The sequence below is a fragment of the Bordetella sp. 15P40C-2 genome, assembly GCF_009763235.1.
GTDB lineage: Bacteria > Pseudomonadota > Gammaproteobacteria > Burkholderiales > Burkholderiaceae_B > Bordetella_A.
Genome location: NZ_WSJA01000025.1, coordinates 165951 through 281293, shown reverse-complemented (window position 1 = coordinate 281293; position 115343 = coordinate 165951). Strand labels below are relative to the sequence as shown.

Annotated in this window: 97 protein-coding genes and 2 tRNA genes (2 of these 99 cut by a window edge); 71 read left to right on the top strand and 28 right to left on the bottom strand. The window is 60.3% G+C overall.

Translation table 11 applies throughout. The features are described 5' to 3' along the window. On the bottom strand, positions 1-220 hold the 5' portion of the coding sequence (locus GOQ25_RS12080) for a YrbL family protein (protein WP_160350837.1). The gene continues 509 nt to the left of window position 1, outside the view; only the first 220 of its 729 coding nucleotides appear in the window; it begins with the start codon at positions 218-220; the stop codon falls past the left edge of the window. Between the two features lie 358 nt (positions 221-578). On the opposite strand from GOQ25_RS12080, the gene rmuC reads away from it, so the two are divergent. The 3 genes from rmuC (at position 579) to phoU (ending at position 3501) form a co-directional block, all read left to right on the top strand. After that, positions 579-1820 carry a DNA recombination protein RmuC gene (rmuC, locus tag GOQ25_RS12075; RefSeq protein WP_160350836.1) on the top strand — a complete coding sequence of 414 codons (1242 nt, stop codon included), beginning with the start codon at positions 579-581 and terminating at the stop codon, positions 1818-1820. A 136-nt stretch (positions 1821-1956) separates the two neighbouring features. Beyond that, the gene (gene rpiA / locus GOQ25_RS12070; RefSeq protein ID WP_160350706.1) at positions 1957-2634 is read left to right on the top strand and encodes a ribose-5-phosphate isomerase RpiA; all 678 of its coding nucleotides are present in this window, start codon (positions 1957-1959) and stop codon (positions 2632-2634) included. A 144-nt stretch (positions 2635-2778) separates the two neighbouring features. Further along, positions 2779-3501, top strand: coding sequence for a phosphate signaling complex protein PhoU (phoU, locus tag GOQ25_RS12065; protein ID WP_160350705.1), 723 nt, complete (start codon positions 2779-2781; stop codon positions 3499-3501). A gap of 23 nt (positions 3502-3524) precedes the next feature. Here the strand turns inward: phoU and GOQ25_RS12060 are convergent, their stop codons facing one another. Continuing rightward, positions 3525-3797, bottom strand: a complete 273-nt coding sequence (locus tag GOQ25_RS12060) for an oxidative damage protection protein (protein WP_160350704.1) — start codon at positions 3795-3797, stop codon at positions 3525-3527. Between the two features lie 144 nt (positions 3798-3941). Next, on the bottom strand, positions 3942-5300 hold the full coding sequence (gene argA, locus GOQ25_RS12055; protein ID WP_160350703.1) for an amino-acid N-acetyltransferase: 1359 nt from the start codon (positions 5298-5300) through the stop codon (positions 3942-3944). Between the two features lie 161 nt (positions 5301-5461). On the opposite strand from argA, the gene hrpA reads away from it, so the two are divergent. From hrpA to GOQ25_RS12035, 4 genes are all read left to right on the top strand, one after another. Continuing rightward, positions 5462-9349, top strand: coding sequence for an ATP-dependent RNA helicase HrpA (gene hrpA, locus GOQ25_RS12050; RefSeq protein WP_160350702.1), 3888 nt, complete (start codon positions 5462-5464; stop codon positions 9347-9349). A 199-nt stretch (positions 9350-9548) separates the two neighbouring features. Further along, positions 9549-10313: an ankyrin repeat domain-containing protein gene (locus GOQ25_RS12045; RefSeq protein WP_160350701.1), complete on the top strand. Its 765-nt coding sequence runs from the start codon at positions 9549-9551 to the stop codon at positions 10311-10313. Positions 10314-10499: 186 nt separating this feature from the next. Further along, the gene (locus GOQ25_RS12040) at positions 10500-11273 is read left to right on the top strand and encodes a hypothetical protein (protein ID WP_160350700.1); all 774 of its coding nucleotides are present in this window, start codon (positions 10500-10502) and stop codon (positions 11271-11273) included. 556 nt (positions 11274-11829) lie between these two features. Further along, entirely contained in the window at positions 11830-12573 is a 744-nt protein-coding gene (locus tag GOQ25_RS12035) for an ankyrin repeat domain-containing protein (protein ID WP_160350699.1), read from the top strand. Between the two features lie 469 nt (positions 12574-13042). Here GOQ25_RS12035 and GOQ25_RS12030 read toward each other — a convergent pair whose 3' ends face one another. Beyond that, positions 13043-13723, bottom strand: a complete 681-nt coding sequence (locus GOQ25_RS12030; protein WP_160350698.1) for an epoxyqueuosine reductase QueH — start codon at positions 13721-13723, stop codon at positions 13043-13045. 109 nt (positions 13724-13832) lie between these two features. Then, positions 13833-16622: a bifunctional [glutamate--ammonia ligase]-adenylyl-L-tyrosine phosphorylase/[glutamate--ammonia-ligase] adenylyltransferase gene (gene glnE, locus GOQ25_RS12025; protein WP_160350697.1), complete on the bottom strand. Its 2790-nt coding sequence runs from the start codon at positions 16620-16622 to the stop codon at positions 13833-13835. Positions 16623-16701: 79 nt separating this feature from the next. Between glnE and GOQ25_RS12020 the strand changes: the two genes are divergently transcribed. Beyond that, complete coding sequence (locus GOQ25_RS12020; RefSeq protein WP_370519943.1) at positions 16702-20367, top strand: YhdP family protein; 3666 nt, start codon at positions 16702-16704, stop codon at positions 20365-20367. 86 nt (positions 20368-20453) lie between these two features. Here the strand turns inward: GOQ25_RS12020 and rho are convergent, their stop codons facing one another. Together rho and trxA are read right to left on the bottom strand one after the other, a co-directional pair. Continuing rightward, positions 20454-21713: a transcription termination factor Rho gene (rho, locus tag GOQ25_RS12015; RefSeq protein ID WP_160350696.1), complete on the bottom strand. Its 1260-nt coding sequence runs from the start codon at positions 21711-21713 to the stop codon at positions 20454-20456. A gap of 115 nt (positions 21714-21828) precedes the next feature. Next, entirely contained in the window at positions 21829-22155 is a 327-nt protein-coding gene (gene trxA / locus GOQ25_RS12010; protein ID WP_160350695.1) for a thioredoxin TrxA, read from the bottom strand. Between the two features lie 312 nt (positions 22156-22467). Here trxA and GOQ25_RS12005 point away from each other — a divergent pair, with 312 nt between their 5' ends. Both GOQ25_RS12005 and parC read left to right on the top strand, forming a co-directional pair. Continuing rightward, positions 22468-24429, top strand: coding sequence for a DNA topoisomerase IV subunit B (locus GOQ25_RS12005; protein WP_160350694.1), 1962 nt, complete (start codon positions 22468-22470; stop codon positions 24427-24429). A gap of 74 nt (positions 24430-24503) precedes the next feature. Next, the gene (gene parC, locus GOQ25_RS12000; RefSeq protein WP_160350693.1) at positions 24504-26819 is read left to right on the top strand and encodes a DNA topoisomerase IV subunit A; all 2316 of its coding nucleotides are present in this window, start codon (positions 24504-24506) and stop codon (positions 26817-26819) included. Positions 26820-26940: 121 nt separating this feature from the next. Here the strand turns inward: parC and sugE are convergent, their stop codons facing one another. After that, positions 26941-27255, bottom strand: coding sequence for a quaternary ammonium compound efflux SMR transporter SugE (gene sugE, locus GOQ25_RS11995; RefSeq protein ID WP_160350692.1), 315 nt, complete (start codon positions 27253-27255; stop codon positions 26941-26943). Positions 27256-27460: 205 nt separating this feature from the next. Here sugE and GOQ25_RS11990 point away from each other — a divergent pair, with 205 nt between their 5' ends. From GOQ25_RS11990 to GOQ25_RS11980, 3 genes are all read left to right on the top strand, one after another. After that, a complete protein-coding gene (locus tag GOQ25_RS11990; RefSeq protein WP_160350691.1) occupies positions 27461-28507 on the top strand; it encodes a CDP-6-deoxy-delta-3,4-glucoseen reductase in 1047 nt (348 codons plus the stop codon). 173 nt (positions 28508-28680) lie between these two features. Then, a complete protein-coding gene (locus GOQ25_RS11985) occupies positions 28681-29946 on the top strand; it encodes a D-amino acid dehydrogenase (RefSeq protein WP_236844272.1) in 1266 nt (421 codons plus the stop codon). After that, positions 29943-31274 carry an extracellular solute-binding protein gene (locus GOQ25_RS11980; protein ID WP_160350689.1) on the top strand — a complete coding sequence of 444 codons (1332 nt, stop codon included), beginning with the start codon at positions 29943-29945 and terminating at the stop codon, positions 31272-31274. Before GOQ25_RS11985 ends, GOQ25_RS11980 begins: the two co-directional genes overlap by 4 nt. A 204-nt stretch (positions 31275-31478) precedes the next feature. Here the strand turns inward: GOQ25_RS11980 and garD are convergent, their stop codons facing one another. The 3 genes from garD to GOQ25_RS11965 all read right to left on the bottom strand — a co-directional run bounded on the left by garD (position 31479) and on the right by GOQ25_RS11965 (position 35221). Further along, a complete protein-coding gene (gene garD, locus GOQ25_RS11975) occupies positions 31479-33089 on the bottom strand; it encodes a galactarate dehydratase (protein ID WP_160350688.1) in 1611 nt (536 codons plus the stop codon). Positions 33090-33252: 163 nt separating this feature from the next. Further along, complete coding sequence (locus tag GOQ25_RS11970; RefSeq protein ID WP_370519948.1) at positions 33253-34251, bottom strand: LacI family DNA-binding transcriptional regulator; 999 nt, start codon at positions 34249-34251, stop codon at positions 33253-33255. A 40-nt stretch (positions 34252-34291) separates the two neighbouring features. Next, on the bottom strand, positions 34292-35221 hold the full coding sequence (locus GOQ25_RS11965) for a LysR family transcriptional regulator (RefSeq protein ID WP_160350686.1): 930 nt from the start codon (positions 35219-35221) through the stop codon (positions 34292-34294). A 164-nt stretch (positions 35222-35385) separates the two neighbouring features. Here GOQ25_RS11965 and GOQ25_RS11960 point away from each other — a divergent pair, with 164 nt between their 5' ends. Beyond that, on the top strand, positions 35386-36882 hold the full coding sequence (locus tag GOQ25_RS11960) for a CoA-acylating methylmalonate-semialdehyde dehydrogenase (protein ID WP_370519947.1): 1497 nt from the start codon (positions 35386-35388) through the stop codon (positions 36880-36882). Positions 36883-36983: 101 nt separating this feature from the next. Here the strand turns inward: GOQ25_RS11960 and GOQ25_RS11955 are convergent, their stop codons facing one another. Continuing rightward, positions 36984-37673, bottom strand: a complete 690-nt coding sequence (locus tag GOQ25_RS11955) for an FCD domain-containing protein (protein ID WP_160350685.1) — start codon at positions 37671-37673, stop codon at positions 36984-36986. 149 nt (positions 37674-37822) lie between these two features. On the opposite strand from GOQ25_RS11955, the gene GOQ25_RS11950 reads away from it, so the two are divergent. The 3 genes from GOQ25_RS11950 (at position 37823) to GOQ25_RS11940 (ending at position 40694) form a co-directional block, all read left to right on the top strand. Further along, on the top strand, positions 37823-39031 hold the full coding sequence (locus GOQ25_RS11950; protein ID WP_160350684.1) for a mandelate racemase/muconate lactonizing enzyme family protein: 1209 nt from the start codon (positions 37823-37825) through the stop codon (positions 39029-39031). Positions 39032-39125: 94 nt separating this feature from the next. Then, on the top strand, positions 39126-40091 hold the full coding sequence (locus GOQ25_RS11945; protein WP_160350683.1) for a tripartite tricarboxylate transporter substrate binding protein: 966 nt from the start codon (positions 39126-39128) through the stop codon (positions 40089-40091). 195 nt (positions 40092-40286) lie between these two features. After that, positions 40287-40694 carry a TrbG/VirB9 family P-type conjugative transfer protein gene (locus tag GOQ25_RS11940; protein ID WP_160350682.1) on the top strand — a complete coding sequence of 136 codons (408 nt, stop codon included), beginning with the start codon at positions 40287-40289 and terminating at the stop codon, positions 40692-40694. Positions 40695-40725: 31 nt separating this feature from the next. On the opposite strand, the gene GOQ25_RS11935 is transcribed toward GOQ25_RS11940, so the two are convergent. After that, the gene (locus tag GOQ25_RS11935; protein WP_160350681.1) at positions 40726-41724 is read right to left on the bottom strand and encodes a LysR substrate-binding domain-containing protein; all 999 of its coding nucleotides are present in this window, start codon (positions 41722-41724) and stop codon (positions 40726-40728) included. Positions 41725-41860: 136 nt separating this feature from the next. Between GOQ25_RS11935 and GOQ25_RS11930 the strand changes: the two genes are divergently transcribed. The 7 genes from GOQ25_RS11930 to GOQ25_RS11900 all read left to right on the top strand — a co-directional run bounded on the left by GOQ25_RS11930 (position 41861) and on the right by GOQ25_RS11900 (position 49909). Next, positions 41861-44143: an NADP-dependent malic enzyme gene (locus tag GOQ25_RS11930; RefSeq protein WP_160350680.1), complete on the top strand. Its 2283-nt coding sequence runs from the start codon at positions 41861-41863 to the stop codon at positions 44141-44143. Between the two features lie 167 nt (positions 44144-44310). Beyond that, positions 44311-45192 carry a LysR family transcriptional regulator gene (locus GOQ25_RS11925; protein ID WP_160350679.1) on the top strand — a complete coding sequence of 294 codons (882 nt, stop codon included), beginning with the start codon at positions 44311-44313 and terminating at the stop codon, positions 45190-45192. A gap of 68 nt (positions 45193-45260) precedes the next feature. Beyond that, the gene (locus GOQ25_RS11920) at positions 45261-46199 is read left to right on the top strand and encodes an NAD(P)-dependent oxidoreductase (protein WP_370519942.1); all 939 of its coding nucleotides are present in this window, start codon (positions 45261-45263) and stop codon (positions 46197-46199) included. Between the two features lie 30 nt (positions 46200-46229). Next, entirely contained in the window at positions 46230-47180 is a 951-nt protein-coding gene (locus GOQ25_RS11915) for a tripartite tricarboxylate transporter substrate binding protein (protein WP_160350677.1), read from the top strand. A gap of 69 nt (positions 47181-47249) precedes the next feature. Continuing rightward, positions 47250-47828: an amino acid synthesis family protein gene (locus tag GOQ25_RS11910; protein WP_160350676.1), complete on the top strand. Its 579-nt coding sequence runs from the start codon at positions 47250-47252 to the stop codon at positions 47826-47828. A 138-nt stretch (positions 47829-47966) separates the two neighbouring features. Next, positions 47967-48932, top strand: a complete 966-nt coding sequence (locus tag GOQ25_RS11905; RefSeq protein ID WP_160350675.1) for a tripartite tricarboxylate transporter substrate binding protein — start codon at positions 47967-47969, stop codon at positions 48930-48932. Between the two features lie 26 nt (positions 48933-48958). Beyond that, a complete protein-coding gene (locus tag GOQ25_RS11900; RefSeq protein WP_160350674.1) occupies positions 48959-49909 on the top strand; it encodes a 2-hydroxyacid dehydrogenase in 951 nt (316 codons plus the stop codon). On the opposite strand, the gene dauA is transcribed toward GOQ25_RS11900, so the two are convergent. Then, a complete protein-coding gene (dauA, locus tag GOQ25_RS11895) occupies positions 49896-51674 on the bottom strand; it encodes a C4-dicarboxylic acid transporter DauA (RefSeq protein ID WP_160350673.1) in 1779 nt (592 codons plus the stop codon). The two genes, GOQ25_RS11900 and dauA, sit on opposite strands and share 14 nt — an antisense overlap. A 214-nt stretch (positions 51675-51888) precedes the next feature. Here dauA and alaS point away from each other — a divergent pair, with 214 nt between their 5' ends. The 6 genes from alaS (at position 51889) to GOQ25_RS11865 (ending at position 58244) form a co-directional block, all read left to right on the top strand. Beyond that, positions 51889-54510 carry an alanine--tRNA ligase gene (gene alaS / locus GOQ25_RS11890; RefSeq protein WP_160350672.1) on the top strand — a complete coding sequence of 874 codons (2622 nt, stop codon included), beginning with the start codon at positions 51889-51891 and terminating at the stop codon, positions 54508-54510. Further along, positions 54497-54754: a sulfurtransferase TusA family protein gene (locus tag GOQ25_RS11885; RefSeq protein ID WP_160350671.1), complete on the top strand. Its 258-nt coding sequence runs from the start codon at positions 54497-54499 to the stop codon at positions 54752-54754. The genes alaS and GOQ25_RS11885 overlap by 14 nt, the downstream gene beginning before the upstream one ends. Positions 54755-54911: 157 nt before the next feature. Continuing rightward, entirely contained in the window at positions 54912-55172 is a 261-nt protein-coding gene (gene rpsP, locus GOQ25_RS11880; protein ID WP_160350670.1) for a 30S ribosomal protein S16, read from the top strand. Positions 55173-55216: 44 nt separating this feature from the next. Continuing rightward, positions 55217-55840: a ribosome maturation factor RimM gene (gene rimM, locus GOQ25_RS11875; RefSeq protein ID WP_160350669.1), complete on the top strand. Its 624-nt coding sequence runs from the start codon at positions 55217-55219 to the stop codon at positions 55838-55840. After that, the gene (gene trmD, locus GOQ25_RS11870; protein WP_160350668.1) at positions 55840-56607 is read left to right on the top strand and encodes a tRNA (guanosine(37)-N1)-methyltransferase TrmD; all 768 of its coding nucleotides are present in this window, start codon (positions 55840-55842) and stop codon (positions 56605-56607) included. Before rimM ends, trmD begins: the two co-directional genes overlap by 1 nt. Positions 56608-56840: 233 nt before the next feature. Continuing rightward, positions 56841-58244 (top strand): hypothetical protein, encoded by a 1404-nt coding sequence (locus GOQ25_RS11865; RefSeq protein ID WP_160350667.1) that lies wholly within the window; start codon positions 56841-56843, stop codon positions 58242-58244. A gap of 101 nt (positions 58245-58345) precedes the next feature. Here the strand turns inward: GOQ25_RS11865 and GOQ25_RS11860 are convergent, their stop codons facing one another. Further along, complete coding sequence (locus tag GOQ25_RS11860) at positions 58346-61231, bottom strand: valine--tRNA ligase (RefSeq protein ID WP_160350666.1); 2886 nt, start codon at positions 61229-61231, stop codon at positions 58346-58348. Between the two features lie 154 nt (positions 61232-61385). On the opposite strand from GOQ25_RS11860, the gene ndk reads away from it, so the two are divergent. The 15 genes from ndk (at position 61386) to GOQ25_RS11785 (ending at position 76835) form a co-directional block, all read left to right on the top strand. Further along, positions 61386-61811, top strand: coding sequence for a nucleoside-diphosphate kinase (gene ndk, locus GOQ25_RS11855; protein WP_160350665.1), 426 nt, complete (start codon positions 61386-61388; stop codon positions 61809-61811). 27 nt (positions 61812-61838) lie between these two features. After that, positions 61839-62984 carry a 23S rRNA (adenine(2503)-C(2))-methyltransferase RlmN gene (gene rlmN / locus GOQ25_RS11850; RefSeq protein WP_160350664.1) on the top strand — a complete coding sequence of 382 codons (1146 nt, stop codon included), beginning with the start codon at positions 61839-61841 and terminating at the stop codon, positions 62982-62984. Further along, positions 62981-63493, top strand: coding sequence for a RodZ family helix-turn-helix domain-containing protein (locus GOQ25_RS11845; RefSeq protein WP_160350663.1), 513 nt, complete (start codon positions 62981-62983; stop codon positions 63491-63493). Before rlmN ends, GOQ25_RS11845 begins: the two co-directional genes overlap by 4 nt. A gap of 12 nt (positions 63494-63505) precedes the next feature. After that, entirely contained in the window at positions 63506-64792 is a 1287-nt protein-coding gene (gene ispG / locus GOQ25_RS11840) for a flavodoxin-dependent (E)-4-hydroxy-3-methylbut-2-enyl-diphosphate synthase (RefSeq protein ID WP_160350662.1), read from the top strand. 56 nt (positions 64793-64848) lie between these two features. Continuing rightward, the gene (hisS, locus tag GOQ25_RS11835) at positions 64849-66129 is read left to right on the top strand and encodes a histidine--tRNA ligase (RefSeq protein ID WP_202109422.1); all 1281 of its coding nucleotides are present in this window, start codon (positions 64849-64851) and stop codon (positions 66127-66129) included. 7 nt (positions 66130-66136) lie between these two features. Continuing rightward, a complete protein-coding gene (locus GOQ25_RS11830) occupies positions 66137-66775 on the top strand; it encodes a tetratricopeptide repeat protein (protein WP_160350660.1) in 639 nt (212 codons plus the stop codon). 4 nt (positions 66776-66779) lie between these two features. Beyond that, positions 66780-67940, top strand: a complete 1161-nt coding sequence (bamB, locus tag GOQ25_RS11825; protein ID WP_160350659.1) for an outer membrane protein assembly factor BamB — start codon at positions 66780-66782, stop codon at positions 67938-67940. A gap of 20 nt (positions 67941-67960) precedes the next feature. After that, positions 67961-69319 (top strand): ribosome biogenesis GTPase Der, encoded by a 1359-nt coding sequence (der, locus tag GOQ25_RS11820; protein ID WP_160350658.1) that lies wholly within the window; start codon positions 67961-67963, stop codon positions 69317-69319. A gap of 2 nt (positions 69320-69321) precedes the next feature. After that, complete coding sequence (hisC, locus tag GOQ25_RS11815) at positions 69322-70395, top strand: histidinol-phosphate transaminase (RefSeq protein WP_160350657.1); 1074 nt, start codon at positions 69322-69324, stop codon at positions 70393-70395. Between the two features lie 154 nt (positions 70396-70549). Continuing rightward, entirely contained in the window at positions 70550-70786 is a 237-nt protein-coding gene (gene hfq, locus GOQ25_RS11810) for an RNA chaperone Hfq (RefSeq protein WP_003810707.1), read from the top strand. A gap of 81 nt (positions 70787-70867) precedes the next feature. After that, positions 70868-71974 carry a GTPase HflX gene (gene hflX, locus GOQ25_RS11805; RefSeq protein WP_160350656.1) on the top strand — a complete coding sequence of 369 codons (1107 nt, stop codon included), beginning with the start codon at positions 70868-70870 and terminating at the stop codon, positions 71972-71974. Next, the gene (gene hflK, locus GOQ25_RS11800; protein WP_160350655.1) at positions 71940-73256 is read left to right on the top strand and encodes an FtsH protease activity modulator HflK; all 1317 of its coding nucleotides are present in this window, start codon (positions 71940-71942) and stop codon (positions 73254-73256) included. Before hflX ends, hflK begins: the two co-directional genes overlap by 35 nt. A 19-nt stretch (positions 73257-73275) precedes the next feature. Then, positions 73276-74163, top strand: a complete 888-nt coding sequence (gene hflC / locus GOQ25_RS11795; RefSeq protein WP_160350654.1) for a protease modulator HflC — start codon at positions 73276-73278, stop codon at positions 74161-74163. 141 nt (positions 74164-74304) lie between these two features. Further along, complete coding sequence (locus GOQ25_RS11790) at positions 74305-75462, top strand: ATP phosphoribosyltransferase regulatory subunit (protein WP_160350653.1); 1158 nt, start codon at positions 74305-74307, stop codon at positions 75460-75462. Positions 75463-75539: 77 nt separating this feature from the next. Continuing rightward, positions 75540-76835, top strand: coding sequence for an adenylosuccinate synthase (locus GOQ25_RS11785; RefSeq protein WP_160350652.1), 1296 nt, complete (start codon positions 75540-75542; stop codon positions 76833-76835). Here the strand turns inward: GOQ25_RS11785 and GOQ25_RS11780 are convergent. Then, positions 76824-76976 (bottom strand): hypothetical protein, encoded by a 153-nt coding sequence (locus GOQ25_RS11780; protein WP_160350651.1) that lies wholly within the window; start codon positions 76974-76976, stop codon positions 76824-76826. The genes GOQ25_RS11785 and GOQ25_RS11780 overlap by 12 nt on opposite strands. Here GOQ25_RS11780 and GOQ25_RS11775 point away from each other — a divergent pair. From GOQ25_RS11775 to GOQ25_RS11755, 5 genes are all read left to right on the top strand, one after another. Next, positions 76975-77532 carry a phosphoribosyltransferase gene (locus GOQ25_RS11775; protein WP_160350650.1) on the top strand — a complete coding sequence of 186 codons (558 nt, stop codon included), beginning with the start codon at positions 76975-76977 and terminating at the stop codon, positions 77530-77532. The two genes, GOQ25_RS11780 and GOQ25_RS11775, sit on opposite strands and share 2 nt — an antisense overlap. A gap of 292 nt (positions 77533-77824) precedes the next feature. After that, a complete protein-coding gene (rpsU, locus tag GOQ25_RS11770) occupies positions 77825-78037 on the top strand; it encodes a 30S ribosomal protein S21 (protein ID WP_012417992.1) in 213 nt (70 codons plus the stop codon). A gap of 19 nt (positions 78038-78056) precedes the next feature. Then, positions 78057-80144: a DNA primase gene (gene dnaG / locus GOQ25_RS11765; RefSeq protein ID WP_160350649.1), complete on the top strand. Its 2088-nt coding sequence runs from the start codon at positions 78057-78059 to the stop codon at positions 80142-80144. 571 nt (positions 80145-80715) lie between these two features. Continuing rightward, positions 80716-82971 carry an RNA polymerase sigma factor RpoD gene (gene rpoD / locus GOQ25_RS11760; RefSeq protein ID WP_160350648.1) on the top strand — a complete coding sequence of 752 codons (2256 nt, stop codon included), beginning with the start codon at positions 80716-80718 and terminating at the stop codon, positions 82969-82971. A gap of 16 nt (positions 82972-82987) precedes the next feature. Beyond that, positions 82988-83066 (top strand) — tRNA-Ile (locus tag GOQ25_RS11755). A gap of 161 nt (positions 83067-83227) precedes the next feature. Here GOQ25_RS11755 and GOQ25_RS11750 read toward each other — a convergent pair. Together GOQ25_RS11750 and GOQ25_RS19680 are read right to left on the bottom strand one after the other, a co-directional pair. After that, on the bottom strand, positions 83228-84151 hold the full coding sequence (locus tag GOQ25_RS11750) for a Hint domain-containing protein (protein WP_160350647.1): 924 nt from the start codon (positions 84149-84151) through the stop codon (positions 83228-83230). Between the two features lie 170 nt (positions 84152-84321). Beyond that, a complete protein-coding gene (locus GOQ25_RS19680) occupies positions 84322-84456 on the bottom strand; it encodes a hypothetical protein (RefSeq protein WP_255448235.1) in 135 nt (44 codons plus the stop codon). A 608-nt stretch (positions 84457-85064) separates the two neighbouring features. On the opposite strand from GOQ25_RS19680, the gene GOQ25_RS11745 reads away from it, so the two are divergent. Then, on the top strand, positions 85065-85658 hold the full coding sequence (locus GOQ25_RS11745; protein WP_160350646.1) for a YSC84-related protein: 594 nt from the start codon (positions 85065-85067) through the stop codon (positions 85656-85658). A 200-nt stretch (positions 85659-85858) separates the two neighbouring features. Here the strand turns inward: GOQ25_RS11745 and GOQ25_RS11740 are convergent, their stop codons facing one another. Next, on the bottom strand, positions 85859-86176 hold the full coding sequence (locus tag GOQ25_RS11740; RefSeq protein WP_160350645.1) for a hypothetical protein: 318 nt from the start codon (positions 86174-86176) through the stop codon (positions 85859-85861). 134 nt (positions 86177-86310) lie between these two features. Here GOQ25_RS11740 and GOQ25_RS11735 point away from each other — a divergent pair, with 134 nt between their 5' ends. The 3 genes from GOQ25_RS11735 to GOQ25_RS11725 all read left to right on the top strand — a co-directional run bounded on the left by GOQ25_RS11735 (position 86311) and on the right by GOQ25_RS11725 (position 89079). Next, a complete protein-coding gene (locus tag GOQ25_RS11735) occupies positions 86311-86556 on the top strand; it encodes a hypothetical protein (protein WP_160350644.1) in 246 nt (81 codons plus the stop codon). 286 nt (positions 86557-86842) lie between these two features. After that, positions 86843-86919, top strand: a tRNA-Met gene (locus tag GOQ25_RS11730). A gap of 150 nt (positions 86920-87069) precedes the next feature. Then, a complete protein-coding gene (locus GOQ25_RS11725; protein WP_160350643.1) occupies positions 87070-89079 on the top strand; it encodes a DUF4139 domain-containing protein in 2010 nt (669 codons plus the stop codon). Between the two features lie 41 nt (positions 89080-89120). On the opposite strand, the gene GOQ25_RS11720 is transcribed toward GOQ25_RS11725, so the two are convergent. Then, positions 89121-89474: a hypothetical protein gene (locus GOQ25_RS11720; protein WP_160350642.1), complete on the bottom strand. Its 354-nt coding sequence runs from the start codon at positions 89472-89474 to the stop codon at positions 89121-89123. Positions 89475-89612: 138 nt separating this feature from the next. Here GOQ25_RS11720 and GOQ25_RS11715 point away from each other — a divergent pair, with 138 nt between their 5' ends. Both GOQ25_RS11715 and GOQ25_RS11710 read left to right on the top strand, forming a co-directional pair. Continuing rightward, positions 89613-90047 (top strand): BPTD_2524 family lipoprotein, encoded by a 435-nt coding sequence (locus GOQ25_RS11715; protein ID WP_160350641.1) that lies wholly within the window; start codon positions 89613-89615, stop codon positions 90045-90047. Between the two features lie 99 nt (positions 90048-90146). Then, the gene (locus tag GOQ25_RS11710; protein ID WP_160350640.1) at positions 90147-91439 is read left to right on the top strand and encodes an aspartate carbamoyltransferase; all 1293 of its coding nucleotides are present in this window, start codon (positions 90147-90149) and stop codon (positions 91437-91439) included. 137 nt (positions 91440-91576) lie between these two features. Here the strand turns inward: GOQ25_RS11710 and GOQ25_RS11705 are convergent, their stop codons facing one another. Beyond that, positions 91577-92476 (bottom strand): recombination-associated protein RdgC, encoded by a 900-nt coding sequence (locus GOQ25_RS11705; RefSeq protein WP_160350639.1) that lies wholly within the window; start codon positions 92474-92476, stop codon positions 91577-91579. A gap of 160 nt (positions 92477-92636) precedes the next feature. Between GOQ25_RS11705 and GOQ25_RS11700 the strand changes: the two genes are divergently transcribed. Beyond that, complete coding sequence (locus GOQ25_RS11700) at positions 92637-92855, top strand: hypothetical protein (protein ID WP_160350638.1); 219 nt, start codon at positions 92637-92639, stop codon at positions 92853-92855. Positions 92856-93174: 319 nt separating this feature from the next. Here GOQ25_RS11700 and GOQ25_RS11695 read toward each other — a convergent pair whose 3' ends face one another. From GOQ25_RS11695 to GOQ25_RS11685, 3 genes are all read right to left on the bottom strand, one after another. Beyond that, on the bottom strand, positions 93175-94851 hold the full coding sequence (locus GOQ25_RS11695) for an MFS transporter (RefSeq protein WP_370519941.1): 1677 nt from the start codon (positions 94849-94851) through the stop codon (positions 93175-93177). Between the two features lie 251 nt (positions 94852-95102). Next, positions 95103-96545, bottom strand: coding sequence for a sensor histidine kinase (locus GOQ25_RS11690; protein WP_160350832.1), 1443 nt, complete (start codon positions 96543-96545; stop codon positions 95103-95105). Positions 96546-96603: 58 nt separating this feature from the next. After that, a complete protein-coding gene (locus GOQ25_RS11685; RefSeq protein ID WP_160350637.1) occupies positions 96604-97293 on the bottom strand; it encodes a response regulator transcription factor in 690 nt (229 codons plus the stop codon). Positions 97294-97538: 245 nt separating this feature from the next. On the opposite strand from GOQ25_RS11685, the gene recA reads away from it, so the two are divergent. Both recA and recX read left to right on the top strand, forming a co-directional pair. Continuing rightward, entirely contained in the window at positions 97539-98606 is a 1068-nt protein-coding gene (gene recA, locus GOQ25_RS11680) for a recombinase RecA (RefSeq protein ID WP_160350636.1), read from the top strand. Positions 98607-98680: 74 nt separating this feature from the next. Further along, positions 98681-99256 carry a recombination regulator RecX gene (gene recX, locus GOQ25_RS11675; RefSeq protein WP_160350635.1) on the top strand — a complete coding sequence of 192 codons (576 nt, stop codon included), beginning with the start codon at positions 98681-98683 and terminating at the stop codon, positions 99254-99256. A 63-nt stretch (positions 99257-99319) separates the two neighbouring features. On the opposite strand, the gene GOQ25_RS11670 is transcribed toward recX, so the two are convergent. After that, positions 99320-100240: a LysR family transcriptional regulator gene (locus tag GOQ25_RS11670; protein ID WP_160350634.1), complete on the bottom strand. Its 921-nt coding sequence runs from the start codon at positions 100238-100240 to the stop codon at positions 99320-99322. A 116-nt stretch (positions 100241-100356) separates the two neighbouring features. Between GOQ25_RS11670 and metE the strand changes: the two genes are divergently transcribed. From metE to GOQ25_RS11610, 12 genes are all read left to right on the top strand, one after another. Continuing rightward, positions 100357-102651, top strand: a complete 2295-nt coding sequence (gene metE, locus GOQ25_RS11665) for a 5-methyltetrahydropteroyltriglutamate--homocysteine S-methyltransferase (protein WP_160350633.1) — start codon at positions 100357-100359, stop codon at positions 102649-102651. Positions 102652-102801: 150 nt separating this feature from the next. Continuing rightward, the gene (locus GOQ25_RS11660; protein ID WP_160350632.1) at positions 102802-103401 is read left to right on the top strand and encodes a DUF2889 domain-containing protein; all 600 of its coding nucleotides are present in this window, start codon (positions 102802-102804) and stop codon (positions 103399-103401) included. Between the two features lie 10 nt (positions 103402-103411). Continuing rightward, on the top strand, positions 103412-104572 hold the full coding sequence (sucC, locus tag GOQ25_RS11655) for an ADP-forming succinate--CoA ligase subunit beta (RefSeq protein ID WP_160350631.1): 1161 nt from the start codon (positions 103412-103414) through the stop codon (positions 104570-104572). A 16-nt stretch (positions 104573-104588) separates the two neighbouring features. Further along, positions 104589-105470, top strand: a complete 882-nt coding sequence (sucD, locus tag GOQ25_RS11650) for a succinate--CoA ligase subunit alpha (RefSeq protein ID WP_160350630.1) — start codon at positions 104589-104591, stop codon at positions 105468-105470. 257 nt (positions 105471-105727) lie between these two features. Next, positions 105728-106435, top strand: coding sequence for a TerC family protein (locus tag GOQ25_RS11645; RefSeq protein ID WP_160350629.1), 708 nt, complete (start codon positions 105728-105730; stop codon positions 106433-106435). A gap of 197 nt (positions 106436-106632) precedes the next feature. After that, positions 106633-107343: a TerC family protein gene (locus tag GOQ25_RS11640; protein WP_160350831.1), complete on the top strand. Its 711-nt coding sequence runs from the start codon at positions 106633-106635 to the stop codon at positions 107341-107343. Between the two features lie 121 nt (positions 107344-107464). After that, complete coding sequence (gene hemC, locus GOQ25_RS11635; RefSeq protein ID WP_160350628.1) at positions 107465-108406, top strand: hydroxymethylbilane synthase; 942 nt, start codon at positions 107465-107467, stop codon at positions 108404-108406. Between the two features lie 41 nt (positions 108407-108447). Next, positions 108448-109236, top strand: a complete 789-nt coding sequence (locus GOQ25_RS11630) for a uroporphyrinogen-III synthase (RefSeq protein WP_160350627.1) — start codon at positions 108448-108450, stop codon at positions 109234-109236. A gap of 37 nt (positions 109237-109273) precedes the next feature. Further along, complete coding sequence (locus tag GOQ25_RS11625) at positions 109274-110470, top strand: uroporphyrinogen-III C-methyltransferase (RefSeq protein WP_160350626.1); 1197 nt, start codon at positions 109274-109276, stop codon at positions 110468-110470. A 3-nt stretch (positions 110471-110473) separates the two neighbouring features. Next, positions 110474-112078: a heme biosynthesis HemY N-terminal domain-containing protein gene (locus tag GOQ25_RS11620; protein WP_160350625.1), complete on the top strand. Its 1605-nt coding sequence runs from the start codon at positions 110474-110476 to the stop codon at positions 112076-112078. Positions 112079-112081: 3 nt separating this feature from the next. Further along, entirely contained in the window at positions 112082-112612 is a 531-nt protein-coding gene (gene ppa, locus GOQ25_RS11615) for an inorganic diphosphatase (RefSeq protein ID WP_160350624.1), read from the top strand. 175 nt (positions 112613-112787) lie between these two features. Then, complete coding sequence (locus GOQ25_RS11610) at positions 112788-113483, top strand: fumarylacetoacetate hydrolase family protein (RefSeq protein WP_160350623.1); 696 nt, start codon at positions 112788-112790, stop codon at positions 113481-113483. A 370-nt stretch (positions 113484-113853) separates the two neighbouring features. On the opposite strand, the gene GOQ25_RS11605 is transcribed toward GOQ25_RS11610, so the two are convergent. The 3 genes from GOQ25_RS11605 to GOQ25_RS11595 all read right to left on the bottom strand — a co-directional run. Then, entirely contained in the window at positions 113854-114696 is an 843-nt protein-coding gene (locus GOQ25_RS11605; RefSeq protein WP_236844554.1) for a tyrosine-type recombinase/integrase, read from the bottom strand. Positions 114697-114751: 55 nt separating this feature from the next. Beyond that, the gene (locus tag GOQ25_RS11600) at positions 114752-114991 is read right to left on the bottom strand and encodes a DUF4224 domain-containing protein (RefSeq protein WP_160350621.1); all 240 of its coding nucleotides are present in this window, start codon (positions 114989-114991) and stop codon (positions 114752-114754) included. An 80-nt stretch (positions 114992-115071) separates the two neighbouring features. Next, positions 115072-115343, bottom strand: partial view of a hypothetical protein gene (locus GOQ25_RS11595; protein ID WP_160350620.1) — the final stretch only. The gene runs 487 nt beyond the window's last position; the window shows 272 of its 759 coding nt (coding positions 488-759); its start codon lies beyond the right edge, outside the window — the gene reads right to left on this strand; its stop codon occupies positions 115072-115074.

Below are 115343 nucleotides of genomic sequence, written 5' to 3'. Positions count from 1 at the left end.
GAAACTGCTTGTAGAAACGCTTGAACGGCTTGCGCGCCAGATAGGCGTTGTAGGCATCCAGGTTCACCACTTTCACCAGCAGGGAAGGCTCGGACGGATGCTGGAACACATAGCGATCGGCGCCCTTGGCGAGGATCTGCGCGCCGGACAGATCTAAAGGGCCGAACACTTGGTTGAAGTGACCTGCGCCAGCCCCGGCGATGTGCGCCGTGGCGGCCATTGCCGTGGCGGCCAGCGCCGTGGTGGGCTGGTGCGTGGAAGCTCCGGAAGAAAAGGTGTCAGAATGCAAAACGATATCGGATTGGTCTGGTATTGCGTCATTGTCGAAGGTCTGCGCTTCCCGTGCAACTTCGCAGGGTAAACGCTGCGACTTATTGGCACGCTTTACCAGGGAGGGCCTCCTCCTGATGAACAGCCGGGGAGGGACCCTGCGAACCGCAAGTTCACCTGGTCAGCCCGCCTACAATAGCGCTTTCAGGAGATCGCTTTTGTTTGACACCATCGCGTGGACTCAGGTTTTGCCGTGGATAACCTTAGGTATCTCGGTGCTCGTCCTTCTCTTCGTTGCGCGCCTGTCGATGCGCCGCTCGGACACAACGACGGTCGAAACCGTGTTGGACAGCCTGGACCGACTCGAGCGCGATTTGCGTATCGAACTCGACGACATGCAGCGCGGACTGCGTGCCGAGTTCTCCGAATCCGCACGCGGATTGCGCATGGAGCTCGCGCAAAGTCAGGAGGCGCTGCGTGCCGTGCTGTCGCGCGATGCGCAGGCCGCGCGGGCGGAATACGCACAGTCCCTGACACGATTCTCGACCCAATTCAGCGAACGTCTCGAGGGCTTGGTCGCCATCAACGACCGTCGTATGCAGGAAGTGCGCCAAACCGTGGATCAACGTCTGCAATCGCTGCAGGCCGACAACGGGGCGCGGCTAGAGGAAATGCGCCGTACGGTGGACGAAAAGCTGCACGCGACGCTGGAACAACGCCTGGGCGAATCGTTCAAGCTCGTCTCCGATCGCCTGGACGCGGTCCACAAGGGACTGGGCGAAATGCAATCGCTTGCCGCCGGCGTTGGCGATCTGAAGCGCGTCCTGACCAACGTTAAATCGCGTGGCACCTGGGGCGAAGTCCAGCTGGCCCGCCTGATCCAAGATGTGATGACGCCGGACCAATATGCGGCCAACGTCAAACCCGTGCCCGGCAGCGACGCGGTGGTCGAATTCGCCATCCGCCTGCCCGGTCGCGCCTCCGGCTCGGATCCTGTATGGCTGCCCATCGATGCCAAATTCCCCAAAGAAGAATACGAGCGTTTGATGGACGCCTACGACGCCGCCGATGCGGAGTCCGAACGCAGCGCCGGTGCGGCGCTCGCGCGCGCCATCGAAATCCAGGCGCGTCAGATTTCGACCAAATACATCGCGCCGCCTCACACCACCGATTTCGCCATTATGTTTCTACCCACCGAGGGACTGTATGCCGAGGTGCTGCGCCGTCCGGGTTTGATCGACAAGCTGCAGGGCATGCGCGTGAATGTATCGGGGCCGAGCAACCTTGCAGCGATGCTCAATAGCCTGCAGATGGGCTTTCGTACCCTCGCCATCGAACAGCGTTCGTCCGAAGTCTGGCAGGTGCTGCGCGCAGTTAAAACCGAGTTCGCGAAATTCGGCGAGTCGCTCGCCAGCGTGAAAAAGACCCTGGACACCGCCAGCAGCAAACTCGGCCAAACCGAGGTCCGTACCCGCGCGATGCTGCGTAATTTGAAAACGGTCGAGGCATTGCCCGACGACGAGGCCACCAAGCTGCTGGGCGAGGATTGAGCTGACGCCAGTGCGGGTTTGCCGCGCCCGTCCGTGTCTTCTGTAAAATTTCTCCTGCAGGCGGCGAGGTTTCCCCTGATCCCGCGCCACCGGCCCTTTATGAACTCAACGCGCGCTTCTGGCGCGCTCGCGCACCATGCTCACTCAGCAAGAACTCAAGCAGCAAGCCGCCGATGCGGCGCTCGCCCTGATCGAACCCCTGGTTGGCCCCGACGTCATCATCGGCGTGGGCACCGGGTCCACCGCCGACCTTTTCATCGACGGTCTGGCCCGTTTCAAGGGCAAACTGGGTGGCACGGTCGCTAGCTCCGAACGTAGCGCCGCTCGTCTGGCCGGTCACGGACTGAAAGTCTATGACCTGAACGAGGTGACCTCCATGCCCGTCTACATCGACGGGGCCGACGAGATCGATGGCCGCCTGCACATGATCAAGGGCGGCGGCGCGGCGCACACACGCGAGAAAATCGTCGCTTCCGTGGCCGAGCGATTCATCTGCATCGCCGACGAATCGAAACTGGTCGAACGCCTGGGCAAGTTTCCGTTGCCCGTCGAAGTCATCCCCATGGCGCGCGAATCGGTCGCACGCGCGCTCGCCGCGCTGGGCGGTAAGCCCAAGCTGCGCGAAGGCGTGACCACCGACAACGGCAACATCATTCTGGACGTGGCCGGTCTACAGATCGATGACGCGCCCGCGCTGGAGCTCATCGTCAACAATATCGCTGGCGTCGTGACCTGCGGCCTGTTCGCGCGTGTCGGCGCGCACGTGGCGCTGCTTGCCACGCAAAACGGTGTGCGCCGCTTGGACCGCGACTGAGCGACAACCCGCTTCAGGACTCGCCCTGACGACGCGTTTCATATTCCTGTCACAATCCCGCCATAACCTTGCGGGTCGGCAGGCCCCTCTATTCGTTTCCAATATAGGGTGAAAGCCATGTACAAACCGACGCAGGGAGTCCGGATGACGGAGCACACCAACAAGCAGTTCGAGGCCGATCTGGCCAGCGTCCGCTCGCAGTTTCTGCAAATGGGCGGCCTGGTCGAGGCGATGATTCAGGAAGCGGTGCAGGCCGTGCCGACGGGCGACATGGAACTGGTCGAAAAGGTCCGCGAGCGCGAGAAACTCGTCAATCGCCACGAGGTCGAGATCGACGAGCGCATCAGCCTGATCCTCGCCCGTCATCAGCCGACTGCGATCGACCTGCGCACGCTGCTCGCGGTCTCGAAAATGCTCACCGATATGGAGCGCTGCGGCGACGAGGCAGAGAAAATCGTCAACGCCGTGCGGCGCATGGTCGAGGCCGATCAACGTTTCATGCCCGTCATCGAGCTGCACCATATGGGCAGCAGCGTGGTCCGCATGCTGCACGAGGTGCTAGACGCCTTTGCCCGCCTGGACCCGATCCAGGCCGCGCAAGTCGTGCGCAAAGACAAAGAAGTCGACCGCGAGTGGAAGAGCACCCTGCGTAACCTCATCACCTACATGATGGAGGACCCGCGCACCATATCCCGGGCGATCGATCTGGTGTTCATCGCCCGCGCGCTGGAACGCATCGGCGACCATGCCAAGAATATGGCGGAGCGGGTGATTTATCTGGTGCGTGGCGCCGATGTGCGCCACACGGGTGCCAAGAATGCAGAGCGTCAGGCTCGCGGGGAATCGGGGGAAGCAGCATCCACATAATGGCATGTGGATGCCGCGTTTCATCACGCCGACGGCGGCACGAAGCCCTGGGCTTCCACGCTGCCATCTTCGAACAAAAAGCGTTCCATCTGCTGCTGCAGATATTTGCGCGCGCGGGCGTCTGCCAGATTCAGGCGGTTTTCATTCACCAGACGCGTCTGCACCTGTTTCCATTCTTCCCAAGCTTCCTTGGAAATGCTTTGCCAGATACGCGTGCCCATTTCGCCGGGATAAGGCGGAAAATCCAGCCCTTCGGCTTCGCGTTTCAGTTTTACACAGTTGACGGTACGGGACATGTTTCGCTGCCGAGTTGAAATAATGGACCTGTCATTTTACCGGCCCTGGCGAGCGAACGGGAATGGCGGTCCTGGCAGGCGCAAACGAACGGCACCGCATGCAGCAGGCTATGGCGCCGACATCTCTGCGCCATAGCAAGCCGGTTACAGCTTCTTAATAAAAATCATGCTGTTGCGCGAACGATTGTAGTGGCTTTGCCGATCGCGCGGCAGATCCGAGATACCGCCTTGCACGAAGCCACGCTTGATAAACCAATGCGCCGTGCGCGTGGTCAGCACGAAAAGACGTCGCGCACCAATGGCCCGCGCCCGCGATTCCATGTGTCGCAGCAGGATTTCGCCTTCACCGGTGCCTTGCCATTCCGGGTGCACAATGAGGCAGGCCATTTCGGCCATATGGTCTTCCGGGTAGGGATGCAACGCCGCGCAGCCATAAATCACGCCATCGTGCTCCAGCACCGTGAAATGTTCGACCTCGCGTTCGATCACACTGCGCGGGCGCGGGACCAGCGTGCCGTCGGCTTCCAGCGGCTCGATCAGGCTCAGGATCGCGCCCACATCGTCCAGCGTGGCCGGACGCAAATCGTCCAGCGTGTCTTCCACCACCATCGTGCCCACGCCATCGTGGGTGAAGATCTCAAGCAGCACGCTGCCGTCCAGCGAGAACGGCACCAGATGCGCGCGCGCCACGCCGCGTTTGACCGCCAGCGACGCATGGCGCAGGTACAAGGTGGTGTCTTCGTCCAGCTCGCCCTGTTGTAGCAGCGCATCCGCATCGGCGCGTGCCAGTTCCGTGTCCACGTCACCGTCGGGTCCCAGCACGCCCGGCGAGGCCGACAAGAAGATCAGCTTCTCGGCACGCAGCGCCACGGCCACGCTGGTGGCCAGATCCTCCATCGCGAGATTGAACGCATCCCCCGTGGGCGAGAACCCCAGCGGCGAGAGCAGCACCACCGACGAACCTTTCTCGATAGCGAACTTCAGCGCATCCACATCGATCTTGCGCACCTGACCGGTGTGCTGATAATCCACGCCATCGACCACGCCCGTAGGACGGGCAGTGACAAAATTCCCGGAAATCACGCGGATGTGCGAATGCGACATCGGCGTGTTGGGCAAGCCCTGGCTAAACGCCGCCTCGATGTCCAGGCGAATCTCGCCCGCGGCCTCCTTCGCGCATTCCAACGCGGCCGGGTCCGTGGGCGCCATGCCGCGGTCAAACTGCTGCGTAAAGCCTTTCAGCCGCAACTGTTCATTGACCTGGGGGCGTGAACCATGCACCAGGATCAGACGAATGCCCAGCGCGGACAGCAATGACAAATCCTGGACCAGCGCATTGAGCGCGCCGGCCTGCACCAGCTCGCCACCAAAGCCAATCACAAAGGTCTTGCCTCGGAAAGCATGCACATACGGCGCCACCTCGCGGAACCATCGGACAAACTGGGCCGGGGCGAATTCGGGGGCTTCTTGGGCAGAGACGGTGTCGGGTTCCTGATCGGACATGATGGGAGGGTGCGGTTCCTTAAGGATGTAGGCACGCTCGCAGGCGTGGTCGGTACCGCAAATAAACGGTACTGCGCGAAATTATATGACTCCCGGCCGCACCCCCGTCCGGCGAGACCGGCACAAGTTTTTATAATAGGTGTTCAAAGGATAAATCGTACATGCCAGAAGTCCCCCGTCCGCCCGCGCGCGGCAACCAGGCCCCACGCCCCGAACGGCCCATTCCCGCCATCACCTATCCCGAGGACCTGCCCGTCAGTGCCCGGCGAGAGGAGATCGCGCGCGCCATCGCCAATCATCAGGTGGTGATCGTCAGCGGCGAGACGGGCTCCGGCAAGACCACGCAGCTGCCCAAGATCTGCCTGGAACTCGGCCGTGGCCGCCAGCGCATGATCGGCCACACCCAGCCACGCCGCCTCGCGGCCACGTCGGTCGCCAAGCGTATCGCCGAGGAACTAAAGTCGCCGCTGGGCGAGATCGTTGGCTATCAGGTGCGCTTTAACGATCGGACCGGCCCCAACGCGTCGGTCAAGCTGATGACCGACGGCATCCTGTTGGCCGAATCGCAGCGCGATCCCTTGCTGCGCCGATACGACACGCTGATCATCGACGAGGCACACGAACGCAGCCTGAACATCGATTTCCTGCTTGGTTATCTGAAACAGCTGCTGCCCCGGCGTCCGGACCTGAAGGTGATCATCACCTCGGCGACCATCGATGCCGAGCGCTTTGCCAAGCATTTCGGCGCATCGGACGACAAACCCGCGCCCGTCATCGAGGTATCGGGACGCCTCTATCCGGTCGAGATACGTTACCGTCCGGTCCGCGAGGAAACCGATGACGAGGAATCCTCTGCCAGCAACAAGCCCAACCGCGAACGTCTGGCCGGCGACGAAGAACGCGACCTGATCGACGCCATCGTCGATGCGGTTGTTGAATGCGCACGTCATGGCCCGGGCGATGTGCTGGTCTTCCTGCCGGGCGAGCGCGAAATTCGCGAATCCGCCGAGGCCCTGCGTAAAAAACACCCCGCTGGCACCGAAGTGCTGCCTCTTTACGCGCGTCTGTCTCAGGCCGAGCAAGAGCAGATCTTTCATCCACGCACCAATGCGCGGCGCATCGTGCTGGCCACCAACGTCGCCGAGACCTCGCTGACTGTCCCCGGCATCCGCTTCGTCATCGATAGCGGCCTCGCACGCATCAAACGCTATTCCTGGCGCAACAAGGTCGAGCAACTGCGCATCGAGCCCATCAGTCGCGCATCGGCCAATCAGCGCGCGGGCCGTTGCGGTCGCGTTGGGCCAGGCGTGTGCATACGGCTTTACGACGAACAGGACTTCAACAATCGCCCTGCATTCACGGATCCCGAGGTACTGCGTTCCTCGCTCGCCTCCGTGATCCTGCGGATGAAGTCCTTAAAGCTCGACGACATCGAACAGTTCCCCTTTGTCGAAGCGCCACCGGGACGCGCTGTGGCCGATGGGTATCATTTGCTGCAAGAGCTCGGCGCAATCGAGTTGGCGTCAGCCTCCGATGAAGACGACGAGACCAGCGCGGTATCGCGCACGGGCTCATCCTATGTGCTCACGCACACGGGCCATGAACTGGCGAAACTGCCAGTCGACCCGCGCATCGGCCGCATGATCCTGGCGGCGCGCGAACAACAGTGTCTGGCGGAAATGCTCATCATCGCTGCCGCGTTGTCCGTGCAGGATCCGCGTGATCGCCCCATGGCCGAGCGCGAAGCCGCCGAGGCCGCGCATGCCAAGTTCGCCGACGACAAATCGGAGTTTCTATCCTTTCTGAAACTCTGGCGCTGGTACGGCGAACAGGTGCAGCACAAGGCATCGCAGCGCAAACTGGTCGCTTTGTTGCGGCAGAACTTCCTATCGCCCATTCGTCTGCGCGAATGGCATGATGTTCACACTCAGCTGTCGGCATTAGTCGGCGAGCAGGGGTGGCGCGTCAACCAGACCGAGGCCACCTATGAACAACTGCATCTCGCATTGTTGTCGGGCTTGCTAGGCAATATCGGATTCAAGGGCGAAGAGGGGGGCGTCTATCGTGGCGCGCGCGAGATTCGTTTTCACATCCATCCCGGGTCGCGCCAGGCCAAGAAGGGTGGGCGCTGGATAGTCGCCGGCGAACTGGTGGAAACGACGCGGCTGTATGCGCGTACGGTTGCACGTATTGAACCGACCTGGATCGAACGCATCGGCGCACATCTATTGCGTCGCCAATGGTCCGATCCGCGCTGGGAAAAGAAAGCAGGGCAGGTGGTGGCAAATGAACGCGCCACGCTCTATGGTCTGGTCATCTACGCGGGCCGCCGCGTGCATTACGGCCGCATTAATCCCCAGCACGCACGCGAGCTCTTCATTCGTCAGGCCTTGGTTCCAGGCGAAATCGATACGCGTCTGCCGTTCGTTGCGCATAACCGCAAGCTCATCGCCGGTATCGAAAAGCTCGAACACCAGACACGTCGTCCCGACATCCTCGTCGATGACGAACTGATCTACGCGTTCTACGATCGTCAGCTTCCCGAAGGCATTTCGCAAACCGCCACGCTGGAAAAATGGGTGCGTGGGCTGGACAAAGCACAGGCCGCCGCCCTGATGCTCACGCGCGACGAACTGATGCGTCACGAGGCCGCCGGCGTCACGACCGATGTGTTCCCCAAGCAGGTCGAATGGCAGGGCGTTACCATGTCGCTCGACTACCATTTCGAACCGGGCTCGCCGCGTGATGGGGTCACCTTATCCGTACCCTTGTTCGCGCTTAACCAGATCGACGCAGCACGCTGCGAATGGTTGGTGCCGGGCATGTTGAAAGAAAAGGTCCATCTGCTGTTGAAGTCCTTGCCGCAGAAACTGCGCCGTCATTGCGTGCCGTTGCCAGACTACGCGGCCGGATTCTACGACCGCTGGTACGACCGGCTTTCCGATCCAAAGCTAGGCCTCGTCGACGCGATCATCGCGGATATGTGGGATCAGGTTCAGGTGCGTCCCGCACCGGCCGACTTCAAGCTGGAGACCTTGCCCGCGCATCTGTTCATGAACTTCAAGGTCGTCGATGAGCACGGGCGCATGCTATCCGCCGGCCGTAACCTGGCGCAGCTGAAAGCCGAATTCGGCAAGCAGGCCCAGGCGACCTTTCAGCAGCTCGCGGGCCGCGATGCCGTCGTGGCCGAAGCCTTGGCTCACGAAAACCTGACCTCGTGGTCGTTCGGCCCCTTGCCGGAAATCATGGAGATCAAACGGCGCGGTCAATCCGTCATCGGATATCCGGCGCTGGTGGATCGCGGTACGCATTGCGACCTCGACGTATTTGACGATCCCGAGGAAGCGCGCCGTCATCACCGCGCCGGCTTGCTGCGCCTGTTCCGCATCGGTCTACGCGAGCAAGTGAAGTTTCTGGAAAAGAACCTGCCCGATCTGACGAAGATGAGCATGCTCTTCATGAATCTGGGCACGCAGGAAGAACTGCGCGATCAGATCATCGACTGCGCATTGGCGCAAGCCTGTCTCGCTGAACCGTGGCCCGCCGATGAACAGGCCTTTGAGGCGCGACGGCAGGAAGGCAAAGGGCGCCTGGGCCTGCTCGCGCAAGAAGTCGCGCGCTTGTCGCATGCCATCCTGACGGAGTATGGCGCCTTGCAGCGCAAGCTGCCTCAAGCAAAACCGCACGCGGCGGCCTATGCCGATCTGCAGCAACAGATTGGTGCGCTCGTGCCGAAATGGTTTATCCGTGACACCCCTTACACGCAGCTCACGCACTTCGCCCGCTATCTGAAGGCCGCGGTCGCTCGTATCGACAAGCTTCGCGCCGATCCCGGTCGCGATGCCCGCTTGATGTCGGAGATGGCGCCACTGCTCACGCAATACCAACGCGCCCGCGCCGCGTTGAAAGGCGCCTCTGACCCGAAGCTCGACGAGTTTCGCTGGTTGCTCGAAGAGCTGCGCGTCGCGTTATTCGCCCAAGAGCTGCGCACCCCCATGCCGGTCTCGGTCAAGCGCCTGATGAAGTCGTGGGAATCGATGCGCAGGTAGGGCCTGCAATTCGCGTGCGCCGGGGGGACTGGCGCACGACCCACCGCATCAGGCAAGTCCTATTTCGCAGGGGCTCACACACGATGCCCGTGGGATCCACACGACCTGTTGGACACTCGGTCCACCTATTCAATATGCGCTCCTCGTTCGCTGCATCGTCTCAGTGGATAGAGGTGTTGCCAAACCACCGAGTGAGAAAATGCAGGTCAATAACAATGCAGGTGGCATGCCGCCGCCATCCCCAGTCGATCCGACACAAGTTGCGGATTGCCCTGAGCCGCTGATAAGCCGATTCGCGAACGCCGTGCAGTCGGATGACCCCGTTGCGCTGAAAACGCTCCTCAGATCGTCGGCAGACGCGGCCCGCATCGCGGCCGAGCTGGAAGCGGCCGAGTATTCGCCGTTGCATGACGCCGCTGCACGTGGCATGACGGACTGCCTGAAAGTCATGTTCGATTACCTGCCGTTTCGAGTCTGGAATTTTCGGACGGCTGACACACAAAAAACGCCGCTGATGCTCGCCGTCGAGAACGGGCACGCGGCATTTATCGATGAGCTTTCCAAACAGGCAAAGTGTCGCGCGTTCCAGATGGATTTGACGTATCAAGCGGGAAAGACCGCCAAAGCCGATTTCGGATGCGAGCAGGCGTCCGAACCAGCCAGCCTTGCTGTCCGGAACAGCATCATCAACGCGCGGGATCATGACGGCAACACGCCGATCCTGTTAGCGATTCAAAATAAACATTTCGAGTGCGCCCGCCTATTGCGCAAGGAAGGGGCAGACCTGAGCGTCACGAACCATTATGGCGATGGAGTAGGTAGCTTTGCCACGGATCCAGATTCCGTCCCAGAGTATGCATACGGAAAAGCCGGCCACGACTATCGCGCGCCAGACGGCACCATCATGAACGTGGAATTCTTCAATACGAGGCCAGCGCGTTCGGCGGGGTGTTCGTTGCTATAGAGCTGCCGGGAGCAACTCCAGCAGGCACATCACGGTCAGCGTGGTCTGCCCTGCGTCCGATTTGTGTCGCGCACTTTGCGGTTCGGCGATCAGGCCACGTTCGACGTTCAAATATTTACGCACACCTTGGTGCAGTCATTCGGTCTTTGATGGGTGACTGCAATTCAACCACCCTGGGGGTTCATAATGATAGAAGCTAAGAATGTGATGCCGAGCTTGGACGGCACGTACGTCCCATTAGACCTTGAAGCTCAAGATCAAGAGCTGCGGATAGAGCACGACGCGCGTGTGGAGAGTTTAAGCAAGGAATTGCATGAATATGTGCAGCTCGATAACGCTCACGCCGTCCGAGACCTGTTATCAAACGATGGTAATTTAAAGTTGTTTGTCGAAGGTCTCTATCAGTCGCCGTATTCATCGTTGCATTACGCCGTCGACCACGCGCGCGGTGATGTCTTGGTGGTCCTGTTGGACAAGCTACCGCTAGATGTTTGGCTTTTGCGCACGGAGGAATCTGGGCGTACTCCTTTGATGCTGACCTCCGACAAGGGCAAGGGTGAGCACCCATACAGTGATGGGAGCCTGCTTGATGACCTGATTGCGCAAATTAGGTACAACCGGTACTGGCCCACCAACCGTTCTCCCGATTTGGTAACGACGTTTACCTGGGAAGACAAGTGGACCGGGACGCGGAAAGAGGCAATTGCCGCCATAATCAACGCCACAGACCTGAAGGGCAATGCGGCGCTGCATTTGGCGTTCGAGCGAGAAAATTGGGAATTCTGCGCCAAGCTGATAGTTGCCGGTGCCAAGACCAACATCGCAAACGACGAAGGAAGAACGGTGCTTGCATTGATACAGGGTTTGAGCGCTGACGTCCCGTTATTTCGTCTTATCGAGGATTACTCTACCGTCTCTCTATCCCAGGCTATCAGCAGTTTGTTTCTTGATAGGGCTTAATTGCTATTGCTGAACGTTAGTCCACGTCACGTCGTTAGGGCGCTGGATCCGTCACTCAATGGCCCAATCCGATGAGTGACGGATGCCGCTTATTGGTTCCTTTCAATTAAGCGGAAAAGAGGCGTACATGCTACAGATGGTGAATAAGGATGAGCCCTGTCGGAACAGGTTCGGTAGCCAATGGCAACAGTACGGCTTTCAGAAAAACAATATCTGCTAATAGAAAATCGCACTGTAGTTAGCAACAAAATAGCGACATAGACAGATACCAACAGAGGCGCTTGCTACCGTTTTGCATTCTTATGCAACCCGCTTGTGCAACATAGACACGCAAAATAAGCCTCGTCCGATTTTTTTCTAATTGAGATTGGGTCGCGCTTCGATTGCTATTCTGAGCGGGTGCGGAGCTTATGGCGAATGATCGCTCGCCCGCACACAGGGTTCTATGTTCAAACCCCATGAATGTTCAGTCAATAGCGAGAAACCGCCGATGATCCACCATGATCCTGTGCCTCCCGTTTCCTTCAGAGCCTCAGTCAGGACGGGTAGGGAAGTCTTGCAGCAGCAGGAGCTCATTCGTTCCCTGGCTCAGCATGTCAGTCACGATAATGCCGAGGGCATCAAAGAGCTGCTTTGTGATGACACAAACACCAGCGCCATCGTGGAGGCGATCGCGGAATCGCCTTTTTCTTCGTTGCATTATGCGGTCGCTCGCAACAAGACTGCCGCATTGACCGTATTGATCGACAAGCTGCCGCTCACGGTATGGAATCTGAAAACGTTGGAGTCGGGTCAAACACCGCTGATGCTGGCGGCGGAACAAGGGAACCATGAGATGGCGCTGCAGCTGTTTCTGAGGCTGCATACGTATGTTTCGGAGCGCAAAAGAGACTCGCACCATAATGGCGACATGCAGCTTCGGGCGCTGGCCAAGGTCTATGGTTGCAGGGGCGACGAAACAAGCGTGGACCAGAGTGTGTGGCAACGCATCGTCAACGCACGTGACCGCGAAGGCAACACTCCATTGCTCTTGTCCGTCAAGAACGGGCATCTCGCCTGCTGCAATATGTTGCTCGCGTTGACTGCCGACCCCGAGATCCGCAATCAACGCGGCGAAAGCGCACGAAGCCTGGTGCTCCAACAGCCAGTGGGATCCGAGATGCGCTTGCTCTTGGATGGTACAGGGCCCGCCCACGAGCAGGTCTATCCCGTGCGGATACGGCGCACGGCGCAGGAATCTCCTCATCATGGCGGCCTCACGCCCATCCGATTTGCGCGCACGCCGTTCCCCCGTGTGTAAAGCACGTAGGCCGGCTACGAACGGTTGCTGAGCCTTCGCATTTGTCTCGTGTTTTCAGACTGATCCACGTGTTCGACAAAGGCGGGAATTCAGATAATAGGGATCCGCATATCAGCGAGCTTTATTGAGGCTACTATGATGCTTGATCCCTTAGAGGCCGCATTTAGTACCGCGGCACGTCCATCTTCGCTGCTGCGCCACGATAACCTGCACAGGTCGCAGGGGCGGCTGACGCGATGGCGTCAGCGTTCGTCAACGCGCAGTTGCAGAATTGTCGCGATACGCGTCGCAGCCAAGCACCCAGCGAGATGCCGGCATCCCGTCCGCTCGCGATGAAGGAATGCTCGAACGGTGACGCTTCCGGTGAGTGAACGAATAGCGGTGCTGCCAAAAGAGCATGCAAGGATGATCGCGCTACCAGTTAGCGCGTCATCCTTCTAGAACCAGGCAGCAAGGCCCGGATGCCGGTTTAATCCTTCAGCGTGGTCAGATCGACCTGTTCGGATTTGCCGTAAAACTTTACGCCAATATGAATACGGTCGCGGCCCTGCGCGCGGCGGTGCCGGTTGGTATCGCGCAGCGAATACACGCAGCCGCAGTATTCCTGCTGGTAAAAATTTTCCCGCTTCGAGATTTCGATCATCCGCTGCGAGCCGCCACCCTTGCGCCAGTTATACGTCCAGTAAACCAGATCGTCATAGCGCGACGCGGCACGTTCGCCGCAGCCATTGATCTGGTTCATGTCCTTCCAACGCGAGATGCCCAGCGAGCTGGTGATCGTGTCAAATCCATGCTCATGTGCATACAACGCGGTGCGCTCAAAGCGCATGTCGAAACATACGGTGCAACGCTCGCCACGTTCGGGCTCGTTCTCCAAGCCCTTGACCCGGTCGAACCAGTTGTCCATGTCGTAATCCGCATCGATGAACTCGATGCCGTGTTTCTCGGCAAACCGGATGTTCTCCTGTTTGCGGATTTCGTATTCCTTGACCGGATGAATATTCGGGTTGTAGAAGAAAATCGAATACTCGATACCCGACGCATGCATGGCCTCCATGACTTCGCCAGAACAGGGCGCGCAGCAGGAGTGCATCAGCACTTTGCGACGGCCGTCGGGCAGTTCGAGTTTGGGGCGCACAATTTCGGACATGGCTTGGGTGGGATCGTAGCGGTAAAAGGCCTTATTTTACGACTATTTAGCGATACCTGCGGGCGTCATCAATCACACACAAGGCCAGACGAGCCCGCACGGTACTCGACTAACCGAACACGGTGTCCCATAACGCGGTCACGGCGGCGCGTTCCTCCACCAGGCGGTCTTGCGGCACCCGCGCCTTCTCGACGCCTTGCAGGCGCAGGGCATGCTGGGTACGCCGCAAGGTTCGATAGGCATCGCCGGCTTGCTGCGCCAGCTCAGCCGGAATGAGCCCCGCCTCGCCTGCCAGGCGCAGCAATGCGATGTTGCCCAAGTTATTCACCAGCACACGATGCGTCGCCGAATAGCACAGCACCAGATATTGCGTGACGAATTCCACATCGACCATGCCGCCACGATCGTGTTTCAGGTCGAAGTCGCCGCTGTGATTGGGATGCCCCGCGCTGATCTTGTCGCGCATGGCGAGCACTTCGCCACGCAGTGCCTCGACATCGCGCGACTGGATAAGGACCTCGGCGCGGATGCGTTCGAATCTGGCGCCGACCGTAGTGTCGCCTGCGGCATAGCGCGCACGGGTGATCGCTTGATGTTCCCATGCCCATGCGTGTTGCGACTGATATTGCTCGAATGCCTCGACCGATACCGCTAGCAGCCCGGCATCGCCGTCGGGTCGCAAACGCAGGTCGACTTCGTACAGGCGTCCAGACGAGGTCATGGTGGATAGCCAGGAGGTCATGCGACGACCGAGCTTGGCATAAACCTCTGCGGCATCCTCCCGGGGGTCGTCAAACAGGAACACCAGATCCAGATCAGACGCGTAGCCCAGCTCCTTGCCCCCCAGCTTGCCATACGCGATCACGGCGAACTGCGGTTGCGCATCGGCGAGTTTATTGACCAGAGGCCAGACGCGGCGGATGGTTTCCGCAAGCAGCATATCCGCCAACGCCGATAACTGATCGCCTAGCGCCTCGACCGTCAGTTCGCCTTCCAGATCCTGGGCCAATAGTTGAAAGCTAGCCTGACGCTGCACATCGCGCATCAGGTTCATTTGCCGTTCAATATCGGGGCTGCCGTCGGGCAGTACGCAAGCATCCAGATCCGCCGTGAGCTGACGCGCGATCTGCGCGAAGTCCAGCGGTTCGAATAGCGTGCGCCAGTCGATCAGGCTGTCCAGCAGCAACGGGTGCTGATTCAGATATTGCGCAGCCCAAGGGCTGGCTGCGACCATACGCGCCACGCGGGCCAGTGTGTCGGGATATTCCGCCAGCAGGGCGAGATAGGCGCTGCGCTGGGCGATGGTTTCGATCAGGTCCAGCAAGCGGGCGGCGGCATGCTCGGGCGCGCTCGTCTGCGCAGCGGCACGAATCGCTGCCGGCAATAAGGTGTCCAGCCGACGCCGGCTGCTGTCGGGCAGGGTGCGGATACGATGACTGTTCAACAGCGATTCCGCTCGCCGCAACAGGTCGTCGGCTTGCTCACAGAACGCGTCTTTGATCTGTTCTGCCAGGCGGCTCTCGGCGTCGTGCTCGTCACCATCGTCCTTCGAACTGTCGGCGCGCGCGCTGCTGGACGCGTCGGGCTTTGCGTCGTCCACATCGCCCATGCCCGCCAGGCGGAAGGCATTGCGAAAGGTCTCGCTCACGAAGGCACGATGCTCGGACAGCGTGCGCTCGAATTGCGCCGCGTCCAAACCGAGAGCAGCCGCAAGCCTAGCTCGCCCATCGGTATCGCCCGGCAGCAGATGGGTTTGCTCGTCCTCGCGATATTGCAGCGTATGTTCCACCCGGCGCAAAAACCGATAGGCCGCCTCAAGCCGTTGTGCGTCTTCTTCGCTGATGAGTCCGGCGTTGCATTCGGCATGTAACGCATCGAGCAGACCGCGTCGTTGCAGCGCGGGCATACGGCCGCCGCGCACGAGTTGCGACAGTTGCACCACGAATTCAATCTCGCGGATGCCGCCGTCTCCGAGCTTGATGTTGTTCGCGCTATCGACGCCATTGCGCGACAGCGCGCGGCGTTGCCAGTCCTGCCGAATGCGCTCGCGCAGCGCGCGCAGCGAGGCCAGCGCGTCGAAATCAAAATATTTGCGATACACAAAAGGGACGCGCAGGCTCTCGAGCTGCTGTGCTTGCGCCGTGTTGTCGCTATCGGGAAAGGCCTGGGCCGGCATCAAGCGCGCCTTGAGCCACGCGTAGCGCTCCCATTCGCGGCCCTGAGCCACCAGATAATGTTCCAGGGCGTCCAGGCTCCATGCTGGCGGACCCGCATCCCCATCGGGCCGCAAGCGCAAATCGGTGCGGAAGACTTGCCCATGTTCGTCGGCCTCGGACAGCACCGGCATCATCCGGCGGGTCAGGCGGCCATAGAACTCGTGATGGCTGATGCGGCGTGGCCCATCGGTCTCGCCTTCCTCGCCATAGAGCATGATGAGATCGATATCGGACGACACGTTCAGTTCGCAGCCGCCCAGTTTTCCCATCCCCAGGATTAGCATCTCTTGGGGGGCGCCCGTGGCCGGATCGCGCGGGACGCCGTGCGTTTGCACGAGCTCGCCGGCGACGCTGCGGTAGGCGGCGCCCACCGCCAGGTCCGCCAGTGCCGTCATGGCCCCCACGACCTCTTCCAGCGAGGCCAAGCCCGCCAAATCCCGCACCATCAATGTCGTAAAGACACGTTCCCGCAGTCGGCGCAGCACCTCCCGGCATTGCGGAACCGGCAGGATAGCCGGTGCGTCGGCGCCGACCAGTTCGGCTTGCCAACAAGCCAGCGCATTGGGGGTGACGGCATGCCGGGCCGCGATTTCCAGCCACGCCGCCAAGTCGGGATGCGAATCCACGCGACGACGAAGATAGCCGGACCAGGCGAGGGCGGGAGCAAGAACAGAGGCGGACATTAGTGTGGTGGCAGACGGAACAACGCGTTTCAGGTATAAGGGGACGATACCTTAAGACACGTTTTCTGCCCACATCCCTGTGCTGTCATTTACCAAAGTCCTACGCGGTTTATTCTGGGCCGCGTTCACCGTGTATGTCCTGGCGGCAGGAATTCTGCTGGGCTTGCGATATTGGGTATTGCCCAATATAGACCAATGGCGTCCTCGTATCGAGGGCTACATCAGTCAGGCTCTGGGCCAGCGCGTGCAAATCGGCCAAATCGAGGCGAATTGGCGGGGACTGAATCCGGCAGTCAGGTTGGACTCCGTGCTGGTGTACAACGCCGAGGATCTGCCGGTATTGAAGCTGCCCACCGTCTCCGCGGTGTTGGGTTGGCGCAGTATCCTGGCGCTATCGCCGCGATTTCTGAGCCTGCGGGTGGATGGCGCGGATATTACGCTGCGTCGGGATGAGGATGACCGAGTTTGGGTAGCGGGGCGTTCATTCAAGTTGGGACAGTCGGAAACCAACGACGACCCCGGTTCGGCGGCGGTATGGAAATGGCTAGGTAAGCAGCGGGACTTGGCCGTGGCGGGCGGTACGGTGCATTGGCAAGACGAGTTGCGTCATGCACCGGTCGTGACCTTCAACGACGTGACCATGCGATTGTCCAATGGTCTGCTCAGCCATCGTGTAGCGGTGTCGGCGCGCCCGCCGCAAGCGTTGGCGCAAGCGATCAATATTCGCGGTGAGTTTCAGCGGCAGTTGCTCAACGTCAGCCGATCGAGCTGGACCGGCGAACTTTATGCCCAACTGGACGACGCCGAGCCTCAGGCATGGCGGCCTTGGGTGCCGGCGCCGGCCGTGGCCGGGCGTATGGCGGCGCGCGCGTGGCTCACATGGGAAAAGGGAGAGCTCACCGACTTGTCCGCCGACGCGCTCGTGCGCGAATTGCGCTGGCAGGCCGAGCCGCGCGACCCTGCCCGCCCAGCGCCACTGGAGAAGCTGCCAGCCGTTAGCGTGACATCCGGCTCCCTGCACGTTCAGGGCCCGCCCGCGAGCATGATGCAATCGATCGATCCGCCCAAGTCGAGTTCGCGTAAAGAGGACCCCGGCGGCATCGAAGTCCGAGCCGAGCTGAACGGACTGGCCACCACGCTGCCGGGCATGTTCGAGCCCGCGCAACTACAAGTCGATGCCGCGAAGCTGGACGGTCGCGTACAGCATTTCGCGCATCAGCCTCTCCAGGTCGATGTGCGCGCGCTTAATCTCGCCAACGCGGACTTGGAAGCTCGCTTGCAGGGACGCTGGAGTTCGCAGGGCAAGACCGCTGCGGGCAGTGCCGATATCTCAGGCACGCTGGTCCGTGGCAGTATGCCGGCCATTTACAAATACCTGCCTGTGACCGTGAACGTCGAGGCGCGCGAATGGCTCGCCCGTGGCTTGCCCGCGGGCCAGGCGCGTGACGCGGCGGTGACCGTGCGTGGCGATCTGGACGATTTTCCGTTTGAGGACGAGGGCGATGAAGGCGAGTTCCGGATCGCGGGCGCCTACCACGACGCGATCGTCGACTATGCGCCGCCAGGCGAGTTTGGCAAGGGCTGGCCGCGTCTGGAAAAGATGAATGGCAATTTTGTCGTCGACAAAGTCAGTTTGGCGCTCGATACCCCGGGCGGGGGTATCGCCCACACGGGCAAGGGCCAAACGTTGAAGCTGGGTGCGGTCAAGGCCTCCATTCCCAATATGGAGCATGGCGCGACCTTGTTGTTGGATGGCCGCATCATGGGATCCGTGCCGGCCTATCTCGCGCTGGCCAAGAATTATGAACTCGGCGAGTTGATCGGCGGCTTGCTCGATGAGGCCGAAGGATCGGGCGAATGGACCGTTCCGTTAAAGCTCGAAGTGCCCCTGCTGCATGCGGAGGACACCAAGGTCAACGGTGCCGTGGTTTTTAAGGACAACAACTTTCGATTCGTGCCAGAGATGCCGATGCTGCACGGCGTACGCGGCGAGCTGGCATTTTCGGAAGAAGGGGTACGCGTGCCCAATGTGCAAGCCCAGTTCCTGGGCGGTCCAGCGCGCGTGAGCGGCAAGCTCGAGCGCCCCGAGGATCGCTTGCATGTCGAGGGCACGGTGACTGCCGCGGCGGTCAGAGCCTGGGCCGGCGTTCCGTTGCTGGACCGTTTGTCCGGCCAAACTGCCTATACCAGCCGGATCGGTGCCGGGCCGGGTGGGGCGTTGGATATTTCGTTGAGCTCCGATCTGGCGGGGCTAGGTATCGATTTTCCGGCGCCTTTGGGCAAGGATCGGGCCGCCAAACTGCCACTGAAAGCGCATTGGGGGGAAACAGGCAACAAGGGTGGGCAGGATCTGCTGTCGGTCACGCTAGGGTCTGACTTGTCGCTGCAGCTCGAGCATGACCGCGATTCCAAGGATCGATATTTCGGGCGTGTCGCGTTGGGGGTGAACCAGAAGATCGCTTTGCCGGATACGCCGGGTTTGGCGATGGATATTCAACTGCCTGAATTGAATCTGGACGCATGGAAGGAGGTCGCCGCGTCCGTGGAGTCGCCGGGAAAATCTTCCTCGACCGTATCTGCCGACACGTTACTGCCCGCGCTGGAGCAGATCCGGCTGCGTGTCGATAAGCTGCGCGTCTCTGGCTGGGATGTCGATGATGTCACGCTGACGGCGCAACGCCCCAGGCCCGCAAATTGGCAGTTGGACATCGATGCGAAGCAAGTCAAGGGCTCGGTCTCGTGGCAGGAGGCCTCAGGCGCGATCGCTGGACGCGTGGTGGCGCGATTTAAGCACTTGTCTCTGGGTAGGCAGGCCGCGGTCGCCTCCAGCATGCCGGTTCACGAAGGCGCTTCGCCAGACGAAGACTTGTCGCACATCCCGGCGATTGATCTGCAGGCGGATCAGTTCGTCCTGTATGGAAAAGATGTCGGCAAGCTAGATGTGCAGGGCACGAATCTGGAGCGCGGCCAAACTTGGCGACTGGACAAGCTGCAGATCGCCAACGACGCCGCCCGCCTCGATGCGACCGGGCTGTGGCGCTTGCGCGGTGCGGAACGAGGCCTGGAGGTCGATACCAAGGCACAGATACAGGATTTGGGTGAACTGCTGGCCCGCCTGGGCTATCCCAAGCATGTGCGCGAGGGTTCGGGCACCATCGAAGGCACGCTCGCGTGGCGCGATTTGCCCTGGACCCGGGATCTGTCCAAGCTCGACGGGAAGTTGCAGGTCAGCCTGGATGACGGTCGTTTCTTGACGGTCGAATCGCGCGGCATGCGCGTCCTGGAGCTATTGTCCCTGCAGTCGCTACAACGCCTCGCGACCTTCGATGCCAATCCGGCCGATGCTCTGCGCGATGGATTGCCCTTCGACACCATACGGGGTGATTTGGCCTTGAACAAGGGCGTGGCTCATAGCGAAGGGTTCAAGCTCAACGGCCCGGTGGCAACGATCGCACTGGCTGGCGACACCGACCTCGTGGACGAAGTGTGGAACCTTAAGGCCGTGGTCATCCCCAATCTGGACGCGAGCGGCGCGGCCGTCGTGGCGGGGTTGGCGGTCAATCCGCTGGTCGGTCTGGGCGCCTTCCTGACGCAGTGGCTCTTGAAACGCCCTCTCGCGCGGGCCATGACGTTGGAGTATGCCGTCACCGGCACGTGGGACGATCCGAAGATCGAACCGATAGGCGGCCAGGATAAACCCTCCAAGACCCAGCAGCAGGCGGTCGAGGAACATATCGAGCACTAATCGGCCATAAAAAAAACGGGCGCCACCTGTATGGGGCGCCCGTCTCGGACCAGATCGGAGCCACTGCGTGGCCCCATCAAGTCGTTTTACTTCTTCTTCATCATGTCGAAGAATTCCGCGTTGGTCTTGGTCGCGCGCATCTTGTCCAAGATGAATTCCATCGACTGAACTTCGTCCATGTCGTGGATGAATTTGCGCAGTACCCAGACTTTTTGCAGCAGATCGGGCTGGATGAGCAGCTCTTCGCGGCGGGTACCCGATTTGTTCAGGTTGATCGCCGGATAGACGCGTTTTTCGGCAAGACGACGCTCGAGGTGGACTTCGGAGTTACCCGTGCCCTTGAATTCCTCGTAGATCACTTCGTCCATGCGGCTGCCGGTTTCGATCAGCGCCGTACCCAGGATGGTCAGCGAGCCGCCTTCCTCCAGGTTACGCGCCGCGCCGAAGAAACGCTTGGGCCGTTGCAGCGCGTTGGCGTCCACCCCGCCGGTGAGAACCTTGCCGGATGCCGGCACAACCGTGTTATAGGCGCGGGCCAGACGGGTGATGGAATCCAGCAGGATCACCACGTCTTTTTTCATTTCCACCAGACGCTTTGCTTTTTCGATGACCATTTCGGCGACCTGCACGTGGCGGGTGGCGGGTTCATCGAACGTGGAAGCGACGACTTCGCCGCGCACGGTGCGCTGCATTTCCGTGACTTCCTCGGGGCGTTCGTCGACCAGCAGGACGATCATGACCGCGTCCGGGTAGTTCGTCGTGATGGCGTGCGCGATGTGCTGCATCATCACGGTCTTACCGGATTTGGGGCTTGCCACGATCAGGCCACGCTGGCCTTTGCCGATCGGGGCAAAGATGTCCATGATCCGACCGGTCAGGTTTTCTTCGCTCTTGATGTCGCGTTCCAGGCGCAGTGGCTGATTCGGGTGCAGCGGCGTCAGGTTCTCGAACATGATGCGATGCTTGATCGCTTCGGGGGGCGCGCCATTGACCTTGTCGACTTTCACCAGCGCGAAATAACGCTCGCCGTCTTTGGGCGTGCGGACTTCGCCTTCGATGGAGTCACCCGTGTGCAGGTTGAAGCGGCGGATCTGCGAGGGCGAGATGTAGATGTCGTCCGTGCTGGCCAGGTACGAGGTTTCTGGCGAACGCAGAAAGCCGAAGCCGTCCGGCAGCACTTCGAGCACGCCGTCGCCAAAAATCTGCTCGCCTTGCTTGGCTCGCCGCTTCATGATGGCGAACATCAGCTCCTGCTTGCGAAAGCGGTTGGCGTTTTCGATTTCCAGGCCGGCGGCCATTTCCAGCAACTGCGAAACGTGCAGCGCCTTCAGTTCATTGAGGTGCATCGCGTTGAAAAGGGGATAGTAGAGAAGGGTCTTGGCGGCAGGCCACGGACGGGCCTGCGCGGTAGTCTAAGCCAGACGCCAGCCAAGCCGGCGCAGGTACATAGCCCGTAGTGTATTACAACGCGCCGTCCAAGAATGCGGTCAATTGCGATTTCGACAGTGCGCCGACCTTGGTGGCGGCTGCCTGGCCGTTCTTGAACAGCATCAGCGTCGGGATACCACGGATGCCATATTTGGCGGCGGTGTCCGCGTTTTCGTCCACGTTGAGCTTGGCGACCACGAGGCGGCCAGCGTATTCGCTGGCGACTTCTTCGAGCAGCGGGGCGATCATCTTGCAGGGACCACACCAGGCGGCCCAGTAGTCGACCAGCACCGGCACGTTGGATTGGATCACATCGGCTTCGAAGCTGGCGTCGCTGACGTTCTTGATTTGCTCGCTCATGGTAATTCTCGGTTGGGCGGCATCTCGGGCGCCAGGCGCCCCTGCCATATTGTTCTGGGTAAAAAAACTTGTGATTTGATAAGCATACCACTGTTGAAATCAACAGGGTTTGCAAGTTTTGTGTAGGATGATGCGCTGCAAACGTCGACGCCGGACGCGGAGTTTTATGTTTTTGCCGCGGGCGCGCATTTGCAAAGAACCTATCCTACCGAATTTGAGACTGGTCAGGACCTGCGCAACCTACCTAAGGCCGCGCAAAATCTAGACTAATCCGTAAAATGTCGGTTTTTTTCCACAGATCTTGGGGATAACTTGGCTACACCACGTTACACCGAAGCCTCCATCCGAGTTTTGAAGGGGCTGGAGCCGGTGCGTCAGCGCCCGGGCATGTACACCCGCACCGAAAATCCCCTGCACGTTGTGCAGGAGGTCATCGATAACGCCGCTGATGAGGCGCTGGCCGGCTACGGCAAGCAGATCCAGGTCACCCTGCATATCGACGGCAGCGTCACAGTCGAGGACGATGGCCGCGGGATTCCCGTGGGTCTGCATCCCGAAGAAAATGCGCCGGTCGTCGAACTGGTCTTTACCCGCCTGCACGCGGGCGGCAAATTCGACAAGGCCGCCGGTGGGGCGTATGCGTTCTCTGGCGGTCTGCACGGCGTGGGCGTGTCGGTCACCAATGCGCTGGCCACGCGGCTGGAGGTCACTGTCTGGCGCGACGGGCAGACTAACCGTCTGGTTTTCAAGGACGGCGAGGTGGCCGAGCCGCTCGCGCCTTTTGCCGAGGGCGGGCGCAAAAAGTCGGGCACCCGCGTTCGCGTCTGGCCCGATGGCAAGTATTTCGACAGCCCGCAAATTCCGTTGAACGAGCTGCAGCACCTGTTGCGCAGCAAAGCCGTGCTGCTGCCGGGTGTGAAAGTCACGCTCGCCAACGAAAAAACGGGCGATACCAAGACCTGGCAATACGTCGACGGTCTGCGCGGCTATCTGGCCGAGGCATTGGCCGGTGCCGAACTCATGGTGCCATTTTTTGAAGGCCAGCAATACGCGGGCGCCGACCATGAGAACTTCGCCGAAGGCGAGGGCGCCCAGTGGGTGGTTGCCTGGACTGAGGACGGCAATGCCGTGCGCGAGTCGTACGTCAATTTGATTCCGACGCCTGCGGGCGGCACGCACGAATCGGGTTTGCGCGAGGGGCTGTTCTCCGCTGTAAAGGGTTTTGCCGAGCTGCATAGTCTGTTGCCCAAGGGTGTGAAACTATTGCCCGAGGATGTGTTTTCCCGCGCAAGCTTTGTGCTGTCGGCCAAGGTGCTCGATCCGCAGTTCCAGGGCCAGATCAAAGAGCGGTTGAACAGCCGCGATGCGGTGCGTCTGGTGGGAGGCTTTGCCAAGAGCGCGCTCGATCTTTGGCTACACAGCAACGTCGAATACGGCAAAAAACTCGCCGAACTTGCCATCCGGCAGGCTCAGGCCCGCGCACGTTCCGCGCAGAAAGTCGAAAAGCGCAAGAGCTCCGGCGTGGCAGTGTTGCCCGGCAAGCTGACCGATTGCGAATCGTCTGATTCGTCGCGCACCGAAGTGTTCTTGGTCGAGGGCGACTCGGCCGGCGGTTCGGCCAAAATGGGCCGCGACAAGGAATTCCAGGCCATCCTGCCGCTGCGCGGCAAGGTGCTCAATTCCTGGGAAGTCGACCGTGATCGCCTGTTCGCAAATAACGAGATTCACGACATCGCGGTGGCGATAGGCGTGGACCCGCATGGCCCGAACGATTCGCCCGACTTGTCTGGCCTGCGTTACGGCCGCATCTGCATCTTGTCGGACGCGGACGTGGATGGCTCGCACATTCAGGTTCTATTGCTCACCCTGTTCTACCGTCATTTCCCTCGCCTGATCGAAACTGGGCATGTCTACATCGCGCGTCCGCCGCTTTTCCGGCTGGATGTTCCCGCGCAAGGCAAACGCCCGGCGCGCAAGATCTATTGCCTGGATCAAGGCGAGCTGGAGGCCGCGCAGGACAAGCTGCGCAAGGAAGGTGTGCGCGAAGGCTCATGGAGCATCAGCCGGTTCAAGGGTCTGGGTGAAATGAACCCCGAGCAGCTTTGGGAAACCACGATGAATCCCGATACGCGCCGCTTGCTGCCCGTAGGCTACGGCACGCTCACGCCCGAGGACACCACGCGCATGTTCGACATGCTGATGGGCAAGGGCGAATCTTCGCAGCGGCGTTCGTGGATCGAGGACAAGGGCAATCTGGCGGAGCTCGATATCTGATCGCGGCCTGACCGTCAGCCGGGCGGCCGATACGGCTGCCCGTCGCCCCACCGTAAAAGCAATTTCGAATACACATGACTGACAGCAATCAACCCGGCTTGTTTGACGAGCCCGCCGGCGAGGCCGACGAGGCCATCACGCTAGGCCGCTATGCCGAACAGGCCTATTTGGATTACGCCGTTTCCGTGGTGCGTGGGCGCGCGCTGCCCGATCTGGGAGATGGTCAAAAGCCCGTGCAGCGTCGCATTCTGTACGCGATGCAGGACATGGGCCTGGGCCCCGGTGCAAAGCCCGTGAAGTCCGCGCGTGTGGTCGGCGATGTGCTGGGTAAATATCACCCGCACGGCGATCAGGCCGCGTATGACGCGATGGTGCGTATGGCGCAGGATTTCTCGCTGCGTTATCCCTTGATCGACGGCCACGGGAATTTCGGCTCGCGCGACGGCGATAACGCCGCGGCGATGCGTTATACCGAAGCGCGCCTGACGCCGTTCTCGCGCCTGCTGCTCGACGAACTGGACGAAGGCACGGTCGATTTCGCGCCCAACTACGATGGCAGTCAGCAAGAGCCGCAGATGCTGCCGGCGCGTTTGCCGGTGATGCTGCTCAACGGTGCGTCGGGTATTGCCGTGGGCATGGCGACCGAGATTCCGTCTCATAATCTGCGCGAGGTCGCCAAGGCCTGCGTTGCGTTGATCAAACACCCGAATCTGCCCGACGCCGAATTGCACGCCCTGATCCCTGGGCCCGATTTCGCCGGGGGCGGCCAGGTGATCACGCCCGAGGCGGACATCGCGCAGATCTACCAGAACGGCCGCGGCTCGCTAAAGGCGCGCGCTCGCTGGCAGTTCGAGGAAATGGCGCGTGGGCAGTGGCAGCTGGTGGTTACCGAATTGCCGCCGGGCACCTCGGGCCAAAAGGTCCTGGAAGAAATCGAGGAAATCACCAACCCCAAGGTCAAGGCAGGCAAGAAGGCCCTGACCGCCGAGCAGCAACAGGCCAAGGCCGTGATGCTGAACCTGTTGGATGCGGTGCGCGATGAGTCGGGCAAGGATGCCGCGGTGCGTCTGGTCTTTGAACCCAAGACCTCGCGCGTGGATCGTGACGAATTCGTCAATACGTTGCTCGTGCAAACCAGCATGGAAACCAGCGTGCCGATCAACCTGGTGTGCATAGGCACCGATGGTCGTCCGCGTCAGAAAGGCCTGCGCCAGATCCTGACCGAATGGGTGGCTTTCCGCACCGATACCGTGGTGCGCCGCACGCGCCATCGGCTGGACAAGGTCACCGACCGTATCCATGTGCTCGAAGGCCGGATGCTCGTCTATCTGAACGTGGACGAGGTCATCCAGACCATCCGCGAATCGGACGAGCCGCGCGCCGCGTTGATGCAGCGTTTCTCGCTGTCCGAGCGCCAGGCCGAGGACATTCTGGAAATGCGCCTGCGTCAGCTCGCGCGCTTGGAAGGCTTCAAGATCGAGCAGGAACTGACCGACAAACGCGACGAGCAGACGCGCTTGCAAGAGCTCTTGGACAACCCCAGCTCGCTGCGCCGTCTGTTGATCAAGGAGATTGAAGCAGACGCCAAACAGTATGGCGACGATCGCCGTACCTTGATCGAGACGGCCGAACGCGCGGTGCTGGAAACCAAGGTGCTGGATGAGCCGGTGACCGTCATCGTGTCGCAGAAAGGCTGGCTGCGCGCGCGTCAGGGCCACGGGCACGATGCGTCGCAGTTCACGTTCAAACAGGGCGATGATCTGTACGGCGCATTCGAGTGCCGTACGACCGATACGCTGATCGCGATTGGTGACAACGGGCGGGTGTACACGGTTGCCGTCTCGAGCCTGCCATCGGCGCGCGGCGACGGGCAACCGGTCACGACGATGATCGATCTGGCGTCCGGCACGCGCATCGTTCATAGCATCGCCGCCGCGCCGGACAGCCGCTGGTTGATCGCGACGCAAAGCGGCTTTGGTTTCGCGACCAAGCTCAGCGATATGACTTCCCGTCAACGCGCGGGCAAACAGTTCATCACCGTGGAAGACGGGGACGCGCTGCTGCGCCCCGTGCCCTTGTTCGAGGGGGCGACTCAGCTTGCGTTGTTGTCGGCCAAGGGCAAATTCCTGGTCTTCGGTCTGGACGAGGTCAAATCGCTGTCTGGCGGTGGACGTGGCACCATTCTGATGGGCTTGGATGGCGCGGACAAAGTCGATCAAGTCGTGCCAATTGGCGCGGCAGGGGTGCGTGCGGCTGGGATTTATCGCAATAAACACACCGAAGATATCCTCGCCGGGCAAGCGCTGGCGCCCTATGTGGGTAAGCGCGCCCGCAAAGGCCGTGCGCTGGATGTGCGTCCGAAACAGCCGGTGCTGTCGCCGGTGTTCTGAGGCTGTAGCGGGTAGGGCGGGCTGTAGCGCCCGCTCAATGAAAATGTGGGCGGCTATCCATCGGGATAGTCGCCCACATTATTTTTGTTCGCGCGCGAAGGACCGCGCGCGAAAACGGCAATTAACTCGCCAGCTTCAACCCGATCAATCCTGCCGCGATCAATAAGACGCTGATCACGCGCATCGGGGATAAGGCTTCCTGGAACAACACAATGCCGCAGATGAACGCACCCAGCGCGCCGATGCCCACCCATACCGCATAGGCCGTACCTAGCGGCAGCGACTTCATGGCGACAGACAGCAGCCAGACGCTGACGACCATGCCGATCAGGGTGATTGCAGAAGGAACCAGGCGGGTAAACCCCTCGGTATATTTGAGACTGACCGCCCAAACAACCTCAAACAGCCCCGCCAATAAAAGAATAATCCAGGCCACGACATGCCCCTATAAAACCGCCGGCGCTGTGCCGGCAACTGGGGCCGTCCCCGAAAGTGACGCAACCGGCGAGGTGCCGGCAGCCGCCCCGGGCCGTCCCGGTGCGGCAAAAATTATAGAATAGCAAATTGACCGTCGGGTAGCGGTTGTAGCGTTTTGCCAACCATCGCCCGGCGCCGCGCATTTTTTCACCAGATTCGTATCCATGAGCTTCCAGGTCACTGTTCAACCCAGCCAGCATCAATTCACCGTCGAAGCCGGTCAAACCGTGCTGGACGCCGCCCTGGCCGCTGGCATCGTGCTGCCGTACAGCTGCCGCAATGGCGCGTGTTCCAGCTGCAAAGGCAAGGTGGTGTCAGGCGAGGTGGACGCGGGTGAATACCCCGCGCAGATTCTCTCGCCGGAAGAGTTGGCCCAGGGCTATACCCTGTTCTGCCAGGCCAAAGCCCAATCGGATCTGGTGGTGGAGTCGACCGAGGTCCGTCTGGCGAGCGATATCCAGATCCGCAAGCTGCCCGCGCGCGTGCAGGAAATGTCCCTGGCCGCACCCGACGTGACCGTGTTGCGTCTGCAGCTGCCCGCGGCCGAGCCGTTCCGCTATTACGCGGGCCAGTACGTCGAAATCATTCTGAAAGACGGCAAGCGTCGTAGTTATTCGATGGCGAATGCGCCGCACAACGGCAGCCCGATTGAGCTGCATATCCGTCATATGCCGGGTGGGGTGTTCACCGATCATGTATTCGGGGCGGGCGCCACGCAGATGAAGGTGCGCGAGATCCTGCGCCTGGAAGGTCCGTTCGGATCGTTCTTCCTGCGCGAGGATTCCAATAAGCCCATCGTGTTGCTGGCCAGCGGCACCGGGTTTGCGCCGGTCAAGGCGATTGTCGAGCATATGGCGCATCACAACATTCAACGCCCGGTCGCGTTGTACTGGGGCGGTCGCCGCCCCGTGGATCTGTACATGAGCGAGCTGGCCCAGTCGTGGGCGCAGACCTTGCCGGATTTCAAGTTCATCCCGGTGGTGTCGGATAGCCTGCCCGAGGATGGCTGGACGGGTCGTACCGGGTTTGTGCACGAGGCCGTGATGCAGGACCTGCCGGATTTGTCCGGCTACCAAGTGTATGCCTGCGGTGCGCCGCCCATGGTCGAAGCCGCGCGTCGCGAGTTCTCGGCACAGTGCGGACTGCCCGCTGAAGAGTTCTACGCGGATGCCTTTACCTCGCAGGCCGATGTCGCGGCTGCCGGGGGCTGAGGCGATCGTCACGGTCGAAACGTTTAGGTGTAAATAGATACCGGCCCTGCCTTTATGTCATAGGCGTGGCCCCGTCGCCGCTGTAAACTGCGGCACGAGCGATGATTGGAATCAGCTGCGACAGCAAGCGGGCGAGGCCCGTTGCCGCCAGCGGCGCAAGGAGCAAGGCGCGCATGAGAGTTGTGGTTGTAGGTAGCGGCATCATAGGCATTTCCAGCGCCTGGTGGCTGAACCAGGCGGGCCATGACGTCGTGGTGATCGATCGTCGCCCCGGCGCGGCTCAGGAAACCAGCCTGGCCAATGGCGGGCAGATCTCCGTTTCCTACGCCGAACCCTGGGCCAATCCGCAAGCGCCGCTGAAACTGTTGCGATGGCTGTTCCGCGATGACGCGCCACTACTGTTCAGGCCCCAACTCGACTGGCGGCAATGGATGTGGGGGCTGGCGTTTTTGCGCGAATGTCTGCCCGGCCGTTTAGCACCCAATATCCGCGCCATGGTGCGGCTGGCCGAATACAGCCGCAGTACGCTGCAGGCCATGCGCGCCGAGCTGGGCATTAGCTACGACCATTTGCAGCGCGGCATTCTGAATTTTTATCGCGATCAATACGAATTTGAAACCTCGCAAAAGGCCGCCGGCCTGATGCGCGACTTCGGCGTGGAACGTCGTGTCGTGACCGCGGACGAAGTGGTGGCGATCGAGCCGGCACTGGCGCCGCATCGCGCCACCATCGTGGGTGGCGACTATACGCCGGAAGACGAAAGCGGCGATGTGCATCTGTTTGCCACCAGTCTGGCGCGCCGTTGCGAAGCGGCTGGGGTGGAGTTCCGTTTCGAGACGACTGCCACGCGTCTGATCACCGAGGGCGGGCAGGTCCAGCACCTGGAAGTCATCGGTCGTGACGGGCGTTTTGAACGCATTCCCGCCGATGCATATGTCGTCGCGATGGGCAGCTATAGTCCCTATCTGCTGCGGCCGCTGGGCGTGCCATGCAACGTTTATCCGGCTAAAGGCTATTCCGCTACTTTTACCGTCGTGGATCCCACCGGTGCACCAACCGTCAGCCTCACCGATAGCAGCCATAAAGTCGTATTTTCGCGCTTTGGTGATCGCTTGCGGATGGCCGGTACAGCAGAGCTATCCGGTTATTCGCGTGCATTGAATACCGCTCGTTGCGAGGCCATGACACGGCTGGCGCGCGAGTTATTCCCTGGCGCTCTCGATTTCGAGAATGTCAGCTATTGGTCGGGCTTGCGTCCGGCCACCCCTTCGAACGTACCGCTCATCGGTCGCACCCGGGTGCCCAATCTGTATCTCAATACAGGTCATGGCACGCTGGGCTGGACCATGGGCGTGGGTTCGGGTCGGGCTCTGGCCGATCTGCTGAGCGGACGCAAGCCAGAGCCTGAATTTCCCTTTCTTGGTCTATCAAACCTATGAAGACATTGCAATTGGCGGACATCGCCCGCGGATTGGGCGCCAGCCCTCGCATTTGGGTATTTAGCGCAGCCATGGCGATCGCCGGCGTGGCACAAGCCGCGGGCGTCGAGATCGAGGTCTGGCACACACTGAACGGCCCGAACAAAGCCGAATTCGAAAAGCTCGCCAAGAAGTACAACAAAGAACAGAAAGACGTCACGGTCAAGCTGCGCGGTTTTGACGATGCGCGCGCGCTGCAGACCGCGGCCCAGGACGCCATCAAAAAGAAAACTGGCCCTAACCTGATTCAGCTCGAGGACAATCGCTCGCCCGATGTGGTGTCCGAGCACAAGGCCATCTTGCCGCTGTATCAGCTGCTGGCCAAGTACCCGATCAAGGATCTGAACTGGTTCCTGCCGGGCACATCGAGCTTTATCCGCGACAGTAAGGGCCGCCTGCTGGCCTTCCCGTGGATGGCCGAAGTACCGGTCATGTACTACAACCTCGACGCCTATAAAAAGGCGGGGCTGGATCCCAACAAGCCCGCGGCCACGTGGGCCGATCTACAGGCCGAATTGCTCAAGCTGCGCGACGTGGCCAACCTCGACTGCCCGTATGCATCGAGCAAACAGGTGGAAGTCCATCTGGAAAACCTCGCGCCGGTCAACAAGCAGCTCTACACCTCGAACGATAACGGCCTGACCACTAGCAAGACCGCGCCGGTGTTGAAGTTCGATACCTTGTACATGCGTCACATCGCGTTGATGGTGAGCTGGAAGCGTTCGCTGCTCTTTACCGAGTCGTCCGACGATAGCAAGAGCGACAAACTGTTTGCCGACGGCAAATGCGGCGTGTTGACCTCGGGCAGTGGCGCAGCGGGGACTTTCATGCACACGCGCAATCTGAAGTTTGGCGTGGCTCCGCTGCCGTATTACCCGCAGGCCACCAAGGACGCAGGGCGCCCCTTCGTCAGCGGCTCGGCGCTGTGGGCAGTCAATGGTCACCCGCAAGCGCAGGAAAAAGCGACGGCCGACTTCCTGGCCTGGCTATCCAAGCCGGTCAATGCGGCCGAGTGGCATCAACAGACCGGCTACCTGCCGTTGACCGATGCGGCGTTCCGGGCTTCAGACGTGTCGTTCTATAACAAGGTGCCGGGCGCCAAGGCGCTCGTCGATTCGCTGCGTGGCAATCTGGCTTCGACCAGCCGCGGGTTCCGTATGGCGCATTACGATCGTATCCAGCCCATTCTGAATAGTGAATTGAATCAGGCCCTGGCTGGCACGACCCCCCCCGTGGCAGCATTGAACAAGGCCTCTGATCAGGCCAAGAAGATCGCTCAGCAGCGGTGATCATTGACGGGCGGGCCCCGTCTTCGCGCCGGTTGGGCGCGGGACGCGGCCTCCCTCCGGCTGGCTGACTATGCCGACTTGCTCGATCAGAGCTGTCGGCTTTTTTATTGCCGCGAGGGCGTAGCCGTCCGGTCAAACGGCGCCTTCAATTTCGCCACGATGGAAGCCCACCGTGGCGGATGGCAATTCCCGTCTCGAATGGCCTCAGGTCACCGGTCCCGGGTTGAACAGCACGAGCGCGTTATGCAGTTTCCAACGCTCGGCCCAGGTCTGCTTGCGGCCACTGGCCACGTCCAGCAGCAAGTGGAACATTTCCCAGCCCAGATCTTCGATACTCAGTTCGCCATCGGCGATACGACCTGCATTCACGTCCATCAAATCATGCCAGCGGCGCGCGAGATCGGTGCGTGTGGCGACTTTGACCACCGGTACTTCGGCCAGACCATAGGGAGTCCCCCGGCCGGTCGTGAAAATATGCAGGTTCATGCCAGCGGCGAGTTGCAGTGCGCCGCAGATAAAGTCACTGGCGGGTGTCGCCGCGTAAACCAAACCTTTCTCGATGCCACGCCCGCGCAGGCTTTGGCCGGGGCTTAACACGCCATTGATCGCTGACGTGCCCGACTTGATCACCGAGCCCATGGCTTTTTCGACAATGTTGGACAGGCCGCCTTTTTTATTGCCCGGCGAGGTGTTCGCGCTACGATCGGCCTGGCCGCGTTGCAGATAGGCGTCGTACCACGCCATTTCATTGATAATGTCCTGGGCGACCTCCACGGATTGCGCGCGTTTGGTCAGTTGCTCCACGCTGTCGCGCACTTCGGTGGTTTCCGAGAACATCACGGTGGCCCCAGCGCGCACCAGCAGGTCCGCGCAGAAGCCGACGGCCGGGTTGGCGGTGACGCCCGAGAACGCATCGCTGCCTCCGCATTGCACGCCCACTACCAGATCCGAGGCGGGGCAGGTCTCGCGCCGACGTCGGTTCAGGCGCTCCAGATGGGGGATTGCTTGCGCCATGATGGCATCAACCATGGCCTGAAATCCGACATGCTCCTCGTCTTGCAGACGCATCACATCCAGCGTGGTGCTCATCGATCCGTCGGCCTGGATTGGGATGGCGTTCGTGGGCATCAGGCGCTCGGGTTGCAGCTTTTCGCAGCCCAGGCTGACCACCATGACCTCACCTCCGAAGTTCGGATTCTTGCTGATATTGCGCAGCGTGCGGATCGGCACGATGGCATCAGGCGCGTCTATCGCGACACCGCAGCCGTAGCCATGTTCCAGGGCCACGACGCCATCGACGTTCGGATAGCGGGGCAGCAATTCCGTGCGGATACGCTGCAGCGCGTGATCGACGACGCCCGCTACACATTGCACCGTGGTCGTGATTGCCAGCAGATTGCGCGTGCCGACACTGCCGTCGGCATTGCGATATCCCTCGAAGGTATAGCCTTCCAGCGCAGGCAGTGGGGCAGGGGTTTCGGTCGCCATGGGCAGATCGTCCAGGCCGCGCGCAGCGGGCATGGTCAGCACGTTTTCGTTGACCCAGCTGCCCGCGGGCAAGTCACGGTTGGCATAGCCGATCGTCACGTTGTAGCGCCGCACGGGCTGGCCTTCGGCGATATCGGTCAGCGCAACTTTGTGACCTTGCGGCACGCGCTCGAGCAACGTCGGGCCATCGGGCAATTGTGCGCCGGCCGCCAACCCACCTTGGTTCGCGACTATGGCCACATTATCGTCAGCATGCATCCGGATCGCGCGCGGCGTATCGGTGAGCGCGGCGGAGGATGCGGGAGAAATCGGGGTACAGGTCGACATAGAGTCCGGTCAAACCGAGGAACGAAAGAGCGAAAATGTTAACGTTAACCAAAAAGGGCGTCAACGATCCCCAGTTCAATGTCGCAAGGATATTGCGGAGGCTTATGCGGGGGGATGGACGACGACGCGGGTCGCCATCCCTGTGGCCCACTCAGGGGGCGGCCTAGGCGCTTTCCCGCTTGATTAATGTGAAGCCGACATCCTGAATTGGCTGCGCGGGCCGCTTGCCCTGGATGCGATCAATCAGCAAGCTCGCCGTTCGGCGCCCGATATCCTCGGGGTCAACGCGTACCGTGGTGAGCGCGGGGGTCACGTTGCAGGCGAAATCGAAATCGCCAAATCCGACAATCGCCAGATCTTCTGGCACCCGTAATCCGCGCAGCTGCGCTTCCATGAGCGTGCCTAAAGCCACCATATCACTGGATGAAAAAATACCGTCCACGTCGGGATCTCCCTCCAACGCGCGCGCGAGCCCGGCGCGTCCGTGCCCCAGTTGGCTAGGGGGCGACATCAACAGCGACGTGCCCTCGCGCAGGTGCCGCCCCGCGATGCCCAGATGCAGTGCTTCGTCGGCGAATCCCTGGAAGCGCGCCGCCGTGCGGGCTTCGGTTGCGGCAATAGAGGCGAGGCAGCGCCTGCCTTGCTCATACAGATAGCGCGCAATCGCGCGGCCCACTTCGTAGTGCGAGAACCCCACCAGCATGTCGATGGGGTCGTCGGTCATCTCCCATGTTTCGACAACCGGAATGCCCGAGGCGGCCAGCCGCCGTCGTGCCAGCGGAGACTGCGTCAAGCCCGTCAACACAATGCCATCGGGCCGCCGTGCGATCACGGATTCCAACACGATTTCATCGCGCGAACGGTCATAGCCGCGTTCGCTGAGCATCACCTGATAGCCAGCTTCGACCAGAATCTCTGTCATCGCATGCACGGCCAGCAAGAATGCCGAGCCCGAGGCAATCGAGGGCACCATTAACGCAATCATGCGCGTGCGTTGCGAGCGCAGCCCTGCCGCATGCAGATTCGGTACATAGCCGCTGGCAGCGACGGCGTCCAACACCTGTTTGCGCGTAACTTCGGATACCCGGTCAGGCTGGTTGAGCGCGCGCGAAGCAGTCATGACCGACACGCCTGCCTGCCTTGCGACATCGGTGAGGGTCACACCGCCGCTGCGGCGTGTGCGCTTAGCGGGCGAGGAGGGCTCAGAACCCTTGCGCGTATTTATCACGTAAAAACTCCACCAGACATTTCACCGATTGCGGCACGTGCGCGGACCACGGGCGCAGGGCATACAGTTTGCCACCAAAAAATCCATGCACCCGCCAGCCAGGCAGAACTTCGACCAGACCACCGGGCGCGGAGGTCACCGCGCTGAAGTCCGGCAGCATGCCAATCCCCGCGCCGCCCAGCACCGCCTGGCGCAATACTTCGCTGTTATTGGCGCGAAACCGCGTCTGGATGGGAATCACGATCGGTGCTGCCGAGCTGCGTCGTCCCTCGCGTACAAAGGACCAGGTCTCGTAACTACGATTACCCAGATAGGTCACGCATGCATGATGGCTGAGGTCGCGCGGATGCTGGGGGGTGCCGTGTACGCGCAGATACTCGGGGCTGGCGACGAGTACGGAACGCGACCCGCACAATTCCCACGCGATATAGGTCTCGGGCGGATGGTCGGTGTGGCGTATCGCCAGATCGAATCCCTCGTGTGCCAGGTTAACCAGCCGGTCGACCAGTTCAAGGTCAACGCGCACTTCGGGATACTGCCGTAGAAAGTCGGGTAGCACGGGAGCCAGATGTTGACGGCCAAAAGCCACCGGCGCGGTCAGCCGCACGGTGCCGCGCGGCACATCGGACAGATCTTTCACAGCCAGAAATCCCGCCCCGATGCGCTCGAACGCGGGAGCCGCGTTTTCCACCAGATTCTGGCCAGCCTCCGTCAGCATGACATGGCGCGTCGTGCGGCGTACCAGGGGCAATCCCACGGCTTTTTCCAGCGCATTGATACGCGTGCTGACCGATGCCTTCGATACGCCCAAGCGACGCGCCGTCTGCGTAAAACTGCGTGTTTCCGCAAGCGCGGTCAGCAGATAAATATCCGCAACTAGCGGGGCGATCTGGTCAGTGGCCATGGAGCAGGGTAGCGTTGAGATTGTTCATTCTATCAAACACTGATGTCGCAAAATCGGTCTTCCGCCGGGCAGATCGTCGCCGTAGACTGAATGCCGTTATCCGATCAACGCTATTCAGGAAGCCCACAGTGACTGCCGCCACCTCTCAATCTGCTTTGCCCCTCATCGGCCATTGGATCGACGGTCGTCGCGTCGAGCCGCAATCGCCCCAGACGCGTGATGTGTTCAACCCCGCGACCGGTCAGGTCACGGGCCGCGTTGCACTCGCCACCGCTGGCGATATCGAAGCCGCGGTCGCTTCGGCCCGCAAGGCGTTCCCGGCCTGGGCCGCGACCCCGCCGCTGCGCCGTGCGCGCGTGCTGTTCCGCTTCCTGGAGCTGCTGCATCGCCATCACGACGATCTGGCTCGCATGATCACCGCCGAGCACGGCAAAGTGTTCAGCGATGCGCAAGGCGAGGTCGCGCGCGGCATCGACATCGTGGAATTTGCTTGCGGCGCGCCGCAGTTGCTCAAGACCGATTTCACCGAGCAAGTCGCCTCGGGTATGGACAACTGGACGTTGCGCCAGCCGCTGGGCGTGGTCGCCGGCATTACGCCGTTTAACTTCCCGGTGATGGTGCCGATGTGGATGTTCCCCATGGCCTTGGCCACGGGCAACACGTTCATCCTCAAGCCAAGCCCCACCGATCCCAGCCCGTCGCTGTATGTGGCGGAACTGTTGAAAGAAGCGGGCCTGCCCGACGGCGTATTCAACGTGGTGCAGGGCGATCATCATGCCGTGAACGCGTTGATCGAAGATCCCGATGTCAAGGCGGTGTCCTTCGTTGGCTCTACGCCCGTGGCACAACACATTTACGAGACCGGCGCGCGCCACGGCAAGCGTGTGCAAGCGCTGGGCGGGGCGAAGAACCACATGGTCATCATGCCCGATGCCGATATCGAACAGGCGGTTGATGCATTGATGGGCGCGGCCTATGGTTCGGCCGGCGAACGCTGCATGGCGATTTCCGTCGCGGTCCTTGTGGGTTCCGCCGCAGAGCAAGTCGTGCCTCGTCTGGTTGAGCGTCTGAAGGAACTGAAGGTGCGTAATGGCACTGACCCGCAAGCCGAGATGGGCCCCATTGTCACGGCCGAAGCGCGTCAACGCATCGCTGGTTACATCGATGCGGGCATTCAAGAAGGCGCGACTCTTTTGGCCGATGGCCGCGAGTTCGCAGGCTCCCAGGCCGGGGAGGGATGCGAAAACGGTTTCTGGCTGGGCGGTACGCTGTTTGACAACGTGACCCCCGAGATGCGCATCTACAAGGAAGAAATCTTCGGACCTGTGTTGTCGTGCGTGCGCGTGCCCGATTTCGCCTCGGCCGTGAAGCTCATCAACAACCATGAATACGCCAACGGCGTCAGCTGCTTTACCCGCGACGGCAACGTTGCGCGCGAGTTCGGCCGTCAGATCGAGGTTGGCATGGTCGGCGTGAACGTGCCAATTCCGGTGCCGGCAGCCTGGCACGGATTCGGTGGCTGGAAGCGTTCGCTGTTCGGCGACATGCACGCATATGGCGAAGAAGGCGTGCGCTTCTACACGCGTCAGAAGAGCATCATGCAACGCTGGCCTGAGAGCATTGGCAAGGGCGCGGAGTTCGCCATGCCGACGATTCGCTAAGTACGGTTGCCGTGGCAACGATCTTGCAAGGTTCGTCAGGTCGTCGCTGACGTAGGTGGGTTCCTGGGCGCCGGTCATCGAGAAATCGATGGCCGGCGTTTTTATTTGGGGTCCTCGCCGACGCCGAACAGCCTTGTCATGCCGCCGCGCAAATGGTCCAACATCGCCTCGCGCGCAGCGGCGTCATCGCCGTCTTTAATTGCCTGACCGATGGCACGATGCTCCAGCCGCACATCGACGGCACGCCGTACCATAGGCAGCGGCGACAACTCGCGGATGAGCTTGATGGCCACCCGGGTTTGCTCGGCGAGCGCCGCCATGGTCAACGTGAAGAAGCGATTGCCGCTCGCCGCGGCGATGGCGCCGTGAAAAGCGATGTCTTCCTCGATGCCTGTCTCACCGCGCGACCATGCCGCTTCCAGCATGCGTTGACGTAGGTCGATGTCATCGAGCAGTTGGCGATCCGTACAACGTGCGGCGCCCGCTGCGCTTTCCCCTTCAATCAGGCAACGAAACGCAAGGAAGTTGCGAACATCCGGAATGCTATGGAGGGGGCCAAATGCGGCGCTTTGCATCGCGGCAGGTTTGCCTACGAAATTTCCCGAGCCTCGCCGCGCGTAGACCCAGCCTTCGGTCCGCAAACGTGCCAGCGCCTGCCGTAACACGGGCCGGGATACGCCGAGCCTTCGAGCCAACTCGTCTTCGCTGGGCAACCGTTCGTCAGGTTCGCGCGTCTCGATCAGAGTCAGCACTTGCTTATAGGCGAAGTCACTTAAAGGAGAGATAGCCACGATCGTCGAATTAGTAATACTACTTGGTCGTTTTGTTGACAGCATAGTCGTGCCGCCTTGAGGATGGCAACCTGCACCGACCGGGCCTCAATCGGGATATTTCAAACCCGGCGGCAATTGATAACCCTTAGACAACAGCAGATCCACGCATGGCTACTATCACGGCGTTACGCAGCATTCGTATTGACGAACGTCCTAATTTGATTTGGGTGGAAATTGAAACTGACGAAGGCCTCACCGGTCTAGGCGAGTCGTTTCGGGGCGCGCAAGCGGTCGAGGCAGTGCTGCACGAAACGGTCGCGCCCTGGTTGCTGGGCCGCGATTCGCGTCATATCGAAGCGGTGTCCCAGTATTTGATGAATCCCTATCTGGGATTCCACAGCACCAGCGCCGAGGTTCGCGCGGCTAGCGCGGTTGATATCGCGTTATGGGACCTGGCAGGACAGCGGCAGGGCGTGCCGACCTACATCGCCATGGGCGGCGGCGTGCGCGATCGAATTCGCGCCTACAACACCTGCGCGGGCTATTCCTACAACACGGGGGGCGTCGCGCGACGCAGCACCGACGGGTCTGAGCTGCAAGTCGGCCCCTATGATGATCAAGTGGCTTTCATGCGTGACGCTGGCGCGTTAGCGCAGAGCCTCTTGGATGAGGGTTATAGCGCCATGAAAATATGGCCGTTCGATGCTTTCGCGGCTGCGACGGGCGGGCATCTGATCAGCGCACAAGATTTGAAGCGCGGCCTGGAACCGTTTAAGAAAATTCGCGAGGCGGTGGGCGATCGCATCGAAGTGATGTGCGAACTGCACAGCCTCTGGGGGGCGAATGCCGCGTTGCGCATCTGCCGGGCCTTGGAGGATTACGGTGTGTTTTGGGCCGAAGACCCGCTTAGCAAGATGGACGATGCCCAGGCGCTGGCGGACTTGCGGCGGCAGACCCGCGTGCCAATTTGTGGCAGCGAGACCTTGGCTGGCACGGTGCCCTTCCGGGATCTGTTGGCCAAAGACGCTTTGGATATCGTGATGCTCGACCTCGCCTGGTGCGGTGGCCTGACAGAGGGCCGCAAGATCGCTAGCCTGGCTCAGGCCTACGCGAAGCCCATTGCGCCTCACGACTGTACCGGTCCCATTACGTTGATGGCGGGACTCCATCTCGCGATGCACGCACCCACCGCGATTTTCCAGGAGGTGGTGCGCGCGACATTAAGCACTTGGTATCGCGATCTGGTGACGGCCTTACCGGTCGTCGAACACGGCATCGTACTGGCGCCGACCGCCCCTGGTCTGGGGGCCAGCCTGCAACCTGAAATCAAGGCCCGTGCCGATGCCACGGTTCGCGAGAGCGTTCGAAAAATCTGATTCGCAATGCTTGAGCGCCGATTCACCGCCCCGAGGAACGGGGCGTTCCCTCGGCGCGACCAATAAGACCCCGACTTAAGGAGGAGATCGACCCATGAAAAAGGTACTCACTGCGATAGTGATGGCATGCTGGACCACTGCCGCGATGGCTCAAGCGCCTTGGCCGCAAGAAAAGCCCGTTCAAGTTGTCGTGCCGTTCCCCGCGGGAGGCGCGACCGACACCATTGGCCGCTTGATGGCCGAGCAGTTGCAGCGCCGCCTCAACCAATCGTTTGTCGTGCACAACCGTCCCGGCGCCACGGGAACTATCGGGGCAGGTGCAGTGGCGCGCGCCGCCCCGGATGGTTACACCTTGATGATGTCCTCGCTAGGCACTTATGTCATTGCGCCGCACTTGATCAAGTCAACGCCCTACGATGCGCTACAGGATTTCGACTACATCACTGTCGCCGTACAAGCCCCCAACGTGCTCGTTGCTGCGCCGACGAAGACCGCGCGCAGCGTGCAAGATGTTATCGATGAACTGAAAGCCAGACCCGGTCAGGTCAGTTTCGCGAACTCGGGTTTTGGGGCGTCTGATCATCTGTCAGCAGAAGTCTTTCTGCAGCAGACCCGGACCGACGGCATGCACGTTGCATACAAGGGCGGCGCGCCAGCGATCAACGACTTGATGGGGTCGCAGGTCGATTACTCATTCCAGAACGTCAATGCGGTCTTGCCGCATATCCGCGCTGGCAAACTGCGCCCGCTTGCCGTGACCGGAGATAAGCGTTCGGCCGTGCTGCCTGATGTCCCCACATTGACCGAGGCTGGGGTGCCGAATGCGGTGATCTATTCCTGGCAAGCGCTGTCTGCGCCAAAGGGACTCCCCGCTGGTGTCAAGGCCAAATTGGCGGACGCGGCGATTGCGGCATTCAAGGATGCCGAGGTCGCGCATAAACTTGAAGATCAGGGTTTGGAGGTCGTAGCCAGTACACCTGAAGCATTTTCTGCGTTTCAGGCTCGCGAGTTTCAACGTTGGAAGACCTTGATCGAGGAACGTGGGATTACCATCGAATAAGAGCGCGCGGAATAGCCCGCACCCCTGGCGGTGCGGTGCCATACCTCTTGTCATTGCGGACCGGTCAACTCCTGGCTCGCGGTAGTGAACGAAAACATCCGTCAGTATCACTCCGTCTAGGCCCGCACGCGCGCTGCATGCACCATGTGAAGGGTGTGCGCCAATCTGGCTGCGCGACAATTACTCGGGGTGCGTATGGTTCGATATGCAGGGGCATTGCTGCTGGTTCTAAGCTTGGCGGCATGTGTGACGGTCACGCCCGCTACGTCCGGGTGGGCGCCCGGCGAGGGCGCTCCCGGTCATTACGATTTCAACTGGCGTCTGTCTGGCGATGCCAAGGTCGCGCCGTTACAGGTGTTCAGTGGCCAGGGCCGAATCTGGTTGCAATTCCCCCCAGGCCGAACGCTACCCGCGCTCTTTGCGGAAACAGGGCAAGGCATTCAGCCCTTGCCGTACGTCTACCAAGAACCCTACATGGTGATCGAAGGCAACTGGCCGGCGCTGGTTCTTCGGGGTGGTCACTACACCGCACGCGCTGAACGCGCGCAGCCAGCGAAAACAGCTGCCGGTGCCCCGATTGGTCCTGCCTCTGCGGTGAAGTAGTGAGTGTGTCTCAACTCCACCCGAATGGGCATCAACCAAAGTCTGTCTGTCTCCCAGCATTGGGCGGCTTTCGCATCGGGAGAGATGCCTGTCGGATGGCATCGACGAAGCGTTGGCGTGCGTCGCCCGTTGCGGCGTCGCTTCGGACAATTGCCGCGATGGGTGGCAGGCTCCAGGCAATGGTGTATGGCACGATTGCAATACCGGCGATATGCACCAGTTCGTTGGCGATATCGGCCGGCAGCAGCGATACGGCGCGGTCCGAAGAGGCGATGATTTCACCGATCAGCTTGGCGGAATAACCTTCCGTGATCGGTACAGGCGGCGTGATCCCCGCCTGGATAAACAAGGCCGCAACCTGCTCGCGCAGTGCGGTGTTCGGCTCACCCAGCACCCAGTCCAGTTCAGCCAGGCGCTCCCACGACAAGGGGACTCGCCCAAGTTGTGCTGCCAGCTGGCGGTTGCTGACCAGGCGGGCTTGTTGTTGATAGAGTGGCTCAAAGTGCAGACCCTGCAAATCCAGCCTGGGGCTGGCGCGGGCAATCACGACATCCAGTTCATGCTCGCGCAAGGCGCGCAACAGGTAGTCGGTGGTGCCATCGTGAATCCGCACCGCTAACCTTTGTGGTTCCGACTGCACTGCCAGCACGGCATCGGCGATGAGCCTTCCCGAGACAAAGGGCGTCACGCCCACGTGCAAGCGCGCGGCCATGCCCGCATGCGAGGCTTCCATGTCCTGCACCAGTTGGCCCAGATCCTGCAACATCGCCTGCGCGCGCGCTGTAACGATATTCCCCACTTCGGTCGGCCGCATGCCTCGCGCCGTACGCACAAACAACGGTGTGCCAAACAGTGCCTCCAGCTCGGACAAGGTGTTTGTGACCGCCGGCTGACTGGTTGCCATCAGTTCGGCCACCCGAGTCAGCGAACCCACCCGGTGCACCTGCACGATCAGCTGCAAATGGCGCATCTTTAGCCGCAATATCAGCCGCCTGATGACGTCGCCAGTAGGAAAAACGGAGGAAGGCATGCTGAATGGGCCTAAGTTATTAGATAACTGATATAGCAGCATCGAAATTTAGAATATTTCGATGATAACTGACGCCTAGAATGGCCGCTTGCAGGTTGCGTGCCCCTTTTTTGGCGCGCGTCAGACAGGAAACACCATGAGCGATCGTCAAGCCGCCCTCGACTACCACGAATTTCCCGTACCCGGAAAGGTCTCCATTGCCGCCACCAAGCCGTTGGTCACGCAGGCCGATCTGGCGCTGGCCTACACCCCTGGGGTGGCTGCCGCCTGCGAGGAAATCGTGGCGGATCCGGCCAATGCATTTCGTTTCACCGCGCGTGGCAACCTGGTCGGCGTGATCACCAACGGCACCGCCGTGCTGGGTCTGGGCAATATCGGCCCGCTCGCGTCCAAACCCGTGATGGAAGGCAAGGCTGTTTTGTTCAAGAAATTCGCCGGTATTGATGTGTTCGATATCGAAATCGACGAAACCGATCCCGACAAGTTGGTCGACATCATCGCCTCGTTGGGCCCCACGTTTGGTGGCATCAACCTCGAGGACATCAAAGCCCCGGAGTGCTTTATCGTCGAGGAGAAGCTGCGCGAGCGCATGAGCATTCCGGTCTTTCATGACGACCAGCACGGCACCGCGATTACTGTTTGCGCTGCCTTCATCAACGGCTTGCAGGTGGTCGAGAAAGATATCAAGCAAGTGAAAGTGGTGGCGTCCGGCGCGGGCGCGGCCGCATTGGCCTGTCTGGATCTGATGGTCGATCTCGGCGTGCCGCGCGAGAACATCTGGGTCACGGATATTGCCGGCGTGGTCTACGAAGGCCGCACCGAGCTCATGGACGACAAAAAGGCGGCCTATGCGCAACCCACCTCGGCGCGTCATCTGGCCGAAGTCATCGCCGATGCGGACGTGTTCCTGGGGCTGTCGGCGGGCGGCGTGTTGAAACCGGAGATGGTCGCCACCATGGCGCCGCGCCCGTTTATCCTGGCCCTGGCGAACCCCACGCCCGAGATCATGCCCGAGGTCGCTCGCGCGGTGCGCGATGACATCGTGATGGCGACAGGGCGCTCGGATTTTCCCAATCAGGTCAACAACGTCCTGTGCTTTCCGTATATTTTCCGTGGGGCTCTCGATGTGGGCGCGACTACGATCACGCGGGAAATGGAAAAGGCAGCGGTGTACGCCATCGCGAACCTGGCCAAGGAAGAGCAAAACGAAGTTGTCGCGGCCGCTTATGGCACCTATGACCTGCGCTTTGGCCCCAACTATCTCATCCCGAAGCCGTTCGATCCGCGCTTGATCGTGCGCATCGCGCCAGCGGTGGCCGCCGCCGCCATGCAAAGCGGCGTGGCCACGCGCCCCGTGGCGGATCTGGATGCCTATGCCGAGCAGCTGCAGCAATTCGTCTATCGCTCGGGCGCATTCATGAAGCCGCTCTTTGCCAGCACCAAACGACTGGTGCGCACAGGCGGGCGCGCGCGCATCGTTTTCGCCGAGGGTGAGGACGAGCGGGTCTTGCGCGCTGTCCAGGTCATCGTGGACGAAGGCCTTGCACGTCCCATTTTGGTGGGCCGCCCATCGGTCTTGATGGCCCGTATCGAGAAGTTCGGCCTGCGCCTGCGTCTGGGTCAGGATGTCGAAGTCACGAACCCGGAATACGACGAGCGTTTTCACCGCTACTGGACTACCTATTGGGAAATGCGTTGCCGCCACGGCATCACCAAAGAAATGGCGCGCGTGGAAATGCGCCGGCGCATGACCTTGATTGGCGCGATGATGGTTCACCTGGGCGACGCCGACGGCATGATCTGCGGCACCGTGGGCGCCTATCACGATCATTTGCGCTTTATCGACGAAGTCATCGGTCGCCAGCCCGGCTGCGACGTGTACGCGGCGATGAATATTCTGTTGCTGCATGAACAAACGTTGGCCCTGGTCGATACACATGTGAACGACGATCCCACCGCTGAGCAGATCGCCGAGTACACCCGCATGGCCGCCACGACGATGCGCCGCCTGGATGTTCAACCCAAAGTCGCGCTGCTGTCGCGTTCGAACTTTGGCTCGGGCAGCTCGGCGTCGGGCGCGAAAATGCGCCGTGCGCTCGAGTTGCTGCGACAACAAGCGCCGGAACTCGAGGTGGATGGCGAGATGCACGCGGACTGCGCATTAGACGAGGCATTGCGCCAGAAACTGCTGCCGTCTTCGCCCCTGTCCGGGGCTGCGAACCTGCTGGTATGCCCAAATGTCGATTCCGGCAATATCGCGTACAACCTGCTCAAGACGGTTGCCGCGCACAATGTGGCAGTGGGTCCATTCCTGTTGGGTGTCAATGCCCCGGTGCATATCCTGACGTCTAGCTCCAGCGTGCGCCGCATCGTCAATATGACGGCGTTGGCGGTGGTGGAAGCCAACGGCGGTCTGTAAACCAGACACGTAGGGGCGCGCGCTGCGTCCCTACGGTGTTAAGCACACCTATCAGCTCGCGGCGATTGCTAAATTTGCTATCGAGTATGCCTTGCCATTATGCTGTCCCGGCCTGATGCCGGGCGCGGCCCCCACGCCGCCCGGGACACAATAATGAAGACATACTCATGCGATTCAGCCTGCGTCAGATGGAGGTATTCCGAGCCGTGATGTTGACCGGCTCGATCAAGGGCGCGTCGCGGCTGCTATTTACCTCGCAGCCCGCGCTCAGTCGCATCGTCGCGCACACGGAGTTAACCCTGGGACTGACGCTCTTTAACCGCGTCAAGGGAAAGCTCGTACCCACCGCCGAAGCCGAAGCGTTATTTCGCGAAGTCGATCAGTGTTATCAGCAGGTGCTGCGGGTCGACGATTTCGCCCGCGGCCTGGTCAGCGGACCATCCGGGGTATTGAATCTGGCCTGTAGCCCGGCGCTCAGCCGGGGCGTCGTCGCGCGCGCCATCACCCGGTTCGTGCAAAAGTATCCCAATATCCAGGTGAACCACAGCCTGACGCTATTGAACGGCATGGCCCAGGACGTGCTGAGCAACAAGGTCGACCTCGCCGTATCCGTGCTGCCCATCGAGCATCCGAACCTGCACGTGACGCCGTTCATGGAAGGGCGCATGGTTTGCGTGGTGCCGCGCGGTCATGAGCTGACGAAGCTCGATCGCGTGGAAATCGCCGACCTCGCTCGCTACCCGCTGATCGCCCACCATCCCGGCATTGCTTTTGGTCAGCTGACCGCTGCGGCATTCGAGAAGGCCAACGTCAGTCTGCAGGCTTGCGTATATATCCACCATACCGAAATGGCATGCAGTCTCGTCCAGGCCGGCGCTGGGGTTGCCATGGTTGACCAATTCACGGCGGAAAGCCTGGTATGGCCGGGCGTGCAGGTGCTGCCGCTGGCCGAGCACATTCCTTTAACGCCGAGTATTGTCCGTTCGGCCTTTGATACGGGCAAGAGTCACGCATCGAAATTCATCGATGTGCTGCTCAAGTCCGATTAGCCTAAAGCTATACCCCATCGCGTATTCGGCACTCGCCTGATTGGTGCCGAGTCCCTAGGATTTCAGCAGTGACGCGGGTCCTGTCCCGCGTGATTCGCACATCCGAGGAGACAACCATAATGAAGTTGGGACTGATAGGTGTAGGGAATATCGGCCAGCATTTCGCCAATCGTCTGCTGGCCGCCGGCCATCAGCTGATCGTGCACGATCGTTCGCGCGAGGCACAGGACCGGATCGTGGCGCGAGGCGCCATCGGCGCAAACAGCGTAGAGGAAGTCGCGCGGCAGACTCCGATCGTACTGCTGTGCCTGCCATTGCCCGCGATCGTGGCCGAGGTGGGCGCGCAGATCGCTCAAGCCGGCGGCGTGCGTATCTTGGTAGACCTGTCGACCACGGGGCCGTCCGTGACAAAAACCGTGGAGGCGCAACTTAGCGCCAAGGGCATTGCCATGATCGGCTCGCCCGTCAGCGGTGGCACGGTGGCGGCGGAAAAGGGCACGCTCGCCGTCATGGCCGCGGGCCCCAAAGAAGCCTATGACGAAATCGAACCCGTCCTGCACGTTATTGGCAAAAACGTCTTCTATCTGGGCGCGGATCCGAGCCTGGGCCAGACGATGAAGATCATCAACAACACGCTTTACGCCACCAGCATGATCGCCAGTTGCGAGGCGCTGGTCTACGGCGTCAAGGCCGGGCTAGACCCCCAGACCTTGCTCGATGTCATCAATGTATCCAGCGGACGCTCTTTCGCCACGCTGGAACGTATCCCGCAATGTGTGCTGGACCGCAGCTTCCCCGTGCGCTTCACCACCGAGCTACTGCATAAAGACGTAAAGATGTGCATGGACGAGGCGGAAAAACTCGGCGTGCCCATGTCGGTCAATCCCGCCGCGCGTCAGTTTCTGGCCTTTGCGATCACGCAAGGCGACGGCCCGCGCGATAACGTCTATCCGATTCGGCATATCGAAGAATGGGCCGGCGTGCAGTTCGGCGCCAAGCCCCAATGAATGCACCGCAATAAGTAGAGGAGACCGACGATGAGGCGGCGTGTATTCACGGCTTTGATGTGCGCACTTCCAATGTTTGCCTGGGCGGCCTATCCCGAAAAGCCCGTGCGCCTGGTGGTGCCTTTCACACCGGGCAGTATCACCGATGTGGTCGCCCGATCCCTGGCACAAGGCATGGAACGCGAACTGGGACAAAGCGTGGTGGTCGAAAACCGCGCTGGCGCTAACGGCACCGTAGGCACCGTCTCGGCGATACGCGCCGAGCCCGATGGCTATACCCTCTTCATGGTGGGTGTGAGCACCGGGGCGAGCAATGTCAGCGCTTTCAAAGCCTTGCCGTACGATCCCCGCCGTGACTTTGCTCCAATCGGATTAGTTGCTGAAGCACCTTTCATGCTGGTCGCGCGCGCTGACCTGCCTGTGCGCAGCGTTAAAGATCTGATCGACTATGCGAAGGCGAACCCCGGCAAGCTGTCATATGGCTATGGGTCGGGCAGCGCACAGTTATGTGGCGCTCAGGTGGTATCCATGGGAGGTTTCACGGCGACCCCGGTGGCTTATCGGGGCGTGCCGCAGGTCATGACCGACTTGATCGGCGGCGTGCTCGATTTCACCATCGCCGACATGGTCAACGGCCTGCAGCAGTCGCGTGCCGGAAAAGTGACACCACTGGGCGTGACCAGCAAGACGCGCTCGCCGCTGGCTCCCGAGGTCCCGAGCCTGGCAGAAGCCGGTTTGCCGGATTATGACTTGAACGTTTGGTTCGGCATGGCCGCGCCAGCGGGCACATCCCCCGACGTCATTAATCGCGTCAACAGCGCATTGCGCAATGTGCTGCAGTCGCCGGCATTGCAGCAGCAATTCACCTCTAACGGTTTAACGGTGCGTGCGTCATCCCCCGACGAATTTCGTGACCTCATCGCCTCGGATATCGATAAATGGGGGAAAGTCTTTGTCGACGCGGGCCTGACACCGCAATAGGGCCTCGGTACACGCATCGCGTAGCCGCGTATTTTCTTTTCTTTCGAACAAATCCAGGAGACACATCGCATGGCCATCCAAATTCGCAAGAAACTGCTCAACGTCGAATCCATCTACCACGAAGGCGGTCCTGCGCGCGAGACTCCGATCGTCATGGGGTCAATCGCCGTCGTGATCAAGAATCCCTATGCCGGACGTTATGTGGAAGACCTGTCCGAACTGGTCGCTGATTCCAAGGTGTTGGCCCAGGAGATCGTGCCCGAGCTGATGGAAGCCGTAGGTGGCGCGGACAAAGTCCAGGCCTATGGCAAGGGCGCGATTGTGGGTCTTAACGGCGAGCTCGAGCACGGCGCCATCTGGCACGAGGCAGGCGGATGGACCATGCGCGCTGCATTGCCCACGGCCAAGTCAATTGTGCCCGCAGCCAAGGTCGTGGCCGCCGCGGGCACACGTCTGCAGATCCCGCTGCACCACATTGAAGCCTGCTATGTGCGTAGTCACTTTACTACCATGGAGGTTGGCTCGATCGACAGCCCGCGCCCTGACGAGTTGCTGTACGCGCTCGTGGTTTCCACGGGTACGCGCGTACACGAACGCCTTGGCGGCTTGCGGGCCGCAGACATCAGCGTGGGCGACGGCCAGCGTTGACATGTCGGGCGCCGGCTCTGACGCCGGCGCCTGTCGCCACGACGGCTGTCATAGGGTACTGCCGTCGATTACAGGCAAATCAAAAAAACGCCGCGGGCCTGCTAATACAGCACCGACGAGCGCCATTAGGAGACTGCTATGAACAAAACGGTTGCCGCGATCGCGGCCAGTTTGCTGTGCGTCGGTGTCGTGTCGGCAGCACAAGCCGATAACTGGCCATCGCGTCCGATCACACTGGTCGTGCCGCTCGCCCCGGGTGGCAGTACCGATGCCACCGCGCGCCTCATCGCACAGAAACTGCCCAAAGAGCTGGGGCAGCCTGTCGTCGTCGAGAATCGCGCCGGGGCAGGCGGCAATATCGGCGCCGACTACGTTGCCAAGGCCACGCCCGATGGCTATACGTTTCTCATGCACACCAGTACGTTGCCAACCAACGTGACGCTGTATAAAAAGATGCCGCTCGATGTGCAAAAAGACCTCGCACCCGTGTCTCGCGTCTCGCTGATTCCCAACGTGCTGATGGTCAACACCAGTCTGCCCGCCAACACCCTGGCCGAGTTCATCGACTACGTCAAAGAGCGCAAAGACGCCGTGAATTATGGGTCGGCTGGCAATGGGACTTCGCAACAGCTCTCCGGCTCGCTATTCGGTCAGATGATAGGCACGCAGATGACGCACGTGCCATACAAGGGCGGCGCTCCGGCTAATGCGGACCTGCTTGCCGGTCAGATCCAGGCAGTGTTTTCCCCTATGGTGGAGATCTTGCCATTCATCGACAGTGGCAAGCTGCGTGCGTTGGCGGTCACGACCCCAGAGCGTTCTCCGCGCCTGCCAGATGTCCCGGCTATCGCCGAGTCGCTGCCCGGCTATGAGATCGTCTTGTGGAATGGCGTATGGGCTCCCGCTGGAACGCCCAAACCCATCATCCAAAAGATGAATCAGGCGATAAACGCCGTGCTCAACGATCCCGAAGTGCAGCAAACCTTTCGCAGCCAAGGATCCACGCCGGCAGGGACCACCCCAGAGGCTTTCGCCCAGCTGGTCGACAGCGAGATCAAGAAGTGGGGAGATCTGGTGAGGTCTTCAGGTGCGCGCATTGAGTAAATTTCCCGATTCAGAAGGATAGAAGCATGAAACCTGTGTTGTTGGTCCTGGTGTTCTTATCCGAAGAACATCGTGCGCTCGTGGGCGAGCGGTTCGATATGATCTACGCGCCGAACGCGCAGCTCGGAAAGGATCGCTCCAATGGCCAAGCCCAGATCGAGGCGCGTGGACGAGACATTGAAGTCGTCTTGACCAACGGCACAAACGGCCTGCTCGCCAGCGAGATCGATCAATTGCCCTCATTAAAGCTCGTCTGCACCGTGGGTGTCGGTTATGAAAACGTCGCCGTCGAGCATGCCAAGGCGCGCGGTATCGCCCTGGCCAATGCGGCGGGCACCAACGACGATTGCGTGGCCGACCATGCCATGATGTTGCTATTGGCCGCCATCCGTCGTTTGCCGTTCTTGAATAGAGAGGTGCGCAACGGACTGTGGCGTGACGATATTCCCCGTCCGCCGCATGTTTCCTTTCGCAAGCTCGGCATACTAGGCATGGGCGCCATCGGCAAAAAGGTCGCGCGCCGCGCGCTGGGCTTTCATATGGAGATCGGCTACCACAATCGTCGTCAACGCGACGATGTGGATTTCCGGTATTTCGCCGATGTAAAAAGTCTGGCCGAATGGTGTGACTTCTTGCTCGTCGCGGCCCCGGGCGGAAAGGAAACCTATCACATCATCAACGAATCCGTGCTGAATGCACTGGGCCCGCAAGGCGTGCTTGTCAACATCGCGCGCGGGACATTGGTGGATACGGACGCACTCGCGAGCGCCTTGCGCGAGGGCCGCCTCATGGCTGCCGCCCTGGATGTATACGAAGACGAGCCCACGCCGCCCGGCCCGCTGCTGGATCTGGACAATGCGGTGCTCACGCCGCACATCGCCGGCATTTCGCCACAGGCCATCGATCTGTCGGTGCGCAAGTTTCTCGAAAACGCCGAGAACTTTTATGCCGGCAAGCCGCTCGTCACGCCGATTTAGCCTCCACGGTGGGCGCGCTGGACGCAGCGCGCCAGCGATTGGCCACGACGATGGCTTTCTCCAAGTCGGCGCAGTACGTCAGCCGCCCCTTGTCCTTTTTGATACCGGCGCGGTGCAAGGCCGCGATCAGCGGCGCACGTAGTCCCACCAGAATCAAGGCTACACCCTCCTGGTGCATATTGTCGATGAGCGAATGCAACGCCACGATCGCCGTGCCATCGATGGTCGGCACATAGCGCATATCGATAAGTACGACCTTTACCTGCGGGTCGGCTTGGTGCAGGGACGTGAGGGCTTTTTCCGCGACGCCGAAAAACAAGGGCCCAGTGATCTCGTAAATCGCTAACTCCGACGACAGCTGGCTTGTTGCCACATGAGGCGCGGCATCAACGCGCTCCGTGCTCGTCACCATCGCCATGCGCCGTATAAACAGCGCCGCCGCCAGACCCATGCCCACGGCTACCGCCAGCACCATATCGAAGATCACCGTCAGGCCAAAACATATCACCAAGATAGCCACATCCTCGGCGGGCGCCGAGCGCAGGGTGCGCACGAAATGGCGCGCTTCGCTCATGTTCCAGGCCACGATAAAGAGCAAAGCCGCCAATGCCGACATCGGAATCAGGCCCAACGGAGCCGCCAACACCAGCACCGCCAGCAGCAACACCACGGAATGCGTCACCGCCGCCAGCGGCGATCGCGCGCCGCTACGAATGTTGGTGGCCGTGCGCGCCAGCGCCGCGGTGGCCGTGATGCCGCCAAAGAAAGGAGCCACAAGATTGCCTAGCCCCTGGCCGATCAGTTCCGCATTCGGATCATGCTTGGTCTTGGTCAGCCCGTCCGACACCACCGCGCAAAGCAGCGACTCGATCGCGCCAAGCAGGGCGATCGCAATGGCCGGCCCTAGCAAATTTCGGAACAGGTCGAGGTTGAGCGTCAGCGACTCTCCGTTCGGTCCCGGGAGCAACCAAGGGAGCGAAAACGAGGGTGCAATCGGAGGGATGCCAGCGCCCGTCTGCCCATGGGCTTCCCAACTGAAGCGCGATCCTATGGTCTCCACGACTGGCGCACCCGGCGCGCCGAACCAATGATTCAACCCATACGTGGCGATGGCGCCAACGATCAACCCGGCCAGTGGCGCAGGCACCGGCACCCCTAAGCGTGGCCAATACAACATCACGGCCAGTGCCAACACGCCGATGCCGAACTCAAAAGGGTTTAACGAGGGCAGGGCCGCCGCAATCTTGCTCAGGTTATCCAGGAAATGTTCACCCCGGCCTTCTATTGCCAGTCCTAGAAAATCCGGAATTTGCAGCACAGCGATAACCACCGCGATCCCGGTCGTGAATCCCAACACCACGGGGTAGGGCACAAACTCGATCAACCGTCCTAACTTGGCCACGCCCATGGCCACCAGGATCAGCCCCGCCATTAAAGTCGCGAGCAGCAATCCCCCCAAGCCATACTGCTGCACGATAGGCAGCAAAATGACAATGAACGCCGCGGTTGGCCCGGAGACGTTAAAGCGAGCCCCTCCCGTCAGCGCGATCAACGCGCCCGCTACGATTGCCGTGTATAGCCCGTGTTGCGGCGCGACGCCGGTCGCGATTGCCAGGGCCATCGACAAGGGCACCGCCACCGTCCCCACAGTCAGGCCGGCCAGCACATCCTTGCGCAGATCCGCCAACCCATAGCCGTCCCGCCACGCTGCCATGAGCCCGGTCGAGAGTCGTGGCAGGCGGCCCCAAGCTTTTTCAGGTGACATGTTTCAATCGTCTCCGCCCCGGCGTTGCAAGCCTACGCGAGGCATTTGGAAGAAATTGGAAGAAAAAGAACGATGTTAGTCTCTATTACGTGTTGAAACAATGATCCCTCCAAAGTGTGGCGGCCGTTTCGCGCCCATAGCCTACGCCCTTCCTGTCGCCGGCGGGCTTAGCCTCTATAATCAAAGATTCGCCTTATTCCCGGTTCGACCTCGCATGAAATCCTCAGAGATTCGCCAGAAGTTCCTGCAATTTTTCCAGTCCAAGGGGCATACGATTGTTCCTTCGGCCTCGCTCGTGCCGGGCAACGACCCCACGCTGCTCTTTACCAACTCCGGGATGGTGCAGTTCAAGGACGTCTTTACCGGCAAGGAAAGCCGCTCGTATACGCGCGCTACGTCCTCGCAGCGCAGCGTGCGCGCCGGTGGCAAGCACAACGACTTGGAAAACGTCGGGTACACCGCGCGTCACCACACCTTCTTTGAAATGCTGGGCAATTTCAGCTTCGGCGACTATTTCAAGCGCGATGCGATTCAGTACGCGTGGGAATTGCTCACCACGGTTTACAAGCTGCCGGCTGAAAAACTCTGGGTGACGGTCTACCAGGAAGACGACGAAGCCTACGACATCTGGGCCAAGGAAGTCGGCGTGCCCACCGAGCGCATCATCCGCATTGGTGACAACAAGGGCGCGCGCTACGCCTCGGATAACTTCTGGCAAATGGCCGATACGGGTCCTTGCGGCCCGTGTTCAGAAATCTTCTACGATCATGGCCCCGAGATCTGGGGTGGTCCTCCGGGATCGCCGGAAGAAGACGGCGACCGTTATATCGAGATCTGGAACCTCGTGTTCATGCAATTCGAACGCGACGCCGCCGGCAATCTCAATCCACTGCCCAAGCCCTGTGTCGACACGGGCATGGGCCTGGAGCGTATCGCCGCCGTGTTGCAGCACGTGCACTCGAACTACGAGATTGATCTGTTCCGCAACCTGATCAAGGCCGCCGCGCGTGAAACCGGCGTCAGCAACCTCGAGGAAAACTCCCTCAAGGTCATCGCCGACCATATTCGTGCGTGTTCCTTCCTGATCGTTGACGGTGTGATCCCCAGCAACGAAGGCCGCGGCTACGTGCTGCGCCGCATCGTACGCCGCGCGCTGCGTCACGGCTATAAACTCGGCCAGACCAAGCCGTTCTTCTACAAGCTGGTGCCCGATCTGGTGGCCGAGATGGGTGAAGCCTATCCCGAACTTGCCCAGACCGCCGAGCGCGTTGCGCAAGTGCTCAAGCAGGAAGAAGAACGCTTCGGCGAAACCCTTGAACACGGCATGAAGATTCTCGACGGCGCCTTGGCTGCCGTGCCCGCGGGCGGCCAGCTTGATGGCACCACGCTCTTCACGCTGTATGACACCTATGGCTTCCCCGTCGACCTGACCGCGGACATCTGCCGCGAGCGCAATGTCGAAGTCGACATGGAGGGCTTCGAATCCGCCATGGCGCGTCAACGCGATCAGGCACGCGCGGCCGGCAAGTTCAAGATGGCCGAGGGCCTGAGCTACGAAGGCAGCGCAACGCGTTTCGAAGGCTACGAAAAGCTCGAGCTCGATGGCGTCAAAGTCACGGCGTTGTATGTGGACGGCACGCAAGTCGAACGTGTACAGGCAGGCCAAAAAGCCGTTGTCGTGCTCGATGCGACGCCTTTCTACGCCGAATCCGGCGGTCAGGTGGGCGACACCGGCCTGCTCGAAGCCGATGGCGTGCGTTTTGCGGTGGCCGACACCATCAAGATTCAAAACGGCGTGTTCGGGCACCACGGTGAGCTCGAATCCGGCGCGCTGGCGGTAGGCGACACGCTCGTCGCGCGCGTGGACGCCGTTCGCCGCGCCCGCACTGTCCGCAATCACTCGGCGACTCACCTGATGCACAAAGCCTTGCGTCAAGTGTTGGGCAGCCACGTGCAGCAGCGCGGTTCGTTGGTCGATCCGGATAAGACCCGCTTTGACTTCGCGCACGATGCGCCTTTGACCGCGGAGCAGATCGCTCAGGTCGAAGCCATTGTCAATGCCGAAGTGCTGTCGAACCATCCGACGCAGGCTCGCGTGATGGCCTACGACGAGGCGGTTAAGGGCGGCGCCATGGCCTTGTTCGGCGAGAAGTATGGCGACACCGTGCGCGTGCTCGACATTGGTTTCTCGCGCGAGCTGTGCGGCGGCACGCACGTGACGCGCACCGGTGACATCGGCTTGTTCAAGATCGTGGCCGAGGGTGGCGTGGCCGCTGGCGTGCGCCGCGTCGAGGCGATCACCGGCGATAACGCGCTTGCCTGGGTGCAAAGCCAGCAGGCGCTGCTCGCGCGCGCCGCCGGCGTATTGCGCAGCACGCCCGCCGATCTGCCCGAGCGCATCGCGCAAATGCAGGATCAGGTCCGCGCGTTGGAAAAGGATCTGGATCAAGCCCGCAACAAGCTCGCTGCCAGCGCGGGTAATGATCTGGCGGCGCGCGCGGTGGACATCAAGGGCGCCAAGGTGTTAGCCGCTCAAGTCACCGATGTCGACCCCAAGGCCCTGCGCGGCATGGTCGACAACCTGAAAGATCGTCTGAAATCCGCCATTGTGCTGCTCGCAGCGGCGGGTCCCGACGGCAAGATCAGCGTGGTAGGCGGCGTGACGGCCGATCTGACCGGTCGCGTCAAAGCAGGCGAACTCGTCGGCTTTGTCGCCGGTCAACTCGGCGGCAAGGGCGGTGGCCGTCCCGATATGGCCATGGGCGGTGGTACCGACGCAACGGCACTGCCGACGGCCGTTGCCAGTGTCGAGGGCTGGGTCAATGAGCGTCTCTGATCCGGTGGCCGAACTGCCCGAGTTTCAGCACGATGTCGATGCCAGCGGGCTGACCTGCCCGCTGCCTATCCTGCGCGCCAAGAAAGCCTTGGCACAGATGGAAAGCGGTCAGGTGTTGCGTGTCATCACCACCGATCCCAAGGCCGTGCGTGATTTTCAGGCCTTCGCCAAGCAAAGCGGCAACGGCTTGGTGGCGCAGCACGAAACGCCTGATTCGGTTCAGCATTTCCTGCGGCGACGTTGATGGATTCGGGGCTATATCCCGGTCCGATGGCGTCGCGGCTATACTATGGTTCGTCGTTCTAGCGGCATGTTGTCGCCGGCTGATCTCGGGTCTTGCCGGCGCGCATGAATTAATGCTAGAATCTTTTGTTTTTCACAACTAATTCAAGGGATTACCTATGGTGGTGATTCGCATGGCCCGCGGTGGCTCCAAGAAGCGTCCGTTCTACAACCTGGTAGCTACCGATTCGCGCAACCGTCGCGATGGCCGCTTCATCGAGCGCGTGGGTTTCTACAATCCCGTCGCCAGCGAAGGCGCGGAAAAGCTGCGTATCGCGATGGATCGCGTAGAGTACTGGACCAAGAGCGGTGCACAACTGTCGCCCGCTGTTGAGCGTCTGGTCAAAGACTACTCGGCCAAAGTTTCCGCCGCAGCCTAAGGGCTCGCTGGTTACCTGCGCGTCGGTTTCGACTGCTTTAGCCCATGTCTGACGCCTCTACCCGCCACGCCGTGCCTGACGACTTAGTCGAATTGGGTCGCGTCACGGGGGCATACGGTGTCAAGGGATGGGTCAAGGTCCAGCCGCATTCTGCGCAGGCTGATACATTGCGCCGGGCGAAAACCTGGTGGCTGGCTCGCCTCGCTCCGGAAACGGCGCGGGGCGTTGTCGCGTCCGTGCCCAGCGCTGTACGTGTACTGCAGGCGCGTCCGCAGGGCACCACCGTGGTGGCGCAGCTCGAGGGCATCGACGATCGCGATCAAGCCGAGGCGTTGCGCGGGCAGACCGTGCAGGTGCCGCGCAGCGAGTTCCCGGCGACCGCCGACGACGAGTATTACTGGGTCGATCTGATCGGCTGCGCGTTTTATTCGGACGCCGAGGGCGAGCCTACCCGCGTCGGTATCGTCGAGGATGTCATGGATAACGGTGCCCACGCCATTTTGCGCGTGGTACTGCAAGACGCATCCGATGCCGCAACGACCCCCGCGCCCCGGCTCGACGCGAAGGGGCGCCCCATGGAAACGCTGGTGCCTTTTGTCGGTGCCCACATTCTTTCGGTCGACCTGGCGGCACGCCGTATCGATAGCAACTGGCCCACGGATTTGTGATGCGCTTTGACGTCGTCACGCTTTTTCCGGATATGTTCGGAACCGTGCGCGACTTGGGTGTCACCGGCCGCGCGCATACCCAGGGTCGGTGGGCACTAAAGGCATGGAATCCTCGTGATTTCACGCAAGACGTGCATCGCACCGTCGACGATCGCCCCTACGGTGGTGGACCGGGAATGGTCATGATGGCGGCCCCTTTGGAGGCCGCTGTTGCTGCTGCGCAGGCTGAACGGGCAGAGCAGGGCGCCGGGCTCGCGCCCGTCATCCTGCTTTCGCCGACTGGACGCCGCTACGATCAGGCCGCCGCGCAATCGCTCGCGGATAGCCCCGGCGCGATTCTCATTTGTGGCCGCTACGAAGGCATCGATCAACGCTTTATCGATCGGTGCGTTACGGACGAGATTTCGCTGGGCGACTTTGTACTGTCGGGCGGCGAAATCGCGGCGCTTGCCGTCATCGATGCCGCCATTCGCCTGTTGCCGGGCGTTCTCAACGACGGCGATTCCGCGTTACAAGATTCTTTTAACGACACGCTATCGGGCCTGCTCGATAGCCCGCATTACACTCGCCCTGAGGTGTATGACGGACAAAGCGTGCCGGCCGAGTTGCTAAGCGGCCATCACGCCAACATCGCACGCTGGCGCCGCGAACAATCGCTGCGCATCACCGCCGCCCGCCGCCCCGATCTGCTAGAACGCGCCCGCGCCCAAGGCTGGCTCACGCGCGCGGATGAACGCTTTCTCGCCACGCTCAGCGCGGGTCAATAACGCGCGCGGCTGGACCTCGCTGCCTTGCGAGGCATACCTCAACGTCAAGCTTTAACGCGTCGTCGCGATAGTCGGGGCAAGCTCCGAGTTCGTATGTCGGTATCGTCTTCTTTTCCTGGGGCTTTAGAGCTAGAGCGCGTGGGAGCGACGGATAAGGTTTCAATGCGGGTGCAGCTGCCAACTTGAGGCAGGCACTCACCTCTTTGTAACCTTTCTTATAAGCGAGCCAATCCATGTTTGCCGTGCAAAATCCATCGGGGCAGATGTCATCCGCGCAACCAGGACGCACCTCCTTTTCAGAGGACGGGGCCGAAGCTGAAATCCTTTCGGCGATATCCGCGAGCGACGTGCGGCAGGTCGCTGATCTGGTAGCGCGTCATGGCGCTGACGTGATTGCTGGCATGACAGACAAAGGGATCCACGTCATGGACCGCGTGATCGAAAGCGGTAGTTTGGAGATGAGGCGGTGGTTTCTGGAGTACGCGAGGAACCACCCTGATGTTTTCTTGGATTCGAGGACACGCAATATTGTCCGCCGGCTAGAGGGGGCGCAGCCAGATGGCGCTGCTCGGTCGGCTTTGGGCAGCGACGGCGCTGCGTACCGGCGTTTACGTCCGCATGGTGCCATTGTGGGCGAGATCGTCGATCATGGTCCGGTGGTTCCCGACGCCGCTGACCTACCGCGGCTTTTTGAATCCGCCATTCTGCGTGCTGATAAGCAGGCCGCGCAATGGTATTTCGACACCGGTGTGGAGTCGATTCCAGTTATGAGGCAGCTTGCCGACAAAGGCCGCGAGTCCGAGTTGGGATGGATGGTCCAGAATCATTTCGTGCGCGGCAACGATGTCCTGACCATCCTGGATGAAGCCGTCCAAGCGCAGAATCAGGGGCTGGTGCGAATACTAACCGGGCCTAAAACTGCATTGGCGGCCGTGGCGGCGATGAAGGATCAATCCAGCGAGGTCAAATTCGACGCATTAAAGCAATTCGTCGATGCGGGTTCCTCGCGCGAATCTCTGACGATAGAGGCCGCGAGGCGGCTGGCGCTTGCGGTCAAGGCAAAAGGCGATACGGAGCATGATTACGAAGTCCTGCAACACCTGGTGGGAGGGGGCGCACCCGCCTTGGCAGCGCTGGTAGATCAGGCCGAGCGAGGTAATCGTGTCACCGTGCAGGCCATGGTAGACGCGGGTACGTCGGAGGCTATCAATGCAGTGGAGTTTTTTCACAAGCGCGGCCATCGCGACGCTGCGGCGATTCTCGAGTATGCCATCTTGAAACAGATGCTTGAGGCGAATGCGCCCGTAGACCTAAAGAAGGGCTTTCTCGAGATGTTCCTCAGTTTGGGATGGACCGGGGGCAAAGAACTGCTGCGCGATAAGGTGATAGCAGGCGATCTCGATGGCGCGCGGATGCTTGTCTCGGCGGGCATGTCGCCGACGGAGCTGTTGACCTCGCTTGCTCTCGTGCAGCGCAGTGATCTCGCACCCGCCGCGATTGAGCTGGGCGCTGATCCGGCAGCCGCGACAAATCTGCTGCGCCGAGTACGCGCCCGGTTAGAAGCCGACGGCAAACAGGAGGCTGCGAATGCGGTTCAAGCAGCAGTCGACGAGTTGAATGCGCGCTTAGCGCAGTAATCTCAACATGCACGAAAGAAAAGGCGTCCGAGCTTTGTTCGGACGCCTTTCTGGCAAACGGCGGAATCGCCGTTATGTTCTGGCCTCTGGCCGTATACGGCTTACTTCAGTTTCGCCCACTGCTCACGCACCTTGGTCAGCGTTTCCGTGAACTGAGCCAGGCGAGCCTTCTCCTGCTCGACCACGGCTGCTGGGGCGCGTTCGACAAATCTCGCGTTGTTGAGCTTGCCATTGGCCTTGGCGACTTCGCCCTCCAGACGCGCGATTTCCTTATCCAGGCGTGCGCGTTCGGCGGCAACGTCGATCTCGACATGCAACATCAGTCGTGCCGTGCCGACGACCTGCACCGGCGCGCCCGCGTCGGGCAAGGTATCCGCCACATCAACTTGGCTGAGCTTAGCCAATGCGGCCAGATACGGACCATTGCGCGTCAGCGTGGCGGCATCGCCTTGGGCAATCAGCGGAACCCGCTGCGCGGGCGAGAGGTTCATCTCACCGCGTAGCGCGCGCACCGCCTCCACCTGCGCCTTCAGTTCGGTGACTTCGGCTTCGGCCTGGGCATCCACGAACTCCGCACTGCTGCGCGGGTAGGGTTGCACGCTCACGCTATCGACCGCACCCGGCGCACGTTTGCCCGCTACGACCGAGACCTTCTGCCACAGCGCCTCGGTGATGAACGGGATGATCGGATGCGCCAGTCGCAGTACGGCTTCCAGCACACGGATCAGCGTGCGGCGGGTACCGAGTTGTTGTGCCGGGGTGCCGTTTTGAATCTGCACCTTGGCGAGTTCAACGTACCAGTCGCAATACTCATCCCACACAAAGCGATAGATGGCATTGGCGATATTGTCAAAACGATAGTCGGCAAAACCGCGCTCGATTTCGTCTTCCAGCGCCTGCAGTTGGCTAACGATCCAGCGGTCCACGAACGACAATTCGCCCGGCTGATCGCCGCCCAGATCGTGGCCCTCGGTGTTCATCAATACATACCGGGTCGCATTCCACAGCTTGTTGCAGAAATTGCGATAGCCCTCGCAACGCTTCAGGTCGAAATTAATATTGCGACCCAAGGTGGCATAGGCCGCCATCGTAAAGCGCAGCGCATCGGTGCCAAAAGCCGGAATGCCATCCGGGTACTGACGGCGAGTAGCCTTCTCGATCGAGCCGGCCTGCTTGGGGTTCATCAGGCCATACGTGCGCTTGGCGACCAAGCCATCCAAATCGATACCGTCGATCAAGTCCACCGGGTCCAGCGTGTTGCCCTTGGACTTGCTCATCTTCTGGCCGTCGGCATCGCGAATCAGGCCATGCACGTAGACGTGCTTGAAAGGCACCTGGCCCGTCATGTGGGTCGACAGCATGACCATGCGCGCCACCCAGAAGAAGATAATGTCAAAACCCGTGACCAGTACGCTCGAAGGCAGATAGCGGCGCAGATCCGGCGTGTCCTCGGGCCAGCCCAGCGTCGTAAACGGCACCAGCCCCGACGAGAACCACGTGTCCAACACGTCCGGATCGCGCGTCAGCGGGCCGGTCACACCAGCCGCGCGCGCCTGTTCCTGTGCATCGGCTTCGGAATGCGCGACGAACACTTGACCGTCTTCCGAATACCAGGCCGGGATCTGATGGCCCCACCACAGCTGGCGCGAAATACACCAGTCCTGAATATTGTTGAGCCATTGGTTGTAGATCGTTGTCCAGTTTTCTGGATAGAACTTGATCTGGCCGTTTGCGACCACATCCAGCGCGACCTCGGTAATGCTCTTTCCGGGATGCAGCGTGCCTTCGGGCGCGGGCTTGCTCATGGCCACAAACCACTGATCAGTCAGCATGGGTTCGAGGACCACACCGGTGCGATCGCCCTTGGGCTGCATCATCTTGTGCGGCTCGACCTTCACCAGATATTGCTCGCTTTCGAGCTGGGCCACGATGGCTTTGCGCGCCTCGTAGCGTTCCATGCCTTGGAATTGCTTGGGCGCGTTCTCGTTGATGTGCGCGTCCAGAGTCAGGATGCTGATCAGCGGCAGGTTGTGGCGTTGCGCGCAAGCATAGTCATTAAAGTCGTGCGCGCCAGTGATCTTGACGCAACCCGTACCAAATGCGGGATCGACGAAGTCGTCCGCGATGATGGGAATCGTGCGGCCGCACAAGGGCAGCTCGACCATCTTGCCCACCAGGTGCTGGTAGCGCGGGTCTTCCGGGTGCACGCACAACGCGTTATCACCCAGCATCGTCTCCGGTCGCGTCGTGGCCACCGTCATGCCGCGCAGCGTGACCGTCTGACCATCCTTGTCCACGATGGTCTGCGGCCCGTCGACGAACGGATAAAGGATGTGCCACAGATGGCCGTCGACTTCCTCCGATTGCACTTCAAGATCGGATACCGCGGTCAGGAGCTTCGGATCCCAGTTGACCAGACGCTTGCCGCGATAAATCAATCCCTGTTGATACAGGCGCACGAACGTCTCCACCACGCCGCGCGACATGCGCTCGTCCATGGTGAAATATTCGCGTGGCCAGTCGGCGGAAGCGCCCAGGCGACGCACCTGGCCGGTAATGGTGCTGCCGGATTGTTCCTTCCATTCCCACACTTTTTCGACGAATTTCTCGCGGCCCAAGTCGTGGCGCGAGACCTTCTCGGCGTCCAGGCGGCGTTCCACCACGATTTGCGTGGCGATGCCGGCGTGGTCGGTGCCAGGAATGAATACCGTATCGTCGCCGCGCATACGGTGATAGCGCACCAGGCCGTCCATGATGGTCTGGTTAAACGCGTGCCCCATGTGCAGCGTGCCTGTCACGTTCGGGGGTGGGAACTGGATCACGAACGGTTCGGGATCTGTCCCATTTTTTACGTGCTGGCCCGCCGCGAAATACCCACGGCGTTCCCATTCGTTGTACCAGTGCGCTTCCAGCGCTGCGGGCTCGAAACTCTTGGGTAATTCTGCGGTGTCTGTGTCAGAGGGGTGAGGAGCAGCGGCTTCGGTCATTACAGGATTCCGGCTAAAGACGAGGGCCTGGCGGATTCACGGCCAAGCAAACCGCTCATTTTAAGATGTATTGGGCTTCTGGCGGCGTGTTAGAATGTCGGGTTACTGTAAACCTTACAGAAGTCCCTGTTTTTATTAGGAATTTGGAGTCTCCATGTCCGTCCAACGCACTCTCTCGATCATCAAGCCCGACGCCGTGGCCAAGAATGTCATCGGCCAAATCGTCGCCCGTTTCGAAAACGCCGGCCTGAAAGTCATCGCTGCCCGCATGCAGCAACTGTCGCGCACCGATGCCGAGCGTTTCTACGCCGTGCACAAAGAGCGCCCCTTCTTCAAGGACCTGGTCGACTTCATGGTCTCGGGCCCCGTCTTCGTGCAAGTGCTCGAAGGCGAAAACGCCATCCAGAAAAACCGCGACCTGATGGGCGCCACCGACCCGAAAAAAGCCGACGCCGGCACCATTCGTGCTGACTTCGCTGACAGCATCGACGCCAACGCCGTGCACGGTTCGGACGCTCCCGAAACCGCCGCCGTTGAAATCGCTTTCTTCTTCCCCGAAATCAACATCCACAGCCGTTGATTTGGGATAGCTTTGCCTGAGATCGTCATGGACACCGCCGAACGCGTCAACCTGCTGGGGCTGGACTCCGCCAAACTCGCCGACCTGGTCGCGCAGTGGGGCGGCAAGCCTTTTCGCGCCCGCCAATTACAGCGCTGGGTGCACCAGCGCGGTGCTGACACGTTCGACGCCATGACCGACCTCGCTCGCGAATTTCGCGGGCAACTGGCTGAGCACTGCACGATCGAGGCGCCGCCGGTCAATACCGAGCAGCGCTCGTCCGACGGCACGCGCAAGTGGCTGTTCGACGTCGGGCAGGGCAATGCCATCGAAACGGTCTTCATCCCCGAAGACGACCGCGGCACGCTATGCGTGTCCAGCCAGGCCGGCTGTGCGGTCAACTGCCGTTTCTGTTCTACCGGCCACCAAGGCTTTAATCGCAATCTGCGCACCAGCGAGATCATCGGTCAGCTGTGGTGGGCCAAACGCATACTCGAAGCCGACGCCAGCAGCGCTCGACTGAACGGCGCGCGCGGCGAAGACACGCGTGTGATCAGCAATGTGGTCATGATGGGCATGGGCGAGCCTTTGCTCAACTACGATCAGTTGGTGCCCGCGTTGCGCTTGATGCTCGATGACAATGCCTATGGTCTATCGCGCCGTCGTGTGACCGTATCCACCTCCGGCGTGGTCCCTATGATGGACCGCCTCGCACAGGACTGTCCGGTCGCGCTTGCCGTTTCGCTGCATGCGCCCACCGACGATCTGCGCGACGAGCTGGTGCCGTTGAATAAAAAGTATCCCTTGGCGGAGTTGCTCGCGGCGTGCGAACGCTATCTCGAGCATGCCCCGCGGGATTTCATCACTTTCGAATACTGCATGCTGGATGGCGTCAACGACACCGACCAGCATGCCAAAGCGCTCATCCAGGTAGCGCGTCAGGTGCGCTGCAAGCTCAACCTGATCCCCTTTAACCCGTTCCCGGCCTCCGGTCTGAAGCGCTCGCCCGCCGCGCGCGTCAAGGTCTTTGCTCAGCGTCTCATGGATGCTGGCATCGTCACCACCGTGCGCAAGACGCGCGGTGATGACATCGACGCGGCTTGCGGCCAGCTCGCCGGCGAGGTTCGAGATCGCACTCGCGTGGCCCAGCGTAACGCGGCGCGCACGATTCCTATTGCACAGGTGCAGGCATGACAGAGGGGCTTAATTCCGCAGCGATTCCTGCACGTCCCACGACGTCGCCCGCTGCGGCCAAGACTGACGGTGTGGTGTCTGTCGGGGAATCGCTGAAAACGCTGCGCGCAGCGCGCGGACTGTCCCTCGAAGACGTCTCCGAACGAATCAAGTTCGCTCCCCGCCAGATCGAAGCCCTCGAAGCAGAACAATGGGATAAATTACCCAAGGGCATGTCGCTGCGAGGCCTCGTCCGCAGCTACGCGCGCTTGCTGGAAACCGACCCTGCCGCGCTGATTGCATCGGTCGAAAGCCATGTTGGCGCCTTGTCTGCGCCCGGCTCGGTGCACCGTGAATCTCGTACCGTACCGGTGGCTGTCAATGGCTCGGGCGAGGATCGCGGTGGTTCCTCGTGGGGCTGGACGTTTATTATTTTGGCGCTGCTGGCAGGGTTGTTTGCTTACGCCATATGGCAGCATTGGATCCCCGCCGACTGGCTGCCTTCGTGGTTGGCCGGCGCACAATCGTAATTCACTACACGCATGCAAGAGCAGCCTTTGCCTGGCCCAGATACTCCGCCGCCCGAAGTCGGCGCCTCGCCGCGCCGCGCCACCCGCGCGGTGGCAGTGAAATGGGGTGAGCGCGTCGTCCATATCGGCGGACAGGCGCCCGTGGTCGTGCAGTCCATGACCAATACGGATACGGCCGACGCGATCGCCACGGCGATACAAGTCAAAGAACTCGCACAGGCCGGCTCCGAGCTGGTCCGCATCACCGTCAACACGCCCGAGGCTGCCCGCGAGGTCATCGCGATTCGCGAACAGCTCGATCGGATGGGCGTGTCGGTGCCGCTAGTCGGCGATTTTCACTACAACGGCCACAAGCTTCTGACGCAGTTTCCGGAATGCGCGCAGGCGCTGTCCAAATACCGGATCAATCCCGGCAACATGGGCGGCGGCAAACGTCGAGACGACAACTTCGCGCAAATGATCGAAGTCGCTTGCCGCTATGACAAGCCGGTGCGTATCGGTGTGAACTGGGGCAGCCTGGATCACGAATTGATGGCGCGCAAGATGGACGAGAACAGCCGTCGCGCGCAGCCTTGGGAAGCCCAGGCCGTCATGCGCGATGCGCTCGTCGTATCCGCGATCAGTAACGCCCGCCGCGCCGAGGAACTGGGTCTGCGTGGCGACGCCATCGTGCTTTCCTGCAAGGTCAGCCATGTGCAAGACCTCATCGCCGTGTACAAGGATCTGTCCTCGCGCTGCGATTATCCCCTGCACCTGGGGCTGACCGAAGCCGGCATGGGCAGCAAGGGCATCGTCGCCTCGACGGCGGCGTTGTCGGTCTTGCTGCAACAGGGCATAGGCGACACCATCCGCATCTCGCTCACGCCCGAGCCTGGTGGAGACCGTACACGTGAAGTCGTGGTCGCGCAGGAAATCCTGCAAACCATGAACCTGCGTGCCTTCACCCCCATGGTTGTGGCATGTCCTGGTTGCGGACGCACCAGCAGCACGTTTTTCCAGGAACTGGCCGATAGCATCCAGTCCTATTTGCGCCGGCAGATGCCGGTGTGGCGCGCGCAATACCCTGGTGTTGAAACCATGAACGTTGCCGTCATGGGTTGCGTGGTCAACGGTCCTGGCGAAAGCCGTCATGCCGATATCGGCATCAGCTTGCCGGGTACCGGCGAGGTGCCCGCCGCGCCCGTGTTTATCGATGGCGAACGCACGGTCACGCTCAAGGGCGATCACATCGCCGAAGAATTTCAGACCATTGTCGAGGACTATGTCGCGCGTCGTTATGGCGCACAGGCTTCTCAATAGAATAAGGGTTGAGCCGTGAGCCGGATTGCTTGGCGATCCGTTCCGGCATGATAAAGATGACGCAAGCGTTTCAGAAAATCGCCGCGGTCCGCGGTATGAACGATGTCCTGCCTGGCGAGGGTACCCGCTGGGAGCAATTCGAAGAAATCGTGCGTGATTGGCTGCGCAGCTACGGCTATCGCAATGTGCGCATGCCGATCCTGGAGCATACGCGTCTCTTTACGCGCGGCATCGGCGAGGTGACCGACATCGTCGAGAAAGAGATGTACACGTTCACCGATTCGCTCAATGGCGATTCGCTCACGATGCGCCCCGAGATGACCGCGGGCGTCGTGCGTGCGGCCATCGAGCACAATCTGCTCTACGATCGCCCGCAGCGTGTCTACAGCATTGGCCCGGCGTTCCGTCACGAGCGCCCGCAACGCGGCCGCTATCGTCAGTTCCATCAGATCGACGTCGAGGCCCTGGGTTTCGCCGGTCCCGATATCGATGCCGAACTCATCGTGATGCTGTCGCGTTTGTGGAAACGCCTGGGCCTGACCGATGTACGCCTCGAACTGAACTCGTTGGGTCAGCCCGCCGAGCGCGCCGCTCACCGCGCTGCTTTGATCGCTCACCTGGAACAACACCGCGACGTGCTCGACGAAGACGGTCAGCGTCGCATGTACTCCAACCCGCTGCGCGTGCTGGACACGAAAAACCCCGCCATGCAGGCCATGGCCGATAGCGCCCCGCGCCTGTTTGATTTCCTCGGCGACGAGTCGCGTGCGCACTTCGATGGCCTGTGCCAACTGCTGGGCGACGCGGGCATCGAATATCGTCTAAATCCACGTCTGGTGCGTGGCCTGGATTACTACAACTCCACCGTTTTCGAGTGGGTCACGGATCGCCTTGGTTCCCAGGGCACGGTGTGCGGTGGCGGTCGCTACGATGGCTTGATCGAGCTGCTGGGCGGCAAGCCCGCACCGGCCATCGGTTTCGCCATCGGGGTGGAGCGTCTGCTCGATCTCTGCTCGCAAACCGCGTCCATCGACATCCCGCCAGAGTGCGAGGTCTATGTCGTCCATCAAGGTCCAGACGCGCAACGCCTCGCTGCCCGCGTGGGTGAGCAATTGCGCGACGCCGGTTTTTCGGTCATCGTGCACGCTGGCTCGGCCAGTTTCAAATCGCAATTCAAACGCGCCGATGCCAGCGGCGCCCGTGTTGCGGTTATCCTTGGTGCCGACGAAGTTGCTTCGCAAACGGCAAGCGTCAAATTCCTGCGTGCCGAGGCAGGCAGTGAAGGCTCCCAACAGCAAATCGCACTCGACCGTTTGGCAGACGTTTTGAAATCCTAAGGTAAGCATGGCATACGATCTCGAAGAACAGGAACAACTAGACGCCATCAAGGCTTGGTGGAATCGTTACGGCACGCTGATCATGTCGCTGCTGGTCATTGCCGCGCTCGCGTGGGGCGGCTGGTGGGGCTGGCAGGCCTATCAAAACCACCGCGCCAATCAAGCGATGGGTTACTTCGAGGCATTGGAAGACGCCGCCAGCCTGAACGGCCCCGAATCCGTGGCCCGTATCAAGGCGGCTGCCGCTACCTTGCGTAAAGACTATCCCGCCACCGGCTATGCATCGCGTGGCGCACTTGTCGCGGCGACCGCGCTGATCCAGCAAAAGGACGTGGCCGGCGCCCGCGAACAACTCGAGTGGCTGGCAGGGCAGTCCAAGCATCCCGCTTTGCAGCCCGTCGCGCGCGAACGGCTGGCCAGCCTGCTGCTGGATGAAAAACAATACGACGCCGCTTTGGCACAGTTGAATAACCCTCCGGCGCCTTTCGCCGCGCTCTATGCCGATCGGCGCGGGGACATACTCGCCGCGCAGGGCAAGGCCGACGAGGCGCGTCAGGCATGGCAAACCGCGCTGGACGGCATGCCTGCCTCGGACCCCTTGCGTCAGGTCGTGCAACTGAAACTGGATGCCCTCAGCGGAGCGTGATGGTATGACTTATTTCCGTTTTCCTCGTGCGGTCAGATGTGCAGCGTTCGCTGCCAGCCTCATGGTGCTGGGCGGTTGCTCTTTGTTTTCGAGCAATGACGACCGTTATGAGCCCGCGCCCTTGACCGAGTATGCGCCGGGCCTTTCCGTGCGCTCGGTCTGGTCGACATCTATAGGCAGCGGCTCGGGCCTGGGCTTTGTGCCTGCTGTGGTCGGCGATCAGGTGTATGCCGCCACGCCCAACGGCATGGTGGTCAAGGTCGATCTGGCCAGCGGCCGCACTTTGTGGAAAGCGGATGCGGACATGAAGCTCTCGGCCGGTCCGGGCAGCGATGGCACGACCACGGTCGTTGCTTCACCCACCGGCGCGCTCGTGGCATTCGATGACACGGGCAAAGTGAAATGGAAAGCCCAAGCCAGCAGCGACGTGGATATTCCGCCAGCGGTGGGTTACGGCGCGGTCATCGTGCGCAGTGGCGACTATCGCATTCAGGCCTATAACGTCGAAACCGGCGAGCGGCTCTGGAGCTTGCAGCGCCCCGGTCCGGCGTTGGCCTTGCGCAGCAGCGCGCAGATGGTTTTAGCCGAAGGCCTGGTCATCACCGGGATGCCCGGCGGTAAATTGCTGGCCATCAATGTCGGCAGCGGCAACGTCCAATGGGAAGGCACGGTCGCCACGCCGCGTGGTACCAGCGATCTCGAGCGTCTGACCGATGTGGTCGGTGAGCCTCAGCTGGCTCCGCCGGGGCTGCTTTGCGCAGTCGCCTATCAAGGGCGTATCGTATGCTTTAACGTCAGCCAAGGCGGGCGTCCCATGTGGGCCAAGGACTACTCCAGCGCCAGCGGCATGGTCATCGATGGCCGTTTCGCTTACGCTCCGGATCAGAACAGCGTCGTCAACGCCTTTGCACTGGATAACGGCAACAACGTCTGGAAGCAATCCGCGCTGAAGAACCGCAAGCTCACCGCGCCGGCCGCACTGAACGGTGCTATCGCCGTGGGGGATTTGGATGGCTATGTGCATTTCCTGTCCAGCAGCGACGGCAGTCTGCTCGCCCGCATGTCCGTGGGCGGCGGCGCCATTGTCTCGCCGCTGCAGGCCACGCCCTCCGGTGTGCTGGTGCAAACCGGCAACGGCAACCTTGTGCTTTTAGGCATTAACTAACTTTCTTTTTTGGCTCAACAGTGTCTTTCAAGCCCGTCGTCGCCCTGGTCGGTCGCCCCAATGTGGGGAAATCGACCCTTTTCAACCGCCTGACGCGTTCGCGCGCGGCGCTGGTTGCCGATTATTCCGGCCTGACGCGCGATCGCCATTACGGCGAGGGCAGGGTGGGCGAAAAGCCCTTTATCGTTATTGATACCGGCGGCTTTGAACCGGTGGCCAAGACCGGCATCCTGCGCGAAATGGCGCGTCAGACTGCCCAGGCAATCGCCGAGGCCGATGTTGTCGTGTTCCTGGTGGATGCCCGTGCGGGTGTAAACGCCCATGATCACGAAATCGCCCAGTTGCTGCGCAAGTCCGGCCAGCGTCGCGTCATCCTCGCGGTCAACAAGGCCGAAGGCATGGGTGTGGGCAATGCCACGAGCGAGTTCCATGAACTCGGCCTGGGCACGCCGTTCCCGATTTCCGCGGCGCACGGCGACGGCATCGTCGATCTGATCGAATTGGCCTTGGAAGGTCTGGGCGAGCCTGAGGCCGACCCCGAATCGGAAGGCCAAGACGAAGCTCCTGTCGATCATCGCATCAAACTGGCCATTGTCGGCCGACCAAACGTCGGCAAGTCCACGCTGATCAACACCTTAATGGGTGAAGAGCGCGTGATCGCCTTCGATATGCCGGGCACCACGCGCGACGCGATCGAAATCGATTTCGAGCGCGACGGACGAAAGTTCACGCTGATCGACACCGCCGGCCTGCGTCGCCGTGGCAAGGTATTCGAGGCGGTCGAAAAATTCTCCGTCATCAAGACCTTGCAAGCGATCGAGGCGAGCAATGTGGTCTTGCTGGTGTTGGACGCGCAAAGCGAAGTCTCCGAGCAAGATGCCCACATTGCCGGGTTTGTCCTGGAGACCGGCCGTGCCGTCGTCGTCGCCATCAACAAATGGGACGGCCTGGACGTCGATCAGCGCGAGCGCATCGAGCGCGAATTCAATCGCAAGTTGCGCTTCCTGTCGTTTGCGCCCACCCACACCATCTCGGCGCTCAAAGGGCAGGGCATCAAACCCCTGATGAAATCCGTCGTGTCCGCGCACGCCGCCGCCTTCGCCAAGCTGTCGACGCCGAAACTTACCCGCGAGTTGCAGGCCGCCGTTGAACAGCAGCCGCCACCACGCAAAGGGATCTTCCGTCCGAAAATGCGCTATGCGCACCAAGGCGGACAGAACCCCCCCTTGGTCGTCATCCACGGCAATGCGCTCGATGCAATTCCGGATTCGTACCGCCGCTATTTGGAAACCCGGTTTCGCGCAGCTTTCAAGCTCGCTGGTACGCCAATGCGTATCGAATTCAAGTCGTCGCATAACCCTTACACGCAGGAAAACTGAGCATGAGTCGGTTCTGGAGTTCTGTCGTAGGTGAACTCAGCCCATACGTACCGGGCGAGCAGCCCAAGCTGCCCGATCTGGTCAAGCTCAACACCAACGAGCATCCATGGGGGCCTTCGCCCAAGGTCCTGCAAGCCATGCAAGCGGCCTGCACGGAATCGCTGAAGCTCTATCCCGATCCCGGCTCCGAGCGCCTGCGCGCTGCCGTCGCCGCGCACTGCCAGGTTCAACCGGACCAGGTGTTCATCGGCAATGGCTCGGACGAGATCCTCGCGCATACCTTCCTGGCGTTGCTTAAGCACGATGGGCCGTTGCTGTTCCCCGATATCACCTACAGCTTTTATCCCGTGTATTGCGGCCTGTATCGCATCAATTACGAAGCGGTACCGCTTACTGCGGATTTCGGCATCGATGTGCGCGACTACCTGCCCGAAGCAGGTCGTAACGCCGGGGCCATCATATTTCCGAATCCGAACGCACCGACGGGCCGCGCTTTGCCGTTGGCGGATATCGAACGCATCCTGTCTGCCAATCCCGATATCGTCGTGGTGATTGACGAGGCCTATGTCGATTTTGGCGCGGAATCCGCCACGCAACTGGTCTCGCGTTACGAGAACCTCCTTGTTATTCAGACGCTTTCCAAGTCGCGCTCGCTTGCCGGGCTGCGTGTGGGTTTCGCGGTGGGCAATCGGGTGTTGATCGAAGCGCTCGAGCGTGTCAAAAACAGCTTTAACTCCTATCCCATCGACCGTATCGCCGAAGCCGGCGCCATCGCCGCGATCGAAGATAAGGAGTATTTCGAACAGGCCTGCCAATACGTGATCAACACGCGCGAGACGCTGGTCGCTGACTTGCAGGCGTTAGGGTTCGAGGTGCTGCCGTCGGCCGCTAACTTCGTGTTCGCTCGCCATCCGGCGCACGACGGCGCGAAACTTGCGGCGGCATTGCGCGAGCGCAGTATCATCGTGCGACATTTCAAGTCGCCGCGCATTGATCAGTTCCTACGGATTACCGTGGGCACCGAATCTCAATGCGCGCGGCTGATCGAGACTCTCAAGACTGTTCTCGCAGTCTGAGTAGTAGGGCAAGGCGACTTGCCCGGTCATAACAATTCAGACACTTTATGAAAGAATTTGCTCTGCAGGCCAAGTGGCACAGCCCCTTAAAACCTTGTAGAGTACGTCTTTCGGCGTCTGCCACCACTCAAAACAAACAAATGGAGCCTGGCCAATGAGCAATAAAGGGCAAACTCTGCAAGACCCGTTTCTGAACACGCTGCGCAAAGAACATGTGCCCGTGTCGATCTACCTCGTGAACGGCATCAAGCTGCAAGGACAGATCGAATCGTTCGACCAATACGTCGTGTTGCTGCGTAACACCGTCACCCAGATGGTTTACAAGCACGCTATCTCGACCGTGGTTCCCGCGCGTGCCGTCAATTTTCAGGTGGAAGTTCCCGCTGAATAATCGTCAAGCTCCGGCTGTACCTTTTTCTGCCCGCCGCACAATTCGTGTTGGCGGGCATTTTCGCTGTAGTGGGGGGCATTTATGCGCGCACTGATCATTAGTGTCGATCTGGGCAACCCAGATTTCGTCGCGCATGCCGAAGAATTCGCCATGCTCGCGCGCGGCGCTGGCGCAGAAATCGTCGGTACGGTCACGTCCCGGCGCGATCGTCCGGACGCCAAGTTTTTCATCGGCTCCGGCAAAGTCCAGGAAGCCGTCGCCACCGCCCAGGCTCTGCTGGCCGACATCGTGCTGTTCGATCAGCCCTTGTCCCCGGCTCAGCAGCGTAACCTCGAGCGGGAGTTCAATCTGCGCGTGGTGGACCGCGTCGCTCTGATCCTGGATATTTTTGCCCTGCGCGCCAAAAGTCACGAGGGTAAGCTGCAAGTCGAGCTTGCTCAACTGCAGCATCTGGTCACGCGCCTGACTCGCATGTGGACTCACTTGGAACGTCAGCGTGGCGGGATCGGCATGCGCGGCCCGGGTGAATCGCAGTTGGAAATGGACCGCCGCATGATCGGCGCCAAGGTCAAAGTTCTACGCGAGCGTCTCGACCGCGTTGAGCGCCAGCGCGTCACCCAGCGCCGTTCCAGGGCACGAGGTGGTGCGCTGTCCGTGTCGTTGGTCGGCTATACCAACGCCGGTAAATCCACCTTATTCAACGCCATGACGCGCGCTGGCGCCTACGCCGCCGATCAATTGTTCGCCACGTTGGACACCACCACGCGACGCATCTGGATCGAAGGCACGGGCTCTGTTGTGCTGTCAGACACAGTCGGATTCATCCGCGACCTGCCACCCAATCTGATCGCCGCGTTCCGCGCCACCCTCGAAGAAACCATCCACGCCGACTTGCTGCTGCACGTGGTCGATGCCGCGAGTCCGCAACGCGACGAGCAGATTGCCGAAGTCAACAAAGTTCTCACCGAGATCGGCGCGGGGTCCATCCCCACCATTCTCGTACACAACAAGATAGATCGTGCCGGACTCGAGCCTCGGGTAGAGCGCGATGCGCATGGTACGATTGCGCGAGTATTCGTAAGCGCTACCGAGCGCGCCGGTCTGGATGCGTTGCGCGGGGCAATTGCAGAGACCGGTCAGATCGTGGGAAACAATGCCTCGAATTACCAAACTCTTCAATCTGAATGACCCGGGCTGGGGTCGCGGCAATAACAATGGCTCTGAGCCGCCCAAACGGCCCAAGGGCCCCGGAGAAGGTCCACCCGACCTCGACGAGGTCTGGCGCGACTTTAACAATCGCATCGGGTCGCTCTTTGGTCGCAAAGGCGGTGGCGGGGGTCGTCCGTCTGGTGGTGGCCGGGGCGGCATGACGCCGTCGCCGCGTGGCGCCAAGATTGGCTTCGGGGTGATCGCCGGGGCCGCGGTGCTGTTATGGCTGGCCAGCGGCTTCTATATCGTCCAGGAAGGCCAGGTTGCCGTCGTCACGCAATTCGGCAAATACATCAAGACGACGCAAGCCGGTTTCCAATGGCGTCTGCCGTATCCCATTCAGGATGAAACAGCCGTCAATATTTCCCAACTTCGTACCTTCGAAGTCGGTTTCCGCGGCGGTTCCCGCAACAAGGTGCTGCCGGAGGCCTTGATGCTGACCACCGACGAAAACATCGTCGATATGCAGTTCGTCGTGCAGTATCGCCTGCGCGCCGATGGGGCGCCCGATTATCTGTTCAAGATGCGCGACCCGGATGAGTCCGTGCGTCAGGCCTCCGAGACCGCCATGCGCGAGATCGTCGGCAAGAAACCCATGGACTTCGTCCTGTACGAAGGCCGTACCGAGGTTGCCGTCGAGGTTCAGAACCTGATGCAGCAGATCCTCGATCGCTACAACTCCGGCATCCAGATCAGCACGGTCGCTATCCAGAACGTGCAGCCGCCCGAGCAGGTTCAGGCAGCCTTCGACGATGCGGTCAAGGCCGGCCAGGATCGCGAGCGTCAAATCAACGAAGGTCAGGCCTACGCCAACCAGGTGATCCCGATGGCTGGCGGTCAAGCTTCACGCATGTTGGAGCAAGCCGAAGGCTATCGCGCCAAGGTTCTGGGTGACGCGCGCGGTGATGCCGCACGCTTCAACAGCATTTTGACGGAATACGAAAAGGCGCCCCAGATCATGCGCGAGCGTCTCTACCTGGAGACCATGCAGCAGATCTTCACGCGCGCCAGCAAGGTGCTGGTCGACACCAAGGACGGCAACAACATCCTGTATTTGCCGATCGACAAGATCATGCAGCAAAGCGCGCGTGACGCGTCGGGGTCGTCTGTGCCGACCACGTCGCTGCCTGGCGCCAGCCAGCCCACCGTTCCTCAGCCTCCGGTGCGTACCGGCGGTACCACCAGTTCGTCCGGCAATTCCGGTAGCAACACGACGGGTAGCAGCAACAACACGCTGTCCCGCGATCGTCTGACGCGCTAATCCGGAGGAGCCCAAGATCATGCAACGTTTTATGCCCATCCTGGTCGGCCTGCTTCTCGTGCTGGCCGCCTTATCATCCTGCGTATTTATCGTGCGCGAGCGCGACTACGCCCTGGTCTTTACCCTGGGTGAAGTCCGTAAAGTCATCAGCGAACCTGGCCTCTATTTCAAGGCCCCGCCGCCGTTCCAAAACGTCGTCACGCTGGACAAACGTATCCTGACCATCGAGTCCAACGACGCCGAGCGTATCCAGACCTCTGAAAAGAAGAACCTGCTGATCGACTCCTACGTCAAGTGGCGCATCGCCGATCCACGCTTGTACTACGTGACCTTCGGCGGCAACGAGCGTGCCGCCCAGGAACGCCTGCAGGCTCAGATTCGCGACGCACTGAACGCATCGGTCAACGTGCGTACCGTGAAAGAAGTCGTCTCGGCCGAGCGTGACAAGATCATGACCGAGATACTTACCACGGTTGCCAAACGCGCCGAGCCCTTGGGCGTGCAGGTCGTGGACGTGCGTCTGCGCCGCATCGAGTTCGCGCCGGAAATCTCCGAATCCGTCTATCGTCGGATGGAAGCCGAGCGTACCCGCGTGGCCAACGAGCTGCGCTCCATCGGTGCCGCCGAAAGCGAAAAGATCCGCGCCGAAGCCGATCGTCAACGCGAAGTCATTCTTGCCGAAGCCTACGCCAAAGCCCAGACAGCGATGGGTGAGGGCGATGCGCAGGCCAGCCAGATCTACGCCGAAGCCTTTGGCAAGAACCCGGATTTCTACACGTTCTACAAGAGCCTGGAAGCCTACCGTTCGTCGTTCTCCAAGCCCAGCGACGTGCTCGTGGTGGACCCGAGTTCCGAGTACTTCCAGTTCATGAAGAACTCCACCGGCAACACAGCCCCGGCAAACTGATCCCCCTGCGCGCAAACCATGTACAATATCGCGTAAGCTAGAAACAATCCTCAGGCGGCTGAGTGGGCTTACGCCCGCTCAGCCGCTTTTGTTTTGGGCGTCGTTCACGCATGTCATTAGTAGTCATTCAGGTAAACATTCATGGGTAACTGGTTGCTGCCCGAAAGCCTCGCCGATGTCCTTCCGGCAGAGGCTCGGCGCATCGAGGAACTACGCCGCAAGCTGCTCGATCTCTACCGTAGTTACGGTTTCGAGCTAGTGGCGCCTCCCCTGGTCGAATACATTGATTCGTTGCTGTCGGGTACCGGCAGCGATCTGGATCTGCGCACCTGCAAACTGGTCGATCAGCTCTCCGGACGCACGCTGGGCGTGCGAGCGGACATGACGCCACAGGTCACGCGTATCGACGCGCATTTGCTAAATCGTGCCGGCGTCACGCGGCTTTGCTATTGCGGCAACGTGCTGCATGCGCGGCCGGCGGATCTGCTCTCGAGCCGCGAGCTGCTGCAGATTGGCGCCGAGATCTACGGCCATGCCGGTTTCGAGGCGGATCTCGAGATCATCTCCTTGGTGCTGGAAACGCTGGCCACGGCTGGCGTCAATCAGCCGCGCCTGGCACTCTGTCATCCCGGGGTTGCGCGCGCGGTGATCGACGCGGATCCGGCGGCGAGCGCGCGTGCCAAAGACATCATCTTGCTGCTGCGCGAGAAAGACGTACCCGGCTTGGCCGCGTTGGTCGAGGACGGCAGCGGCGTGCGCGCGGATACCGTGGCGGCACTGAAATGCCTGGCTGGCCTTTACGGCGGCCCGGAAACGATGGCACAGGCGCGCAGCGAACTCCCGTCATTGCCGGGTGTGACCGCCGCGCTGGACGCCTTGCAGAAAATTATGGATGCCATCCCCGGAGTCGAATGCGGGGTGGATCTGGCCGACATTGGCGGCTATGGCTACCACTCGGGTGTCACCTTCGCGCTCTACGCCGAAGGCTGGCACGATGCTTTAGTGAGTGGCGGCCGTTACGACGACGTCAGCCGCGCCTTTGGACGGGCCCGCCCGGCCACAGGCTTTAGTCTGGATTTGCGCAAGCTCGCGCGTGGACTTCCTCCCGCCGATCGCGCGCGCGCTGTGCGTGCGCCGTGGGGGCAGGATCCCGCGCTGGTCGCCGCGGTCCGTCAGCTGCGACACTCAGGCGAGATCGTCGTGCAGGTGCTGCCGGGCCACGAGCAAAGCCAGGACGAATTCATCTGTGACCGTGAGCTGACCTTACAGGACGGCAACTGGGTGGTTCGAACGTTGTAAAACTGATTCCCTCTCGTTGCGAGGGGGCCGCAGGGAGATTTCCGGATTTCCCGAGAAACTCGATATCGATTCGTACAATGAGCAAGAACGTAGTGGTGATCGGCACCCAATGGGGTGACGAAGGTAAAGGCAAGATCGTCGACTGGCTGGCGGAATCCGTCGCCGGCGTGGTGCGTTTTCAAGGCGGTCACAATGCTGGCCATACGCTGTGGATCAACGGCAAGAAAACCATTCTGCGCCTGATCCCCTCGGGCATCATGCACCCTGGCGTCACGTGCTTCATCGGCAACGGTGTGGTGCTCTCGCCCGAAGCCCTGCTAAAGGAAATCGAAGAACTCGAAGCCGCCGGTCTGGACGTGCGTTCGCGTTTGCAGATTTCCGAAATCTGCCCCCTGATTTTGCCGTTCCACATTGCAGTGGACCAGGCCCGCGAAGCGCGCAAGGGTGATGGCAAGATCGGTACCACCGGACGCGGTATCGGCCCGGCCTACGAAGACAAGATCGCTCGCCGCGCGCTGCGTGTGCAGGATCTCTTCAATCCGTCGCTGTTCGATGAAAAACTCGCCGAGCTGCTGGATTACCACAACTTCGTACTGACCAAATACCTCGGTGCTGAAGCCGTCTCCGCCAACGAAGTGCGCGATCAGGCCATGGCGCTGGCCCCGGCCATCGCTCCGATGGTCAAGGACGTCTCCAGCAACCTGTACGCGCTGCAACAATCCGGCCAGCGCCTGCTGTTCGAAGGCGCCCAAGGCGCACTGCTCGACGTGGACCACGGCACCTATCCGTTCGTGACCAGCAGCAACTGCCTGGCTGGCGCTGCATCCGCTGGCGCCGGTGTTGGCCCGCAATCGTTGGACTACGTGCTCGGTATCACCAAGGCGTACACGACCCGTGTGGGTTCGGGTCCGTTCCCGACCGAGCTGGTTGATGAAGTCGGCACGCGCCTGGCCACCATTGGCAAGGAATTCGGTTCGGTCACCGGCCGCCCGCGTCGCTGCGGCTGGTTCGACGGCGCCGCGCTCAAGCGCTCGGTTCGTCTGAACGGTATCACCGGCCTGTGCATCACCAAGCTCGACGTGCTCGACGGTCTGGAAAAAATCCAGTTGGGCGTCGGCTACCGCGTCAATGGCGAATTCCGCGACGTGCTGCCCTATGGTGCGCATGCTGTTGCCCAAGCCGAAGCGGTGCTCGAAGAACTGCCCGGCTGGTCGGAATCGACCGTCGGCGTCACCGAGTTCGACAAGCTGCCCGCCGCCGCGCGCCGTTATCTGGAACGCGTCTCGGAAGTTTGCGGCGTGCCGATCGACCTCGTGTCCACCGGCCCCGATCGCAACGAAACCATTGTTCTGCGTCACCCGTTAAAGGGCTGATCGCCAGACGGTCGCGGCCATCCTGGTGGATGTGCCGCGACGTCCATTTTTTAACCCGGCGTTCGTCGGGTTATGATTGATAGCCGCGTCGGCAATGTCGACCGCGGCCTTTTTGTTTTTAGGCTTGGAGATCTTTGCCATGAGCACGCCCGTCAACGATGATAGTCATGTGTGGGTGAGTTGGGAGAAGTACAACCGCCTGATCGAGCGCCTGACCCTGCAGGTGTATCAGTCCGGTTGGAAATTCGACCTCATTCTTTGTCTTGCGCGCGGGGGCGTGCGCGTGGGCGACGTGATGTCGCGTATTTTTGATGTGCCCTTGGGCATTCTCGCCACCAGCAGCTATCGCGAAGCCGCCGGCACGAAGCAGGGCGAACTGGACATCGCCAAGTTCATCACCATCACGCGGGGCGCGCCGGCCGGCCGGGTGTTGCTCGTTGACGACATGGTCGACACCGGATTGACCTTCAATCGTGTGCGCGAACACCTCCAGCAGCAATTCCCCGAGATCACCGAGTTGCGCAGTGCCGTGCTCTGGTGGAAAGGCCATTCCAAGGCAATCCCCGACTACTATGTGGACAAACTGCCGACGAACCCGTGGATCCACCAGCCTTTCGAGGATTACGACAGCCTGCGTCCGCATCAATTGGAAGCCTGGATTCGTAAAGGCTCCTCCACCCAGCATTCCGAAGAGTAAATCGAGCACTCGGGCGAGCCGGTGTGCCAACACGCTGGCGCGTTTTGGCTGGGAAATTTTGCCCGATCGTGCTAGAATCTTTGGTTATCGCTAAACCCCATTGGGGGGTGCCAGGGTGCACAGGCGTGGTTTATTGCAGTTTTTTGCTTAGCGGCGCTTCGTTCGAGGGGTCGCCAGGCTCAAAAAACGAGCCTGAATAGGGCAGAGACCTCTCAAGAAACCATGCCAGGCTTGCAGTCAGCGCGCCCTGTGTTTATCAACTCTTTGTTATTCCAAGCAGGCCTACTACTTTATGCCTATTGTCCGACTGAAGGAAAACGAGCCGTTCGAAGCCGCTCTGCGTCGCTTCAAGCGCACCATCGAAAAGACCGGTTTGCTCACCGAGCTGCGTTCGCGCGAGTTCTACGAGAAGCCCACGGCTGAGCGCAAGCGCAAGCACGCCGCCGCCGTCAAGCGCCACTACAAGCGTATTCGTAGCCAGCAACTGCCTCCGCGCATGTATTGATTTCTGAGTCCCGAATTTATTGATTCCAGAATCATTCATTCAGGATTTACTCGCCCGAGTCGATGTTGCAGACGTCGTCGGGCGATATGTACAGTTGCGAAAGGGTGGGGCCAACCTGCTTGGCTTATGTCCCTTTCATAACGAAAAAAGCCCGTCTTTCACCGTCAGCCCGACCAAACAGTTCTATCACTGTTTCGGTTGCGGCGCGCACGGCAGCGCCATCACCTTCCTGATGGAGCACACGGGTGCTAGTTTCCCCGAGGCCGTGCGTACACTCGCCGGCTCGGTGGGACTGACTGTCCCCGAAGAAAACCGCGACCCTCGCCAACACGCCGAGTCCGCGCGTCGCAAAGCCGAAACCTCCCGCCATACCCAAGTCCTGGATGCTGCTCAGGCGCATTACCTGCGTCAATTGCGCGCGTCACCCGCGGCGATTCAGTATCTGAAAGATCGTGGTTTGACGGGAGAAATCGCCGCACATTTCGGCTTAGGCTGGTCTGGCACCGATCGACATGGGCTGTCTAAAGTCTTTGAGCATTACGACGATCCGACGCTTGTTGAAGCCGGGCTCGTGATCGAATCCGAGGACGGTCGCCGCTACGACCGTTTTCGTGAACGGATCATGTTCCCGATCCGTAACGCCCGTGGCAGCCTGATTGGCTTCGGCGGTCGGATCATCGGCAAGGGCGAACCCAAATATCTCAATTCCCCGGAAACCCCGCTCTTTTCCAAGGGGCAGGAACTCTACGGGCTTTGGGAGGCGCGGCAGGCCATCCGTAAGGAAGGCCAAGTCATCGTCGTCGAGGGCTACATGGATGTGGTCGGTCTGGCGCAGCAGGGCATCGCTAATGCGGTCGCCACGCTGGGCACTGCCACCACCCCCGACCACGTCAAGAAATTGCTTCGCGCCAGCGATAAAGTCGTCTTCAGTTTCGATGGCGACGCGGCGGGCCGTCGCGCGGCATGGCGTGCGCTGCAGGCGTGCTTGCCGCTGCTACGCGACGATATCTCCATACGCTTTCTCTTCTTGCCCGCCGAGCACGATCCGGATTCCTATGTTCGGGATCTGGGTCCGCAGGCTTTCCGGGAAGTCCTCGGCGAAGCCACGGCCTTGTCGCGTTTCCTATTGGAAGAACTCGGCTCGCGGCACAATCTCGGCGAAGCCGAGGGTCGCGCCAGCTGCCTGCACGAGGCGAAACCGCTGCTCGCCGCCATCCCCCAATGTGCCCTGCGATTACAAATCGAACGCGAAATGGCGCGTCAGGTCCAGTTAACGCCCGAGGAAATGGCGCAGGTATTGGCTCAGGCGCCGGCACGGCCATTCGCACCCGTGGCCCAGGCGGCTGCTAAGTCTGCCGCTGTTGGCGGCCCCACGGCGTCGGTGGCGCCAGCGCCCGCGCATAGCTGGTCGGACGAGTACGGCGGATTCGACGGGCCTCCTCCGGATTTCGATTACGAGCCTATCGGCCCGGATTTCGACGCCATGTCGTTTCCGGAAAGCGGATTCCAGTCATCCCCAGGTCACGACGATGCCTGGTCCCCGGCCGCCGCGCCTGCGGGAGGCTGGCAGGACCGCAAGCGTAATGGGGGCAACTTTGTCAAGAAAAATGATTGGAAAGGCGGCAAGGGCAAATGGAAAGGGCGCCGTGACGATGACATAGGCGGTTACGAAGGCCGTCGCCCCATGCCTTCCATGGCGAAGCGCCTGTTAAGCCTGTTGCTCGCCCACCCAGAGCTCGTCGACAGCATGGGAGACGAGCAGCTTGAAATCTTGGACAAGGGTCCCCATTTAGGATTGGTGAGGGATTTGATCCTGCTGGCCCAAAGCAGTGGAGCCCGCCATGTTGGGGCGCTGCTTGAGGCTGCCGATCCAGATTCCGATCTGGCTACTGTGCTCAAAAGCCTGCGTGCGGATTTATTGGCCCAGGAAGATCTTCCCGAGCCACAAACCGAGTGGGACGACGCGCTTCGGCGCATTGAATTCGACGCGGCACGCGCGGAAATGGCCAAGCTGGCCGCCAGCGGGCTGACCACGGACGACGCGCGACAGCGATATCAGGAACTGTCTGCCCGGATTACTGTCTTAAAAAGTGGTGGTATTCGGTAAGTACGGTACAATCAAAGGTTTTCCAACGACATGATGTGTCGGATTGGCTTCATGCGGTTACAGAGCGTATTGGCCCTGGCGCGCATCGGATTCGGCTGAAAATGCGAATTCGACCTGCCTCCAGCGCGCTTTATTGCGCACTTTCCGTACAGAGTTGCCACTAAGATTGCATCAAAGATCAGTTGGATAGTTACAATTCGAGGGCGAGTACGCAAATCGTCCGGGATTGATCTGCGGTGTTGAGAGTTAGAGCTGTGTCTATTGCAGCAGCATGGGATTTCTGAAAGTCCCCTTTGACTGCCAGCCTGTCACAGGCAAGACAGCTTACAACAACATCGAGGCGACCCGGCCGATACAAGTGTGCGATACAAGCTGTCTCAGGGCCAAGAGGCCAGATGGGACAACTGTGGGATCCGGGAACCGGGTCCGCGTTACGGACGATGTAACGCACGCCGCTTTGCGAACTGGCCTGTTTTACCCGCATGGATCGGATGCGGCGCTTTGGCGCGCGCATGCGGTCCTTGTGGTGCAATAGCCCTAATCACGGGTTGCGACGACCACGGAAGCGACTATGACCAGAACATCAGGCAAAACCTCCCCTGCAGACGATGCAATCGATACGCCGGTCAAAACGGCCAAACGCGTCGTGAGCATGGCAGCGGAAAAAGCGCCTGCCAAAACGGCGGTGAAGGTCTCCAAAACGGCAACGAAGACCGCTGCCAAAAAAGCAGCGAAATCCGCCACCGGCGAAAAAGCGGTCAAGTCCCCCCGCAAAAAGGCCGAGGACAAACTGGCCGAGCTGGTCGGTGGTGGCGCGCGCCCCTCGAGCGGTCGTCGTCCCGGTCGCCCGGCGAAGAACGCCAACAACGATAGCGACGCTTTCGACGATCCGATGGACGGCGACGGCGAAGTCCTGCCCGATTTCAAGCCGCCCAAGCGTGGTGGCAAGCGCGGCAAGGGTGATCCCAAGGACCTCATCGCGCGTGGCCCTGTCTCGCCCGAAGAATACGAAGCCCGTCGTAACCGCCTCAAGCAGCTGATCAAGCTCGGCAAGGATCGCGGCTACCTGACCTATGGCGAAATCAACGATCATCTGCCCGATGATCTGGTGGACGCCGAGGCCATTGACGGCATCATCAGCACCTTTAGCGACATGGGGATCGCGGTCTACGACCAAGCCCCCGACGCCGAAACGCTGCTGATGAGCGAAAACGCGCCTGTGGCCTCCAACGACGATGACGTCGAGGACGAAGCCGAAGCCGCGCTGACGACGGTGGATTCCGACTTCGGTCGTACTACCGACCCCGTGCGTATGTATATGCGCGAAATGGGTTCGGTCGAGCTGCTGACGCGCGAAGGCGAAATCGAAATCGCCAAGCGCATCGAAGACGGTCTGAAGCACATGGTGATGGCGATCTCGGCATGCCCGACCACCATCAACGAAATCCTCGCCCACGTCGATCGCGTGCGCGAAGGCCAAGCGCAGATCGACGAAGTCGTCGACGGTCTGGTTGACCCGGAAGACGGCGAAGAATACGCCGGCGCTGGCGTGACCGCGGACGAAGAAGAGAGCGATGACGGCCCCGCTGGCGGCATGTCGAGCAAGCAGCTCGAAGACCTGCGCGTCAAGGCCTTGGCCAAGTTCGACATCGTCGCGAAGCAGTTCGCCATGATGCGCGAGTCGTACGAAAAGGACGGCTACAAATCCGACATTTACGTCAAGGCGCAAGAAGTCATCCTCAACGAGATGATGGGCATCCGCTTTACCGCCAAGATGGTGGAAAAGCTCGCCGATACGCTGCGTGCCCAGGTTGAAGAGGTCCGTCAGCTTGAGCGCGCCGTGTTGCATACCTGCGTGGACCGCGCCGGCATGCCGCGCAGCCATTTCATCAAGGTCTTCCCGGGCCAGGAAACGAACTTGGAATGGGTCCTGAGCGAAGTCGCTGCTGGCCATCCGTATTCCGAGACCCTTGAACGTCACGTTCCCGCCGTGCAGGAATTGCAGCAAAAGCTGATCGACCTGCAAACACGCGTGGTTCTGCCGCTCAAGGATCTGAAGGACGTCAACAAGCGCATGGCCACTGGCGAAGCCAAGGCTCGCAAAGCCAAGCGTGAGATGACCGAGGCCAACCTGCGTCTGGTGATCTCTATCGCCAAGAAGTACACCAACCGTGGCTTGCAGTTCCTGGATCTGATCCAGGAAGGCAACATCGGCTTGATGAAGGCAGTGGACAAGTTCGAATACCGTCGCGGCTACAAGTTCTCGACCTACGCCACATGGTGGATCCGTCAGGCCATCACGCGTTCGATTGCTGACCAGGCCCGCACCATCCGGATTCCGGTTCACATGATCGAAACGATCAACAAGATGAACCGCATCAGCCGTCAGATCCTGCAGGAGACCGGCGGCGAGCCGGATCCCGCGACCTTGGCGCAAAAGATGGACATGCCCGAGGACAAGATCCGCAAGATCCTGAAGATCGCCAAAGAGCCGATCTCCATGGAAACGCCGATCGGTGACGACGACGATTCGCACTTGGGCGATTTCATCGAAGACACCGCCACCCTGGCGCCTTCGGATGCCGCATTGCACGGTTCGATGCGCGATGTGGTCAAAGAAGTGTTAGACTCTCTCACCCCGCGTGAAGCCAAGGTTTTGCGGATGCGTTTCGGTATCGAAATGAGCACCGACCAGACCTTGGAAGAAGTGGGTAAACAGTTTGACGTTACGCGCGAGCGCATTCGCCAAATAGAGGCGAAGGCACTGCGCAAACTGCGCCACCCCAGCCGGGCTGATAAGCTCAAGAGCTTCCTGGAAGGGCAATAAGCAGTCAGGTTAAAAAGGCCCTCTAGCTCATGCCTGGTTAGAGCAGCGGACTCATAATCCGTTGGTGCTCGGTTCGACTCCGAGGGGGGCTACCAAGTGAAATCAAGGGGTTACGTGTGATCACGTAGCCCCTTGTTTTTTCTGTTTGAATCTCATCACCCCGCGCCGCAGCGATGTCGGAGTATCACTCCTCAGGATGCTGCTAGACCCATGTCGAGCTTGCTCGGCAAGTCCGAGCTTCTGCCGACTCGCTGAATCACGCGGCCTTCTTCTTTGCTGGCCTTGCCGTATTCAAAGTGGCTGCAGCCCGCTCTGCAACCCGCCGTTGAATGTTTGCCAATTCCTTGCCCTTATGTACCACCAGGTGATCGAAGCCCGGGCGTGGGGCGCGACGACGCTGCCTATCTTCCGGACGTAGCGCGGTGACATCAACATTCTGGAAGAAATCGCGATTACCGCCGTCCGCCCATGATTCTGAATAGACGCCGTGGGCCATGATGATGTCAAACTGGTCCAGTTCGACGTGGTAATAGCTCACCGCGGAAATAGAGCTTTCCTGCGAAATGGTGAGCCCGTTCAAGAGGTCGCCCGCGCGCACTAGTTTCCCTTCCACCATCAAATGATGCCACGGTGATAAGAGCAGGTCTCTATCGGGTACGCGTTCCGCGATCGCATGGGCGCGGATTCGAACCGGAGCTATCCGCGCCGCACTTTCGCGATCGATAAAGGCAAGGGCACCATAATGACGCCATCCTATCCATTTGACCTGGCGCCACCCCGAACTTCCCATGACACTGTCGCCCGGGATCAAATCTTCTATCGCCACCTCTCCGCGCAGGGTTGTGATCAATGTCCCTTTAACAAAGCATACTGGCAAGATATACGGCTCAAATTCCAAGGTCACCACATCACCCGTTGAGAGCCAATCATTGGTGAAATAATAGTACGTGCCGTTGAGCTGTCCGATGATCCCATTTTCTGTACGGCCGAGATACTCCACCGTGAACTGCTCCAGATGGTTCTTATCTACATTGAGTAGGTTGTCCACTTGATACGAGGTGGCATCCGGATTGTCGAGTTTGGTGATGAAAAATGGGCCGGCCGCTCCTCCTGCAGCTCGCAAGATATTGTGCTCGTCCAACGTTAATACAAAAATATTATTCAGGGTCAACGAAGCCATAACGTGTCTCCATATAAGGCGTTGGGGCCTCGTTTCATTATGTAGTCGCTGTTAATGCCTTGATTATTTTCTTAACAAATCCTTTAAGTCTTTGATTTTATTTAGGAATTTAGACTTTGTCAGGATGTGGGAATATCGGAGGCAGATTCCAATATGAGTGCGATTAAGCGTTAGCTATTTCTCTCGATTGCTAGCGCAATCGCAAGCGCCAGCCCGACGCCAATGCCGCTCAGCACGTTGTCGAATGCGATGCCGATAATTAGCCCGAGAGCTAAGCCGATGATGAGGATAAAGCTATACTTCATCAAAAAATAATAGTGTCGATTTATCAGAACCTCGAATTGAAACGCGCGGGGTCTAGGGGGAGTAATCATTCCCAAACGATGTACCACCCTTGATAGTATCGGGCCCCCATAATTTCTTCGAAGCCAGCAACCATCATCGCTTGGTGTGTCGAGAAAGCCAATAGCTCTACATCACATAAATCAGGGTAAGGCGATACGTCGGACGCTCCGCCCGCTTTCTGTCGCACGATACGCAGGCAATTAACCCACCGCTTCTGCGACTCCCGGTAGAGCGTGTACATAGTGACGGGCCCTGGCACACAGGTCCATTCGGCTGGATTCAAGGGGCGCCCGTGCAGGTGGGTGCGGGATATGCGGCAGTTAGGCATGATAAAAGCACTGTTTTTTTATACAGTATAAAGGAGGTTCTGCTTTGCCTTTGTGCGGCTTTCTTCAAAAATGAGTACCACCCGGGTAGTAACAAATTTTGAGCAGTTTGGTCCTGCTCGCCTGAGCGACCGGGTATTGATTTGTTGCTTTTGCCACGCCCGTCTTGCACACAGACGACGTTTTTTTTCCGATGTGCGAGTACAGTGAGGAACTTACCCAACCATAAGATAGGAGCGTTTATGCGTACAAAATTTCCTACGATGCGTCGCGCTGCGGTGGCTGCTGTTTCCGTTGCGATGGCCGGTGTGCTGTTTTCCGGCTGCACGATGACCTCTAACAAAGCTTCGGCCAGCGCGGCCGAGCAGCGCCAGGAACTCAATAGCGCCACCGACGCGACTCTGACCAAGTTGTACGAGACGTCTCCTCAGGCGCGTGAGCTGGTTCAGCGCGCCAAGGGTGTCTTGGTCTTCCCATCGGTCTTGAGCGCAAGCTTTATCGTCGGCGCCGAACACGGCAAGGGCGTACTGCGCGTGAATGGGGCGGATGCCGGCTACTACAGCACGACGGGTGGCTCGATTGGCTTGCAGGCTGGCGCGCAATCGAAGGCGGTCGTTCTGCTCTTCATGACGGACGAAGCACTGCAGAAATTCCGCAATAGCAATGGTTGGACTGTCGGTGCTGATGCTACTGTCGCCATTGCCAATGTCGGCGCCAATGGCAGCATCGATAGCAACACGGTTCGTCAGCCGGTGGTGGGTTTTGTGATGAACAACGGCGGTCTGATGGCCGGCGTTTCGCTTGATGGGTCGAAGATCTCGAAGGTCAACCTATAAATAAGCAAGGCGGGATCAAGTTAGTTGGCATCATGACGACTGACGCTCCTTGATCTGCTCGATCGCTCTATAGGGGAAGGCTAAGTTTCGGCCTTCATACATCAGCCGGCGCTCGTCATGGGTGCCGGCTTATTTATGCATTCACGCTATTTGGCGGGAAAAGTTGCGCTAGCCACACTGCTTGCCAGAACGGGTGGCTATCAGGATTTATCGTTTTTGGCGTTGCTGTTCTGTGCCGGCAGCGGCGAACAGAGAAATTCAATCGTCGCGACCTTAGGCGCAAGCCCCGTTGCGTGGTTGGATGTGACTTTAGGGTCTGTCATTCGCTTGCCCAAAGATTGGCAATGAGCAACCGCCTGTTCGCGCGCGATGTTTTTAACCTCGACCCAGGTTTGCCATTTCGCTCCGGCGTTGTAGCTGAGACGATACATGTCTTGCCCGACAGACGTAGTTTGGCTCGTGCTGGCGCAGGCGCTCAGCAGGGTAGCGGTCAAAAGGCAGGCGAGCGGACGAAGCATGTGATATCCATGTATGAGATGAGTGCTATTACACGGTGGGTCCCGCCGCGATGCAAGTCTGCAAGGAGTCGTCGCGGCTCGGCGGGGCGAACATGCTAGCATGCCCGCCAAGCTATTTTTCGTGAGGTTTCTCTATGGACATGCAAGAACAAATCGCTGTGATCGTGCACACCGTTTCGCATCAAGGTGGTCGCATTGACGCTTTGAACTCGGTCCTGTCATCGATGCTGCACTTGGCCAAGTCGTCGCCCGGTCTGCGCGAAGCCATTGAGGCGCAGCTAGAGCAAAATTATTCGAACCTGCTCGCCGCCTCTGAGAATCCTCAGTACGTTGCGGGATTCGAAAGCGTGCGCGATAGCGTCTTGGCCGCTTTGAAGTAAGCGCGCCTTTTTAGCGCGGAGTTACCCACAGCTTCTGTGGACAACCCTTGGGATAGCTTGGGCACAGACTCAAAAAGGGCTTTGTACCCAAGGGTTTACCCGGGGCGGTCATTCCTGATGCTTATGCACGGCAGTGCATGATTTATGAGCGGTCGCGATCGACATACGTCTGGGGCTACATAGGCTTCACGGATACTGAAACGCGCTAACTCGGCAGGATCCAACCGGCCCATTGCCCTTCACTTGATGCAGTGCGACAACCTGTGCTATGATTCATCTCATCAGACGCGGGGTGGAGCAGTCTGGCAGCTCGTCGGGCTCATAACCCGAAGGTCGTAGGTTCAAATCCTGCCCCCGCAACCAGATTTAAAAAGCCCGATCCTTTGTGGTCGGGCTTTTTGCATTGGCGCGACCCCCAAGGCCGATGGCATTGACCGCAAGCGGATATAGTACGCACTGGTTACTAAGCTCTTGCCAGCCTGGGCACTGTGCTGGCCTACTCAGGGATATGCCATGTACGCTCGTTTTCTAGCAACCACCTTGCTCGTGGCCGCCAGCGCGCCGAGCGCTATTTTCGCGGCGACGCCCGATACCAGTCCGATCAAGGAAGTGCGTTTGTCGTCGGGCGGTCTGGCCGAAGTATTGCGTGCTGCGGTGGTGAATCAGGACGGCGTGGTCCGTCTTGAGGTACCCCTGGAGCAGGTCGACGATATTCTGAAAACATTGGTGCTCAATAACGATAGCGCCGTGATCGCGGATTTGTCGCTGGTCGGCCCGCAACCCCTTAGCGAGACCTTTAAAGGCCTGCCGGTAACAGCCGAGTCGCTGGCCTCGGTGCCTGCATTGCTAAATGCGATTCAGGGCGCGATGGTGACGGTCACCAGCCAAGGGAAAACCGTGCAAGGCCAAGTCCTGGGCGTTGAACCCCGAACTGCTGCGGATGGGGCCGAGGCGTACCTGCTTTCCGTCCTGTCGGGCGCCGGCACCATCGCGACGCTTGAGCTTGCTCCCGATGCGATGGTGACGGTGGACGATGAGCGTATTAGAGACAAGCTCGTTCAAGCTGCCTCAGCGATCGCTCGCGCCAAGAATGATCGCTCCCGCGCCATTCAGATCAAGGTTAAAGGTAACGGCGCGCAGCGAGTGGATCTATCCTATGTGGTCGCCGCGCCGATCTGGAAGACGGCGTATAAGGTCGTCGCAGGCGAAGATGGCAAAGCGCGCCTGCAAGCCTGGGCCGTGCTCGAAAACGCCAGCGGTGAGGATTGGCGCAACGTAAAAATCATCCTCTCTTCAGCAGAGCCCGTTACGTTAAGCCAGCGCTTGCACCAGTGGTATTGGCGTGACCGCATGGATCTGCCCGTGAACACCGCAGCGAATGCCGTGCCGGAAGCAGATACCGGCAATCTCACAAAACGTGCGCAGGCACAGCGTGCGGCGAGTTATGCCGCCGCTGCCCGAATGCAGGCTCCGCGGCCGGCGCCGGTGGCCGTCGCTGCTGAGGCGGCGCCTGATCGAATTTTGACCCAGCACTACGGCGGTGGCGCGATTGATCGTGACAGCCAGTCCACGGCAACGGAAAGCGATGTATCGGCCACGTTTGAATTGCCGGGGACTTACGATGTCGCTAATGGCGATACGTTATCCATTCCTATTTTGGATGCTGAGATCCCCGCCAGCATGGTGTCCTTGTACAGGGCCGGAGGCCAAGAGCGCCATCCGGTGGCCGCATTAATGCTCACGAACGATACGGGCGTGAGCCTGCCAGCCGGCATTCTCACGATTTACGACGCGCGGTCGGGCTATGCCGGCGACGCACAGTTGGCGGGCTTGCCCGGCGCCGATACGCGTCTGGCGAGCTTCGCCATCGATCGCAAAGTCACCGTCACCGAAGACCGCAAGCCTGTAGACGAAATCACAGAGGTCAAGGTGGTCGACGGTATGCTTCGTTTGACGCAGAAAGCCCGATACGTGACCGACTATACGGTGGCGGGGGCGATGGACGCTCCACGTACGGTGATCATCGAACACCCGGTCAGATCTGGATGGACGTTCTCATCGCCGGCCAGCGACGGCAAAACCGCCACACATCACCGCCTCAAAGTGACGGTCGACAAAGGCGCAAGCCAGACCGTACAGGCGGTCGAGGAGCAACTGCGGCGCGATACGATAGCGATTGCGGATACCGAACCGGAGGCTTTGCTGGCCTGGTCGGCATCCAGCACGGATCGTGTGCTGAGCGCTAAGTTGGTTGAATTGTCCGAGGCGCGGCAAAAGCAAATGGCTGCTCAACGCGCGCTGGATCAATGGGAAGATGCACGGGAACGCCTTGTTTCCGAACAGGCTCGTATTCGGGAAAACCTACGCGCCGTTCCGGCCAGCAGCGATTTGAGCTCGCGCTATCTCACGCAGTTGGAGGCTACGGAAAATGAACTGCGTGCACTTGCAGGTAAGCGCGAAACGTTGGAAGGTGAATTGCACCAGCTGGAGGGCAAGGTGCGGGGGATTCTCAGAACGTTCTAACCCAATGCGTTGACGCCGGCAAATCGGACTCGCGGAAGCCGCTAGCTTCCGCGGCCGGGACGGTTGAGCATCGCGACGAGCGCTTGCTTCAATTGGGGAGAAAAAATAGGCACGGTATGAGAGACGCCGTCTTTGTCCGTGCCTTCTTTGAGCGTGACGGACTGCCCTTCAAAGATTTCGGGCGCGCGGCGAAATTCCACATAGCGTGCAATCAGGTTGTCGACCTGTTTTTGGGCAACGCTCAGAGGGGCAACACCCGTTAGCCGACGCGCGGCATGGGCCTGCAAGATACGGTGCAGGTCATCGATAAACAGCGCCAACGCTGCTTGGCCATGGCAAGCTTGTTGCCATCCCCAGCCGTCGTCGCCTTGGCCGGGTAAAAAGGAATTTTCCATAGCTCTCATCCTAACCCAACAATGCGTCCACGTACATTGCGCCGGCGTGTCAACCGGGTCGCGGCAGGATGGTTGGCGTCAGTCCGGGCTGGTTGCATAATTGCGCTCTTATCGATGAATGAATAAAGAGAGGGTGTTATGCGCATACTAGGCCTGACAGCTTTGGCGGCGGCCTTGGCAATGAGCGGCTGCGCCAGTCGGGGTTTGATGTCTGGCGAGGCGCCCGGCGCATCGGAAACCTTTTCCGTTCAGGCGGATGTGCAGGCCGCACATCGCCGGGCAGGTGAGTTCGTGCGAGTGTGTCACGAGCAGCGTGCCTATCCCTACGGCGTGGTGTATCAGTCGCACCAAAGCCTGGGAGAGAAAGGCTTGCCGAACCAGGTACAAGTGTTCAAGCAGACCGAGCCGGCGAAGATCTTGGAGATGATCACCGCCCAAGCGGACGGGCCCGCGACCTCGACCGTCACTGTGATGGTGCTAGGCGAGGGGATGTGGGACGAAGCGGAAGTTCAGGCGGCTAAGCAGTCAATTCAGACGGCGACGCCGGTGTGCAGGCCGCTAGACGCAAGATAAGGTTTCGCTAAAAAGCGCTTGCGAGTACAAAACACGAGGGATTAATATACGCATTGCGTACAGTGTACGCAATGCGTTTTGTTCATCTCCGGGGCCCTCATGTCCATCTCTCAGCAAGCATTTCTCCGCGACGCGATGCGCCGCCTTAATCTCACGCGCGACGTATTCGCGACCCGCATTGGCGTCAAGCGCCGTGCGTTGGACACTTGGTTGTTGCCCGAGGGGTCGCAGGAATTCCGGGCGATGCCGGAGGTGGTCGAGCGTTTTGTCAGCGAGATCGTGCAGAACAGTGCTCTGCTCGAAAAATATACGCAACGCGCACAGGGTGGCCCATTGCGGGAGCGTATTGCCGTCAATGGCAAGCATCAGTTGCTGTCTGTCGATCAATTCACGCGCGAATCCGTGGAAGACCTGTTTCGCGTGGCTGACATGATGCAGCCCATTGCGCGCCGCCAGAAAGTGTCGCGCGTTCTTGAAGGCGCTGTGCTGGGCAACCTGTTTTTCGAGGCGAGCACCCGTACCCGCGTGAGCTTTGGCTCGGCGTTTTGTCGTCTGGGCGGGTCGGTATGTGACACGACGGGATTTACCTTTTCGTCGATGGCGAAGGGCGAATCGATTTATGACACCAGCCGCGTGATGAGCGGTTATGTGGACGCGATGGTAATTCGTCATCCCGACAAGGGCTCGGTCGCCGAATTCGCCCAGGCGACGAATATCCCCGTGGTGAACGGTGGCGATGGCCCTGGCGAGCACCCGAGCCAAGCCTTGTTGGATCTGTACACCATCCTGACCGAATTCTCGCGTCTGGGTAAGCTGCTTGATGGCGCGCATATCGCCATGGTGGGCGATCTGAAATACGGGCGTACCGTGCATTCGCTGATCAAGCTGATGGCTTTGTACAAAGGCGTCAAATTTACGCTGATCTCGCCGCCCGGATTGGAAATGCCTGAGTACATCATTGAACAGGCTACCCGTAATGACAACGTGATCGAGCAGAAAAGCAGCCTGGCCGAAGGGCTGCCCGGTGCGGACGTGATCTACGCGACCCGCGTACAGAAAGAGCGATTCGCTAACGAAGAAACCGAGGGCTATACGCCGGAATTTCAAATCAGCCGGGCGACGATCGATGCGTACTGCGGGCCCGACACGATCGTCATGCACCCGTTGCCGCGCGACAGCCGGCCGGGCGCGAACGATCTGAGCACGGATCTGAACACCGATCCGCGTCTGGCGATCTTCCGTCAAACCGATAACGGCATTCCCATCCGTATGGCGATCTTCGCGGTGTTGTTAGGCGTGGAAGGGCTGGTGCAGCATTCGATGCGCGATGTGACTTGGAAGCATCCGTCGCACGTTGGCCCTGACGATTCGATCTTCCACGGACTGGACTGAATCCAGGATGATGCGGACTTCGCGCGGCTTGGCCACAAGCTCGCGAATGATGCATGGCGGGGCGTTGGCTGCCCCGTGGGCTTCGCATCCGCCGTCGTGTCTGACGGCGGATCAGCCTTCAGCGGGATGAGCCCGCTTTAGATGCGTTTTTCGCCGCCGAGCGCTTCGGTCAGGTCCGCGAGCAGCTTGGCGAGTTCGCCTGTCATGAGCGCCATGTCGGAGTCGAACTTCTCGTCGTCGTTCTGCATGACGGCGTCGTTGCCTTCCTTGAGCACATCCAAGGGGGCCACGCGTTTGACGTCCAACGCTTCGGTCAGGACGAACGACACGCGATCGGCCCAAGTCAGCGCCAAGCGCGTGCATTGCTTGCCAGACTGAATGTGGCGGCGTACATCGTCCACGTCGATCGAATGCTTGACGTACCGGATCGCGGCGCGGCTCTCGCCCGAGGCGCGTAACTCGGTGTCTTGGTCGATCGTGAAGTTTGGCGGCGGCTCGTCGGCCGCCAGCCAGCCGGTCATGGCGGCAGCGGGCGATTGCGCGACGTATAAGTTTTCCAACGGCAGCGGATCGATGGTCTTGACCAGCAGGCCGATGACCTCGTCGGCCTTGGCCGAGGCGGCGGCGTCGATGACCAGCCAGTGATTGACCGGATCGATCCAGACGCGCGTATCGCGATAGACGCTGAACGCTTTAGGCAAGAGCTCGTCGGTGACGCGCTCTTTAATTTCCTTCATCTGCTTGCGACCGGGCTTGTAGCCTTGCTGCTCTTCGATTTCCTGCGCGCGGGCGCGGGCGACCTGATTCACCACGGTGGTGGGCAGCAGTTTTTTCTCGGCGCGCAGCGTCAACAGAATTTGCTGATTGACGGTATGCGACAAGGCGGCGTTTTCGCGCGGGGATATCCAACCCACGGATTGCATTTCGAGATTATTGCCAGACTGATAGGCATGCCGCGCCAGGCTTTCTTCAAGCTGTTCGCCGGTCAGCGTCCACGGTGCGGATAGTCGGTAGATCTTAAGATTCTTGAACCACATGGCGTCGGGCAAAAGGGTTGATTCTATACGACGGCCCGCGTCGCGGCCCGAGCGTTGTCCCTTTTTTACGGCATGTGGATGAAGATGCGTTCTGTCACTGACAGCGTATGAGGCATCTGGTATTGTCGCGCGCATCATTGACCGATAAAGGACAAGGACTATGAAGTTCGGGACACTGATTGGAGCGATTTTGATCGCCGTTGGCGCTGCCGCATTGATTTATAAAGGGTTCAGCTATACCAGCGAGGAAACGGTCTTGCAGATCGGCTCGGTACGCGCAACCGCCGAAACGGAGAAGTCCGTTGCCATTCCGATGTGGGCGGGTATTGCCGCGGTCGTGGCCGGTGTACTGATCATTGGGTTGGGCCGTCGTCGCTGATGTTCGAGCGTGCGCGCTTGTCGCACGCAAAAAAAGGCCCGGCTTGATAGGGCCGGGCCGGACAGGATCACACAATGCCACACCGTAAAAAGGCTCGCGGGGGGCGTGACATTGGCGTCAGAGAACTAGTCCTGCGATTGTCCGACTGGGGATCAAATGCCAGACAACATGGCGCAAGACCGTGTTCTGAGCTTGCAGTCTAATGCGCGAGGTCTGACAAGGTCCTGAATCGACGCGGATAAATGGCGAAAAAAAAAGCTCCCGGAGGAGCTTTACAAAGGCCAACCAGGCGCAGCAGTCCTGGCCAGCCGGGGAAAGGTTAGCGATTGATATCGACGTCTTTGGTTTCGCGTACGAACAAGGTGCCGATGATCAGCGTCATCACGGCGATGATGATCGGGTACCAGAGTCCATCGTAGATATTCCCGGTCGCAGCCACGATGGCGAACGCCACGGGCGGCAAGAACCCGCCGAACCATCCATTGCCGATGTGATAAGGCAGGCTCATGGACGTGTAGCGGATGCGGGTCGGGAACATTTCCACCAGCATCGCGGCGATCGGGCCATAGACCATGGTGACGTAGATGACCAGAATGGTCAGCAGCACCACCACCATGACCTTGTTCATTTGCGCCGGATCGGCTTTGGCGGGATAGCCGTGATCGCGGATGGCTTTGGTCAGTGAGGCGTTCAGCTCCGCGGCTCGTGCCTTGAATTCCGCGGGCGCCATGCCTTGGCCTTCAAACGAGGTGAACTCGTCGTTGCCGATCCGCACTTTCGCGATCGTACCGGCAGGTGCAGCCTCGTTCGAATAGTTCACCGAGCTGCCGGCTAGAAACGACTTGATCACATCGCAAGAGCTGGTGAAAGCCGACGTACCTACCGGGTTGAACTGGAATGAACACGTCGCCGGATCGGCAATGACCGTCACCGGCGCGGAAGCCTGGGCTTTTTCAAGCGCAGGGTTGGCGAAGTGCGTCAATCCCTGGAACAACGGGAAATACGTAACTGCGGCGATCAAGCAACCCGCCATGATGATGGGTTTACGCCCGATGCGGTCGGACAATGTGCCAAAGATCAGGAAGAAAGGTGTACCAATCAACAGCGCCAGGGCAATCAGCACGTTAGCAGTCGTGGCGTCGACCTGCAGGGTCTTGGTCAGGAAGAAGAGGGCATAGAATTGTCCGGTGTACCATACGACGGCCTGCCCGGCTGTCAGGCCCAGGAGCGCCAGGATGACAACTTTCAAGTTCTTCCATTGGCCAAACGACTCGGTCAGCGGCGCTTTGGAGCCACGGCCTTCTTCTTTCATGCGCTTGAAGGTCGGCGACTCGTTCAGTTGCATCCGAATCCATACGGAGATGCCCAGGAGCACGACTGAGATCAGGAACGGAATGCGCCAGCCCCATTCGCGGAAAGACGCTTCGTCCATGACGCCGCGCACGCCCATGATCACGATCAGAGACAGGAACAGGCCTAGCGTGGCGGTAGTTTGAATCCACGCGGTGTAAGCGCCGCGCTTGCCCTGCGGGGCGTGTTCGGCCACGTAAGTCGCGGCGCCGCCGTATTCACCCCCAAGGGCCAGGCCCTGCAACAGGCGCAGCACGATCAGAATGGCTGGGGCGGTGATGCCGATGCTGGCATAGCTGGGCAGTACCCCCACCAGAAAGGTGGACAGGCCCATGATGACGATGGTGACCAGGAAGGTATATTTTCGACCCACCAAATCGCCGAGGCGACCAAACACCAACGCGCCAAACGGACGAACGGCAAAGCCAGCCGCGAACGCAAGCAATGCAAAAATAAAAGCCGCTGTAGGGTTTACGCCGGAGAAGAAGTGCACTGCGATGATGGCAGCGAGCGATCCGTACAGGTAGAAGTCATACCACTCGAAAACCGTGCCTAACGAGGACGCGAAGATGACTTTGCGTTCCTCTTTGGTCATAGGACGTGGTGCAACGGGCGCGCCAGGGGCGTCTAGGGATACCGTGCTCATAGTGTCTCCTCGTTGAGGGTCCGGCGGTGAGCCGCCGTGCGAGTGCTTCCCGATATATTCCGGTTGTAGCGGTTTACAAGGTAGCCAAGAACTCTGACGAGACACTGACGTGTTGCTTACTTGAGACTTAATTTTGAAACTGAATTTTTCCGTTTACGCGAAAAGCACACTGTTCCCTAGGCTATTGGAGGTCGGGGCTTGATGCGCGCGATGCTGGGCTTTCGGCTCGACGGTCTGTGGCTCGAGAGCGATCACCCGAAGTCGTGGTCCGCAGCTCTGTGCCGAGGAAACATCACGCGGATGCAGGTGCCTGGCAACGACGAATGTGAAGTACCTTCAAGGATTTGCACATCCGCGTCATGCTTTTGCGCGATTTCGCGCACGATGGCCAGGCCTAATCCGCTGCCTTCCGCTTGCGTGCCCAGCACGCGATAGAAGCGGTCGAAAACGCGCTCACGCTCTTCCGCCGGGATGCCTGGACCCGAGTCCTCCACCTCTAGCACAGCCTGGGTAAGCGTCTGGCGCACTCTGACGGTGATGTGGCCTTGCGGTGGTGTGTAGCGCAACGCGTTATCGAGGAGGTTATTGAGTAACTCGGCGAGCAGGATGTCGTTGCCCATGATCATGAGAGGCGTATCGGCGCCTTCAAAACCGAGATCAGTATGGACGGCCAGCGCTTGCGGGACCCAATGCAGCGTTTGCTCTTGGGCAATGGCGTGCAGGTCGGTGATGCCCAGCTCCACGGCATGGGGGTTTTCGGCCCGGGCCAGCAGGAGCAACTGATTGACCAATCGAGTGGCACGCTCGGACCCCATAATCAGTTGGCGCAGACTGGCTTGCATTTCCTCTGGGCTGGCGTCGCGCAAGGCGAGTTCGGCCTGGGTGCGTAGTCCGGCTAGCGGGGTTTTGAGCTGATGCGCGGCGTCGGCGACAAAGCGTTTTTGCGCCTGGACGTTGGCAGACAAGCGATCCAGCAATTCATTCATTGCGCCGACCAGCGGTGCGACCTCGGACGGCGCAGCGTCTTCGTCGATGGGCGACAAATCGTCGGGACGGCGCGCACGCAGTCGTTGCTGCAAGGCATTCAGTGGAGCTACGCCGCGGGACAGCCCAAACCATACCAGCAGGACGGCCACAGGCAGCACAATGAATTGCGGAATGATGACGCCCTTGATGATGTCATTGGTCAGCTCCATGCGCTTTTCCATGGTTTCCGCGACGACAATCAGGACGGGGTCGGAGTGGGGAATGTGTAGATCCAGCCACATGTAGGCCAGACGCACGTCAAAGCCCCGCAAGGTTTCCTCGGTGTAAAACACCTTGCCGGGCTGGGGTGGCCCCAGCTCGCTGGGCAGGGGCAGGCCGCGATCGCCGCCTAATGGCTCTCCACGTCCGCCGCGTACCAGCCAGAAAACGCTGTCGGTTTCGCCAGGATGCAGCACCTGTCGGATCGAATCGTTGATACGCAATATAGGGTGGCCGTCTTGCACATGAACATGGCGGGCGAGGGTATGCAGGTTTTGGGCGAGCGCGCGGTCGTAAGGGATATTTGCGATGTTCTGCGCCACGACATAGGTGATTGCAACGCTCATGGGCCACAGTAAAAACAGTGGGGCCAGCATCCAGTCGAGGATTTCTCCCAACAAAGATCGCTGCGGGGGCGCAAAGCTTGGGCCCTTGGCCCCGCCACGCATGGCGTCCAGCGCTTCCTGGTTCAGCGCTTCATCGGTATGCGACGGCTGGCCGTCGGGCTCAGTGCGCAAGCGGAGAGACACCGTGGTCTCGTTCCAGGCAGTAACCCAGCCCGCGCACCGTAATGATCTTGACGCCGCTCGGCTCGAGCTTTTTACGCAGGCGATGCACGTACACTTCAATCGCGTTCGTGCTGACTTCCTCGCCCCATTCGCACAGATGATCGACCAGTTGCGTCTTGCTCACCATGCGGCCACTACGAGTCAGCAGGATTTCCAGCAGGCTGACCTCGCGAGCCGACAGATCCAGGGTCTGATCGTCGACGGTCGCCACCCGCCCCGTCTGATCGAAAACGAGTCGTCCGTGGCGTAACAGCGTGGCGCCGCCGCCCGCGCCTCGGCGGGTGAGGGCGCGCACCCGGGCTTCGAGTTCGGACAGGGCGAAAGGTTTGGCCATGTAATCGTCAGCGCCCAGGTCGAGGCCCTGCACGCGTTGTTCGACACTATCGGCGGCAGTGAGGATGAGCACCGGGATCGCGGAATTTCGTGCGCGCAGGCGGCGTAGCACCTCAAGTCCATTCAGCTGGGGCAGACCCAGATCCAAAATGAGCAGGTCGAACGCCTGTGCGACCAAGGCCGAATCCGCGGCGGCACCATCGGTCACGGCATCCACCGCGTAACCATTGTGACGTAACGAGCGCGACAGGCCATCGGCCAGTATGCTGTCGTCTTCGGCAATCAGGATTCGCATGGGTGTGAGGCGGGACGTCGAACCTACGTTGTGGTCCCGGCCGCGAGTTCATATGCGAGGCATTCTGGCACAGCGTCGCTGAATTGCCCAGCACGCCGAAGAGATGAAAAAACTAGCACACTGGATTTATATCCAGTATAATCGGATGCAATAATTGGCGCTTAGACGTGTAGACGGCGTACGGCACACTAGCTGCGGGCCTCCTCATCTCTTCTGCGTCAATACCATTTATCCACGGGAACTACATGGACGATAAAACCAGCAAAGCCGCCGCCTCGGAAAAGTCCAAGGCTCTGGCCGCCGCGCTTTCGCAAATCGAAAAGCAGTTCGGTAAAGGCTCGATCATGCGCTACGGCGACAACGAGGTCGAACACGACATCCAGGTGGTGTCGACCGGCTCTCTGGGGCTGGATATTGCGCTGGGCGTGGGCGGTTTGCCGCGCGGCCGTGTGATCGAGATCTATGGTCCGGAATCCTCCGGCAAGACCACGCTCACGTTGCAGGTCATTGCCGAAATGCAAAAAATCGGCGGCACCTGCGCCTTTGTGGACGCCGAGCATGCGCTCGATGTGCAGTATGCGTCCAAGCTGGGCGTGAATCTGACCGACCTGTTGATTTCCCAACCGGATACGGGCGAGCAGGCGCTGGAAATCACCGACGCTCTTGTGCGTTCCGGTTCGGTGGATCTGATCGTCATCGACTCGGTGGCGGCCCTGGTGCCCAAGGCTGAAATCGAAGGCGAAATGGGCGATTCGTTGCCCGGCCTGCAGGCTCGTTTGATGAGCCAGGCGCTGCGCAAGCTGACCGCCACGATCAAGCGCACCAACTGCATGGTGATCTTCATCAACCAGATCCGGATGAAGATCGGCGTGATGTTCGGCAACCCGGAAACCACGACCGGCGGCAACGCGCTGAAGTTCTATTCGTCGGTGCGCTTGGACATTCGTCGTATCGGTTCCATCAAAAAGGGCGAGGAAGTCGTCGGCAACGAGACACGCGTCAAAGTTGTTAAAAACAAGGTCTCGCCTCCGTTCAAGCAAGCCGAATTCGACATCATGTACGGTGCGGGCATCTCGCGCGAAGGCGAAATCATCGACCTTGGCGTGCAAGCAGGCATCGTCGACAAGTCGGGCGCTTGGTACAGCTACAACGGTACGCGTATCGGCCAGGGCAAGGACAATGTCCGCGAATACCTGAAAGAACATCCCGAACTCGCTGTCGAGATCGAGAACAAGGTTCGGGAAAACAAGGGTATCGTCAGCCGTGCCGCGACGTTCTCCGCTAGCGAAGCCGAGGCTGCCGACGCCGAATGACGGAGTCAGCGGTTTCGAAGAGACCACGTCGCGGTTCGGTTGAGTCCGAGTCCGACGATGGTGGATTCGAAACCATGCGTCCTTCTCCGGCGAATCCCGACGATTCCGAGATTCGCCGTGAACCGCTGGGCGCGTCACGTCGCGGGAATGCCCGCGTTCGTCAGGCTCCGCTTGATGATTTCGAAACCCTTGCCAAACCGAAGCCGCGCGGTCCCAGCTTAAAGGCGCGCGCGGTTGGCTATTTGTCCCGGCGTGAGCATGCGCGCAATGAGCTGGCGCGCAAACTGCAGCCCTATGCCGAAGCCCCGGCCGATATTGAACGGGTTTTGGACGATCTTGAGAAAGAGGGCTGGTTGTCCACGGAGCGCTTTGCGCAAAGTCTGGTGCATCGGCGCGCGGGCCGTCAGGGGACTGCCCGTATCGTGCAAGAGCTGCGTCAGCATGGCGTGGCAGAAGAGCAGGTCGCCCAGCTGCGCGACGATCTGCGCGCTACGGAGGCCACGCGAGCGCAGGAAGTCTGGCGCAAGCGGTTTGGCGCCAAGCCGGTCGATCGGAATGAGTTCGCCAAACAAGCCCGCTTTTTGGCGGGGCGGGGATTTAGTCACGATGTCATACGCCGCATTTTGGGTGATTCCAGCGACGACGATTGATGTCGGGTGTGCGTAGCGTGTATGGGGTCCTGTGCATGGGGTCCCGTGTCTGGCAGGGCGACGCTACGCTTTGACGGACCGTATCCCGTCCAATGTCTTAAAACAAGTTTCCCGCGCAATCGATAGAAAATCCTGGATGTATGGCGCATCCGCGTCTTCTGTGCGCAGTGCCGCGTATAGCGTGCGCCATACGCCGTTTTGCCCTAAGTGGCATAGCTGTAGCCATCCGTGCTGCAAGTATTCGGTCAACGCCCAATTTGGCAATGCGGCAACGCCTCTGTTGCTGGCGACTAGCTGCACGATGATGGGCGTTAACTCTGCCTTGCGGACTGAGGCGGGTTCGACTTCGGCCGGATCCAAGAACGCGGTAAACACGTCCAGGCGCGAGCGTTCTACTGGATATGTGATCAACACCTGATCAGCGAGTTGCTCTGGCTGCACGTACTTGGTGGACGCCAGGGGGTGCGATTCCGAAACAGCCAGGACGAGTTCGTACTTGAAAAGCGGAATGTAGTCCACTGCCTCCAGGGGTTGTGGATCCGAGGTGATGACGAGGTCTAAGTCGCCGCGCACCAGCGCCGGCAACGGGGCGAATGAGAAGGCGGCCGATAGATCCAGCGCTACCTCCGGCCATTGCCCGCGAAAGTTATCCATGCTGGGCATCAGCCATTGGAAACACGAGTGGCAATCGATTGCCAGATGGAGCCTGCCGGTACGTCCAGCGGCGAGGCGTTGCAGTTCGCGTTCCGTGGCCCGCACGCGGGGCAGTACCTCGTCGGCCAGCGCCAATACCCGCAATCCTGCGGTTGTCAGACGCGCGGGGCGGGTACGCCGGTTGAGTAAGGGGGTACCCAGGCGTGTTTCCAGATCGCGCAATTGATGCGATAGGGCCGACTGCGTTAAATGCAGGCGTTCGGCCGCCTCTTGCAGGCTGCCACCATCGCGAATAGCGGCGATGGTTTCGAGGTGTCGTATTTCGAGCATGAGGAGTTGAATATGAAAATTTCTCAATTAATCTATGCTCAATTTGATTTTGACGCAAGTAACTGTTCGCGCAAAATACCGTTAAGTTGATAAAAACTTGATAAAAAGGATTTTGAATGAACATCACTCATAATTTGGGCTTTCCCCGCATTGGCGCACACCGCGAGCTGAAACGCGGGTTGGAGGCGTATTGGGCGGGCGATTTGTCTGTCGACGACCTGGAGAAAACCGCTCGCGCACTACGCACGGCACACTGGCAGCGACAGGCGAGAGCGGATGTGAATTGGGTGCCAGTTGGGGATTTCGCCTGGTACGACCACGTGTTGGAATGGACGACATTGCTGGGTGCTGTGCCCGCCCGCTTTGGCCAAGCTGACGATCAGCCAGTGGCATTGGATACGTTGTTTCGCATGGCGCGCGGCCGTGCTCCGACCGGCACGCCCACGGCGGCCTGCGAAATGACCAAATGGTTCGATACCAACTATCACTACATCGTGCCGGAACTCGTGCCCGGTCAGCAATTCCGCATTGCGCGCGACTATCTGTTCAAGCAGGTGAGCGAGGCGCAAGCCTTGGGTCACCGCGTCAAACCGGTGATCCCGGGCCCGCTGACTTGGTTATGGCTCGGTAAAGGCGATGCGTTTACCGCCGGTGCTTCCGACGAAGGCAAGCTTGAATTGCTGGAGGCGCTGCTGCCCGTATATGCCGACGTTCTTGCGCGGCTGGCGACGCAGGGCGTGGAGTGGGTACAGGTCGACGAACCCGTTCTGGTGCTGGATTTGCCGCAAGCTTGGCGGGAGGCCTATCTCGCAGCCTATGCGCGTTTGGCGCAAGCGCCTGTGAAGTTGCTCGTCGCGACATACTTCGGCGCGCTGGGCGACAATCAAGATCTGGCTTTGGACCTGCCTGTTGCAGGCCTACATATTGATGCGGTGCGGGCCCCTAACGAATTGGAAAGCGTCGCGGCGCGCTTGAGAGACGACCAGGTGCTTTCGGCAGGCGTGATCGACGGACGCAATATCTGGCGGACTGACTTGGATGCGGCCTTGGCAAAGCTTGCCCCAGTACGGGCTCGGTTGGGTGATCGTTTATGGTTGGCGCCCTCGTGCTCGCTATTACATGTACCGGTAGATCTGGACAACGAAACGGAGTTGGATGCGGAGCTCAAGAGTTGGCTTTCTTTTGCCGCGCAGAAACTCGACGAACTGAATCTGTTGGCGCGTGCACTGGATACTCCGGACCTGCCAGAGGTAGCGGAGGCGTTGGCGACGCAGCGCGCGGCGTTACGGGCCCGCCGCGCCTCGACCCGCATTCACAATGCCGCAGTTGCCCGCAGGATGGCGCAGGCCGAGGCCGTTTCTCGCGATCGCATTCCCTTTGTCGAGCGCATCGCCCAACAGCAACAGGCGTTGCGGCTCCCGCCATATCCGACCACCACGATCGGCTCGTTCCCGCAAACAGCGGCCATCCGCGCGCTGCGCCGCGACTGGAAGGCGGGCGCCCTGAGCGACGCCGCGTACGAATCCGCCATTCGCCGCGAAATCGAGGAGGTCGTCCGATTCCAGGAAAAGGTCGGTCTGGATGTGCTGGTACATGGTGAGCCCGAACGCAACGACATGGTCGAGTATTTCGGCGAGTTGCTGGCGGGATTCGCATTCACGCGCAATGGCTGGGTGCAAAGCTATGGTTCGCGTTGCGTGAAGCCGCCGATTATCTTTGGGGATGTGGCGCGTCCGGCTCCCATGACGGTGGCGTGGTCCTCCTATGCGCAGTCCCTGACGGATAAACCGGTAAAAGGCATGTTGACCGGGCCGGTCACGATTTTGCAATGGTCCTTTGTGCGCGATGATCAACCCCGTGAGCAGACATGCCGGCAGATCGCCTTGGCGCTGCGCGACGAGGTGGTCGATCTGGAAACGGCGGGTGTGAAGGTGATTCAGATCGACGAACCCGCGATCCGCGAAGGCCTACCGCTGCGGCGAGGCGACTGGCAGGACTATCTGGCATGGGCCGTGGATTGCTTCCGGTTGAGCACGGCTGGCGTTGCGCCGGATACGCAAATCCACACTCATATGTGTTACGCCGAGTTCAATGACATCATCGAAGCCATTGCGGCCATGGACGCCGATGTCATCACTATCGAGACCTCTCGTTCAAATATGGAGTTGCTCAAGGCGTTCGAGGAGTTCGAGTATCCCAACGATATCGGGCCGGGTGTGTACGACATTCATTCTCCGAACGTACCCGACGTAGCGTGGATGGTCGGTCTGATGCGCAAGGCGGCCGCACGTCTGCCCAAGGAGCGGCTCTGGGTGAATCCTGACTGCGGGCTGAAAACTCGTGGGTGGAAGGAAACCGAGGCCGCGTTGAGCCGGATGGTACAGGCAGCGCACGCCTTGCGGGCATCCTGATCCGTCACGTTTAATCGCATCGAGCGCGCTGTGTGCGCCTCGATGGTGGGCGGGGCAGGGATGGGGCCGAAACCGACGCGTCGATGTGCCCTGCGTTATACTTCACGGGATTTGCTGCCATGCGTCAAGACTAGAAGTGCAGGCCCCTTAATGCCCTTGCCACCCCCCAACGTTTCTCGAGAGCCCCTGCATACGCGTTCCATACGCGTGCAGTCGTATGGGCGCGAGGACGGTTTGTGGGATATTGAAGCCGAGCTTATCGACTACAAGGGCTACGATTTCCCGCGACATAATGGTGAAATCTTCAAGGCGGGCCGGCACGTTCACCACATGCATCTGCGCATCACGATCGATGAGGCATTTACGATTGTGGCCGCTCAGGCGGTCTATGACGCGGCACCCTATGAGCAATGCGTGAACATCGATGCCGCCTATGCGGGATTGGTGGGCATGAATCTGCTCAAGGGCTTCCGGCACCAGGTTAAGGAGCATTTCGGTCGCACTGCGGGTTGCACGCATATGACCGAGCTGTGCCAGGTGCTACCCACGGCTGCCGTGCAGACCATGGCTGGCCGACGGCGCCAGAAGCGCAATTCGGACGTACGCCCCTTTCAGCTCGACGGCTGTCATGCCTTGCGCACCGACGGGCCGGTGGTGCTTGAGCACTATCCCAAGTGGTACACCGGGGATAGCGCTGAAGCGGCGGCGGGCGCTAGCTCCGATTCCCCCTCTTATTCTCATTCGTCCTGACAGGTAACACATGAAAATCCACGAGTATCAAGGCAAGGAACTGCTAAAGCAATTTGGCGTGCCTGTGCCGCGCGGCATTCCCGCATTTTCCGTCGAAGAGGCCGTGGCTGCCGCTGAAAAGCTGGGTGGGCCGGTGTGGGTCGTTAAGGCGCAGATTCACGCAGGTGGCCGCGGTAAGGGCGGCGGCGTGAAGCTGGCTCGTTCGCTCGACGACGTCCGCAAGCTGGCAGGCGAAATCCTCGGCATGCAACTGGTGACGCACCAGACCGGCCCGCAAGGCCAGAAAGTCAACCGTCTGTACATCGAAGACGGCGCTGACATCCAGAAGGAATACTACGTTTCGCTGGTCACTGACCGTGCCACGCAGAAAGTCGCCATCATCGCGTCCAGCGAAGGCGGCATGGACATCGAGGAAGTTGCTCACTCGACGCCCGAAAAAATCATCACCGAATACATCGATCCGCAAACCGGCCTGTCGGTTGAACAGGCCAAGCAGGTCGCCGAGTCGATCGGCCTGACCGGCGGTTCGGCTGACCAAGCCGCCGACGTGTTCCAGAAGCTCTACAAGTGCTACATGGACACCGACGCTTCGCTGGTTGAAATCAATCCCCTGAACTGCGACAGCAAGGGCAACATCATCGCCCTGGACGCCAAGTTCAACTTCGATTCGAACGCGCTGTTCCGTCATCCCGAAATCGTGGCCTACCGCGATCTGGACGAGGAAGATCCTGCAGAAATCGAAGCCAGCAAGTTCGATCTGGCCTACATCCAGCTCGATGGCAACATCGGCTGCCTGGTTAACGGCGCGGGTCTGGCCATGGCCACGATGGACACCATCAAGCTGTTCGGCGGCGAGCCGGCCAACTTCCTGGACGTCGGTGGCGGTGCCACGGCTGAGAAAGTGACCGAAGCCTTCAAGATCATGCTCGCGAACAAGAGCGTGAAGGCCATTCTGGTCAATATCTTCGGCGGCATCATGCGCTGCGACGTTATCGCCGAAGGCGTGATCGCTGCTTGCAAGGCCGTCAACCTGAACGTGCCGTTGGTCGTCCGCATGAAGGGCACCAACGAAGAACTGGGCAAGAAAATGCTGGCCGACTCGGGGCTGCCCATCATCAGCGCCGACACGATGGCCGAAGCGGCCACTCGCGTTGTAGCCGCAGTCAAATAACGCCAAGGATTCACAAATGTCGATTCTGATCAACAAGGACACCAAAGTCATCACCCAGGGCATCACGGGCAAGACGGGCCAGTTCCACACCCGTATGTGCCGTGAGTACGCCAATGGCAAGGCCGCCTTCGTGGCTGGCGTGAACCCCAAGCGCGCGGGCGAGGATTTCGAAGGCGTGCCTATTTTCGGTAGCGTCCAGGAAGCCAAGAGCGAAACCGGCGCCACCGTGTCGGTGATCTACGTGCCGCCCGCCGGCGCTGCCGCCGCTATCTGGGAAGCCGTCGAAGCCGACCTGGATCTGGTTATCTGCATCACCGAAGGTATCCCGGTTCGTGACATGCTCGAACTGAAGAACCGCATGAAGGCCAAGAACAGCAAGACCTTGCTGCTCGGCCCGAACTGCCCGGGTCTCATCACCCCGGACGAAATCAAGATCGGCATCATGCCGGGTCACATCCACCGCAAGGGCCGCATCGGCGTGGTCAGCCGCTCCGGCACGCTGACCTACGAAGCCGTGGCTCAGCTGACCGAACTCGGCCTGGGTCAATCCAGCGCTGTCGGTATCGGTGGCGACCCCATCAACGGTCTGAAGCACGTCGACGTCCTGAAGCTGTTCAATGACGATCCCGACACCGACGCCGTCATCATGATTGGCGAAATCGGCGGTCCGGACGAAGTCAACGCCGCTCAGTGGGCGAAAGACAACATGAAGAAACCCGTGGTCGGCTTCATCGCCGGCGTCACGGCGCCTCCGGGAAAACGCATGGGCCACGCCGGTGCGTTGATTTCGGGCGGTGCCGACACGGCCGACGCCAAGCTCGAAGTGATGGAAGCCTGCGGCATCCGCACCACGCGCAACCCGTCGGAAATGGGCAAGCTGCTCAAGTCCGTTCTGTAAGGCATCAACGCCGGAAGGCGCTAACGCTTTGCCAAGAAAAGCCCGCTCGTTTGAGCGGGTTTTTTTACATCGCGGGGCGAGCATGTGGCCGCATTGCAAAATATAATGAGTCTTGTATAAGACGCGTACAGTTACAACCATCTCGGCGCCACAAGCGTTGAACCTGATCCTCCGCCACACAGCTCGCAACTAACCTGGCGGCAGTACGCAATTTTTCGTTATCACTTACACCTAGGGGATCACTAGGAAAGAGAGGAATGGAACTCACATCTGCAGCATTTTGGATTGCCCTTCTACAAATCATTTGGGTCAATATCCTGCTATCCGGCGATAACGCCGTTGTCATCGCGCTAGCCGCGCGTTCTCTGCCCCCCGAGCAGCAAAAGAAAGCGATTACCGTCGGCTCCGCCGCGGCGATCATCATGCGTATCGTGCTGACGCTCGTGGCGGCCAAACTCCTGTTACTGCCTTGGCTGAAGCTGATCGGCGCGCTCTTGCTCGTCTACATCGGCGTGTCGCTATTGATGCCCGAGAGCGAAGATGACGGCGGCGGCAAACAACAGGGCACTTTGCTTTCCGCGATTCGGACCATCATGATTGCCGATCTGGTGATGAGTCTGGATAACGTGGTGGCTGTTGCAGCCGCGGCGATGGGCGACACGACCCTGCTGGTGGTGGGCTTGGCAATCAGTATCCCGTTAGTGATTTTTGGCAGCACGTTGCTGCTGAAAGTGATTGAGCGCTTCCCTTTGATCGTCTGGGTCGGCGCGGCGCTATTGGGCTTTATCGCTGGCGAACTGCTGGTTGGCGACCCTGCGCTGCATGACTCCGTCGTGAGCATCGATACGGCATTGGGTGTCAGCGAACATCAGCTGGCTTTGATGGCGGGTGCGATCGGCGCGGTAATCGTGCTGGCGCTCGGCAAAATTTTGCTTTCCCGGCGTCAGGCACTGACACAAAGCTGAATTACAATACACGTTTTGGCATAACAGCTGCCGCGTTTTTACGCGGCAGTTTTTTGGTTCCAAGACGCCGAACGTCCTAATGAGATCCGACGGATCTTAAGGGAGGGCGCCTGGAACCCATGTTCGCGTGAGCAAATTCGCTAATTTCGCGGTTGGCGAGCAGCGAGCCATACGTAATCTCAGAGAGGGGGATCCAAGTGTTCGAGTTTTTACAAACCTTAAGTTGGGCGGCAGTATTTCAAATTATCTTGATTGACATTCTGCTGGGCGGTGACAACGCGGTGGTCATTGCGCTGGCATGTCGCAATCTGGCGCCCAAGCAACGCATGCAGGGCATCCTGTGGGGTACTGCCGGGGCGATTATTCTGCGTGTCGTGCTCATCGCGTTTGCCCTGACGCTGCTAGCGATTCCGTTCCTTAAGGTGGTAGGCGCTCTGCTCTTGGTGTGGATCGGCGTGAAATTGCTGATTCCTGAGGACGATGCTCATGACAACATTCAGGGCAGCACGTCGATCGCCGCCGCGGTCAAGACGATCATCGTGGCGGACTTCGTGATGAGCCTGGACAACGTTATCGCGATCGCAGGTGCGGCCCAGACCGCGCATGCTGACCATCAGATCGGTCTGGTTGTCTTTGGCCTGATCGTCAGCGTACCCATCATCATCTGGGGCAGCACGCTGGTGCTCAAGCTGATCGATCGCTTCCCGATCGTGGTTACGTTCGGTGCAGCGCTGCTGGGCTGGATCGCGGGCGGCATGCTCGTGACCGATGTTGTTGTCGAAAATCAATTCGGGGAACTCCCGACTGCGGTTAAACTGGCGGCTGAAGTCATCGGTGCCCTCTTCGTTGTGATCCTGGGTCGGTGGCTGGCAAGTCGTAAAACTGCATCGAAGGAAGCCCACTCATGAGTCTGCGTAAAAGCGATAACCCCGAAGCCGGTCTCAGCCTGTTGCAAGGGCTGACCATTCTGGCCATTATCGGGGTGATCGCCACGGTGATCTTTACCAGCCTGGGCGGTTAAACCTGCTCGTGTCTGCACCGCAACGCCTCGTTATCGCAACGCGCGCCAGCCGGCTTGCCCTGTGGCAAGCCGAGCATGTGCGTGATCGCTTGCTTGGTCTTTACCCCGACTGTACGGTCGAACTTCTCACGCTTACCACGCGCGGGGACCAGATCCTGGACCGCACGCTGTCGAAGGTCGGGGGCAAAGGCCTGTTTGTCAAAGAGCTGGAAACGGCGCTGCTCGATGGCCGCGCCGATCTGGCTGTCCATTCTCTGAAAGACGTTCCCGTCGATCTGCAGATTCCCTTCGAACTGTGCACGGTGCTTGATCGTGCCGATCCGAGGGATGCGCTGGTGTCCAACGATTATGCGAGTCTGGGGGATCTGCCGGCGGGCGCCGTCGTGGGTACTTCCAGTCTGCGGCGTGAATCGCAACTTCGTGAGCGTTACCCGTCCCTGCAAGTCAAGCCGCTGCGCGGCAATCTGGATACCCGACTCGGCAAACTGGATCGGGGCGAGTACGCGGCTATCATTCTGGCGGCGGCTGGTCTGGAACGCTTAGGTCTGGGCGCCCGCATCCGTGGCCTGCTGGAACCAGCAGACAGCTTGCCGGCCGCGGGTCAGGGCGCGCTCGGAATTGAGATCCGCAATGATCGGGATGATTTGCGGACCTGGTTGAGTCCACTCGCGTGTCCCGTCACGACGGCCTGCGTGCTGGCCGAACGGGCGGTGTCGCGTACGCTTGGAGGATCGTGTCAGGTGCCGCTGGCCGCGTATGCGGTGGCCGAAGGCGAGTCACTGACCTTGCGTGCGCTCGTGGCGGCTCCCGACGGTAAGCGCGTATTCCGTGTCCAACATACCGGACCCGTCACTCAGGCCGAGCAGATTGGCGAGGCGGCCGCGCAAGAGCTGTTATCGTTGGGTGCGGCAACCATCCTGTCCGAGTTGCAGGACCCGCCGACTTCCTGAACGCCCGGCGGCGGTTCGGGCGTTGTATTCAGAGAGGACGCATGCCGCAGATTGCCATTCTGACCCGGCCCGAGGGCCGCAATGATGTGCTCGCTGACGGCTTGCGGCAGGCCGGTTGGCAAGTCCTTGCGCTGCCGGCGTTGTCTCTGCGCCCCTTGCCGGTTCCGGCCGGCGAATTGCCATTACCCGAGCAATTTGACCTGGTCGTATTCGTGAGCGGCTACGCGGCGCAAGTCTATTTTCGCCAGTGGCGCGAGGCGACCGGGCAGGCGCGATGGCCGGCTAATGTGCCGGCTGCCACCGTGGGGCCAGCGAGTGCGACAGCGGTACGCGAGCAGCCAGGTTTTGGCGCCGATACAACAGTTTTTTGTCCCCCGCCCGATGCACAGGCTCACGATTCCGAAGCGTTGTGGGAGCTACTGCGCGCGCAAACGCGGCTGCCGGAGCGTGTGCTGATCGTGCGCGGTACGCGCGGACGCGATTGGCTGGCACAACAGTTAGAGGCCAGCGGCGTCCGTGTTCGCATCCATGCGGCCTATGAGCGCCAACAAGCTGAATGGCCGGCGACAGTGATTCAACAGTTGCATATCTGGGCCCGGCATTCGCAAAAAGTCACATGGCTTTTGACCAGTGGCGAGGGTCTTGTCGCTATCCTGTCGCAGATCCGCGCCTCGGCGTTGGAGGATTGGTGGCAGAACTGTGACTTTGTGGTGACACATCCCAAGCTCGCTCAACAGCTCAAAGAGGGCGGTGGCACGGGGCCGAACGCAATGGTAAAAACTTGCTTGCCAGCCGATGATGCGATTCTTGCGGCCTTTGTTGCGGCTTGAATCGAAGTTTTGGCGTTTCACCGAATACAATCGCGTCATGACAGAACAGACTCCTGACACTGTAACTGCCGCTCATCAGGCAGATCCGGGCGCATCGACGCCTGCCTCGCCGGCCTCAGCGCCTGCAAAGCGTTCTTCCCGTGGTATCGGCTTTGCGGGTGTGGCGCTGATCGTTGTTTTGCTTGTGGCCATCGGCCTGGGCTGGGCGCTCTGGACTCAGCGCAAACAAGCTGACATGGCCGGGCGAGAGATCGCCGGTCGTCTGGCGAGCCTGGAAGACGCCGTCGCGCAGGGCCGCAAGGAAGCCCGCGACGCGCTGAGCCTCTCGCAGGGCCATACGAACCAGCTGCGCACCTTGGAAGCCAAAACCCAGGCCGCGCAGACCCGGTACAACGACTTGCAACAGGCATGGGAAACGTTCAGTGGCGCGGCGACGGATGAAATCCTCGCCAATGATGTCGAGCGCCTGCTGGTGTTGGCCAGTCAGCAGTTGCGGCTGGCCGGCAATGTGAACAACGCCATCGTGGCGCTGGAGACCGCGCAAGCGCGCCTTGCACAGGCCGCGCGTCCGCAGTTCTCGGGTTTACAACAAAGCATTAATGGCGACATTGAACGCTTGCGCGCTGTGGCGACCGTCGATATTCCGGCGCAGTCCGCGCGGATCGAGCGACTGGTGACACTGGTGTCCAAGGCGCCGCTGCTGGTGCCCGACGCGGCCGCGCCTGGCGCATCCAGCGAGACACAACCCGCACCGGCCAAAGCGCCCGTCACGACCATCGCGCAGGACCCCCGTGAGCAACTGCCGGCCGATGCGGCTTGGTGGGAACGCTGGCGCGCGGAAATTGCCTCGTGGCCAGCCCGTGCCGGCGGCGCCTTGGCGAATGAATTGGGTGACCTGATCAGCGTGCAACGCGTGGACCAGCCCGCCGCGTTGATGTTGTCGGGCGATCAAGCCGAGCAAGTCCGTGGCACGCTGCGTCAGCGCCTGATGACCGCGCAGCTGGCGCTGATGATGCGCCAGCCCGAGGTCTGGAAGAACGAGCTGGAAAATGTGCAAAACGTGCTCAGTATTTATTACGACGGCCGTGCTGTGGATACCCAGGCGGCGCTGCGTCTGACGCATGAGCTGCTGAATACGGATATCGCGGTGCGCTTGCCCGATGTCTCCGACAGTCTGGCCAGCGTTGCCGCGTTACGCGCCGATGGGTTCGGTGCTTCGGCCAAACAGGACTAACGCATGCGTACCTGGTTCTGGACTTTGTTGCTTGCTGTCGTCGCCGTGGCGCTGGCGGTGGTGTTGCGCTCGCATACGGGCAACGTCATTTTCTTGGTTTCCCCTTGGCGTATCGAACTGTCGCTGACGCTGTTCGTGCTGCTTGTGCTGGGCGGATTTGTCGCGCTCTATGTCGCGCTGCGCGTGCTGTCGTGGCTGCTCGCCATCCCGGATCGTATGCGGGTGTGGCGCGGTCACCGCGCCCAGGCCCGCGATCACGATCTGCTGGAGCGGGGCTGGACGCAACTGTTGGAAGGTCGTTACGGTCAGGCCGAAAAAGATCTCACCAAATTGCTCGGGCAGACTCGCGTCAGTAGCCGCCGGGTGCTGGCGGCGTTGTCGGCGGCCCGCGCGGCGCATGGGTTAGGCGAATTTGCTCGCCGGGATCGATTGTTGGACGCGGCCCGCGAACATGCCGATGGGAACACCGGCCTGCAAGAAGCGATTGCCACTGTCGCCGCCGACCAGCTGCTGGATCAGGGACGTGCGCAGGATGCCTTGGCGGTATTGACGCCATTGCAGGAAGGCGGCGCCCGTCATCTCCACACATTGCGTCTGCTGCTGCGTGCGGAGTCGGCGCTCAATCATCATGATCGCGTCTTTACGCTGGCGCGTGGTCTGATGCGTCGCAATGCCCTGTCCAAGGTGGAAGCAGAGAGCTTGATCGACCGTGCTGGTGCAGCGCGCCTGCGCGCAGCGGCCGCATCGGGCACCGAGGCCTGGCGCAGCGTGTGGAAAGACTTCAAGAGTGACGAGCGGGTGCTGCCAGAAATTGCGCTGGCCGGTGCCATGGCATTCGAGTCGGCGGGCGAACCCGAAGAGGCCGCACGTATTCTCGAAACCGCCATCCCTCTGCATTTCACGCCCTCGCTGATTGACGCCTACGCGCGTTGCGATGCCGATCAGGTGCCTCGCCGCTTGGCAAAGGCCGAAGCATGGCTGCAAAAGCGCCCGACCAACGTGGATCTGCTGACCTCGTTGGGCATGCTGTGTTTGAACGGCCAGCTTTGGGGCCAAGCCGAACATTACCTGCAGCGCAGCGTGCAGATGCGTAACGATGCACGCACGCACGCCTTGTTGGGCAGTCTGTACGACCGGCTTGACCGTTCTCAGGACGCGGTACGGCACTGGCGCCTGGCCACGACGGCCACGATGGCGCTGCCCGTGCTCGCTGGCGATCTGGCACTGCCGCCCGCGGACACCAATGCGGATCCCGCGCATTTGGATGCCGAGGGCGAGTACTCTGCCTATCCCCCAGAGTTCATTCCCGTGTCCGCACCCGTGGAAGTCCTGCCGACTTCCGCGCCCGCCGACTACGTCCTGGATCCGGATGCTCGCGCCATAGAGCGCGAGGCAATCGCCGCGCTGGAGCCGGATCCCCCGGCCGTCGCGCCTGCCCGTGGTGACATCGATATCGAAGAATACTTCGATAGCGCACCGATTCCAGTGCCTGCCGACGATGCGCCTCGGGCCGATTACGGCACTCCGCTGTCCGGCACCGCCGGTACGTTTGAGTCGGAAAAGCGGAATGACGACAAATCACATCTACCCTCAGATAAACAAGGTTGAACCATGAGTCTCGATCGCGTCTCTCCCGGCAAGAACCTGCCGGAAGACTTTAACGTCATCATTGAAATCCCCATGAACGCCGACCCGGTGAAGTACGAGGTCGACAAGGACAGCGGCGCCGTGTTCGTGGATCGCTTCATGCTGACGGCCATGCACTATCCGTGCAATTACGGCTACATTCCGCAGACGCTGTCCGAGGATGGTGACCCCGCCGACGTGCTGGTGCTGACCCCGTTCCCGATCCAGGTCGGCGCGGTTGTGCGTTGCCGCGCGCTGGGCGTGCTGGAAATGGACGACGAGAGCGGCGGCGACGCCAAGCTGTTGGCTGTGCCGGTGGACAAGCTCTATCCTCCGTACCGCAACATCAAGTCGTACGAAGATCTGCCCGCCGAGGACATCGGTCGTATCCAACACTTCTTCGAACACTACAAAGACCTCGAGAAGGGCAAGTGGGTCAAGGTCAAGGGATGGAAGGGTGTGGACGCCGCTCACGAGGAGATCGTGCGTAGCGCAGAGCGCTATCAAAAGGGCTAAGCGCCGACATTAAGGTCACGCTTTAATACAGCCTTTCGTTATAGGGCCACGATGCACGCTAGCATCGTGGCCCTATGTTTTTTGGCAATGCAGCACGGAAAAAACGATACACTCAACGACTGGCTTTCCCTACTTGCCGGCACTGACCGGCGTGCATTCAACAAGGTTAAAGAACATGGATTACGTTTTTCCTCCGTCGCCGCCCGTTGTAGTGCCAGTCGCAGGCAGCAGTGAACTTATCCCTGTGCGTCGCATTTATTGCGTGGGTCGCAACTACGCCGAGCATGCCAAGGAGATGGGCTTTACCGGTCGCGAGGACCCGTTTTTCTTCAGCAAGCCCAATGACGCGCTCGTGGTGATCGCCGATGGTGAAACCGGTGTGACGCCCTATCCGCAAAAGACGAGCAATCTGCATTACGAGATGGAACTCGTGGTCGTGCTGGGCAAGGGCGGCAAAGATATCCCGGTTGAGCAGGCCGGCGAATGCGTGTGGGGTTATGCGCTGGGTCTGGATATGACGCGCCGTGATTTGCAGGGAGAGGCCAAGAAACAAGGCCGTCCATGGGAAGTCGGCAAGGGCTTCGATCTGTCGGCGCCGATCGGACCGGTGCATCCGCGCAGCGTGGTCGGCACGTTGGAAAACGCCGCGATTTGGCTTGACGTGAATGGCGAACGCAAGCAGTCCAGCGATATCTCTCAGATGATCTGGAATATCCCCGAGAGCATTGCTTACCTGTCCGGGCTGTTCGAATTGAAAGCTGGCGATTTTATCTTTACTGGCACACCGGAAGGCGTGGGTGCTGTCGTGCAAGGCGACGAACTCGTGGGTGGTGTCGACGGACTTGGCGAGCTGCGCGTGCGTATCGGCTAAGCAGGGTCTTGCGTTCATGTCGTAGTGAATACGCTTGAGCGCATCTCGTGTACGTTGTTCGCTTACGGCCCCTGCGGGGGCCGTAATCTTTGCGGGTCTATACATCAGATCCGTGATGCTGTGGTCCCGAGTGAGGCCTTTTTATCCACCTCGGAAACCGCGAATAGCCGTTCTGACAACGGCATCTCATACTCATGGCTCACTAATTTTTGAAAGGGGCCGAGTATGAGTTCTTTACGCAACCGTCAGCGCGGACAAGGCATGACGGAATACATCGTCACGACGCAAAGCCTTTATTCATGCGGGTTTCCAGGCGGTGTTGTCTAAGAATCTAAGAACTGTCTAAAACTCATTGTCTAAAACTGAGAATTTATCCAGCTTTTTTCGCCTGCGATCTTCCCGGCCCAGACACAACTTTCGGGTTGCGATCGCGCAGGTAAATCTGCGTCGTGCGGCGGTCTGTGTGGCCTAGTAGCGCAGTGGGGTCAAACCCCTGACGCTCGGCCTCCGTGCCTGCCATCGCGCGCAGGTCGTGAAGCGTCACGTCTTCGACGCCTGCAGCATTGGCTGCGTCCTTGAAGCAGCGCCAGACGTTGGAGGGTAGGCGCATTTTCCCGGCGCGTCCGGCCAGCAGATACCGCATGGATTTGATCTTTGTGTTCTCGTCTTTGGCGCGCGCAACGACAGCACGTAGCTCCGGCGTCCAGCCCACGATCAGCTTCTTTCCGGTCTTCTGCTGCTCTACGAAAATCCCTTCGTCTAGCAGATGGCTGTACTCGATCTTGAGCACGTCCCCGATGCGTTGGCCGGTCAGATAGCACATATCCATCACGATTTGCAGCCAGGGTGCGCATTGCGCGTAGATGGCGGTGTACTCGGCGGGTGTGATCAACCGGTCGCGCGATTTTGGTGTGAACCGCTTCACGCTGACCGTTGGGTCGATCTGCACAATGCCTCGGTCCAGTGCCCAGGCGTAGGTCAAGCGAAGGACGGTGAGCATCCGATTGGCGATTGCCTTTCGGTCACTGTAGGCATCCATCATCTGCACGATTACTCCATGGTTCACCTGCTCGGGTCGGAACTCCGCGAATACTTCCTTGAGTTGTTTGGCGCAGTATTCGTATTGTGTCCTGGTGGTCTGCGATTTCTCGGCGGTGATAGCCGGCAGCGCTCGGTCGATCAGTGCGGGGAGTCCATCTGTGGGTAGCGCCATCAGAGCGGCGTACTGCAATAGGGCGGTGTGCAGGTCGGAACCAAGCCGACGCCACTTACCTTCTTTGACTAGATAGTATGCCCCGTGCTTGTGGTAGACGCAGCTTGGGAGATGCCGTTCCTGTTTCCTTGGTCGCATAGCCTAACGCTGCCTCCATAGCGGCCCGCAGCACCACAGGCGTGCCATCGGGGCGAATTACAAACGGGATGCCCATCTGGCGCAAAACCTCGCATTGAGGGCGCCCACGGACCTTGCGCGTGACCTCTGCGATTTCCTCTGCAGTGAGGGTCAGCATATCCTATCCTCCTAGAGCGTTTGGTTCATCTATCCAGTAGCGACGAGTCACCTCGATCAGGCGCTCGATTACGTCAGGGGTCATTGCTCCCCCTTTCCCTGCTGGGCTATGGCCGCGTTGTATCTGTCTCGGAAGATCGATATATAAAGGTCGGCGGCATCTACTCCGTTAAACACAAGTCCTTCACCTGCTGCTGCGTCCAAGAACGTGTGTAGGGCTTCCAAGTTCGCGTCCGGCTCATTCACTGGTGCGGCGATTATCTGGTGGTATCGCTGAAACTGCGGTATCCATTCGCGAACCGTGTTCGGCCACAATCCTGCGCGCTCGGCGGCTTCGATGATTTGGATTTCGG

Excerpts from the sequence above, each read along its gene's own strand:
- GOQ25_RS11700 (WP_160350638.1), top strand. The coding sequence starts at position 92,637 with ATGAAGTTCGGGACACTGATTGGAGCGATTTTGATCGCCGTTGGCGCT.
- GOQ25_RS11780 (WP_160350651.1), bottom strand. The coding sequence starts at position 76,976 with ATGGCAAAGATCTCCAAGCCTAAAAACAAAAAGGCCGCGGTCGACATT.
- GOQ25_RS11750 (WP_160350647.1), bottom strand. The coding sequence starts at position 84,151 with ATGGCTTCGTTGACCCTGAATAATATTTTTGTATTAACGTTGGACGAG.
- GOQ25_RS12060 (WP_160350704.1), bottom strand. The coding sequence starts at position 3,797 with ATGTCCCGTACCGTCAACTGTGTAAAACTGAAACGCGAAGCCGAAGGG.
- sucC (WP_160350631.1), top strand. The coding sequence starts at position 103,412 with ATGAAAATCCACGAGTATCAAGGCAAGGAACTGCTAAAGCAATTTGGC.
- dauA (WP_160350673.1), bottom strand. The coding sequence starts at position 51,674 with ATGTCACCTGAAAAAGCTTGGGGCCGCCTGCCACGACTCTCGACCGGG.
- garD (WP_160350688.1), bottom strand. The coding sequence starts at position 33,089 with ATGTCGACCTGTACCCCGATTTCTCCCGCATCCTCCGCCGCGCTCACC.
- GOQ25_RS11985 (WP_236844272.1), top strand. The coding sequence starts at position 28,681 with ATGAGAGTTGTGGTTGTAGGTAGCGGCATCATAGGCATTTCCAGCGCC.
- GOQ25_RS11885 (WP_160350671.1), top strand. The coding sequence starts at position 54,497 with ATGAGCGTCTCTGATCCGGTGGCCGAACTGCCCGAGTTTCAGCACGAT.
- sucD (WP_160350630.1), top strand. The coding sequence starts at position 104,589 with ATGTCGATTCTGATCAACAAGGACACCAAAGTCATCACCCAGGGCATC.
- rpsU (WP_012417992.1), top strand. The coding sequence starts at position 77,825 with ATGCCTATTGTCCGACTGAAGGAAAACGAGCCGTTCGAAGCCGCTCTG.
- GOQ25_RS11935 (WP_160350681.1), bottom strand. The coding sequence starts at position 41,724 with ATGCCTTCCTCCGTTTTTCCTACTGGCGACGTCATCAGGCGGCTGATA.
- GOQ25_RS11605 (WP_236844554.1), bottom strand. The coding sequence starts at position 114,696 with ATGGCGCTACCCACAGATGGACTCCCCGCACTGATCGACCGAGCGCTG.
- GOQ25_RS11735 (WP_160350644.1), top strand. The coding sequence starts at position 86,311 with ATGGACATGCAAGAACAAATCGCTGTGATCGTGCACACCGTTTCGCAT.
- GOQ25_RS11830 (WP_160350660.1), top strand. The coding sequence starts at position 66,137 with ATGGCATACGATCTCGAAGAACAGGAACAACTAGACGCCATCAAGGCT.
- hflC (WP_160350654.1), top strand. The coding sequence starts at position 73,276 with ATGCAACGTTTTATGCCCATCCTGGTCGGCCTGCTTCTCGTGCTGGCC.
- GOQ25_RS11660 (WP_160350632.1), top strand. The coding sequence starts at position 102,802 with ATGCCCTTGCCACCCCCCAACGTTTCTCGAGAGCCCCTGCATACGCGT.
- GOQ25_RS12030 (WP_160350698.1), bottom strand. The coding sequence starts at position 13,723 with ATGTCCGAAATTGTGCGCCCCAAACTCGAACTGCCCGACGGCCGTCGC.
- trmD (WP_160350668.1), top strand. The coding sequence starts at position 55,840 with ATGCGCTTTGACGTCGTCACGCTTTTTCCGGATATGTTCGGAACCGTG.
- GOQ25_RS11940 (WP_160350682.1), top strand. The coding sequence starts at position 40,287 with ATGGTTCGATATGCAGGGGCATTGCTGCTGGTTCTAAGCTTGGCGGCA.
- GOQ25_RS11705 (WP_160350639.1), bottom strand. The coding sequence starts at position 92,476 with ATGTGGTTCAAGAATCTTAAGATCTACCGACTATCCGCACCGTGGACG.
- hrpA (WP_160350702.1), top strand. The coding sequence starts at position 5,462 with ATGCCAGAAGTCCCCCGTCCGCCCGCGCGCGGCAACCAGGCCCCACGC.
- parC (WP_160350693.1), top strand. The coding sequence starts at position 24,504 with ATGACTGACAGCAATCAACCCGGCTTGTTTGACGAGCCCGCCGGCGAG.
- argA (WP_160350703.1), bottom strand. The coding sequence starts at position 5,300 with ATGTCCGATCAGGAACCCGACACCGTCTCTGCCCAAGAAGCCCCCGAA.
- GOQ25_RS11990 (WP_160350691.1), top strand. The coding sequence starts at position 27,461 with ATGAGCTTCCAGGTCACTGTTCAACCCAGCCAGCATCAATTCACCGTC.
- GOQ25_RS11860 (WP_160350666.1), bottom strand. The coding sequence starts at position 61,231 with ATGACCGAAGCCGCTGCTCCTCACCCCTCTGACACAGACACCGCAGAA.
- rho (WP_160350696.1), bottom strand. The coding sequence starts at position 21,713 with ATGCACCTCAATGAACTGAAGGCGCTGCACGTTTCGCAGTTGCTGGAA.
- GOQ25_RS11620 (WP_160350625.1), top strand. The coding sequence starts at position 110,474 with ATGCGTACCTGGTTCTGGACTTTGTTGCTTGCTGTCGTCGCCGTGGCG.
- GOQ25_RS11745 (WP_160350646.1), top strand. The coding sequence starts at position 85,065 with ATGCGTACAAAATTTCCTACGATGCGTCGCGCTGCGGTGGCTGCTGTT.
- metE (WP_160350633.1), top strand. The coding sequence starts at position 100,357 with ATGAACATCACTCATAATTTGGGCTTTCCCCGCATTGGCGCACACCGC.
- GOQ25_RS11790 (WP_160350653.1), top strand. The coding sequence starts at position 74,305 with ATGGGTAACTGGTTGCTGCCCGAAAGCCTCGCCGATGTCCTTCCGGCA.
- GOQ25_RS11845 (WP_160350663.1), top strand. The coding sequence starts at position 62,981 with ATGACAGAGGGGCTTAATTCCGCAGCGATTCCTGCACGTCCCACGACG.
- phoU (WP_160350705.1), top strand. The coding sequence starts at position 2,779 with ATGACGGAGCACACCAACAAGCAGTTCGAGGCCGATCTGGCCAGCGTC.
- GOQ25_RS11915 (WP_160350677.1), top strand. The coding sequence starts at position 46,230 with ATGAGGCGGCGTGTATTCACGGCTTTGATGTGCGCACTTCCAATGTTT.
- GOQ25_RS11925 (WP_160350679.1), top strand. The coding sequence starts at position 44,311 with ATGCGATTCAGCCTGCGTCAGATGGAGGTATTCCGAGCCGTGATGTTG.
- GOQ25_RS11785 (WP_160350652.1), top strand. The coding sequence starts at position 75,540 with ATGAGCAAGAACGTAGTGGTGATCGGCACCCAATGGGGTGACGAAGGT.
- GOQ25_RS11600 (WP_160350621.1), bottom strand. The coding sequence starts at position 114,991 with ATGCTGACCCTCACTGCAGAGGAAATCGCAGAGGTCACGCGCAAGGTC.
- GOQ25_RS11910 (WP_160350676.1), top strand. The coding sequence starts at position 47,250 with ATGGCCATCCAAATTCGCAAGAAACTGCTCAACGTCGAATCCATCTAC.
- GOQ25_RS12045 (WP_160350701.1), top strand. The coding sequence starts at position 9,549 with ATGCAGGTCAATAACAATGCAGGTGGCATGCCGCCGCCATCCCCAGTC.
- GOQ25_RS11685 (WP_160350637.1), bottom strand. The coding sequence starts at position 97,293 with ATGCGAATCCTGATTGCCGAAGACGACAGCATACTGGCCGATGGCCTG.
- GOQ25_RS11950 (WP_160350684.1), top strand. The coding sequence starts at position 37,823 with ATGGCTACTATCACGGCGTTACGCAGCATTCGTATTGACGAACGTCCT.
- hisS (WP_202109422.1), top strand. The coding sequence starts at position 64,849 with ATGACGCAAGCGTTTCAGAAAATCGCCGCGGTCCGCGGTATGAACGAT.
- rimM (WP_160350669.1), top strand. The coding sequence starts at position 55,217 with ATGTCTGACGCCTCTACCCGCCACGCCGTGCCTGACGACTTAGTCGAA.
- GOQ25_RS11725 (WP_160350643.1), top strand. The coding sequence starts at position 87,070 with ATGTACGCTCGTTTTCTAGCAACCACCTTGCTCGTGGCCGCCAGCGCG.
- GOQ25_RS11610 (WP_160350623.1), top strand. The coding sequence starts at position 112,788 with ATGGATTACGTTTTTCCTCCGTCGCCGCCCGTTGTAGTGCCAGTCGCA.
- GOQ25_RS11690 (WP_160350832.1), bottom strand. The coding sequence starts at position 96,545 with ATGCGTGGCGGGGCCAAGGGCCCAAGCTTTGCGCCCCCGCAGCGATCT.
- GOQ25_RS11710 (WP_160350640.1), top strand. The coding sequence starts at position 90,147 with ATGTCCATCTCTCAGCAAGCATTTCTCCGCGACGCGATGCGCCGCCTT.
- glnE (WP_160350697.1), bottom strand. The coding sequence starts at position 16,622 with ATGTCCGCCTCTGTTCTTGCTCCCGCCCTCGCCTGGTCCGGCTATCTT.
- GOQ25_RS11630 (WP_160350627.1), top strand. The coding sequence starts at position 108,448 with ATGCCGCAGATTGCCATTCTGACCCGGCCCGAGGGCCGCAATGATGTG.
- GOQ25_RS11775 (WP_160350650.1), top strand. The coding sequence starts at position 76,975 with ATGAGCACGCCCGTCAACGATGATAGTCATGTGTGGGTGAGTTGGGAG.
- GOQ25_RS11905 (WP_160350675.1), top strand. The coding sequence starts at position 47,967 with ATGAACAAAACGGTTGCCGCGATCGCGGCCAGTTTGCTGTGCGTCGGT.
- rmuC (WP_160350836.1), top strand. The coding sequence starts at position 579 with ATGCGCCGCTCGGACACAACGACGGTCGAAACCGTGTTGGACAGCCTG.
- hfq (WP_003810707.1), top strand. The coding sequence starts at position 70,550 with ATGAGCAATAAAGGGCAAACTCTGCAAGACCCGTTTCTGAACACGCTG.
- GOQ25_RS11900 (WP_160350674.1), top strand. The coding sequence starts at position 48,959 with ATGAAACCTGTGTTGTTGGTCCTGGTGTTCTTATCCGAAGAACATCGT.
- GOQ25_RS11670 (WP_160350634.1), bottom strand. The coding sequence starts at position 100,240 with ATGCTCGAAATACGACACCTCGAAACCATCGCCGCTATTCGCGATGGT.
- rpsP (WP_160350670.1), top strand. The coding sequence starts at position 54,912 with ATGGTGGTGATTCGCATGGCCCGCGGTGGCTCCAAGAAGCGTCCGTTC.
- recX (WP_160350635.1), top strand. The coding sequence starts at position 98,681 with ATGCGTCCTTCTCCGGCGAATCCCGACGATTCCGAGATTCGCCGTGAA.
- hflX (WP_160350656.1), top strand. The coding sequence starts at position 70,868 with ATGCGCGCACTGATCATTAGTGTCGATCTGGGCAACCCAGATTTCGTC.
- GOQ25_RS11865 (WP_160350667.1), top strand. The coding sequence starts at position 56,841 with ATGTTTGCCGTGCAAAATCCATCGGGGCAGATGTCATCCGCGCAACCA.
- trxA (WP_160350695.1), bottom strand. The coding sequence starts at position 22,155 with ATGAGCGAGCAAATCAAGAACGTCAGCGACGCCAGCTTCGAAGCCGAT.
- bamB (WP_160350659.1), top strand. The coding sequence starts at position 66,780 with ATGACTTATTTCCGTTTTCCTCGTGCGGTCAGATGTGCAGCGTTCGCT.
- GOQ25_RS11945 (WP_160350683.1), top strand. The coding sequence starts at position 39,126 with ATGAAAAAGGTACTCACTGCGATAGTGATGGCATGCTGGACCACTGCC.
- GOQ25_RS11980 (WP_160350689.1), top strand. The coding sequence starts at position 29,943 with ATGAAGACATTGCAATTGGCGGACATCGCCCGCGGATTGGGCGCCAGC.
- GOQ25_RS11930 (WP_160350680.1), top strand. The coding sequence starts at position 41,861 with ATGAGCGATCGTCAAGCCGCCCTCGACTACCACGAATTTCCCGTACCC.
- recA (WP_160350636.1), top strand. The coding sequence starts at position 97,539 with ATGGACGATAAAACCAGCAAAGCCGCCGCCTCGGAAAAGTCCAAGGCT.
- rlmN (WP_160350664.1), top strand. The coding sequence starts at position 61,839 with ATGGACACCGCCGAACGCGTCAACCTGCTGGGGCTGGACTCCGCCAAA.
- GOQ25_RS11715 (WP_160350641.1), top strand. The coding sequence starts at position 89,613 with ATGCGCATACTAGGCCTGACAGCTTTGGCGGCGGCCTTGGCAATGAGC.
- GOQ25_RS11720 (WP_160350642.1), bottom strand. The coding sequence starts at position 89,474 with ATGGAAAATTCCTTTTTACCCGGCCAAGGCGACGACGGCTGGGGATGG.
- GOQ25_RS19680 (WP_255448235.1), bottom strand. The coding sequence starts at position 84,456 with ATGAAGTATAGCTTTATCCTCATCATCGGCTTAGCTCTCGGGCTAATT.
- GOQ25_RS11695 (WP_370519941.1), bottom strand. The coding sequence starts at position 94,851 with ATGAGCACGGTATCCCTAGACGCCCCTGGCGCGCCCGTTGCACCACGT.
- ispG (WP_160350662.1), top strand. The coding sequence starts at position 63,506 with ATGCAAGAGCAGCCTTTGCCTGGCCCAGATACTCCGCCGCCCGAAGTC.
- ppa (WP_160350624.1), top strand. The coding sequence starts at position 112,082 with ATGAGTCTCGATCGCGTCTCTCCCGGCAAGAACCTGCCGGAAGACTTT.
- GOQ25_RS11965 (WP_160350686.1), bottom strand. The coding sequence starts at position 35,221 with ATGGCCACTGACCAGATCGCCCCGCTAGTTGCGGATATTTATCTGCTG.
- hflK (WP_160350655.1), top strand. The coding sequence starts at position 71,940 with ATGCCTCGAATTACCAAACTCTTCAATCTGAATGACCCGGGCTGGGGT.
- alaS (WP_160350672.1), top strand. The coding sequence starts at position 51,889 with ATGAAATCCTCAGAGATTCGCCAGAAGTTCCTGCAATTTTTCCAGTCC.
- ndk (WP_160350665.1), top strand. The coding sequence starts at position 61,386 with ATGTCCGTCCAACGCACTCTCTCGATCATCAAGCCCGACGCCGTGGCC.
- hisC (WP_160350657.1), top strand. The coding sequence starts at position 69,322 with ATGAGTCGGTTCTGGAGTTCTGTCGTAGGTGAACTCAGCCCATACGTA.
- GOQ25_RS12040 (WP_160350700.1), top strand. The coding sequence starts at position 10,500 with ATGATAGAAGCTAAGAATGTGATGCCGAGCTTGGACGGCACGTACGTC.
- GOQ25_RS11740 (WP_160350645.1), bottom strand. The coding sequence starts at position 86,176 with ATGCTTCGTCCGCTCGCCTGCCTTTTGACCGCTACCCTGCTGAGCGCC.
- rpiA (WP_160350706.1), top strand. The coding sequence starts at position 1,957 with ATGCTCACTCAGCAAGAACTCAAGCAGCAAGCCGCCGATGCGGCGCTC.
- rpoD (WP_160350648.1), top strand. The coding sequence starts at position 80,716 with ATGACCAGAACATCAGGCAAAACCTCCCCTGCAGACGATGCAATCGAT.
- GOQ25_RS11645 (WP_160350629.1), top strand. The coding sequence starts at position 105,728 with ATGGAACTCACATCTGCAGCATTTTGGATTGCCCTTCTACAAATCATT.
- GOQ25_RS11625 (WP_160350626.1), top strand. The coding sequence starts at position 109,274 with ATGACAGAACAGACTCCTGACACTGTAACTGCCGCTCATCAGGCAGAT.